The organism is Azonexus sp., from assembly GCF_049652925.1.
Classification (GTDB): domain Bacteria; phylum Pseudomonadota; class Gammaproteobacteria; order Burkholderiales; family Rhodocyclaceae; genus Azonexus.
The window spans coordinates 1-110922 of record NZ_JBASFI010000025.1 but is presented as its reverse complement, the minus strand read 5'-3'; the positions used below and the strand labels follow the sequence as shown (position 1 = coordinate 110922).

Annotated in this window: 116 protein-coding genes and 2 pseudogenes (1 of these 118 only partly in view); 61 read left to right on the top strand and 57 right to left on the bottom strand. The window is 60.2% G+C overall.

Translation table 11 applies throughout. The features are described 5' to 3' along the window. From aspA to WBK19_RS14235, 4 genes are all read right to left on the bottom strand, one after another. On the bottom strand, nucleotides 1-302 hold the beginning of the coding sequence (aspA, locus tag WBK19_RS14250; protein WP_511290812.1) for an aspartate ammonia-lyase. It extends 1123 nt beyond the left edge of the window; the window shows 302 of its 1425 coding nt (coding positions 1-302); it begins with the start codon at nucleotides 300-302; the stop codon falls past the left edge of the window. A gap of 293 nt (nucleotides 303-595) precedes the next feature. Beyond that, complete coding sequence (locus WBK19_RS14245; protein WP_511290810.1) at nucleotides 596-1285, bottom strand: phosphatase PAP2 family protein; 690 nt, start codon at nucleotides 1283-1285, stop codon at nucleotides 596-598. Next, the gene (locus WBK19_RS14240; protein ID WP_511290808.1) at nucleotides 1266-2729 is read right to left on the bottom strand and encodes a glycosyltransferase family 39 protein; all 1464 of its coding nucleotides are present in this window, start codon (nucleotides 2727-2729) and stop codon (nucleotides 1266-1268) included. The genes WBK19_RS14245 and WBK19_RS14240 overlap by 20 nt, the downstream gene beginning before the upstream one ends. Continuing rightward, the gene (locus WBK19_RS14235; RefSeq protein ID WP_511290806.1) at nucleotides 2726-3748 is read right to left on the bottom strand and encodes a glycosyltransferase family 2 protein; all 1023 of its coding nucleotides are present in this window, start codon (nucleotides 3746-3748) and stop codon (nucleotides 2726-2728) included. The genes WBK19_RS14240 and WBK19_RS14235 overlap by 4 nt, the downstream gene beginning before the upstream one ends. A 147-nt stretch (nucleotides 3749-3895) precedes the next feature. Here WBK19_RS14235 and WBK19_RS14230 point away from each other — a divergent pair, with 147 nt between their 5' ends. The 5 genes from WBK19_RS14230 (at nucleotide 3896) to WBK19_RS14210 (ending at nucleotide 8382) form a co-directional block, all read left to right on the top strand. Next, complete coding sequence (locus WBK19_RS14230; RefSeq protein ID WP_511290804.1) at nucleotides 3896-4465, top strand: aminodeoxychorismate/anthranilate synthase component II; 570 nt, start codon at nucleotides 3896-3898, stop codon at nucleotides 4463-4465. Then, complete coding sequence (trpD, locus tag WBK19_RS14225) at nucleotides 4465-5505, top strand: anthranilate phosphoribosyltransferase (RefSeq protein ID WP_511290802.1); 1041 nt, start codon at nucleotides 4465-4467, stop codon at nucleotides 5503-5505. Before WBK19_RS14230 ends, trpD begins: the two co-directional genes overlap by 1 nt. Next, the gene (gene trpC, locus WBK19_RS14220) at nucleotides 5502-6290 is read left to right on the top strand and encodes an indole-3-glycerol phosphate synthase TrpC (protein ID WP_511290800.1); all 789 of its coding nucleotides are present in this window, start codon (nucleotides 5502-5504) and stop codon (nucleotides 6288-6290) included. Before trpD ends, trpC begins: the two co-directional genes overlap by 4 nt. Nucleotides 6291-6463: 173 nt before the next feature. Then, nucleotides 6464-7540, top strand: a complete 1077-nt coding sequence (locus tag WBK19_RS14215; RefSeq protein ID WP_511290798.1) for a porin — start codon at nucleotides 6464-6466, stop codon at nucleotides 7538-7540. A gap of 218 nt (nucleotides 7541-7758) precedes the next feature. Then, the gene (locus WBK19_RS14210; RefSeq protein ID WP_511290796.1) at nucleotides 7759-8382 is read left to right on the top strand and encodes an OmpW/AlkL family protein; all 624 of its coding nucleotides are present in this window, start codon (nucleotides 7759-7761) and stop codon (nucleotides 8380-8382) included. Nucleotides 8383-8446: 64 nt separating this feature from the next. Here WBK19_RS14210 and proB read toward each other — a convergent pair whose 3' ends face one another. From proB to rplU, 6 genes are all read right to left on the bottom strand, one after another. Further along, nucleotides 8447-9565 (bottom strand): glutamate 5-kinase, encoded by a 1119-nt coding sequence (proB, locus tag WBK19_RS14205; protein WP_511290794.1) that lies wholly within the window; start codon nucleotides 9563-9565, stop codon nucleotides 8447-8449. Then, nucleotides 9562-9906, bottom strand: a complete 345-nt coding sequence (locus WBK19_RS14200; RefSeq protein WP_511290792.1) for a HepT-like ribonuclease domain-containing protein — start codon at nucleotides 9904-9906, stop codon at nucleotides 9562-9564. The genes proB and WBK19_RS14200 overlap by 4 nt, the downstream gene beginning before the upstream one ends. Next, nucleotides 9903-10193, bottom strand: a complete 291-nt coding sequence (locus WBK19_RS14195; RefSeq protein WP_511290790.1) for a nucleotidyltransferase family protein — start codon at nucleotides 10191-10193, stop codon at nucleotides 9903-9905. Before WBK19_RS14195 ends, WBK19_RS14200 begins: the two co-directional genes overlap by 4 nt. A 2-nt stretch (nucleotides 10194-10195) precedes the next feature. Continuing rightward, nucleotides 10196-11281, bottom strand: a complete 1086-nt coding sequence (cgtA, locus tag WBK19_RS14190) for an Obg family GTPase CgtA (RefSeq protein WP_511290788.1) — start codon at nucleotides 11279-11281, stop codon at nucleotides 10196-10198. A gap of 103 nt (nucleotides 11282-11384) precedes the next feature. Further along, entirely contained in the window at nucleotides 11385-11648 is a 264-nt protein-coding gene (gene rpmA, locus WBK19_RS14185) for a 50S ribosomal protein L27 (protein WP_117609585.1), read from the bottom strand. 17 nt (nucleotides 11649-11665) lie between these two features. Continuing rightward, nucleotides 11666-11977 (bottom strand): 50S ribosomal protein L21, encoded by a 312-nt coding sequence (gene rplU, locus WBK19_RS14180; RefSeq protein ID WP_117609584.1) that lies wholly within the window; start codon nucleotides 11975-11977, stop codon nucleotides 11666-11668. A 129-nt stretch (nucleotides 11978-12106) separates the two neighbouring features. Here rplU and WBK19_RS14175 point away from each other — a divergent pair, with 129 nt between their 5' ends. Both WBK19_RS14175 and WBK19_RS14170 read left to right on the top strand, forming a co-directional pair. Then, complete coding sequence (locus WBK19_RS14175) at nucleotides 12107-12451, top strand: FKBP-type peptidyl-prolyl cis-trans isomerase (protein ID WP_226401668.1); 345 nt, start codon at nucleotides 12107-12109, stop codon at nucleotides 12449-12451. Further along, nucleotides 12448-13656 (top strand): pseudouridine synthase, encoded by a 1209-nt coding sequence (locus WBK19_RS14170; protein ID WP_511290786.1) that lies wholly within the window; start codon nucleotides 12448-12450, stop codon nucleotides 13654-13656. Before WBK19_RS14175 ends, WBK19_RS14170 begins: the two co-directional genes overlap by 4 nt. A gap of 109 nt (nucleotides 13657-13765) precedes the next feature. On the opposite strand, the gene WBK19_RS14165 is transcribed toward WBK19_RS14170, so the two are convergent. From WBK19_RS14165 to WBK19_RS14140, 6 genes are all read right to left on the bottom strand, one after another. Continuing rightward, nucleotides 13766-14203, bottom strand: coding sequence for a MaoC family dehydratase (locus tag WBK19_RS14165; RefSeq protein WP_511290784.1), 438 nt, complete (start codon nucleotides 14201-14203; stop codon nucleotides 13766-13768). A gap of 79 nt (nucleotides 14204-14282) precedes the next feature. Beyond that, a complete protein-coding gene (locus tag WBK19_RS14160) occupies nucleotides 14283-15482 on the bottom strand; it encodes an ABC transporter permease (RefSeq protein WP_511290782.1) in 1200 nt (399 codons plus the stop codon). Nucleotides 15483-15484: 2 nt separating this feature from the next. Further along, complete coding sequence (locus tag WBK19_RS14155; protein ID WP_511290780.1) at nucleotides 15485-16693, bottom strand: ABC transporter permease; 1209 nt, start codon at nucleotides 16691-16693, stop codon at nucleotides 15485-15487. A gap of 155 nt (nucleotides 16694-16848) precedes the next feature. Further along, nucleotides 16849-17562, bottom strand: a complete 714-nt coding sequence (locus tag WBK19_RS14150) for an ABC transporter ATP-binding protein (RefSeq protein ID WP_511290778.1) — start codon at nucleotides 17560-17562, stop codon at nucleotides 16849-16851. Between the two features lie 4 nt (nucleotides 17563-17566). After that, on the bottom strand, nucleotides 17567-18721 hold the full coding sequence (locus tag WBK19_RS14145) for an efflux RND transporter periplasmic adaptor subunit (protein WP_511290777.1): 1155 nt from the start codon (nucleotides 18719-18721) through the stop codon (nucleotides 17567-17569). Between the two features lie 8 nt (nucleotides 18722-18729). After that, nucleotides 18730-19317, bottom strand: coding sequence for a hypothetical protein (locus WBK19_RS14140; protein ID WP_511290775.1), 588 nt, complete (start codon nucleotides 19315-19317; stop codon nucleotides 18730-18732). A 215-nt stretch (nucleotides 19318-19532) separates the two neighbouring features. Here WBK19_RS14140 and WBK19_RS14135 point away from each other — a divergent pair, with 215 nt between their 5' ends. The 6 genes from WBK19_RS14135 to WBK19_RS14110 all read left to right on the top strand — a co-directional run bounded on the left by WBK19_RS14135 (nucleotide 19533) and on the right by WBK19_RS14110 (nucleotide 26566). Next, complete coding sequence (locus WBK19_RS14135) at nucleotides 19533-22691, top strand: hybrid sensor histidine kinase/response regulator (RefSeq protein WP_511290773.1); 3159 nt, start codon at nucleotides 19533-19535, stop codon at nucleotides 22689-22691. Beyond that, nucleotides 22691-23773, top strand: coding sequence for an HD domain-containing phosphohydrolase (locus tag WBK19_RS14130; RefSeq protein ID WP_511290771.1), 1083 nt, complete (start codon nucleotides 22691-22693; stop codon nucleotides 23771-23773). The genes WBK19_RS14135 and WBK19_RS14130 overlap by 1 nt, the downstream gene beginning before the upstream one ends. Nucleotides 23774-23805: 32 nt before the next feature. Next, entirely contained in the window at nucleotides 23806-25047 is a 1242-nt protein-coding gene (locus WBK19_RS14125) for a hypothetical protein (RefSeq protein WP_511290769.1), read from the top strand. A gap of 8 nt (nucleotides 25048-25055) precedes the next feature. Beyond that, nucleotides 25056-25466 (top strand): hypothetical protein, encoded by a 411-nt coding sequence (locus WBK19_RS14120; protein ID WP_511290767.1) that lies wholly within the window; start codon nucleotides 25056-25058, stop codon nucleotides 25464-25466. A 249-nt stretch (nucleotides 25467-25715) separates the two neighbouring features. Next, nucleotides 25716-26066, top strand: coding sequence for a RidA family protein (locus tag WBK19_RS14115; protein WP_511290765.1), 351 nt, complete (start codon nucleotides 25716-25718; stop codon nucleotides 26064-26066). A gap of 374 nt (nucleotides 26067-26440) precedes the next feature. Then, on the top strand, nucleotides 26441-26566 hold the full coding sequence (locus tag WBK19_RS14110) for a hypothetical protein (RefSeq protein ID WP_511290763.1): 126 nt from the start codon (nucleotides 26441-26443) through the stop codon (nucleotides 26564-26566). 44 nt (nucleotides 26567-26610) lie between these two features. Here the strand turns inward: WBK19_RS14110 and WBK19_RS14105 are convergent, their stop codons facing one another. From WBK19_RS14105 to WBK19_RS14075, 7 genes are read right to left on the bottom strand one after another with little or no spacing between them, the layout of a single operon-like run. Then, the gene (locus WBK19_RS14105; RefSeq protein WP_511290761.1) at nucleotides 26611-27426 is read right to left on the bottom strand and encodes a peptidoglycan DD-metalloendopeptidase family protein; all 816 of its coding nucleotides are present in this window, start codon (nucleotides 27424-27426) and stop codon (nucleotides 26611-26613) included. Further along, on the bottom strand, nucleotides 27423-27962 hold the full coding sequence (locus tag WBK19_RS14100) for a protein disulfide oxidoreductase (RefSeq protein WP_511290759.1): 540 nt from the start codon (nucleotides 27960-27962) through the stop codon (nucleotides 27423-27425). The genes WBK19_RS14105 and WBK19_RS14100 overlap by 4 nt, the downstream gene beginning before the upstream one ends. A gap of 13 nt (nucleotides 27963-27975) precedes the next feature. Further along, nucleotides 27976-28845: a KPN_02809 family neutral zinc metallopeptidase gene (ypfJ, locus tag WBK19_RS14095; protein ID WP_511290757.1), complete on the bottom strand. Its 870-nt coding sequence runs from the start codon at nucleotides 28843-28845 to the stop codon at nucleotides 27976-27978. An 11-nt stretch (nucleotides 28846-28856) separates the two neighbouring features. Then, nucleotides 28857-29669, bottom strand: coding sequence for an orotidine-5'-phosphate decarboxylase (gene pyrF, locus WBK19_RS14090; RefSeq protein ID WP_511290756.1), 813 nt, complete (start codon nucleotides 29667-29669; stop codon nucleotides 28857-28859). Continuing rightward, nucleotides 29666-30847, bottom strand: coding sequence for an Eco57I restriction-modification methylase domain-containing protein (locus WBK19_RS14085; protein ID WP_511290754.1), 1182 nt, complete (start codon nucleotides 30845-30847; stop codon nucleotides 29666-29668). The genes pyrF and WBK19_RS14085 overlap by 4 nt, the downstream gene beginning before the upstream one ends. A gap of 3 nt (nucleotides 30848-30850) precedes the next feature. Continuing rightward, nucleotides 30851-31066 carry a hypothetical protein gene (locus WBK19_RS14080; RefSeq protein WP_511290752.1) on the bottom strand — a complete coding sequence of 72 codons (216 nt, stop codon included), beginning with the start codon at nucleotides 31064-31066 and terminating at the stop codon, nucleotides 30851-30853. A gap of 4 nt (nucleotides 31067-31070) precedes the next feature. Beyond that, entirely contained in the window at nucleotides 31071-32876 is a 1806-nt protein-coding gene (locus tag WBK19_RS14075; protein ID WP_511290750.1) for a glutamine--tRNA ligase/YqeY domain fusion protein, read from the bottom strand. A gap of 68 nt (nucleotides 32877-32944) precedes the next feature. On the opposite strand from WBK19_RS14075, the gene crcB reads away from it, so the two are divergent. After that, nucleotides 32945-33352, top strand: coding sequence for a fluoride efflux transporter CrcB (gene crcB, locus WBK19_RS14070; RefSeq protein WP_511290748.1), 408 nt, complete (start codon nucleotides 32945-32947; stop codon nucleotides 33350-33352). Between the two features lie 90 nt (nucleotides 33353-33442). Here the strand turns inward: crcB and WBK19_RS14065 are convergent, their stop codons facing one another. After that, nucleotides 33443-34072, bottom strand: a complete 630-nt coding sequence (locus tag WBK19_RS14065) for an FxDxF family PEP-CTERM protein (RefSeq protein WP_511290746.1) — start codon at nucleotides 34070-34072, stop codon at nucleotides 33443-33445. Between the two features lie 221 nt (nucleotides 34073-34293). Next, nucleotides 34294-35196, bottom strand: a complete 903-nt coding sequence (locus tag WBK19_RS14060) for a LysR family transcriptional regulator (RefSeq protein ID WP_511290744.1) — start codon at nucleotides 35194-35196, stop codon at nucleotides 34294-34296. Nucleotides 35197-35316: 120 nt separating this feature from the next. Here WBK19_RS14060 and WBK19_RS14055 point away from each other — a divergent pair, with 120 nt between their 5' ends. Then, the gene (locus WBK19_RS14055; protein WP_511290742.1) at nucleotides 35317-35610 is read left to right on the top strand and encodes an RSP_7527 family protein; all 294 of its coding nucleotides are present in this window, start codon (nucleotides 35317-35319) and stop codon (nucleotides 35608-35610) included. Nucleotides 35611-35649: 39 nt separating this feature from the next. On the opposite strand, the gene WBK19_RS14050 is transcribed toward WBK19_RS14055, so the two are convergent. The 4 genes from WBK19_RS14050 to WBK19_RS14035 all read right to left on the bottom strand — a co-directional run bounded on the left by WBK19_RS14050 (nucleotide 35650) and on the right by WBK19_RS14035 (nucleotide 38772). Next, the gene (locus WBK19_RS14050; RefSeq protein WP_511290741.1) at nucleotides 35650-36486 is read right to left on the bottom strand and encodes an alpha/beta hydrolase; all 837 of its coding nucleotides are present in this window, start codon (nucleotides 36484-36486) and stop codon (nucleotides 35650-35652) included. 42 nt (nucleotides 36487-36528) lie between these two features. Next, nucleotides 36529-37146 (bottom strand): PAQR family membrane homeostasis protein TrhA, encoded by a 618-nt coding sequence (gene trhA, locus WBK19_RS14045; RefSeq protein WP_511290739.1) that lies wholly within the window; start codon nucleotides 37144-37146, stop codon nucleotides 36529-36531. Nucleotides 37147-37163: 17 nt separating this feature from the next. Beyond that, nucleotides 37164-37616 carry a hypothetical protein gene (locus tag WBK19_RS14040; protein WP_511290737.1) on the bottom strand — a complete coding sequence of 151 codons (453 nt, stop codon included), beginning with the start codon at nucleotides 37614-37616 and terminating at the stop codon, nucleotides 37164-37166. 160 nt (nucleotides 37617-37776) lie between these two features. Next, entirely contained in the window at nucleotides 37777-38772 is a 996-nt protein-coding gene (locus tag WBK19_RS14035) for a hypothetical protein (RefSeq protein WP_511290735.1), read from the bottom strand. A gap of 136 nt (nucleotides 38773-38908) precedes the next feature. Between WBK19_RS14035 and WBK19_RS14030 the strand changes: the two genes are divergently transcribed. The 4 genes from WBK19_RS14030 to WBK19_RS14015 all read left to right on the top strand — a co-directional run bounded on the left by WBK19_RS14030 (nucleotide 38909) and on the right by WBK19_RS14015 (nucleotide 44830). Continuing rightward, a complete protein-coding gene (locus WBK19_RS14030) occupies nucleotides 38909-39166 on the top strand; it encodes a hypothetical protein (protein WP_511290733.1) in 258 nt (85 codons plus the stop codon). Between the two features lie 219 nt (nucleotides 39167-39385). Then, nucleotides 39386-43342 carry an ATP-dependent RNA helicase HrpA gene (hrpA, locus tag WBK19_RS14025; protein ID WP_511290731.1) on the top strand — a complete coding sequence of 1319 codons (3957 nt, stop codon included), beginning with the start codon at nucleotides 39386-39388 and terminating at the stop codon, nucleotides 43340-43342. After that, nucleotides 43335-44069: an EI24 domain-containing protein gene (locus WBK19_RS14020; protein WP_511290730.1), complete on the top strand. Its 735-nt coding sequence runs from the start codon at nucleotides 43335-43337 to the stop codon at nucleotides 44067-44069. Before hrpA ends, WBK19_RS14020 begins: the two co-directional genes overlap by 8 nt. Continuing rightward, entirely contained in the window at nucleotides 44066-44830 is a 765-nt protein-coding gene (locus tag WBK19_RS14015; RefSeq protein ID WP_511290728.1) for a competence/damage-inducible protein A, read from the top strand. The genes WBK19_RS14020 and WBK19_RS14015 overlap by 4 nt, the downstream gene beginning before the upstream one ends. Before the next feature lie 122 nt (nucleotides 44831-44952). Here WBK19_RS14015 and WBK19_RS14010 read toward each other — a convergent pair whose 3' ends face one another. From WBK19_RS14010 to WBK19_RS13985, 6 genes are all read right to left on the bottom strand, one after another. Next, nucleotides 44953-45519, bottom strand: a complete 567-nt coding sequence (locus WBK19_RS14010; protein ID WP_511290726.1) for a phasin family protein — start codon at nucleotides 45517-45519, stop codon at nucleotides 44953-44955. A 71-nt stretch (nucleotides 45520-45590) separates the two neighbouring features. Next, on the bottom strand, nucleotides 45591-46151 hold the full coding sequence (locus WBK19_RS14005) for a phasin family protein (protein WP_511290724.1): 561 nt from the start codon (nucleotides 46149-46151) through the stop codon (nucleotides 45591-45593). 238 nt (nucleotides 46152-46389) lie between these two features. Continuing rightward, nucleotides 46390-46986 carry a lipopolysaccharide transport periplasmic protein LptA gene (gene lptA, locus WBK19_RS14000; protein ID WP_511290722.1) on the bottom strand — a complete coding sequence of 199 codons (597 nt, stop codon included), beginning with the start codon at nucleotides 46984-46986 and terminating at the stop codon, nucleotides 46390-46392. Then, nucleotides 46983-47564, bottom strand: a complete 582-nt coding sequence (gene lptC / locus WBK19_RS13995) for an LPS export ABC transporter periplasmic protein LptC (RefSeq protein WP_511290720.1) — start codon at nucleotides 47562-47564, stop codon at nucleotides 46983-46985. The genes lptA and lptC overlap by 4 nt, the downstream gene beginning before the upstream one ends. Beyond that, entirely contained in the window at nucleotides 47561-48088 is a 528-nt protein-coding gene (locus WBK19_RS13990; protein ID WP_511290718.1) for a KdsC family phosphatase, read from the bottom strand. Before WBK19_RS13990 ends, lptC begins: the two co-directional genes overlap by 4 nt. Further along, nucleotides 48088-49086 (bottom strand): KpsF/GutQ family sugar-phosphate isomerase, encoded by a 999-nt coding sequence (locus tag WBK19_RS13985; protein WP_511290716.1) that lies wholly within the window; start codon nucleotides 49084-49086, stop codon nucleotides 48088-48090. Before WBK19_RS13985 ends, WBK19_RS13990 begins: the two co-directional genes overlap by 1 nt. A gap of 52 nt (nucleotides 49087-49138) precedes the next feature. On the opposite strand from WBK19_RS13985, the gene WBK19_RS13980 reads away from it, so the two are divergent. After that, the gene (locus WBK19_RS13980) at nucleotides 49139-51097 is read left to right on the top strand and encodes a monovalent cation:proton antiporter family protein (RefSeq protein WP_511290714.1); all 1959 of its coding nucleotides are present in this window, start codon (nucleotides 49139-49141) and stop codon (nucleotides 51095-51097) included. Between the two features lie 46 nt (nucleotides 51098-51143). On the opposite strand, the gene WBK19_RS13975 is transcribed toward WBK19_RS13980, so the two are convergent. Next, nucleotides 51144-51812, bottom strand: coding sequence for a prepilin-type N-terminal cleavage/methylation domain-containing protein (locus tag WBK19_RS13975; RefSeq protein WP_511290712.1), 669 nt, complete (start codon nucleotides 51810-51812; stop codon nucleotides 51144-51146). A 128-nt stretch (nucleotides 51813-51940) separates the two neighbouring features. Here WBK19_RS13975 and WBK19_RS13970 point away from each other — a divergent pair, with 128 nt between their 5' ends. Further along, complete coding sequence (locus WBK19_RS13970) at nucleotides 51941-53623, top strand: hypothetical protein (protein WP_511290710.1); 1683 nt, start codon at nucleotides 51941-51943, stop codon at nucleotides 53621-53623. Here WBK19_RS13970 and WBK19_RS13965 read toward each other — a convergent pair. The 12 genes from WBK19_RS13965 to WBK19_RS13910 form a co-directional block, all read right to left on the bottom strand. After that, nucleotides 53601-54893, bottom strand: coding sequence for an adenylate/guanylate cyclase domain-containing protein (locus tag WBK19_RS13965; RefSeq protein ID WP_511290708.1), 1293 nt, complete (start codon nucleotides 54891-54893; stop codon nucleotides 53601-53603). The two genes, WBK19_RS13970 and WBK19_RS13965, sit on opposite strands and share 23 nt — an antisense overlap. Before the next feature lie 94 nt (nucleotides 54894-54987). Then, on the bottom strand, nucleotides 54988-55743 hold the full coding sequence (locus WBK19_RS13960; protein ID WP_511290706.1) for a type II secretion system protein: 756 nt from the start codon (nucleotides 55741-55743) through the stop codon (nucleotides 54988-54990). Next, complete coding sequence (locus WBK19_RS13955; protein WP_511290704.1) at nucleotides 55724-58000, bottom strand: hypothetical protein; 2277 nt, start codon at nucleotides 57998-58000, stop codon at nucleotides 55724-55726. The genes WBK19_RS13960 and WBK19_RS13955 overlap by 20 nt, the downstream gene beginning before the upstream one ends. Then, on the bottom strand, nucleotides 57997-58368 hold the full coding sequence (locus WBK19_RS13950) for a hypothetical protein (protein ID WP_511290702.1): 372 nt from the start codon (nucleotides 58366-58368) through the stop codon (nucleotides 57997-57999). Before WBK19_RS13950 ends, WBK19_RS13955 begins: the two co-directional genes overlap by 4 nt. Continuing rightward, nucleotides 58365-58967 (bottom strand): hypothetical protein, encoded by a 603-nt coding sequence (locus tag WBK19_RS13945; protein WP_511290700.1) that lies wholly within the window; start codon nucleotides 58965-58967, stop codon nucleotides 58365-58367. The genes WBK19_RS13950 and WBK19_RS13945 overlap by 4 nt, the downstream gene beginning before the upstream one ends. After that, nucleotides 58964-60472: a hypothetical protein gene (locus WBK19_RS13940; RefSeq protein ID WP_511290698.1), complete on the bottom strand. Its 1509-nt coding sequence runs from the start codon at nucleotides 60470-60472 to the stop codon at nucleotides 58964-58966. Before WBK19_RS13940 ends, WBK19_RS13945 begins: the two co-directional genes overlap by 4 nt. Then, on the bottom strand, nucleotides 60469-61668 hold the full coding sequence (locus WBK19_RS13935; protein WP_511290696.1) for a type II secretion system F family protein: 1200 nt from the start codon (nucleotides 61666-61668) through the stop codon (nucleotides 60469-60471). The genes WBK19_RS13940 and WBK19_RS13935 overlap by 4 nt, the downstream gene beginning before the upstream one ends. Nucleotides 61669-61675: 7 nt before the next feature. Then, nucleotides 61676-63382, bottom strand: coding sequence for a GspE/PulE family protein (locus WBK19_RS13930; protein WP_511290694.1), 1707 nt, complete (start codon nucleotides 63380-63382; stop codon nucleotides 61676-61678). A 5-nt stretch (nucleotides 63383-63387) separates the two neighbouring features. After that, on the bottom strand, nucleotides 63388-64614 hold the full coding sequence (locus WBK19_RS13925) for a tetratricopeptide repeat protein (RefSeq protein WP_511290692.1): 1227 nt from the start codon (nucleotides 64612-64614) through the stop codon (nucleotides 63388-63390). A gap of 9 nt (nucleotides 64615-64623) precedes the next feature. Then, nucleotides 64624-66420, bottom strand: coding sequence for a pilus (MSHA type) biogenesis protein MshL (gene mshL, locus WBK19_RS13920; RefSeq protein WP_511290690.1), 1797 nt, complete (start codon nucleotides 66418-66420; stop codon nucleotides 64624-64626). Nucleotides 66421-66524: 104 nt separating this feature from the next. Further along, nucleotides 66525-67910 (bottom strand): ExeA family protein, encoded by a 1386-nt coding sequence (locus WBK19_RS13915; RefSeq protein WP_511290688.1) that lies wholly within the window; start codon nucleotides 67908-67910, stop codon nucleotides 66525-66527. Then, on the bottom strand, nucleotides 67907-69334 hold the full coding sequence (locus WBK19_RS13910) for a sigma-54-dependent transcriptional regulator (RefSeq protein WP_511290686.1): 1428 nt from the start codon (nucleotides 69332-69334) through the stop codon (nucleotides 67907-67909). Before WBK19_RS13910 ends, WBK19_RS13915 begins: the two co-directional genes overlap by 4 nt. Nucleotides 69335-69433: 99 nt before the next feature. Between WBK19_RS13910 and WBK19_RS13905 the strand changes: the two genes are divergently transcribed. From WBK19_RS13905 to WBK19_RS13835, 15 genes and pseudogenes are all read left to right on the top strand, one after another. Further along, on the top strand, nucleotides 69434-70246 hold the full coding sequence (locus tag WBK19_RS13905; RefSeq protein WP_511290684.1) for an ABC transporter ATP-binding protein: 813 nt from the start codon (nucleotides 69434-69436) through the stop codon (nucleotides 70244-70246). Then, nucleotides 70239-71030 carry a lipid asymmetry maintenance ABC transporter permease subunit MlaE gene (gene mlaE / locus WBK19_RS13900; protein ID WP_511290682.1) on the top strand — a complete coding sequence of 264 codons (792 nt, stop codon included), beginning with the start codon at nucleotides 70239-70241 and terminating at the stop codon, nucleotides 71028-71030. The genes WBK19_RS13905 and mlaE overlap by 8 nt, the downstream gene beginning before the upstream one ends. After that, entirely contained in the window at nucleotides 71030-71500 is a 471-nt protein-coding gene (mlaD, locus tag WBK19_RS13895) for an outer membrane lipid asymmetry maintenance protein MlaD (RefSeq protein ID WP_511290680.1), read from the top strand. Before mlaE ends, mlaD begins: the two co-directional genes overlap by 1 nt. Continuing rightward, nucleotides 71497-72222: an MlaA family lipoprotein gene (locus WBK19_RS13890; RefSeq protein WP_511290678.1), complete on the top strand. Its 726-nt coding sequence runs from the start codon at nucleotides 71497-71499 to the stop codon at nucleotides 72220-72222. Before mlaD ends, WBK19_RS13890 begins: the two co-directional genes overlap by 4 nt. 18 nt (nucleotides 72223-72240) lie before the next feature. Continuing rightward, on the top strand, nucleotides 72241-72852 hold the full coding sequence (locus WBK19_RS13885; RefSeq protein ID WP_511290676.1) for an MlaC/ttg2D family ABC transporter substrate-binding protein: 612 nt from the start codon (nucleotides 72241-72243) through the stop codon (nucleotides 72850-72852). Further along, a complete protein-coding gene (locus tag WBK19_RS13880) occupies nucleotides 72849-73130 on the top strand; it encodes an STAS domain-containing protein (RefSeq protein WP_511290674.1) in 282 nt (93 codons plus the stop codon). The genes WBK19_RS13885 and WBK19_RS13880 overlap by 4 nt, the downstream gene beginning before the upstream one ends. Nucleotides 73131-73140: 10 nt before the next feature. After that, a pseudogene (locus WBK19_RS13875) lies at nucleotides 73141-73827 on the top strand (ABC transporter ATP-binding protein); the annotation flags it as partial. Nucleotides 73828-73856: 29 nt separating this feature from the next. Further along, nucleotides 73857-74609 carry an ABC transporter permease gene (locus tag WBK19_RS13870; RefSeq protein ID WP_511290672.1) on the top strand — a complete coding sequence of 251 codons (753 nt, stop codon included), beginning with the start codon at nucleotides 73857-73859 and terminating at the stop codon, nucleotides 74607-74609. A gap of 2 nt (nucleotides 74610-74611) precedes the next feature. Beyond that, a complete protein-coding gene (locus tag WBK19_RS13865) occupies nucleotides 74612-74857 on the top strand; it encodes a BolA family protein (protein WP_511290670.1) in 246 nt (81 codons plus the stop codon). Next, the gene (murA, locus tag WBK19_RS13860; protein ID WP_511290668.1) at nucleotides 74850-76103 is read left to right on the top strand and encodes a UDP-N-acetylglucosamine 1-carboxyvinyltransferase; all 1254 of its coding nucleotides are present in this window, start codon (nucleotides 74850-74852) and stop codon (nucleotides 76101-76103) included. The genes WBK19_RS13865 and murA overlap by 8 nt, the downstream gene beginning before the upstream one ends. A gap of 222 nt (nucleotides 76104-76325) precedes the next feature. Beyond that, nucleotides 76326-76532 carry a cold-shock protein gene (locus WBK19_RS13855; protein WP_011289117.1) on the top strand — a complete coding sequence of 69 codons (207 nt, stop codon included), beginning with the start codon at nucleotides 76326-76328 and terminating at the stop codon, nucleotides 76530-76532. A 112-nt stretch (nucleotides 76533-76644) separates the two neighbouring features. After that, complete coding sequence (hisG, locus tag WBK19_RS13850; RefSeq protein WP_511290666.1) at nucleotides 76645-77289, top strand: ATP phosphoribosyltransferase; 645 nt, start codon at nucleotides 76645-76647, stop codon at nucleotides 77287-77289. Nucleotides 77290-77294: 5 nt separating this feature from the next. Continuing rightward, on the top strand, nucleotides 77295-78596 hold the full coding sequence (hisD, locus tag WBK19_RS13845; RefSeq protein ID WP_511290664.1) for a histidinol dehydrogenase: 1302 nt from the start codon (nucleotides 77295-77297) through the stop codon (nucleotides 78594-78596). A gap of 67 nt (nucleotides 78597-78663) precedes the next feature. Next, nucleotides 78664-79173, top strand: coding sequence for a chromate transporter (locus WBK19_RS13840; RefSeq protein ID WP_511290662.1), 510 nt, complete (start codon nucleotides 78664-78666; stop codon nucleotides 79171-79173). Next, the gene (locus WBK19_RS13835; protein WP_511290660.1) at nucleotides 79170-79688 is read left to right on the top strand and encodes a chromate transporter; all 519 of its coding nucleotides are present in this window, start codon (nucleotides 79170-79172) and stop codon (nucleotides 79686-79688) included. Before WBK19_RS13840 ends, WBK19_RS13835 begins: the two co-directional genes overlap by 4 nt. Here WBK19_RS13835 and WBK19_RS13830 read toward each other — a convergent pair. Together WBK19_RS13830 and hisC are read right to left on the bottom strand one after the other, a co-directional pair. Continuing rightward, nucleotides 79685-80041 carry a CZB domain-containing protein gene (locus tag WBK19_RS13830; protein ID WP_511290658.1) on the bottom strand — a complete coding sequence of 119 codons (357 nt, stop codon included), beginning with the start codon at nucleotides 80039-80041 and terminating at the stop codon, nucleotides 79685-79687. The genes WBK19_RS13835 and WBK19_RS13830 overlap by 4 nt on opposite strands. Nucleotides 80042-80054: 13 nt before the next feature. Beyond that, nucleotides 80055-81146 carry a histidinol-phosphate transaminase gene (gene hisC / locus WBK19_RS13825; RefSeq protein WP_511290656.1) on the bottom strand — a complete coding sequence of 364 codons (1092 nt, stop codon included), beginning with the start codon at nucleotides 81144-81146 and terminating at the stop codon, nucleotides 80055-80057. 79 nt (nucleotides 81147-81225) lie between these two features. Between hisC and hisB the strand changes: the two genes are divergently transcribed. Genes hisB through tatC form a run of 10 tightly spaced genes read left to right on the top strand, consistent with a single transcriptional unit; the run spans nucleotide 81226 to nucleotide 86544 of the window. Then, nucleotides 81226-81813 (top strand): imidazoleglycerol-phosphate dehydratase HisB, encoded by a 588-nt coding sequence (hisB, locus tag WBK19_RS13820; RefSeq protein ID WP_511290654.1) that lies wholly within the window; start codon nucleotides 81226-81228, stop codon nucleotides 81811-81813. Next, the gene (gene hisH, locus WBK19_RS13815) at nucleotides 81810-82454 is read left to right on the top strand and encodes an imidazole glycerol phosphate synthase subunit HisH (protein ID WP_511290652.1); all 645 of its coding nucleotides are present in this window, start codon (nucleotides 81810-81812) and stop codon (nucleotides 82452-82454) included. Before hisB ends, hisH begins: the two co-directional genes overlap by 4 nt. A 34-nt stretch (nucleotides 82455-82488) precedes the next feature. Further along, a complete protein-coding gene (gene hisA / locus WBK19_RS13810; protein WP_511290650.1) occupies nucleotides 82489-83241 on the top strand; it encodes a 1-(5-phosphoribosyl)-5-[(5-phosphoribosylamino)methylideneamino]imidazole-4-carboxamide isomerase in 753 nt (250 codons plus the stop codon). Then, nucleotides 83241-83999, top strand: coding sequence for an imidazole glycerol phosphate synthase subunit HisF (hisF, locus tag WBK19_RS13805; protein ID WP_226401462.1), 759 nt, complete (start codon nucleotides 83241-83243; stop codon nucleotides 83997-83999). The genes hisA and hisF overlap by 1 nt, the downstream gene beginning before the upstream one ends. Nucleotides 84000-84055: 56 nt before the next feature. After that, complete coding sequence (gene hisI, locus WBK19_RS13800; RefSeq protein ID WP_404827015.1) at nucleotides 84056-84394, top strand: phosphoribosyl-AMP cyclohydrolase; 339 nt, start codon at nucleotides 84056-84058, stop codon at nucleotides 84392-84394. Continuing rightward, nucleotides 84391-84717: a phosphoribosyl-ATP diphosphatase gene (locus tag WBK19_RS13795; protein ID WP_494647211.1), complete on the top strand. Its 327-nt coding sequence runs from the start codon at nucleotides 84391-84393 to the stop codon at nucleotides 84715-84717. Before hisI ends, WBK19_RS13795 begins: the two co-directional genes overlap by 4 nt. Beyond that, complete coding sequence (locus WBK19_RS13790) at nucleotides 84714-85064, top strand: histidine triad nucleotide-binding protein (RefSeq protein ID WP_511290648.1); 351 nt, start codon at nucleotides 84714-84716, stop codon at nucleotides 85062-85064. Before WBK19_RS13795 ends, WBK19_RS13790 begins: the two co-directional genes overlap by 4 nt. Before the next feature lie 10 nt (nucleotides 85065-85074). Further along, a complete protein-coding gene (tatA, locus tag WBK19_RS13785) occupies nucleotides 85075-85308 on the top strand; it encodes a Sec-independent protein translocase subunit TatA (protein WP_226401454.1) in 234 nt (77 codons plus the stop codon). 46 nt (nucleotides 85309-85354) lie between these two features. Continuing rightward, on the top strand, nucleotides 85355-85720 hold the full coding sequence (tatB, locus tag WBK19_RS13780; RefSeq protein ID WP_511290646.1) for a Sec-independent protein translocase protein TatB: 366 nt from the start codon (nucleotides 85355-85357) through the stop codon (nucleotides 85718-85720). Beyond that, complete coding sequence (gene tatC, locus WBK19_RS13775; protein WP_511290644.1) at nucleotides 85717-86544, top strand: twin-arginine translocase subunit TatC; 828 nt, start codon at nucleotides 85717-85719, stop codon at nucleotides 86542-86544. Before tatB ends, tatC begins: the two co-directional genes overlap by 4 nt. On the opposite strand, the gene WBK19_RS13770 is transcribed toward tatC, so the two are convergent. Together WBK19_RS13770 and WBK19_RS13765 are read right to left on the bottom strand one after the other, a co-directional pair. Then, a complete protein-coding gene (locus tag WBK19_RS13770) occupies nucleotides 86545-87348 on the bottom strand; it encodes a class II glutamine amidotransferase (RefSeq protein WP_511290910.1) in 804 nt (267 codons plus the stop codon). 61 nt (nucleotides 87349-87409) lie between these two features. After that, a complete protein-coding gene (locus WBK19_RS13765; RefSeq protein WP_511290643.1) occupies nucleotides 87410-88564 on the bottom strand; it encodes a Do family serine endopeptidase in 1155 nt (384 codons plus the stop codon). Between the two features lie 13 nt (nucleotides 88565-88577). Between WBK19_RS13765 and WBK19_RS13760 the strand changes: the two genes are divergently transcribed. Continuing rightward, entirely contained in the window at nucleotides 88578-89324 is a 747-nt protein-coding gene (locus WBK19_RS13760) for a Nif3-like dinuclear metal center hexameric protein (RefSeq protein ID WP_511290641.1), read from the top strand. A gap of 134 nt (nucleotides 89325-89458) precedes the next feature. On the opposite strand, the gene WBK19_RS13755 is transcribed toward WBK19_RS13760, so the two are convergent. Continuing rightward, nucleotides 89459-90496, bottom strand: a complete 1038-nt coding sequence (locus tag WBK19_RS13755) for a type IV pilus assembly protein FimV (RefSeq protein WP_511290639.1) — start codon at nucleotides 90494-90496, stop codon at nucleotides 89459-89461. Nucleotides 90497-90610: 114 nt separating this feature from the next. Between WBK19_RS13755 and WBK19_RS13750 the strand changes: the two genes are divergently transcribed. Then, nucleotides 90611-91312 (top strand): fumarylacetoacetate hydrolase family protein, encoded by a 702-nt coding sequence (locus WBK19_RS13750; protein WP_511290637.1) that lies wholly within the window; start codon nucleotides 90611-90613, stop codon nucleotides 91310-91312. Between the two features lie 77 nt (nucleotides 91313-91389). On the opposite strand, the gene paaK is transcribed toward WBK19_RS13750, so the two are convergent. Next, nucleotides 91390-92685: a phenylacetate--CoA ligase PaaK gene (gene paaK, locus WBK19_RS13745; RefSeq protein ID WP_511290635.1), complete on the bottom strand. Its 1296-nt coding sequence runs from the start codon at nucleotides 92683-92685 to the stop codon at nucleotides 91390-91392. A 160-nt stretch (nucleotides 92686-92845) separates the two neighbouring features. Here paaK and WBK19_RS13740 point away from each other — a divergent pair, with 160 nt between their 5' ends. The 12 genes and pseudogenes from WBK19_RS13740 (at nucleotide 92846) to WBK19_RS13685 (ending at nucleotide 106217) form a co-directional block, all read left to right on the top strand. Further along, complete coding sequence (locus WBK19_RS13740; protein ID WP_511290633.1) at nucleotides 92846-94186, top strand: MATE family efflux transporter; 1341 nt, start codon at nucleotides 92846-92848, stop codon at nucleotides 94184-94186. A gap of 136 nt (nucleotides 94187-94322) precedes the next feature. After that, entirely contained in the window at nucleotides 94323-95483 is a 1161-nt protein-coding gene (gene sucC, locus WBK19_RS13735) for an ADP-forming succinate--CoA ligase subunit beta (protein ID WP_511290631.1), read from the top strand. Nucleotides 95484-95494: 11 nt separating this feature from the next. After that, nucleotides 95495-96388, top strand: a complete 894-nt coding sequence (gene sucD, locus WBK19_RS13730; RefSeq protein ID WP_511290629.1) for a succinate--CoA ligase subunit alpha — start codon at nucleotides 95495-95497, stop codon at nucleotides 96386-96388. 64 nt (nucleotides 96389-96452) lie between these two features. Beyond that, a complete protein-coding gene (locus WBK19_RS13725; RefSeq protein WP_511290627.1) occupies nucleotides 96453-97154 on the top strand; it encodes a TerC family protein in 702 nt (233 codons plus the stop codon). A gap of 9 nt (nucleotides 97155-97163) precedes the next feature. After that, nucleotides 97164-98120 (top strand): ornithine cyclodeaminase family protein, encoded by a 957-nt coding sequence (locus tag WBK19_RS13720; protein ID WP_511290626.1) that lies wholly within the window; start codon nucleotides 97164-97166, stop codon nucleotides 98118-98120. 202 nt (nucleotides 98121-98322) lie between these two features. Continuing rightward, nucleotides 98323-99144 (top strand): Stp1/IreP family PP2C-type Ser/Thr phosphatase, encoded by an 822-nt coding sequence (locus tag WBK19_RS13715; RefSeq protein ID WP_511290624.1) that lies wholly within the window; start codon nucleotides 98323-98325, stop codon nucleotides 99142-99144. Between the two features lie 15 nt (nucleotides 99145-99159). Beyond that, nucleotides 99160-99864, top strand: a complete 705-nt coding sequence (locus tag WBK19_RS13710; protein ID WP_511290622.1) for an FHA domain-containing protein — start codon at nucleotides 99160-99162, stop codon at nucleotides 99862-99864. Between the two features lie 119 nt (nucleotides 99865-99983). Then, nucleotides 99984-100751 (top strand): 3',5'-cyclic-nucleotide phosphodiesterase, encoded by a 768-nt coding sequence (locus WBK19_RS13705; protein WP_511290620.1) that lies wholly within the window; start codon nucleotides 99984-99986, stop codon nucleotides 100749-100751. A 15-nt stretch (nucleotides 100752-100766) separates the two neighbouring features. Further along, nucleotides 100767-102353, top strand: coding sequence for an HD domain-containing phosphohydrolase (locus WBK19_RS13700; RefSeq protein ID WP_511290618.1), 1587 nt, complete (start codon nucleotides 100767-100769; stop codon nucleotides 102351-102353). Then, a complete protein-coding gene (locus tag WBK19_RS13695; RefSeq protein WP_511290616.1) occupies nucleotides 102347-104128 on the top strand; it encodes a PglL family O-oligosaccharyltransferase in 1782 nt (593 codons plus the stop codon). The genes WBK19_RS13700 and WBK19_RS13695 overlap by 7 nt, the downstream gene beginning before the upstream one ends. A 258-nt stretch (nucleotides 104129-104386) precedes the next feature. Then, nucleotides 104387-104489, top strand: a pseudogene (locus WBK19_RS13690) (pilin); the annotation flags it as partial. A 339-nt stretch (nucleotides 104490-104828) separates the two neighbouring features. Further along, on the top strand, nucleotides 104829-106217 hold the full coding sequence (locus WBK19_RS13685; RefSeq protein WP_511290614.1) for an O-antigen ligase family protein: 1389 nt from the start codon (nucleotides 104829-104831) through the stop codon (nucleotides 106215-106217). Between the two features lie 105 nt (nucleotides 106218-106322). On the opposite strand, the gene WBK19_RS13680 is transcribed toward WBK19_RS13685, so the two are convergent. The 3 genes from WBK19_RS13680 to WBK19_RS13670 are packed head-to-tail and all read right to left on the bottom strand — an operon-like array spanning nucleotide 106323 to nucleotide 110388. Continuing rightward, a complete protein-coding gene (locus WBK19_RS13680; protein ID WP_511290612.1) occupies nucleotides 106323-107786 on the bottom strand; it encodes a CYTH and CHAD domain-containing protein in 1464 nt (487 codons plus the stop codon). Nucleotides 107787-107789: 3 nt separating this feature from the next. Further along, nucleotides 107790-109703 (bottom strand): bifunctional diguanylate cyclase/phosphodiesterase, encoded by a 1914-nt coding sequence (locus WBK19_RS13675; RefSeq protein ID WP_511290610.1) that lies wholly within the window; start codon nucleotides 109701-109703, stop codon nucleotides 107790-107792. Between the two features lie 10 nt (nucleotides 109704-109713). Further along, nucleotides 109714-110388 carry a transglutaminase-like cysteine peptidase gene (locus WBK19_RS13670; protein WP_511290608.1) on the bottom strand — a complete coding sequence of 225 codons (675 nt, stop codon included), beginning with the start codon at nucleotides 110386-110388 and terminating at the stop codon, nucleotides 109714-109716. A 106-nt stretch (nucleotides 110389-110494) separates the two neighbouring features. Between WBK19_RS13670 and WBK19_RS13665 the strand changes: the two genes are divergently transcribed. Continuing rightward, the coding region (locus tag WBK19_RS13665; RefSeq protein ID WP_511290606.1) for a TolC family protein at nucleotides 110495-110922 on the top strand (428 nt) is incomplete at its 3' end.

The following is a 110922-nucleotide window of genomic DNA, read 5'->3' as shown; positions in this document are numbered from 1 at the left end:
CCCTGGATGACGTCGACGACGAACTGCTCGTGCCACTGGCCGTCGATGACTTCGCGACAGGCGGCAGCGATGGCATCGGCGCGTTTGGCGTCAAGCAGGCCGAGCTGGCGGTTGGCCTGGGCAGCAGCCTTCTTGATCTGGGCCAGGGCGCGAATGAGGTCCGGGTAGACGGTGATGGAAATGCCGGTGATGTCGAAGTTTTCCAGGGCGCGCAGGGTGTGCACGCCGTAGTAGGCGCCGGCCGGTACTTCGCGGTCGCCGAGCAGGTCGTGTTCGAGGCGGTGGGTTGGTTGTTGGGTCATGTTGTCTCCTGTGCGTGTTGTAGTCGGGCGGGGATGCCGTTCGGTCCTCCTTCCATTGCACGCGCCATGCCAGCGACAACTGTTTTTTCGGGTGTTGATTCTTAAGGGGTTTTTTGGGGAGAGGCAGCGAGGATGCCGGATTTCCGAGGTTTCGGCCGGGCGGGCGTTCGGATTTCCGAGGCGTCGAGGGGCGAGACTCGGGTCGATTGATCGGGCGCGACCCAAAAATCAAAAACCGCCGGTTTCGGCGGTTTTTGATTTTGGGCGTTATTTCCGGCTGACCGTGGGAATGCTCATTTTTCAGTCGGCGGCAGCCATTTCAGCCGCCGGAAAATCCATTCCGTCAGCCACAGGCTGAAATAGGTCGCGAACCACGCGAAGATCGTGTCGGACAGGAAATGCCCTCCGGCCGTCATGCGCACCATGGCAAGCAGCGTTCCGGTGGCCAGGCTGGCCAGCAGCCAGCGTCGCCGCACGGCCGGCGCGCCCAGCCAGCCGAAAGCCATGACGAAGGCGGCGGTTGCCACGTGACCGCTGACGAAGGAGCAATTTTTGGGGCACTGGTCGCTCGGCACGAAGGCCGGCGTGAAGGTGAGCGGTCCGCCGAAGGCTGTCACCGTCGACGGGCGAGCCCGGTGCCAGCCATCCTTGAGCGTGGCATCGACGAGCAGCACCGGCCCGAGCAGCGCGGCGGCGAGCAGGAAGCCGAAGGTCGTCCGCCGCGCATGCGGCCAGCGCAGACGCCTGAAATTGCTCAGTAGTAGACCGCTGGCGAGGATGACGAGGAGCGCCTGTCCGACGCGCGGCGTGCCACGGTAGATCAGTTCGAACAGCGGCCAGTTGCCGCCGGAAAAAGCCCATTTGCCGTCATGGTAGAAAACCCGGCTGGCGGCCAGGTCGATCTCCGGAAACGCGACGAAGAGCGCCGCCAGCAGCGCAAAAACGACGCCGGCGACGCGAAGCTCAATAACCCTTGAAGTCATGCAGCAGGTAAACATCCATGTCGCGGCTGGTCGTGGCGTCGAGCGGCGCTTTCAGCGTGGCCAGCTTTGCGATGCTAGCAAAGCGGGGGGCGAAGTCGGCGCCTGGCGCGGTGTCGGTGATCAGGATTGCATCCTTGCCAACATAGGGGCGCAGGTCGGTCGTCAGCTTGTAATGGTCGCTGGCGATACCGGATGGGTTCCAACTGGCGGCGGCCGGCTTGAGGTCGCGCAGCTCGTACAGCATGTGGGCGAGCAGGGTGCGGTTGTCGGCGACCAGCACGCTGTCCGGGTGGGCTTGCAGAATTGGTTTCAGTTGCCGGCCCAGTTCATCCCAGCCCATGGCCCGCTTGAACGGATTCAATTTTGCCTGTTTTTCCGGGTTGACCGTGGCAATGACCTGCGGCCAGTGATAAACGAGCCCGACGATCAGCAGATTGATGGCCAGGCCGGCGATCAGCAGCTTTTTCTTCTCGCGTTGCAGCAGCCAGGCCACGGCGGCGATGACGGCCGGTGCAAAGGCGGGCGCCGCCCAGTTGGCGTTGGCACTGCTCTTCATGGCCTGCGCCGAGACGACGATCCACAGCGGCAGCGCAAACCACAGCAGGAGCCGGGTCCGGTCGTCGCGCCAGCTTTCGCGAACACGGACGAGGAGCAACACGAAAACGCTGCCGAGCACCGGGCCGAAGGCGATCCACTGGGCAGCCCAAAATTCGCCGAGCGAGGCCAGCCCGCCGCCGGCAGCGCGATTAAGCGTGATGTCGGCCGTGTGCTTGAGCGTCGGGAAACCGTGGGTGAAATTCCAAGCGATGTTCGGAGACAGGATCAGCAGCGCCAATCCGACCGCCAGCCAGGGCTTGGCCGACGCCAGCCGTGGTCGATGAAAGGCGAGCAGGAACAGAAAGGCCGCACCGAGCCAGGCCGCCATCGTGTATTTGGAGAGCAGGCCGAGGCCGCAGACCAGCCCGAGCAGCAGCCAGTCGGCCCACAAATCGCTGTCCAGCGCGCGTAGAAAAGCCCACAGCGCCAGCGCCCAGAACAGCGTGAGCAGCGCATCGGTCGAAACAAACAGGCCAAGCCAGGAAAAAATCGGCAGGGTCAGCACGCAAGCGGCCGACCAGAAGGCAACGCGCTCGTCGTAAAGCCGGCGGGCAATCGCCCAGCAGGCAGCCGCAGCCAGCGGATAGCAGAGCATGGACAGCGCCTTGACGCCGACCAGACCGTCGCCGAACAGCGCGGTGGACAGCCAGATCAGCGCCGCGACGCCGGGCGGCTTGGAGAAATAGCCCCAATCGAGGTGCTGCGCCCAGGTCCAGTATTGCGCCTCATCGACGTAGAGCGTGATGCCCAGATTGGGCAGCAGCCAGAAGCGCCAGGCGAGCAGGGCGGCCGTCAGGCCAAACAGCAGTTTTGCGCTGTTTTTCCGGTTGACCGTGGAAAGGCTCACGCCGACTTGTGCCAGCCTTCGTCAGCCGCCAGATCGCGCTCCGGGCGCGCCGAGTAGGAGCGGATGGTGCCGGATTCGAAGTAGATGCGCGCCAGCAGTTCGGACAGCACGCCGGTCGTGATGAAGTGAATGCCGGCGATCAGCGTGCCGATGCCAACGATAAGCAGCGGACGGCCGCCGATGTTCTCGCCGAGGCCGAACTTGACCCAGGCCAGCCAGGTCATGATCAGACCTGAAAGGGCCGTCAGGCCGAGGCCGATGCCGCCGAAGAAGTGACCAGGCCGGGCGCGGAAGCGCATGAAGAAATAGACCGCGATCAAATCAAGAATGACCCGGAAAGTGCGCGAAATGCCGTACTTCGAAACGCCGGCCGTGCGCGCGTGGTGCGTCGTCGGCTCCTGCGCGATGCGGCGCGGCGTCGTGACGGTAGCCAGCCAGGCCGGGATGAAGCGGTGCATTTCGCCATACAGGCGCACGCTCTTGATCACGCTGCCGCGGAAAGCCTTGAGGCTGCAACCATAGTCGCGCAGATGCACGCCGGTCATCCGGGCGATCAGCTTGTTGGCGATCTTTGACGGAATCTTGCGCAGGAACAGGCCGTCCTGACGGTTCTGCCGCCAGCCGGCGACGAGGTCAAGGTCTTCGTTGATCAGGCGGGCGACCATGCGCGGAATGTCGATCGGATCGTTCTGCAAATCGCCGTCCATGGTCACGATCACATCGCCACGCGCCGCATCGATGCCGGCCTGCATGGCGGCGGTCTGCTTGAAATTGCGCGTCAGCTCAACAACGCGAACGTGCGGGCCATATTCGCGCGAACACTGCACGGCGCGATCCACCGTCGCATCGCTGCTGCCGTCATCGACCAGCACCAGCTCCCACGGATGGTCGTATCCGACCAGCGCCTCATGCACGCGCTTGACCAGCGGCGCGATGTTGTCTTCCTCGTTATAGAACGGGACGACGATGGAAAGGCTGTGCGGGGGAATTTCGGGAACGGCGGCGATGACTTCGCTCATGGGTGAATCCGGCGACAAGTGGCTAAATAAGCGCGCATTTTAACGTGAAAGTCGCTCGGGGGCGCCGAATCTCCGCTCGTTTGCTAGCCTGGGCCGGGCCGGGGCGGTAGAATCGAAGGCTTACGAAACAGGCAAGGAATCAACAGCATGCTGCTGATGATCGACAATTACGACAGCTTCACCTACAACATCGTCCAGTACTTCGGCGAGCTCGGTCAGGACGTCAAGGTTTACCGCAACGACGCCATCACGGTCGAAGAAATCGCCCGCCTCAAGCCCGAATACCTGGTGATTTCCCCCGGCCCCTGCGCCCCGGCCCAGGCTGGTATTTCGCTGGCGGCGATCCGTGAGTTTGCCGGCAAGATTCCGCTGCTCGGCGTTTGCCTCGGCCACCAGTCCATCGGCGAAGCCTTCGGCGGCAAGATCGTGCACGCCAAGCAGTTGATGCACGGCAAGGTTTCTGCGGTCCACCATAAAAATGAGGGCGTTTTCAAAGGCCTGCCCAACCCGCTGACCTGCACGCGCTATCACTCGCTGGCCATCGAGCGCGAATCGCTGCCCGATTGCCTCGACATCACCGCGTGGACCGATGACGGCGAAATCATGGGCGTCCGCCACAAGACGCTGGCCGTCGAAGGCGTCCAGTTCCACCCCGAATCCATCCTGACCGAACGCGGTCACGACCTGCTCAAGAACTTTCTGGACGAACATAAGTAATGACTACGGCAATGACCCCGCAAGCCGCCCTCCAGCGTGTCATCGAACACCGCGAAATTTTTCACGACGAAATGGTCTCCCTGATGCGCCAGATCATGAGCGGCGAAGTCTCGCCGGTCATGATCGCCGCCATCATCACCGGCCTGCGCGTTAAGAAGGAAACAGTCGGCGAAATCGCCGCCGCCGCCAGCGTCATGCGTGAACTGGCGACACCGGTCAAGGTGCCCTACGACAACCGTTTCGTCGATATCGTTGGCACCGGTGGCGATTCGGCGCACAGCTTCAATATTTCCACCACCTCCATATTTGTTGCCGCCGCCGCCGGCGCCAAGGTTGCCAAGCACGGCGGGCGCAGCGTTTCGTCGAGTTCCGGCAGCGCCGACGTCCTCGAAGCGCTGGGCGCCAACATCATGCTGTCACCCGAGCAGGTCGCTGCCTGCATCGAAGCCTGCGGCATTGGTTTCATGTTCGCCCCCAATCACCACAGCGCCATGAAGCACGTAGCCCCGGTGCGCCGCGAAATGGGCGTGCGGACGCTGTTCAACATCCTCGGCCCGCTGACCAACCCGGCCGGCGCTCCGAACACCCTGATGGGCGTCTTCCACCCCGACCTCGTCGGCATTCAGGTGCGCGTCATGCAGCGCCTGGGGGCCGAGCGCGTCCTCGTCGTGCACGGCCGCGACAACCTCGACGAAATCTCGCTTGGTGCCGCCACTTTGGTCGGCGAGCTGAAAAACGGCGAAGTCACCGAATATGAGGTTCATCCCGAAGACTTCGGTCTGCAAATGATGTCGCTGCGCAACCTGCGTGTCGATGGCGCCGAAGAGTCCAAAGCCGTGATGCTCGGCGCTCTCGACAACAAGCCGGGCGCCGCGCGTGAAATCGTCTGCCTGAATGCCGGCGCGGCCCTCTACGTCGCGAACGTCGCCGACAGTATCGGCGACGGCATCGCCAAGGCGCGCGAAGCTATCGCCAGCGGTGCGGCGCGTGCCAAGCTCGAGCAGTTCGTCGAAACAACGCAACGTCTGGCAACAAAATGAGCGACATCCTCAACAAAATCATCGCCACCAAGTGCGAAGAAATCGCTGCCGCGCTGGCCGTCAAGCCGCTCGCCATCGTCGAAGCCGAAGCCGCCGCCCAGCCAGCCCCGCGCGATTTCGTCGGCGCCATCCGCAACAAGATCTCCCACGGTCAACCGGGAATAATCGCCGAAATCAAAAAGGCCAGCCCGTCGAAAGGCGTCATCCGCCCGGACTTTCACCCGGCCGATATCGCCCGCAGCTACGAACAGCACGGCGCCGCCTGCCTGTCGGTGCTGACCGACCGCCAATACTTCCAGGGCTGCCCGGAATATTTGCAAGCTGCCCGCGCCGCCTGCGCGCTGCCGGTGCTGCGCAAAGACTTCATGGTCGACGCCTATCAGGTCGCCGAAGCCCGCGCCATGGGCGCCGACGCCATCCTGCTCATCGCCGCCGCACTGACGTTGGCGGAAATGCAAGCCCTCGAGGCGCAAGCTCACAGCTACGGCATGGCCGTACTGGTCGAAGTGCACAACGGCGATGAGCTCAACGTAGCGCTGCAACTAAAGACCCCGCTGCTCGGCATCAACAACCGCAACCTGCGCACCTTCGACGTCACGCTAGCCACCACGCTCGGCCTGCTGTCGAGCATCCCCGCCGACAAGATCGTTGTTACCGAAAGCGGCATCCTGGCGCCGGAAGACGTCGCCCTAATGCGCAGAAACAAGGTCGAAGCCTTTCTCGTTGGCGAAGCTTTCATGCGCGCGCCAGAGCCAGGTCCTGAGCTGGCAAGGTTATTCGCCTGATTTCTGTTGCGTCAAAACAACATAACTTTAGAGAAGCCTCCCAACATGCCAATCACCGGTTGCTAGGGCGTTTCGCTCTTTGCGACAATCGATGCCAACTTCTCGATCCGAGAGGTAAAGCTTAATTCGGTTTTACTGCTGGATTAAAAACTAACCACTAAGGAGATTTTCTGATGCAAAAGAAACTGATCGCTCTGGCTATCGCTGGCCTGGCTTCTACCGCTGCTTTCGCTCAATCTAACGTCACCATTTACGGTGTTGCTGATGCCAGCATCTCCGGCACGACCTATCTGGGCAGCACCTCTGCCCAGACTGCTTTCAAGGTCAACTCCGGCCTGCTGTCCACATCCCGCCTCGGTTTCAAAGGTGTTGAAGATCTGGGCAATGGCCTGAAGGCTCTGTTCACCTTGGAATACAGTCTGGCTATTGATGGTTCCAATCCGATTGGTTCCAGCTCCCTCCCTTCCGCTGTTGCTCGTCAGCAGTTCGTCGGCCTGACCGGCGGTTTCGGTACCGCTGTTGCCGGTCACCTGCAGACGACGGGTCTTGACTTCTCGGTCGCTGCTACTGCTCTCGGTGGCTCCACCGGTCTCGGCGCTGCCTACCTCGCTGGCGGTGGTACGTTGATCTCCTCTGCTTCCCGCGCCAGTAACGCTGTTGCTTACATCTCGCCGACCTTCGGTGGCGTGACCGTTGCTTACAACCATGCTCGCGCGCCCTTGGCGACCGAATATGCTGTCAGCACCGCCAACACCGACAACACTGCCAACCTGCTGTCCGTCAGCTACGCTAACGGCCCGATCAGCGCTGGTGCGATCTACACCAAGTATGTCCAGTCGCAAACCAACACGACTGACGACAATATCAAGGAATGGGGTCTGCGTGCCGGTTACGACTTCGGTGTTGTCAAGCTGCAAGCTCTCTACCAGCAGCAGAAGGCTGATGCCACGGCTACCGTTGGCAAGGACAAGAAGTGGGCTGTTTCTGTCACCGTTCCGGTTGGTGCCAAGGTTGGTGTTATCGCTGAATACGCTGCTCTGAAAGTGGGCTCCACCGTTGCCGAAGACAACGTCAAGGTCAGCACCCTGGCTGCTACCTACGCTCTGTCCAAGCGCACCACCGCCTATGCTGGTCTGGTTGCCAAGCGCGTGGAAAACGACACCAACCGCAATACGGTTGTTGGTGTCGGTGCAAATCCTTACGTTTCCGACGGCAACACCTACGCTGTTGGCCTGCGTCACATGTTCTAATCTGGTTTAGTCCAGTTGAAAACAAGAACGGGAGCTTCGGCTCCCGTTTTTCATTGCTGGGTTGGTTCAAAAAATAATCCTGATTAGCTGCGGCGCAGAATAATAGTAAATGCCTATTTAAAAGCCATGTAAGTAATAAGGTTATTGACCTAGGTCAAAATGCCTAGTTCGAATGGTAATAGCATCCCTTTTTTCATAACGATGATAGGGAGTGATCTATGGCTAACAAGATTCTGGTTGCTGCGCTGATTGCCGCTGGCGTGCTTTCTTCCTCCGTTGCTCAGGCTCAGGAAGGCCCGTTCATGGTTCGCGTGCGTGCAGTGCACGTCGCCTTTGATAATGGCCAGAAAGATGGCCTCGATACCGCTACCGTTTATGGTGCGATCGAAGCAGATAGCCGCTGGATTCCCGAGCTGGATCTGAGCTATTTCTTTACCAAGAATATCGCTGCTGAACTGGTTCTGACCTATCCGCAGACTGTCGATATTACGGCCGCTAATGGTGGAAATATTGGCAAAATCAAGGCGCTGCCGCCATCCTTGCTCGTTCAATATCACTTTACCGATCTCGGTGCCTTCAAGCCGTATGTCGGCCTCGGTGTGAACTACACGATCTTTATGAGCCGCGACAACATCCTTGGCGGTGTGGCCTCGGTAGAAAAAACCAGCGTCGGCCTGGCTGGCCAGGTTGGTTTCGACTATATGTTCAACAAGAACTGGGGTCTGAACGTCGACGTCAAATACATTCAGATGGAGACCGATGTGACCGCTGGCGGCACGAAGATCGGTACGCTGAATCTAAGCCCGATTACCGCGGGTGTTGGCGTTTCCTATCGCTTCTAAGCAAGCGTGTTGCAATGAAGAACGGGCGCCAAGGCGCCCGTTTTGATTTTTGGAGAATGCTCCGTCAGCCAAGCAGAATTAGGTTGTCGCGGTGAATAAATTCCGGTTCATCGACATAGCCGAGGATCGCTTCGATTTCTGCTGTTGATTTTCGCGTAATGAGGCGGGCTTCGCCGCTGCCGTAGTTGCACAGGCCGCGCGCGATTTCGCTGCCATCCGGGCTGATGCAGGCGACTGCTGAGCCACGTTCGAATTCGCCTTCGGCGGCGATGACGCCAATCGGCAACAGGCTTTTCCCGGCTTTCAGGGCGTTGACCGCACCATCGTCGAGCCGCAGGCGGCCGGCGAGTTGCAGGTGGTCGGCCAGCCATTGCTTGCGGGCGGCGAGGGGTTGGGTTTGCGAGACGAGCAAGGTGCCGACTGGCTCGCCGGCGGCCAGGCGGATGATCGGGTCGATCTCTCGGCCACTGGCGATGGCGGTATGGGCGCCGCTGCGGGCGGCACGTTTGGCGGCGATGACCTTGGTGATCATGCCGCCGGTGCCGACGCGTGTGCCGGCGCCGCCAGCCATAGCTTCGAGCGACTCGTCGCCGGCCGTGGCTTCGCTGATCAGCGTGGCGCTCGGGTCCTTGCGCGGGTCGGCGGTGAACAGGCCGATCTGGTCGGTCAGGATGATCAGGGCGTCGGCTTCGATCAGGTTGGCGACCAGGGCGCCCAGCGTGTCGTTGTCGCCAAACTTGATTTCGTCGGTGACGACGGTGTCGTTCTCGTTGATGATTGGCACGACGCCGAGTTCAAGCAGCGTGGTCATCGTCGAGCGTGCGTTGAGGTAGCGCTTGCGGTCGGCGAGGTCGTCGTGGGTGAGCAGAATTTGCGCGGTGTGCAGGCCATGTTTGGCGAAAGCGCCTTCATAGACTTGTGCCAAGCCCATCTGGCCGACGGCGGCCGCCGCCTGCAGTTCATGCACCGTCTTCGGGCGCTTTGTCCAGCCCAGGCGCTGCATGCCGCAGGCGATGGCGCCGGAGGAGACCATGACGACTTCCTTGCCTTGCGCACGCAGCACGGCGATCTGGCGGGCCCAGTCTTCAATGGCGGCGAGGTCAAGGCCGGCACCATTGTTGGTGACGAGCGCCGAGCCGACTTTGACGACGAGGCGTTTGGCGTTGGCGAGGCGGGATTTCATGGGTTTGAGTCGAGGTGTTCGTTGATGGCGAGGCGCAACGGTGCAAGCTGTTCGCTCAGAATGCCCCAGACGAGTTCCAGGTCGAGGCCGAGATATTCGTGCGCCAGTTGATTTCTGAAGCCGGCGATTCGGCGCCAACGAATTTGGGGGTGAGTGGACTCCAGGCGTTCGATGCCGTAGTCCTTGCACGCCTGGCCAATGATTTCGAGGTTGCGCAGGATGGCGTCTTGCAACAGGCGGTTCCCCATGAAATGCTGCTTGTCGCACGAGGTGAGCTGTGTCGCTACGAAATCGGCACAATCGAGTGCGTGCACCAGAAAGATAGAGCGCTCCGCGGTCATAGTGGCCGAGCTTCGCCCAGGATGCGACTTGCCAGTAGGGGAGACAGGCCGCGGTCGGAGACGATATCGACTTCGAGGCCGAGCAGTTCCTCGGTATCCTCCTTGAGGTCCATCAGGTCGAACAGCGAGGCGCCAGGGCGAAAGTGAACCAGAATATCTACGTCGCTGTTTTCGTTTTCTTCCCCGCGTGCGACCGAGCCGAAAACGCGTACGTTTTCAGCCTTGTACCTGTCGGCGAGGGCAATCAATGCCTCTCTTTTTTCGCGAAGTTGTTCGAGTGTCAGCATGGCTATGCCTCCGGGTTGCTTTCCTCTTCGGATTCTAACTCGTCATCATCAGGGATTTCCGGGCGAGCCATCTGCTCCAGAGCTTCGTGGATGGCGTAGATCAAAGGTTTGGTGCCTTCGCCGCTGATGGCGGTGATCGGGAAAACCGGGCCGTCGTACTTGGTGGCCTTCTTGTAGGCTTTGAGGAAGTCTTTGACGGTTTTTTCGCGGTCTTCTTCAGGAATCAGGTCGAGTTTGTTGAGGACCAGCCAGCGCGGCTTGTCAGCGAGTGCCGGGTCGTGCTTGATGAGTTCGCCGACGATGGCCTTGGCGTCGCGGACCGGGTCGGAGTCCGGGTCGATCGGGGCGATGTCGACGAGGTGCAGCAGAATGCGCGTGCGCTGCAGGTGCTTGAGGAAGCGGATGCCGAGGCCGGCGCCGTCGGCGGCGCCTTCGATGAGGCCGGGAACGTCGGCCATGACGAAGCTCTTTTCGGCGTCGACGCGAACGACGCCGAGGTTCGGGTGCAGTGTCGTGAACGGGTAGTCGGCGACCTTCGGGCGGGCCGAGGAGACGGCGCGGATCAAGGTGCTCTTGCCGGCATTGGGCAGGCCGAGCAGACCGACGTCGGCGAGGACGCGCAGTTCGAGCGTCAGTTCGTGCTCTTCGCCCTGGTCGCCATTAGTTTTCTGGCGCGGGGCGCGGTTGGTCGAGGATTTGAAGTGGATGTTGCCGAGGCCGCCCTTGCCGCCTTTGGCGATCAGGACTCTCTTTTCATTGACATCGAGGTCGGCCAGGATTTCGCCGGTGTTGAGGTCGGAAATGACCGTGCCGACCGGCATGCGCAGGATGATGTCGTCGCCGCCGGCACCGTAGCAGTCGGCGCCGCCGCCGTTTTCACCGCGCTTGCCGATGAATTTTCGGGTGTAGCGGTAGTCGACCAGGGTGTTGATGTTGCAGTCGGCGACCACGTAGATGCTGCCGCCACGGCCGCCATCGCCACCGTTCGGGCCACCCATCGGGATGTATTTTTCGCGGCGGAAAGTTGCGGCGCCATTGCCGCCGTCACCGGCCTTTACATAAATCTTGGCTTCGTCGATGAACTTCATTTTTTCCGCCTCTATATCCTGGGATACCGCCGCCAGAAAATCTGGTGGCATAAACTAAAAAGCCCCATCCAGCGGACGGGGCTTTTGCTTCCGCTTGGCCGATTTATTCGGCGGCCGGAACGATGGTCACCACGCGGCGCTTTTTCAAGCCCTTGATGGAGAACTGAACAACGCCATCCTTGAGTGCGAACAGGGTGTGATCCTTGCCGCAGCCGACGTTGTCGCCCGGGTGGAATTCGGTGCCGCGCTGGCGAACAATGATGTTGCCAGCCAGAATGAATTGACCGCCGTAGCGCTTGACGCCCAGTCGTTGGGCTTGTGAGTCGCGGCCGTTACGTGAACTACCGCCTGCTTTCTTGTGTGCCATTTATTAGCTCCTTGAACTTAGGCCGCGATCGCGTCGATGCGCAATTCGGTGTAGTTCTGACGATGGCCTTGATGCTTCTGGTAGTGCTTACGACGACGCATCTTGAAGATCTTGACCTTGTCGTGGCGGCCGTGGGAAATCACGGTTGCTTTGACGGTGGCGCCAGCAAGGAAGGGAGCGCCGATCTTTACCGACTCGCCTTCGCCTGCCATGAGGACCTGGTCGAGAGTAACTTCTGCGCCAACGTCTGCCGGTATCTGTTCTACTTTAAGTTTTAGACCGTTGGTAACGCGATACTGCTTACCGCCGGTTTTTATGACCGCATACATGGGTTGGACTCCGAAAATAAATCTAAAGGGTGCTACAAAGAACCGCGCATTATACGGAAATTCGCTGACAAGTCAAAGCCTTGTCGAGGGGGTGTGGTAAACTGCCCGTCTTTGAAAAAAGGAGTTCCCATGGCTGAAATCACCACCGCCTCCGGGCTGGTCTACGAAGATACCGTTGTCGGCGAAGGCGCCGAGGCCAAGGCCGGCCAGCAGGTCATCGTGCATTACACGGGCTGGCTGACCAATGGCAGCAAGTTCGATTCGAGCAAGGATCGCAACGACCCGTTCGAATTTTCGCTCGGCATGCGCCAGGTTATCGGCGGCTGGGACGAAGGCGTCCAGGGCATGAAGATCGGCGGCACGCGCAAGCTGACCATTCCGCCGGAACTCGGTTACGGCGCACGCGGCGCTGGCGGCGTTATTCCGCCGAATGCCACGCTGGTTTTCGAGGTTGAACTCCTCGGTCTGCGATGAGCGGTTCCGACAGGGATTCACGTCCGAAGCGGCCGTCGAACGACGCCGTTTCTGACGACCCGTGGGCAAAGTGGCGCAAGCCGGATGCCCCGGCGGCTGAAGCTGAGCAAAAAAAAGAGTTTCCGCGAAATGCCACGGTCAACCCAGAAAATCGGCCAAGAACGAAATCGTTTGACGCCGCTCCGGCGAAGGCTGAGCGTGTTGAGGCGCCGGTTGAAGTTAGCGAAGAAGCGCCGGCTGTGCCAGAAGGTACGCTGGGCGTTCTACGCTCGGCGACGCCTTCGCCGCGGGCCATCAACAAGAAGCCCTTGCGGGGTGGTTCTTCGCTGCGCAAGCCGTCGGCGCCCAAGGCGGCGCCGGTTGCGCCAGTTGAGCCGGCCACACCGTCCGAGTGGAGCGTCAAGGCCGATCGTCCGGAGCGGGGCGCCAGGCCGGCCCCGGTGGTTCGCGCGCCGGTCGTGCGCGATGGTCCGCCGCCGGAAGGCGTGCGTCTTTCCAAAGTGATGTCGGAGCGCGGCATGTGTTCGCGGCGCGAGGCGGATTTGTGGATCGAACGCGGCTGGGTCTTTGTCGATGGCGAGCGGGTCAGCGAACTGGGTTCGCGCATCGATCCGAATGCCGAGGTGGCGATCTCGAAAGAGGCCAAGTTCGATCAGGCCAAGCAGGTCACGGTGCTGCTCAACAAACCGGTTGGTTACGTTTCCGGCCAGCCGGAGCCGGGTTTTACGCCGGCGATTACGCTGATCAAGCTGGAAAATCAGGTGAAGCAGTCAGGCGACCCGGAGTTCAAGCCGTGGATGTTGCGCAGCCTGGCGCCGGCCGGGCGGCTTGATATCGATTCGACCGGCTTGTTGGTGCTGACGCAGGATGGTCGTATTGCCAAGAAGCTGATTGGCGACGATAGCCAGGCGGAGAAGGAATACCTGGTTCGCGTCGCTGGCGAGATGATCAAGGGCGGGCTGGATCTGCTCAACCACGGTCTGGAACTCGATGGTCAGGCGCTCAAGCCAGCGCGGGTCAAGCAGCTCAACGAGGATCAGCTGCACTTCATCCTGAAGGAAGGCAAGAAGCGCCAGATTCGCCGGATGTGCGAGCTGGTCGGTTTGCGCGTCATCGGCCTGAAGCGGGTGCGCATTGGCCGCGTCAAGCTGGGTGAGCTGGAAGTCGGCCAGTGGCGGTTCTTGCGGGCTGACGAGGCTTTTTGATTTTGCCCCTTTTTTCCGGTTGACCGTAGCAATCCCGGTTGGCCTCAGGAAAACAAAACGCCGGCCGGTTTTTAACCGGGCCGGCGTTTTTATTTGGCGTGGTCTGAAATCAGGCGGTGCCACCGACGGCTTTGGCGCGAACCGGGGGCATCATGACGCATTCGCCTTCGATGACGGTCTTACCGGCAACGGTGCACACGGTGTCGAGGATCACTCGGTTCTTTTCGACGTTGACCTCCTTGACGGTGACGGTTGCGCGCACGGTGTCGCCCGGGCGAACCGGGGCCTTGAATTTGAGCGTTTGTGACAGATAGATGGTGCCGGCACCGGGCAGGTGGTTAGCCAGAACGGCGGAGATGAAGCCGGCTGACAGCATGCCGTGGGCGATGCGGCCACCGAACATGGTGGTCTTGGCGTATTCCTCGTCGAGGTGAGCTGGATTGACGTCGGTGGAGATGCCGGCGAACAGGATAATGTCAGCTTCGGTGACGGTTTTGGCGATGCTGGCGGACATGCCGGGTTGCAGTTGGTCGATGTGATACGCCATGGCTGGGGCTCCTTGCTGGGTTTATTGAAATTGGAATACGAACTCTAGCATACGTAAGCGTATGGTAGTGATGGTGCGCTTACTCCGTCCGGAGTGCTTCGACCGGATCCAGTCGGGCGGCGTTGCGGGCGGGCAGGACACCGGCGGCGAGGCCGATGGCGATGGCCAGGCCCTCGGCGAGCAGGACAAAGGTGATCGGCGTATGGACGGGCAGGGCGGGCAGGGCGAGGTGAATGAGCTGGGCCAGGCCGAAACCGAGGGCCAGCCCGAAAATGCCGCCGAGCGCCGAAAGGGCGACAGCTTCCCCGAGGAAGAGGGCGAGGATGGTGCGCCGGCGGGCGCCGAGGGCGACCAGCAGGCCGATTTCGCCGGTCCGTTCGGTGACGGCGATGGTCATGATGGTGACGATGCCGACGCCGCCAACGAGCAGCGAAATGCCACCGAGCGCGCCGACGGCCATGGTCAGCACATTGAGAATGTTGGACAGCGTTTTGAGCATCTCTTCCTGCGTCACGATGGTGAAATCCTCGCGGCCGTGGCGGTCGATCAGGTGCGTCTTGACGCGGCTGGCGACGAGGGCCGACGGGATGCCTTCTTCGGCGGCGATGTTGATTTCATCGACGCCTTCGCGATTGAACAGTTCCTGGGCGCGGGCGGTGGGCACGAAGGCGGTGTCGTCGAGGTCGATTCCAAGGAACTGGCCTTTCGGCGCCAGTACGCCGATGATGCGGAAATGCAAGCCGCCGACGCGCAGACGCTGACCAAGGGGGTTTTCGCTGCCGAACAGCTCGGTTTTGAGCTTCGAGCCGAGGACAACGAAGGCGCGGGCGCTGCCTTCATCGTCGGCCGGCAGGAACTGGCCGCTTTGCACGGTCGACCGGAAAATTTGCGGTAATTTGGAATTGACGCCGTAGATCAGCGTCCGCCGCGTCCGGCCATTGCCTTCGACTTCGGCGTTGCCGCGCACGTTGGGGGTGACGGCGACGACGTGCGGCAGGCGTTCGAGCGATTTTGCGTCGTCGAGCGACAGCGGCCGGGCACTCGATGGCAGGCCGGACGGCGAACCGCCGGTTTTGGTTTTGCCCGGGGCGACGGTGATGACGTTGGTGCCGAATTGGGTGAATTCGCCGAGGACGAAACGGTGGATACCTTCGCCGATCGAGGTGAGCAAAATGACCGCCGCGATGCCGACGGCGATGCCGAGCAACGTCAGGAAACTGCGCAGGCGCTGGGCCGTGATGGCGCGGATGGCGAGCTGGAGGGCGTCGGTGGTCAGCATGGCTAATGCTTCATGAGTGCTTGCACCGGGTCGAGCCGGGCGGCGCGGCGGGCTGGCATGACGCCGAAGATGAGGCCGGTGGCCAGCGCCGTGCTCAGGGCGGCAATGACCGCCCAATCAGGCGGATAGGCTGGAAACACCGGGAAGAACTGGCGCAGCGCGAAGGCGCCGAGCTGGCCGAGCAGGTAGCCGACGAGGGCGCCGACGGCGGAAAGCATCGAAGCTTCGGCCAGGAAGGCCAGGCGGATGGTCCGCGCCGTGGCGCCGAGCGCCTTGAGCAGGCCGATTTCCCCCGTCCGCTGGGTGACGGCGACGAGCATGACGTTCATCACCAGAATACCGGCGACGGCCAGGCTGATCGCGGCGATCCCCGCCACGGCCAGGGTCAGCGCCCCGAGCAGCTTGTCGAAGGTGGCGAGCACGGCATCCTGGGTGATGACGGTGACGTCCTCTTCGCCGCGGTGGCGCTGCTTGAGCGTTTCCATCACCAGCTCCTTGGTGCCCGGGATGGCGTCGCGGCTGTTGGCCTCGATCATGATGCGGAACAGGGTGTTGGAATTGAACATGGCCTGGGCCAGCGAAACGGGCACGATGACCAGTTCGTCGGTATTCATCCCGAGGCCCTGACCGGTCGATTTGAGCACGCCGACGACGCGCAGCCGGCGGTCGCCAACGCGGACGAGCTGGCCGATGGCCGGGGAGGCGCCAAACATTTCCTCGCGAATCTTGTTGCCGATGACGGCGACCGACGAGCCGCGATTCCAGTCTTCTTCTGGCAGACCCTGGCCTTGGGCGATTTCGAAATTGCGGATCGGGATGAATTCGGCCGTCGAGCCGGCGACCATGACTTCGCGCAGCTTGCCGCCGTAATTGATTTCCGAAGTGCCGACGGCGAGCGGGGCGACGCGACGAGCGCCGGGCAGGCGACGCAGGCTGCCGGCGTCGTCGATGGTCAGGTCGCGCGGCGTGCTGGTGATGGCATTCGCTGGGTTGAAACCGCCGGTGCCCGAGCGGCCGGGCAGGACGATGATCAGGTTGGTGCCGAGCGAGGAAAACTGGCCGACGACGTAGCGCCGGGCGCCGTCGCCCAGCGCCGTGAGGATGACGACGGCGGCAACGCCGATCGACATGGCGAGCACGGACAGCGTTGTGCGCATCGGGTAGCCGGTGGCGGCGTCGCGGGCGAAGCGCAGGGTGTCGGTCAGGCGCATGGTCAAGTCGGGTTGTCATTCCCGCGGAAGCGGGAATCCTTCGGGGGCTGAAGTTCTGGATTCCCGCTTCGCCCGCCGCGAAGCGGAGTCCCGGGTGTGTCGAGGCCGCGGGAATGACGGTTGCCGGAAGGTGTGGAGCCGAGGCATTCCCACGGTCAACCGGAAATTTCGGCCAAATTTGAAATGGCCTTTTGCCGCGAATCGGCCTTCAGCCGCCCATCCTCCATGACCAGCTGGCGCCGGGCGCGGGCGCCCATGCCCTGATCGTGGGTGACGACAATCAGCGTGACGCCCTTGGCGTTGAGCGCTTCGAGCAGATTCACCACTTCTTCGCCGGTATGGCGGTCGAGGTTACCGGTCGGCTCGTCGGCCAGGATCAGCGCCGGCTGCATGATGGTGGCGCGGGCGATGGCGACGCGCTGGCGCTGGCCGCCGGAAAGCTGGTCGGGCTTGTGGTCGGCGCGATTTTCCAGGCCGAAATCCTTGAGCGCCTGGGCGACGCGCTTGTTGCGTTCGGCCGCCGGGATTCCGGCCAGCGTCATCGGCAGCGCGATGTTTTCGGCCGCCGTCAGCCGTGGCACGAGGTGGAAACTCTGGAAAACGAAGCCGATGCGCGTGCTGCGCACGGTGGCTTGCTCGTCTGGCGACAGCGTCGTGACATCGCGGCCTTCGAGCTTGTAGGTGCCTTCGTTTGGCCGGTCGAGCAGGCCGAGGAGATTGAGCAGCGTCGATTTTCCGGAGCCGGAAGGGCCCATCACGGCGACGTACTCGCCGGCCTCGATCTGCAGGTTCAGTTCGGCCAGGGCGTGAACTGTCGTGTCGCCGAGCAGGAAGCGACGTTCGATGCCGGAAAGTTCGATCAGCGCCATGCGCTTACTTCGCCTTGGCCTGGGCTTTTTCGTCCGGCGTCACCGTGGCGCCGGCCTTGACGCCTTCCTTGTCGAGCGAGGTGACGATGCGCTCGCCAGCCGTCAGGCCTTCGACGATTTCGGTGTATTCCCAGTTGGCCAGCCCGGCCTTGATCAGTCGTTCTTCGAGCTTTCCGCTGTCGGCGTTGAAAACCAGCACCTTGCCTCCTTCCTGGATGGCGGCGGTCGGGATGCGCAGCACCTTGTCGCGGCCGGCGAGGATGATCTCGACGTCGGCGCTGTAGCCGACGAGCAGCTTGCCGGGTTCAGCCGGCTTTTCGAAGTCGACTTCAATGTCGACGGTGCGCGCCTGCTTTTCGACGGCCGAAACGTAGGGTGCGACGCGCCGCACCTTGCCGGGCAGGATCTTGCCCGGCAGCGCGTCGAGCGTGATGCGGACGGGCTGCCCGATCTGGATCTTCGGCGCATCGACCTCGTCCATCGGCGCCTTGACGTAGAGGCAGGAATCGTCGATCAGGTCGATGGCCGGCGGTGTCGGTACGCCTGGGGGCGAGGGCGTCGAGTATTCGCCGAGCTCGCCGACGATCTTGGCGACTATGCCGTCGAACGGCGCATAGAGCGCAACGCGGCCCTGTTCGACGCGGGTCGTCTTCAGTTTTGCTTCGGCCTGGGCGATATCGGCCTTGGCCGTGTTGCAACTGGCGCGGCGGACTTCGGCGTCAGTTCGGGCGGCTTCTTCCTTGCTCGTCGAAACGAAGCCCCTGGCGCGCAGGTCGGATTGTCGTTTTGCCTCTTTTTCCGCGTTGGCCGCAGCAATGCAGGCTTCCTCGCTACGCTTGGCGCTCAACGTGATCTGCGCCTGAGCCAGCGCACTTTGCGCTTGCTGGTCGTCGTTCCACAGCTTGAGCAGCAACTGGCCCTTCTTGACCTTGTCGCCCTCCTTGACGCCGAGGTATTCAATGCGCCCGCCGATGATCGTCGACAGCTTGGTGCGCTGGCAGGCTTCGACGGTCCCGGCGCGGGTGTTGGCCAGCGTCGCCTCGACTTTGCCTTCGGCTACTTCCTTGAGAACGACCGGTATCGGCTTCGGCCGGGTGAAAAAGAACAGGCCAAGGCCGATGATGACGATGACGGCAAGGATGATGGCAAAGCGACGCATGGTATTCCCTATCGAAAACCGGGCAGCCAACCCGATTGTTCGTGGCCCCAGACCGGCTCAAGCGCTCCCTGGTAGAGCGCTTCAATGACCGGCGGCTCCTGCCACGGCTCGTTCATGAAAGTCAGGCCGATCTCTTCGACGGTGCGGCCCGACCAGTAGTGGTCGGCCACTTCGTCGAGCGCACTGAGCGACAGGCTGTGCGGCAGGCGCAGATAGTCGAGCCAGCTGGCATCGTGGAAGGAGCAGATGTAAGCCCCTATGGTGCGCGAGCAGGCCAGGTTCTTGCCGAAGACCTTTTGTGGATGCTTGAGGCGGAAGGTCGTCGCATCGGTCCGCGTGGCGAACTGGAGCAGGGCATGCAGGCGGCTCGGAAAATGGTTGTAGCGACGCTGCCGGTAATACTCCAGATGGTATTCGGCAAAGTAGTTTTGTACCGACAATAGCTGGTCGCCGGGCGTTGGCGCACCGCCTTCGGGGGAGGCCAGTGTGCCGCCGAAGGGGCTGCCCTTGAGAATGTCCCAGCCCGGCAGCTCTGACCCTGGCTCAAGCCAGCAGAAGAGCTCCAGGGTTGCAGTGTCCTTGATCAGATTGTCCATGGACCTATGGTGTGGGAACGAATATGGATATTCTGAACGATAGCTTGGGTTTGTCCAATCGATGGATGCAGACAAAGGAATCGGAGTATCAAAATATATGCAAACTGGAATATGATGCAAAAAGGACAAATTGTTGGCGGGGCCTGCGTTCAAGGGTTGGTCGCCGGTGCCTTTGCTTCGATATTGCGAAGGGGTGTCGTGGTGCTTTTGGTTAAATGAATCTGCGGAAAGCCTTTTTCAGCGTATTGATTGCGCTTGCCGGGGTGCTCGTCCTGATCGCCGGCGCCACGCTGGGCGCTCTGTCTGCGTACGAAGATTCGCAAGTTGCGGCGAGGCATCGCCAGGATTCGATGGCGCTCATGGGCTCTGTGCGCCATGAGGTCGATTTGCTCAGCCGCCTGGTTAGTTCTTATGTCAGTACGGCTAACCCGCGCTACCTCATTTACTACTACGACATACTGGCGATCCGTGAAGGCACAAAGCGCGCCCCGGATTCGGTGCCGGAAACTTTCTGGGAACAGGTCATCGGTGGAACGCTCGCTTACACGACGCCACCACCCGGTCCCGGGGTTGCCCTCGCCGAAAGAACCAGCATGCTTGGTTTCGACGCCGGAGAGGTGGCTATTCTCCGCCAGATTTTCCAGATTACCGACCAGATGAAGCAGGTCGAACAGATCGCTTTTGCCGCGACGCAGGGTTTGTATGATCCGGTTAAACGCGAATTTGTCTCGGAGGCGGAGCCGCAGCGTGACTTCGCCAATGCCTTGCTGCATGAGGCGCGCTATTTGAAACTGCGGGCCGAACTGGCCATCGCAGTCGATGAACTTACCAGCCAGGTAGACGAGCGCACGACCAAAAATCTGGCGCGGGCCGGGGAGCACCTGTTGCGCTGGATCGTCGCGGCGCTTCTCCTCCTGCTTGCTGCCGGCGTCGTAATGGTGCTCAGTTATGGCTACCTGAAAAGACATCTGCTGGCGCCTCTGACAGCCTTGCATCGGACGGCAACGGCATTGGCGGAAAAATCATTCAGTGAGCGGGTCGGCGACCTGAAGGGGGTTGAAGAGGTTCAGGCCCTGGCAGTGACGATTGACAGCATGGCAGCGGCCATCGAGGCCGATATCGCGCAGCGCGAACTGGTCCAGCGGTCCTTGCGCCAGGCGCGGGCGCGGGCAGAGGTGGCGGCCGAAGCAAAGTCAATTTTCCTGGCCAACATGAGCCACGAAATCCGGACGCCGATGAACGCGATTCTAGGCATGGCCTATCTGGCCCTCAAGTCTGGGTTGCCGCCGCGGCAACACGACTATGTTTCCAAAATTCATACTGCCGCCCGTTCGTTGCTCGGGATATTGAATGACGTTCTCGACTTCTCAAAAATCGAGGCCGGCAAGGTGGCGCTGGAGGCCGTTCCCTTCGATCTTGAACTGGTTGTCCAGAATGCCCTTTTCATGGTGCAGCAGCGGGCCGAAGGGAAACATATCGAGCTGCTCCTCGATTTTCAGCCAACCCGGAATCTCCATCACCTGGTGGGGGACCCTCTGCGGCTCGGGCAGGTCTTGATCAACCTGTTGTCCAATGCAGTGAAATTTACTGAAACCGGCCATGTTCGCCTCGTGGTCAGCGAGCGGTCGAGCGACAAATTGACGTCGACCATTGTCTGCCGCGTCGAAGACACTGGTATCGGGATGACGGCGGAGCAGATCGGTCGTCTTTTCCAGGAGTTTTCCCAGGCCGATGGTTCGACGACCAGGCGGTACGGCGGTTCGGGCTTGGGGCTGGCTATTTCAAAGCGACTACTGGCGGCAATGGGCAGCGAAATCAGGGTTGAAAGTCAGCTTGACCGTGGCTCCGTATTTCATTTCGCCATGCAGTTGCCACTGGAGCCTTCGGTTGAGGCTGGCACTGATGCGGAGTCGCCGATCGAATGTCAGCGGGCGCTGGTCGTTGACGACTATGCGCCAGCCCGGGAAAGCATGGCAGCCATGTTGTTGGCGATGGGCTGCGAAAAGGTCGATCAGTCGCCGGGGGGGCTGGATGCCTTGGCGCGGCTGACGAGGGCTGGAAATGATGGAGCAGCGTACGACTTGCTGTTGCTCGACTGGCTGATGCCTGACATGTCTGGTGCCGAGTTGATAGAGGCTCTTCACTCGAGAGGTGTTTTGTTGCCGGCCCGGACACTCGTAGTGTCGGTGGCGGATGCTTCCCTGTTGCGCCAGGAGGTTGACCATACTGGTGTCGCTGATGTGGTCCAGAAGCCACTATTGCCAAACGTTCTGCGCCGTCTTTGTGGCTCCGGAGTGAAGATGGAGCCGGTGGCCAGAGTGGAGCATCTGATCCCTCATCCCGGATGTTTGCAGGGAATGTCGATCTTGCTGGTTGAGGACAACGAACTGAATCAGCAGGTAGCCGGGGAAATTCTCCGGGGCTGGGGGGCGAGCGTCGACGTCGCGGCAAATGGACGGATCGCCCTTGACTTGTTGTCAGCTGAGGGGGCGGAGCACTACGCGGTAGTCTTGATGGACCTCGAAATGCCTGTCATGGATGGCCGGGAGGCAACACGTCGCCTGCGCGAGGAGGATCGTTTCCAGGATCTGCCAATTATCGCGATGACCGCCCACGTCGCCGGGCAAGGCATGAAAGACGGACTGGCAAAAGGAGTCAATGGCTACATTGCCAAACCCTTCGAGCCGGAGGAGCTATTGGCCATGGTGCAGCCCTATTGGCGGGGATTGGTCGGGCATGTCCTTTCTCCCGCTGAACCGGGTGGTGCCGATCGGGCCTTTATCACTGCCCTGGCGGCTGTTCCGCAAATTGAATCGGCGGTGCTACTGCGCCGTTTTGAGGGCCGGTTGCCGTTTTTGGCCCGAACCCTGCGTCGTTTTGCTGAAGATTGCCACGGCTGGTCCGACAGGCTGGATGCGATGCTGGCTAGCGGTGATCTTGAGGCTGCGCAACGTCAGGTCCACTCGCTCAAGGGGCTGGCTGGTACTTTCGCCATGGGCCGTTTACAGTCGGCGCTGTATGATCTTGAAAATGTCATAAAGGGGGGCGTTGTCGAGCCCTTCGGGGAAATAGCCGAAGTCGATGCACAGTTGCAGCCCTTGTTGGCCGGGATTGAGCGAATGCCAGCCAATTCGCCGGACTCGACTGCCGCTATCGACGAGCGACCGATCGAAGTCGTGCTTGCCTTGTTGCGCGAACAACTCGGCGAAGGCGATGGCGAGGCCGAAGAGGTCTGGCGAATGAACAAGGGGCGTTTGGTCGGACTGTACTCACCGCGGCAGGTGGCAGCAATTGACCACGCTATCGGGCAATGGGATTTCGATGCGGCGCTGCTCATTCTCGGCAGCATCAATCATGGCGGGGGCGGGCAGTGATGAGGAATAGTGCAACCATACTGGTGATTGACGACACGCCGGCCAATCTCAGCCTGCTCAACCAGTTGCTGCGTACCCACTACCGGGTCAAGCTGGCCAATGGCGGGGCCAAGGGGCTGGAGCTGGCGGCAAGTGCGCGACCGGATCTGATCCTTCTCGACATCATGATGCCGGATATGGACGGATATGAAGTCTGCAAGCGCCTCAAGGCTGATCCGTTGACGGCTGGGGTTCCAGTCATTTTTCTGACAGCCAAGGCCGGGGCCGACGACGAGGAGTACGGCCTGGCCATGGGGGCGGTCGACTTCATCCGCAAGCCGATTGCGCCATCCGTTGTGCTAGCCCGAGTGCGGACCCATCTGCAAATACGGACTTGGCAAACTTTCCTTGAAGACAAAAGCGCCTGGTTGCAAAGCGAAGTGGAGCGACGGGTCAATGAAGTCCTGCGTCTCCAGGAGGCTTCGATTCGCGTCATGGTCTCGCTGGCCGAATTCCGCGACGAATGCACAGGCAACCATATTCGCCGAACCCAGGATTACGTTCGCTTATTGGCGGAATACCTGAGCAAGCAGGAGCGCGATTGTGCGTTCCTGACCCCTGAACATATCGATCAGATAGCCAAGGCAGCACCGCTACACGATATTGGCAAGATCGCCATTCCCGACCATATCCTCCTCAAGCCGGGCCGGCATACGCCTGAAGAGTTTGAAATCATGAAGACGCATTCCATCAAGGGTGAGGGGATGCTGTTGCGCTCGCAACATGAACTTGGGGAAGAGAATCTGATGCTGCTTTACGCCGCTCAGATTGCCCGCAGCCATCACGAGCGCTGGGATGGTTGCGGCTACCCGGATCAATTGGCGGGTGAAGCCATCCCGTTGCCCGCCAGGTTGATGGCCGTTGCCGACGTATACGATGCGCTTCGTTCCCGCCGTCCCTATAAGCGTGCTTTTGACCATGCCGAAGCAGTTGATGTCCTGCGTGAAGGCCGCGCCAAGCATTTTGATCCACTACTGATCGACGCCTTCATCGCGCTGGAAGGCGCTTTCGCCGAAATTGCCATTAAACTGGCCGATGAGTAAATTTGCCATGCTCATAAAGAAATATTCCTGACATGCACCTAAAGCTCTCAAATGTCGGGCTGCTGCCCATACTGGCTGCGTTGGCTATGCCAGCACAGGCGATCGATCTGACCTGGTCCGGTTTTGGTACCGTCGGCTTTGCTCAGTCGGATCAGCCCTATAAGTATCAGCGCTTTATTGATAATCATGGCACGTTTAAACGTGACACCATTCTTGGCGGCCAGCTTGATGCCCGTTTGTCGCAACAATGGAGCGTCACTGTTCAGGCCAAGCTGGCTCCCTCGGATCATAACGATACCGACTGGCAGGCATCACTGGCTTGGGCTTTTGTCTCATGGCGGCCGAGCGACGACTGGCTGATCCGGGCTGGCAAAATTCGCCTGCCGTTGATGCTCAATACCGAAAACAACGACGTCGGTGCCACGTTTGATTTCGCCCGCTTGCCACAGGAGGTTTACTCCATTTCGCCACTGACCGATCTGGTTGGGATGGGGGTAAGCAAGACCTGGTTTGGAGAGGGCGTGGACTGGATTGCCGAGGCCTATGCCGGCAAGGTTGAGACAAATTGGCGGTTTTACGGGCGAGAAATGACGCCTGATCAGAATTCGCCCGGAAGTTGGTACTTTACCTACAACATCAAGAGTACCGGTCTGGTGCTGACGGCGCGGAGTCTGGACAACACTTTTCGGGTCGGCGCTCATCGCGTCGAAGCGTCGAGGGATGGCGCAAATATCGTGCAGCCAATAGTGAATGTCGGTGGGATTTATCAATTAGGTGACGGCGGCGATGAAAAGATCATCTTTCCGCTGTTCACTGCAGGGGCAAGTATCCTGCTGCCTGCCGATATCAGGATGCTCGGTGAATACGCCCGGATCAAGATTGATAGCGGGAGCGAGGGGCTGAATCGCTGGGGGGCCTATCTTTCCTTGTCGAAGCGGATGGGGGCCTGGACACCCTATATCTATTACGCAAAAGCAAAGTCGAAGGATTCAGCCCTGGACAAATATCAGGCCATCAACAGCAATGTCTTGTCCGGACCTTTTGCGCAGTTCAATCCGACGCAGAAATTCATGGCCGACATTATCGTGCCCTACGATCAATCGACGGTGGCTCTTGGGACAACCTATCGGCTGACGCCGAGTGCCCTGCTCAAGGCTGAATGGTCTCAGGCGAACACTGGTGTTGCATCCAGTCTGGTCGATGCGCCTTCGGGCGGCGATAGTTCACACCAGACTATCAACGTCTTTTCGCTTTCCTATAATTTCACCTTTTGAGCGGCTTGATGCGCCGTATTCTTTTTTTCCTCCTGATCGCGAGCTTTCCTGCTCTGGCGCTGGCAGAGGAAGCGCTCGCCTTCATCGCTTATGGTGGTCTTCCCAAGACGGAGCTGGCGACCCTGCAACGTCTTTATACCGGGCGAGTGGTTTCTATTGGCGATCAGGCGGCAACACCGATCAATTACCCCGCAGGTCACCCTTTGCGCGAAAGATTTTTGGCTACGCTCATGGGGCAGAGTGAGGAGCAGTACACCGGTTATTGGCTGGTGCGCCGCTATGTTGGCAAAGGTGCGCCTCCCTTGGTGCTACCCGATGTTGAGGCTGTTGTCGCTTATGTTCTGGCGACGCCCGGTGCAGTCGGCTACGTTCCGTTGTCGAAAGTACCGCCCGGCGGAAATGTGATTTTCAGGCGTTAACTCGCTAGCTTTTTTCTGCCGGAGTGATAAGCTGAATTCGTGTTGTGGTTTGTAGCGAGCCCGGCACTAAGTGGTAGTACCCGCTACGCTGCTGGAGATTCTATGGCTGTATTCAATAGAAGTTTTCTTGAGATTACCGTGTAGTACTCCGTAACGGCGAATAGCCGAATGCCCCAGCCGAAAGAGCCGGGGTCGCAGTAAACGAAGCCCGTGCCTGAACAGCATGGGCTTCACTTTTTCAGGATTAAAATGTCGATTCAACGTTACGGCACGACTCGCCGCTATTCCGACAGCGTTGTTTACGCCGGTACCGTTTATGTCGTCGAGGTGCCAGCCAACCTCGATGCCGACGTTACGGCGCAGACCGAAAACCTCCTGGCCAGCGTCGAACGGCTGCTTGCCCAAGCAGGCAGCGATAAATCGCACTTGCTGATGGTGACGATCTATCTGACCGACATGGCTGATTACGATGCGATGAACGCGGTGTGGGATGCCTGGGTGCCGGATGGCCATGCACCGACCCGCGCTTGTGTGCAAGCCCGGCTTTCCCATGCGAAATATCGGGTGGAAATGGCGTTGACCGCAGCAGTTCAGGGCTGAACGTCGGCGCTACAGTCGCAGCCTTGGCCGGCTGCGATCCAGCGGGTTAGCAGTTGCCGGGCAATTGGTTCGGCGCTTGCCGGAAGCAGGCGGAGATAAGTTCGCGGGTTGATCAGCAGGCCGCAGTGGTAGCGTTGTTCACCCGCGGACCACTGCAGCGCCGGGCACGGCCCCTTCATTTGCAGAAAGCGCAGGCGGGCCGCGGGGCACGTCTCCAGTGCGCAGCAGACGCCGCAGCCGTTGCAGGCCTGTCCTTCTGCCGGTTTTGTCGGCGCATGGCGGTGGAGGTGAATGGTTTGTTTTTGCACGTTGCGTAATGAACCATGTCTGGCCAAATTGATCAAACAACTGCCATTTTTTGAAAGGAGTTCGTCATGACAAAACTGATTTCCGCTCTGCTGGCTGCGGTGTTTGCGCTCGCCAGCGTTTCTGCCCTGGCTTGCGGTGACAAGGCGAAAGACGAAAAGCAGATGAGTACGCCGGCCAAGCCCAAGGTTTAAGCGGGCCTTCCAGCGCGCAGGCGGCCTCGGCCGCCTGTTTGCGTTTACGGCCGGGCGAGGAATAGTTGGGGATCGACCGGGGTGTTGTTGAGAGTCACCGCCCAGTGCAGGTGCGGCCCGGTGACACGGCCGGTGGCACCAACGGCGCCGAGGGTTTCACCTTTTTTGACAGTCTGGCCGGCGCGTACATCGGTGCGCGAAAGGTGCATGTAGGCGGTGATGAGCCCCTGGCCGTGGTCGATGAAAACGGTGTTGCCGTTGAAAAAATAATCGCCGACGTTGGCGACGACGCCGTCGGCTGGAGCGGTAACCGGCGCGCCGGTGCCAACGGCGATATCGAGGCCAGCGTGTGGGTTGCGTGGCAGGCCGTTGAAAATCCGGCGCAGGCCGAAGCGCGAAGAGAGCGGACCCTTGGCTGGCAGCGCGAAATCAGTCGCCGGCGGAGCGTCGGAAAAGCGGCGCTTGACGGCCTCGGTGACTTTTTGCTCGCGCTCAATTCTCGCCAAGTCATCCGGATTCGGCTCGACCTTGAGTTTGTCCTTTATGGTCAGGCGTTGTTCCGGGTAATTCCTGATCTGGACACTGATTTGCTTGGTTGCTACGGTCAACCCGAAAAAAACGCTGATTTCGAAATCGCCGGGCAGGGTGTCGAGCGGGATGCCGAGCAGGGCGAACCAGCGTCCGTTGTCGCGGACGACGGCAATCGGCTGTTCGCCCCAGCGGGCGGTCGGTGTTGTCTGGCTGGCCGGGCCGAGGTCGATGACGGCAACGCCGCCCGGTACGGGTGAATGTTTGGGCAGGCCGAAGGCGCTGGTGGCGTAGCTCAACAGCAGGGCGAGGGCAAAGCGGGTGATTTTCATGAGTGGCTCTGGCTGGCCCACCACAAACGCAGGCGCAGCCCGATTTCGCTGGTGTAGCCGATTGAAGTGCTGCTGATATTGCCGTCCGGATCGACGATGACGAAAGCAGGAACGCCTTGGAAGCCGTATTGCCGGAAAATTTCGGAGGAGGGATCGGCGATGGTCGGCCAGGCGTATTCGCGCTGGCGCACGGTTTCGGTGACTTTTTTTGCGGTGCCGGACTGCATGGCGACGGTGATGAGCGGCCAGTCTGCGTTGATGCTGCTGATGGTGCTGGCGTTGGCTTTGCAGACGCCGCACCAGTCGGCCCAGAAGTAGATCATTAGCGCCTTGCCGGGATGCTGCTGGCGCCAGATTGTAAGGTCGAAGGGTTGGCCGTCGATCTGCTGTCCGACAAACTGCGGCGCCGGGCCGTGCGGAGTGTTGCGCATCTGCCAGGCTTGGAAGGCGGCGAACAGGACGACGAAAATGGTCGCTTCAAGCGCCCAACGACGCCAGCGTGGCGCCGCTTTTTTGCCGGGAGTCGTCTCGGTCAAGCGGTTGCCCGGCTTACAGGCGGTCGGTTTTGAAAGTGTTGCACTGGTTCATGTCGCCGGTTTCAAAGCCCTTCCGGAACCAGCGGACGCGTTGCTCGGAACTGCCGTGCGTGAAGCTTTCCGGCACGATTCGGCCCTGCGATTGCTGCTGCAGGCGGTCGTCGCCGATGGCCGAGGCGGCGGTCAGGGCGGCTTCGAGGTCGCCCGGTTCGAGCACGTTTTTCATTGTGTCCGTACGCTTGCCCCAGACGCCGGCCAGGCAGTCGGCCTGCAGTTCCATGCGCACGGAGAGGGCGTTGGCTTCGCGCTCACTGACGCGTTGCTTGGTCTGATGTACCTTGTCGGCGATGCCGAGCAGGTTCTGCACGTGATGGCCGACTTCGTGGGCGATGACGTAGGCCTGGGCGAATTCGCCGGGGGCCTTGAAGCGATCCTTGAGGTCACGGTAGAAGGCGAGGTCGATGTAAACCTTCTGGTCGCCCGGGCAGTAGAACGGGCCCATGGCCGACTGGCCGGTGCCGCAGGCGGTCGGCGTGGCGCCGGTGAACAGCACGAGCTTGGGTTCCTGGTACTGACGGCCGTTGGCGCGGAAGACCTCGTTCCAGGTGTCTTCGGTCGAAGCCAGCACCTTGGAGACGAATTTGGCCATCTGGTCGTCGGCCGGCGGGCGATGCGCGGCCGGCGTGCTTTGTTCGATGGCCGGCATGCCGCCGCCGCTGAGCATGTTGAGGACGGTCAGCGGATTGATGCCGAGGAAATAGCTGGCGACCAGGGCGATGGCGATGGTGCCCAAACCCATGCGACCGCCACCCAGACGCAGGCCGCCACCGCTACCGCGGCGGTCTTCGAGGTTGTCGCTTTCGCGTTGGTCGTCCATGCGCATGATGGGTGTCCTTAACGGTACTGGTTGATGGCGTCGCGGGTTTCGCGCGCTACATTGCGGGCGGCTGCGGCAAACCCTTCGTCCTTGCCGGCGTAGAGAATGGCACGCGACGAATTGATCATCAAGCCGGTGGCATTGGCGGTACGGCCCGCCTTGACGGTGGCTTCGATGTCACCGCCCTGGGCACCGATGCCCGGGACGAGCAGCGGCACGTCGCCGACGATGGCGCGGACGCGGGCGATTTCGGCCGGGAAGGTGGCGCCGACAACGAGGCTGATCTGGCCGCTGGTGTTCCACTCGTGCGAGGCCAGACGGGCGACGCGTTCGTACAGTTTTTCACCGCCGACATCGAGAAATTGCAGGTCGGAGCCGCCCGGGTTGGAGGTCCGGCAGAGCAGGATGACGCCCTTGTCCGGGTAGGCCAGGTAGGGATCGACCGAATCGCGACCCATGTACGGATTGACCGTGACGGCGTCGGCCTTGTAGCGCTCGAAGGCTTCGACGGCGTATTGCTCGGCGGTCGAGCCGATGTCGCCGCGCTTGGAGTCGAGAATGACCGGGATGCCGGGATGCTTTTCGTGGATGTGGGCGATCAGGGCTTCGAGCTGGTCTTCGGCCCGACGGGCGGCGAAGTAGGCGATCTGCGGCTTGAACGAGCAGACGAGGTCGGCCGTGGCGTCGACGATGGCGGCGCAGAACTCGAAAATGGCGTCATTGCGGCCCTTGAGGTGGGCCGGGAACTTGGCTGGATCGGGGTCAAGGCCGACGCAGAGCAGCGAGTCGTTCTTTTGCCAGGCGGCAGCCAGTTGCTTGATGAAGGTCATGCGACGTCCTTGTGCTTTTCAGACGGTAGATATCGGGAGAATTTTTCCGGCAGCAGGCAATTCTGCAGGCTGCGCTGGGTGAACAGGAAGCGGCCGTCGCAGACGAAGCCGAGTTGCTGCCAGTCGACTTCGCGGTTCAGCATCATCGCGCATTCGATCAGGTCGCGGCGGGCGATGCGCGTGTTCTTGGGGAACAGGGCGAGGATGGCGCCGTCGAAGCTGTGGCAATCGTGCAGGAAGAAAGGTTCCGGCTTGCGCGTCCGGCCATTGACGTAGATGCGCGGCAACTCGCTGACCGGGAAGGCACGGCCCCATTGCCACCAGTTGCGCTCGTCGAAAGCCTTGACGCGGCGGGCGAGCAGTTCGTCCTTGTGCTTGTCGAGGTGCGGATGCTTGATGCCGTAGAGCATGCGGCGCGTTTCGCCGGTTTCCACGGTCTTCGAGAAGACGAATTCCATGTTGCCCTTGGGGTGCGTGTAGATGTGGTCAGCCCCGGAGACGGCGCCGACCTTGACTGAAAAGACGTCGGCGAAGCGCACGCTGTGATCGTCGCGCAGGAACATGAGCTGGCCATCGGCCTCGACAAAGCGCCGGCCGTCGGCCATGCGGCGGTCCTTGCGGCCCTTTTCGAAGCGGAAGATGGCGCAGTTGGGCGTGGCATCAGAGAAAACGCGCACGTCGCCGGTTTCGTAGAAATGCGTGATGCTGCCCTGCTCGAACAGCCAGCGATTGAGCTTGCGGGCGGCGGTCAGCTTGATGAATTCGCGCGGCACGATGAAAACAAGTTCACCGCCGGGTTTCAGATGGCGGATGCACTTTTCGATGAAGAACAGGAAGAGGTTGCTGCGTGCATCGAATAGTTCCGATTTCAGGCGTCTTTTCGTGTTGACCGTGACATCCTGAAAACGGACGTAGGGCGGGTTTCCGATGATGCTGTCGAACTGCTCACTGAGCGGGTAGGCAAAAAAATCACAGACCTGCGCGCCTTCGGGGGCGACGCGCGGGTCGACCTCGATGCCGACGCAATCAGCTTGCCGGGCTTTCAACTCATTGAAAAAAGCGCCGTCACCGGCCGATGGCTCAAGCGTTCGCCCCTTGTTCGTGCACAAGTCGAGCATGAAGGCCACCACGTTGGGCGGCGTGAAAACCTGGCCGAGTTGTTCAACGTCGCGCGACATGGTTCAGTCCGGCTGGCCGTCTTCGGGCGCTGGAGCGGGGGCGGCTTTCGACTGTTCCGCTCGCTCCTTTTTCTCCCAGTAACGTGTGTTCTTGCTCTCGTCGGCGAAACGATAGCGGCCAGCAAGTTCGCAGCCTTTCATGCCGGGATTGCACTTCAGGTTGTTGATCTTGAGGCAATGATCATTGACCTCGTGCGGGCAGCCCCATCCTCCAGCCATCGCCTTAGCTCGCCTTGCCCCAGGAGTCTTTCAGCGTGACGGCGCGGTTGAAGACCGGGGCGCCCGGCTTCGAGTCAACGCGGTCGGCAACGAAGTAGCCGTGGCGTTCAAACTGGAAGCGTTCTTCCGGCTTGGCATCCTTCAGGCAGGCCTCTAGTTGGGCGGTGATGGTCTGGGAGGAGTCCGTGTTCATGTCGTCGAGGAAATCGCGCTCCAGGTCGGGCGCATCGCCTTCACGGCGTGAGCCGGGGGCGGGCACCTTGAACAGGCGCTCGTAGAGGCGGATTTCGGCGGCGTAGGACTGGGCAGCGGAGACCCAGTGCAGATTACCCTTGACCTTGACGCTGTCGGCGCCCGGCGTGCCGGATTTGGTTTCGGGCAGATAATTGCAGTGCACCGCAACAACCTTGCCGTTTTCATCCTTGTCGCAGCCCGTGCATTCGACCACGTAGCCGTAGCGCAGGCGCGCCATGTTGCCCGGGAACAGGCGGCGGAAACCCTTGCTCGGGACTTCCATGAAGTCTTCGCCTTCGATCCACAATTCGCGGCTGAACGGCACGGTGCGCTGGCCGAGTTCCGGATGCAGCGGGTGATTCGGGGCGTGGCATTCCTCGACTTGCCCTGCCGGGTAGTTGTCGATGATCAGCTTGACCGGATCGAGCACGGCGATGCGGCGCTGGTCGGATTCGTTCATCACTTCGCGCATGGCATCTTCGAACAGCACGTAGTCGATCAGCGAGTCGTTCTTGGTAACGCCAACGCGCTCCATGAACAGGCGGAAACCGTCGGCGGAATAGCCGCGGCGGCGAGCGCCGACGAGGGTCGGCATGCGCGGATCGTCCCAGCCGCTGACGTGCTTTTCCTCGACGAGCTGGATCAGCTTGCGCTTGCTTAAAACCACGTAGGTCAGGTTGAGGCGCGAGAACTCGATCTGCTGCGGCAGCGGGCGCTGGAGCAGGCCGGCTTCGGCCAGACGTTCGAGCAGCCAGTCGTAGAACGGGCGCTGGTCTTCGAATTCCAGCGTGCAGATCGAATGGGTGATGTTTTCCAGCGCGTCCTCGATCGGGTGGGCGAAGGTGTACATCGGATAAACGCAATACTTGTCGCCGGTGTTGTGGTGCGTGGCGTGGCGGATGCGGTAGATGGCCGGGTCGCGCAGGTTGATGTTGGGCGCGGCCATGTCGATCTTGGCGCGCAGGATATGGGTGCCATCAGCGAATTCGCCGGCCTGCATGCGCTTGAACAGGTCCACGTTCTCGGCAACGGAACGGTCGCGGAAAGGCGAGTTCTTGCCGGGCTGGGTTAGCGTGCCGCGGTTGGCGCGCATTTCATCGGCCGACTGGCTATCGACGTAGGCGTGACCGGCGGTGATCAGCGCTTCGGCGCTCTGCAACATCCAGTCGAAATAATTCGAGGCGTAGTAAAGATTGGTTTCGCCATCCTTCTCCCACGAGCAGCCCAGCCATTTGACGGCATCGATGATGGAATCGACGTACTCCTGGTCTTCCTTCTCCGGATTGGTGTCGTCGAAACGCAGGTGGCAGCGGCCGTCGTATTGGTCGGCGAGGCCGAAATTGAGCAGGATGGACTTGGCGTGGCCAAAATGCAGGTAGCCGTTTGGCTCGGGCGGGAAACGGGTGCGTAGCTTGGCGGCATCAAGCGGGGCCGCGGCGTGATCGGCGGCAGTGCCTGGATGGCCGGCCCAGTGGCGCTGGGCGTGCTTGCCGGCAGCGAGGTCGGCTTCGACGATGTTCTTGATGAAATTGGCGGCGGGGGCCGGGGGGTTGGCGGGCTGGTTGGGGCTGCTCACGGTAAAACCTCTGATTTCAATCACGCCATTTTAACGGTTGGGGCCCATAAACCGCTAAAATTCACCGTATGTCTGTATTGCATAACCTTTCCGCGCTCAATTTTCTCGCTGTCGGCTGCGGCGCAGCGCTTGGCGCATGGTCACGCTGGTTTCTCGGACTGGCGCTCAATCCACTATTCGTTACTTTGCCGCTCGGTACTTTGGCGGCGAATGTGATTGGTGGCTATCTGGTCGGCGTAGCGGTTGGCATTTTTCACATCAACACACATTTCCCGCTGGCCTGGAAGCTGTTCGCGATTACCGGTTTTCTCGGTGGCCTGACCACGTTTTCGACATTCTCGGCCGAAGTCGTCGAGCGCCTGCTCGCCGGCCAGCCAGCCTGGGCCATCGGCCTCGCCTCGGTGCATCTGGCCGGTTCGCTGACGGCAACCTATCTCGGTTTACTGACGGTCGGCGCAACGCACATCTGGTCCTGATCTCTATCGGCCTGCATGGCCGGATAAAATGGTGGACGTAAAAAAGCCCTTCGGTTTGCCGAAGGGCTTTTGTCTGAGCGAGAGGCCTGATCAGGCGGCTTTACGGCGGCGCGCAACTGCACCGATGATGCCCAGACCAGCCAGGAGCATGGCGTAGGACTCGGGTTCGGGAACAGGCGCAGACAAAACAACACTCGGGGTGCCGGTGGTTACATTGAGGTTGTAATACCAGTTGCCGTTACCGCCGTTGCCGGTGAAATCGAAATTGGAAAACCCGGAAACTGCGACGTAATAGGTGCCAGCAGCCAGGCCTTGGGCTGTCAACAGCGAGTCATAGCCGGCATTGCTGTCGTCATCTTCGGAGATTTTGACGCCGTTGCTGCCAAACAGACCAACGATGGGGTCATTCGCTTCGGTGATGCCATAAGGGGCATTGACGGCGAAAGACAGATCCAGAACCTGAGAGGTGACGAACTTGAAGTAGTCAACCGAGGTTCCTCCTGGACCAGAGGACAGGCGAGCGCCGAAAACGTTGATATTGTCACCAAGGCCTACCGTGCCGAGGTCTTGAGCTGTGCCGATAGTGTCGTTGCTGCCCAGACCCAGCATCTCCCATTCAAAAGCGGCAACCGGGGTTGGCGTGGCTTCAACGGCCAATGCCTGGCTGCTGATGCCTGCAGCGAGAATGGCAGCTAGAACTGCGGTTTTGCGTAATTTCAAGGAGTTCTCCAATTTATAAAATGCAATTTGATTCATTTATTATCCATGGTGGATATTGGTTTCAGTTGCTTGGGATGGCAATAGTCCATTCGGATCAACTGGACGAAAAATGATGGGAGCTACCCATTTGAAAATTGAGGGTTTTTTCCGGTTGACCGTGGCACAGGGGTGCCCGGCCCTCAGTTACACATAAGTTGAAGCGAGGATCTTCGGTGTGCCGCCTACACCCGCCAGGGCGCGCGCCCGAACTCTTCGACGAGAAAGTCGACCATGGCCCGGACCTTGGGGGCGAGGTGGCGGCCGCTGGGGTAGGTGACGAACAGCGGCACCGGTTCGACGTGGTGCCAGTCGGTGAGAATCGGAACGAGGGCGCCGCGGCGGATGGCCTGGCCGACGATGACATCGGTCAGGCGGGTGATGCCAACGCCGGCGACAGCCAGTTGCAGCACCGTTTCGGCATTGTTGGCGACGACGTTGCCGCCGATATGGACGACCCGGATGCCGTCATTTGTATCGAAGGGCCAGCGGCGCAAGGCGGGCAGGGTGGTGATCCACAGGCAGTTGTGCTGTTGCAGATCGTCCGGCGTGCGCGGCGTGCCGAAGCGTTCGAGGTAACTCGGGGCGGCGCAGATGACGCGTTCGAGGTTGCAGATGCGGCGCGCCACATTGGAGGAGTCGTCGAGCGCGCCGATCCGGATGGTCAGGTCGAAATGGTCATCGGCCGGGGCGGGCGGGACATCGTTGATGGTGACTTCGAGTTCGATGTCGCCGTGCTTTTCGAGAAAGCGCGGGATCGCCGGCGTCAATTGGTGCATGCCGAAGGCCGAGCCGCAATGCAGGCGCAGGAGGCCGCGCGGATGGGTGCCGGCTTCGGCCACTTCGGCTTCGGCTTCGTCCATCGCTGTCAGGATAGGCCGGGCCCGGTTGAAGAATGCCTCGCCCTCGACAGTTAGCTGCAGGCGGCGGGTGGTGCGGGTGAGCAGGCGGGCGCCGAGGCGGTCTTCAAGGCGGGTGACCAGTTTGGACAGCGCCGACGGAGTCAGCCCCATTTCCCGGGCAGCGGCAGAGAATCCGCCGGTTTCCACGGTGCGAACAAAAGCGGTCATCTCGGCAGCGCGATCCATGGTTTTATTATGGATGAAAATTCACAAATGTTTTGCCAATAAGCATTATTGTTATTCGAATTGGCGGCAATTAGACTTCGATTTGTGCAATGTTGCGTTGCAGCATATTAGGAGTGAGTCATGACCCCCATCGATATCCCGACCATTGAACGTCAAGCACGCGAGCTTCGTGCTGCAGAAATTCGTCGTCTGAACGGTCTGTTCGCCGAGCGTTCGGCGTTGGTGCTCAAGCTGGCGACAGGCAGTGCCCTGGCTGGCGCTCGCGCTCTCGCTGAAACGCTCCGCCCTTTGTTCGCCTGGAACCCGCAGACAAGAGCGGCACCGTTGACCGTATCCATCCAGCCAGCCGTTACGCGCATGAATAATCTGGCGCGGTCGCTGTTTTCGTGGAATCCGCAGGCACGCCGTTCCTGAATTTGCGTGGTTGCCTGGCGTGACGGCCGCGGCGGCTAGCTAGCGCAGACGCTCGGCCAGCTGTGGCGATAGCCGGCCGAGAAAACGTTCGACGGCGGCGGTGTAATCGGTCGCTTCGCCGAGTTCGCTATTGATTTCACCATGTGTTTTGTCCAGTGCCAGGACTTCGGCTGGCGTCCCCACTTGCTGCGCCCGGGCGACGAAAGCACGCGCCTGCGGACAGGCGTCATCGCGGCGACTGGAGCAGACGGCAAGCATCGGTGGCGTTGCTTGCTGCAGATGATGAATCGGTGAGGCGGCTCGCCAGTCGACCGGGTTGTTGCCGAAAGCCCGGTCGTACAGGCGGAAGTGCTTGGCATTCATGATCGCTGGCACATCAAGTGCACCGCTGTCGAGCAGTATGAAGCCCCGCACTGCTTGCGCTCCGGCCTCGGCCAGCAGTTGAGGTCGGGCGGCGAGCAGGGCGATCAGGTGGGCGCCGGCCGAATGGCCCATCAAGATGATATTGCTGCGGTCGACGCCCAGTTTTTGCCAATTTCGCTGCACGTCGGCCAGCGCCCTTGCCACGTCGCGCGCCTGTTCCAGCGGCGTCGCCTTGGGCTGCATGCGGTAATTGATCGAAACGAAGGCGATGCCACGCGGCAGCCAGCGTTCAACCTTGTTGTTGACGACGCGACTCATGTCCTTGTCGCCGCGCCGCCAGCCGCCGCCATGGACCATCAGGATGACTGGCGCGTTGTCGCTGGTCGCCGGCCGGTAGAGGTCGTAGCGTTGATCCGGGTCGGTGCCGTAAGGGATATCGCTCAGCGTCGGGGCGCCTGCCGCATGGGCAGTGGCAGCGCAGACGGCAAGGAGTAAGGCAGAGAGCAGGCGCATGCTGAGTTCCATCGGTAAAAAACCAATGGCATTTTGGCAGACTCAGACCACGTAGAACAGGATGGCGATGAAGTGCATGAGGCTGCCGGCGATGACGAAGAGGTGCCAGATGCCGTGCCAGTGGCGGAAGCGCTCGTCGAAGGCGAAGAAGATGATGCCGACGGTGTAGAACACGCCACCGCCCGCCAGCCAGAGGAACCCGGCCAGCCCGAGGCTGGCCAGCAGCGGTTTGATGGCGACTAGAACGATCCAGCCCATGACGGCATAGATGATCAGCGACATGACGCGCGCTTCCGAGCGCGGCTTGATTTCCTGAAGCATGCCGATGGCCGCCAGCGTCCAGACGATGCCGAACAGCCACCAGCCCCACGGGCCGCGCAGGCTGATCAGGCAGAAAGGCGTGTAGCTGCCGGCAATCAGGAGATAGATCGACAGATGGTCGAGCTTGCGCAGAATGCGTTTGAACGGCCCGCGCACGCTGTGATAGATGGTCGAGATGCTGTACAGCATGACCAGCGTGACGCCGTATACGATGACGCTGGCGGTCTTCACGGCATCGCCGCTGAGCGCGGCGGCGACGATCAGCCAGATTGCCCCGGTCAGGGCGAGCAGGGCGCCAAGGAGGTGGGTCCAGGCGTTGAAGCGTTCTCCGTAATACATCGCCGGTTTTGTCTGGCCTATGGCTGAGGTGCCAGGGCAGCCTCGAGGAGATAGGCCTCGAGCTGCTGGTCGAAGTCCTTGAAGTGCGCTAGCAGGGTCTGATGGACATGGTCGATGCCTTCGATTGCCAGTACGCAATTGCCATCTTCTGAAAAGATGACGCGAATCGCCTTCAGTTGCTGGGCGATGTCCATGTGCGCCTGGTTGTGGGCCAGGCGATGCGCCGATGGCACGCGATCTTCCATGAACATCAATTCGATCAGGTTGTGTTTGAGCGTGGTCTCGACGAAGGAACGGATCATTTGTTCGATATTGCCGTGGCAGACACCTTTGCGGCTGGCGCCACAATCGTTGCAATTGTCGATTTTGCCGCGCTCGGTGCATTCGGAGCGGATGCGATCAATCAGGTGCAGCATGTGCTCGTGATCCCGGCGGATTCTGTCGACCGCTTCTTCACCCATCGTTGGCATGACTGTGTTTCCTTTCGAGAAAACATTGCAGCCCGGACCTGCGGCCAAATTGTTCCAACATTTGCCCGAATCTTCGAATCGGGTACTGGACTTAGGTTGTTTCTTTTAAAAACAGTTCCGGTTCGTGTATCGAATGCCGGCGAGTTGGCTGTCGGATGGTTCAGAAAAGCCGGCCGAGATGTCCGGCCAGGCCGCGTTCATTGACGAAAGTCAGGTCGTACATGGCGGAAAAAGCCTTGGCGTTTTCGTCGCTCAGGCCGGTAATGCACATCACGAATTGCTTGGCTTCCAGACCAAGGCGCTTGCGCAGCGCCAGGTAGCGGTCGATGTTCTGGCGGAATTCGCCGCTCTTGCATTCGATGCAGATCGGCAGTTTGCCATCAATGAGCAGGAAAACGTCGATTTCGTAAGGATCGCCATTGCTCAGCAGGAGATTCAACCCGCGCGTGCAGGAAAATCGGCGCTGGCGTTCCTTGGCGTAGCGCAGAGAAGTCATCAGCGCATGCCATTCCAGCCATTCGCCATTGAAAAAATTGCGGATGGTCGGGGCAGTTTGCAGAATCAGCCGGACGTTGTTTTCCGGCTTGTTGTGGAAGCATTTGGCGACAAAGGAATAATCGTAAAGCTGCTGGCAGAAGGTCGAAATGGCCTTGGCATCAGCGGCAGATTTCTTGTCGAGGTGGATGGTCGTGCTCGCGTGCTCTTTCTGTTGCGACCAGCGGATGCGTTCGAGGACGTCCTTGAGGACCTCGAAATTGCTGCCGATGGCTTCGGCAACCTCGTCGAAAAAACCGCTGGTGTCGACGCCGCGCATATTGGCCTGAACCTTGATCTGCTTCTTCTGGAACCAGTCGTAGATCGGTCCGTGCTGCATTTCGGTAGCCAGGAAGTCGGTATTGGCCAGATTGATGTCGGGCTGCCCCGAGTTCGCAGGTTCTGGCTCTGCGGCAACGGCCTTGGCCGGTTCGGCGAGCGGTTTCAGGCGAATGATCTCGCGCTGGGCATCGAAATATTTGTCGAGCAGTTTTTCGATGAAAAACAGGGTCGAATAAACCGCTGCCGGGGCACCGCATTTGGGGCAGGGAATGCTTTGCCCGGCGAGGTTGTCCGGCTGCTCGGCGAGCAGCGTGCATTTGTTGCAGCGGATGATGGCCATGATGTTGTCGAAAGGGGATATGCGGAAAGTATAAACCCGGTGGCGGCGGGGCGGTGTCGCCGGAAGTGAAACGAAACTGAAACATTGGCGTAAGACAATGGCCCCGTTACCGCCTAACCACCTTCAGGAGATTTTCATGCGTTCCCTGCTTATTGCTGCTGCTGTTGCCCTTACCCTGACCGCTTGCGCCACCCAGTCTTCCCCGCCGGCCCCGGCTCCCGCACCGGCTGCTGCTGCCGCCCCGGCACCGGCGCCGAAGCCTGCCCCGCAGTGCTACAACGGTGATTCCGGCAAGTTTGAAGCCATCGGTACCGCGACCACGATTTCCGGTGTCAAGGTCGTCTGCGAAAAGACCAGCGACGGGAAGAACGCCCAGTGGATGGGCGCCAAGTAGTAATCGCCACACCGTTACGCCAGACGCCGCTCTTCGGGGCGGCGTTTTGCTTTTGGGGCGTGCTCCGGGTATTTCAAATTTGGGCAAAATTTCCGGTTGACCGTGGCAAACCGGTTGGCTGGCGGTGATGCGGGAAGCGGTATCCGGCAATTTTCTTCCAGTCGGTGAGGCGTTGCATTGGCGCGGTAAAATCAGTGCCCCGCTTTGCCGTCCCGATGAATGAAACAAGAGAAACCAGCCCGCCCTGCCGAACTCGCCGAAAATCTTTGCCTGAGCAGCGATCTGAAACGCCTGCGCGGCATGCAGCGCGAATTGCTACGGTCAACCGGAAATAAGCGCGAAAAACTGCAAGCCGATCTGGCCGCGCTGCTTGAGCGTTCGCGCGCAGCTGTGGCTGAGCGTCGGGCCCGGCTACCAAAGCCGGAGTTTCAGAGCGATCTGCCGGTCAATGAGCGGCGGGGGGACATCGCTGAGCTGATCCAGAACAATCAGGTCGTCATCGTCTGCGGCGAAACCGGCTCGGGCAAGACGACGCAGTTGCCAAAAATCTGCCTCGATCTCGGCCTTGGCGCCCGTGGCCTGATCGGCCACACCCAGCCGCGCCGGCTGGCCGCACGTTCCGTCGCGACGCGGTTGGCGCAAGAGCTGAAGACGCAGGTTGGCACTGGCGTCGGCGTCAAGATTCGCTTCCAGGACCGGTCGTCCCCGGAAAGCTGGGTCAAACTGATGACCGACGGCATCCTGCTCGCCGAGTCGCAATCCGATCCCTACCTCAACGCCTACGAGGCGATCATCATCGACGAGGCGCACGAGCGCAGCCTCAACATCGATTTCCTGCTCGGCTACCTCAAGCAGTTGCTGGCCAAGCGGCCGGACCTCAAGGTCATCATCACCTCGGCGACTATCGACGCTGACCGTTTTTCGACGCATTTCACGGTCAACGGGAAAAAAGCGCCAATTATTGAAGTCTCCGGCCGGCTCTATCCGGTCGAGGTGCGTTACCGCCCGGTCGAGGATCTTGAAAAGAAGGACGACGAGCGCGATCTCTACGACGCCATCGTCGACGCCGCCGATGAGGTCTCGCGGCTCGGCGCCGGCGACATCCTCGTCTTCCTGCCCGGCGAACGGGAAATCCGCGAAGCGGCCGAAGCCCTGCGCAAGCACGCACTGGCCCGGCCGGGGTTGAGCAGTGCGCATGCCCCGGAAATTCTGCCGCTTTTCTCGCGCCTGTCGGCTGGCGATCAGGACCGTATCTTCAAGCCCTCCGGCGGTCAGCGGCGCATCGTCCTGGCCACCAACGTGGCCGAAACCTCGCTGACCGTGCCGGGCATCCGCTACGTTATCGACACCGGGCTGGCGAGGGTCAAGCGTTACTCCTACCGTAACAAGGTCGAGCAGTTGCAGATCGAAAAGGTCTCGCAGGCCGCGGCGCGGCAGCGGGCTGGGCGTTGCGGCCGGGTGGCAGCGGGCGTCTGCATCCGTTTGTACGACGAACTGGATTTCAACGCGCGGCCACCGTTCACTGATCCGGAAATCCTCCGTTCCAGTCTGGCCGGCGTCATCCTGCGCATGAAGTCGCTGCGCCTGACCGATGTCGAGAGCTTCCCGTTCATCGAACCGCCGCCGGCCAAAGCCATCGCCGACGGCTACGCGTTGCTGCAGGAACTCGGCGCGCTCGACGACGACAATGTGCTGACGCCGATTGGTGCGTCGCTGGCCAAACTGCCGCTCGATCCGCGCATCGGCCGCATGCTCGTCGCGGCGCGCGACCTTGGCTGTCTCAAGGAAGTCATGGTCATCGCCGCCGGCCTGTCGGCGCAGGACCCGCGCGAACGGCCGCAGGACCGCCAGCAGGCAGCCGACGAAAAACACAAGCTGTTCGCTGACGATAAGTCGGAATTCATGGGCTGGTGGAAGCTCTGGAACTGGTTCCAGAACGCCGTCGAACACAAGAAATCGAACAAGCAGCTGATCGACAACTGCCACGCCCATTTTCTTTCCTACCTGCGGATGCGCGAGTGGCGCGAGGTGCATGGGCAGTTACATGCGATGGTGACCGAACTGGGCTGGAAAGAAAACGATCTGCCCGGCACCTACGACGCCATCCATCAGGCGCTGCTCACCGGGCTGCTCGGCAATCTCGGCTGCAAGGCCGATGAGTCCGGCTTCTACCTCGGTGCCCGTGGCATCCGTTACCTGATCCACCCCTCGTCACCGCTGCAAAAGAAGGCCGGCAAGTGGATCATGGCGGCCGAGATCACCGAGACGACACGTCTCTTCGGGCGCTGCGTCGCCCGCATCGAGCCGGACTGGCTGGAGAAAGTGGGCGCTCACCTCATCAAGCGCCAGTACTTCGACGCCCACTGGGAAAAGAAGTCCATGCAGGTTTCGGGCTGGGAGCGGACGACGCTTTACGGCGTGGTCATCAACCCGAAACGGCGCATTCATTACGGCCCGATGGCGCCGGCCGAATCGCGTGAAATTTTCATCCGCCAAGGCTTGGTCAGCGAGGAAATCGACGAGGCTTTCGCCAAACGCTGGCCGTTCTTTCTGCACAACCAGAAGCTGATTCGCGAGATCGAGCACCTCGAACACAAGCAGCGCCGGCAGGACGTGCTGGTCGACGACGAGCTGATTTTTGCCTTCTACGACTCGATCATTCCCGAGGGCATCCACAACGGCGCGACCTTCGACCACTGGCGCAAGGAAGCCGAGCGCGACAACGCCAAGCTGCTCTACCTGTCGAAAGACGACCTCATGCGTCACTCGGCGGCAGGCGTGACGACCGAGGCTTTTCCGCATCACCTCAAGGTCGGCGGTGTCGATTACACGCTGAGCTACCACTTCGAGCCGGGTTCGCCGCGCGACGGCGTGACGCTGACTTTGCCGCTTGCGCAACTCAATCAGATTCCCGTGCTCCGCATGGAGTGGCTGGTGCCCGGGCTGCTCAAGGAAAAGCTCGTCCAGCTCATCAAGACGCTGCCGCAGAAGATCCGGGCGAAAGTGGTGCCGGTGCCCGAATTTGTCGAAGAATTCCTGTCGACCGTAGCCGGCAACGAAAAGAAGATGAATCAGGGCCTGATCACGCCGCTCATCGACCATATTCTCGAGGCGCGCGGCCTCAATGCCCGTGGCTGGGCCGTGACCCCCGACTCCTTCCGGCCCGATGCGCTGCCCGCCCACTTCTCGATGAACTACAAGCTCATCGACGAGCATGGACGCCAACTCGACATGAATCGCAGCCTGGTCGCCCTGCGCGCCGAGTGGGGCAAGCAAGCCAAGGACGAATTCGCCGAACTGCACGAAACGCCGTCCGAATTTACCAATCTGACCGACTGGACTTTCGGCGAGTTGCCCGAGCTCATGGAAGTCCCGGTCGCCGGCCAGACCGTGCTCGGCTACCCGGGGCTGACCGACGACGGCGAAAGCGTCAGCCTCAAGGTTTTCGACTCCGCCGAAGAGGCCGCCGCCGCCCATCGCGCCGGCCTGCTCCGCCTGTTCATGCTGCAGTTCCGCGATCAAGTGAAGTATTTCGACAAGAACATCCCCGGCCTGAGCCAGATGGCCATGCAATACATGGCGCTGGGCAGCGCCGACGACCTCAAGAGCCAGATCGTCGCCCTGACTTTCGAGCGCGCCTGCCTGACCGAGCCGCTGCCGACGACACCGAGTGCCTTCAAGAGCCGTTGCGGCGACAGCAAGGCGCGGCTTGGGCTGATCATGCAGGAGGTTTGCCGGCTGGTCGGCACGGTGCTGACCGAGTGGCAGGCGGTCATCAAGAAATTGCCGGCCTTCAAGGCGCATGGCGCGGCGGTGGCCGACATCGAGGCGCAACTGAAGCGGCTGATGGGCAAGAACTTCCTGATCGACACGCCTTTCGAGCGCCTGCAACACTATCCGCGCTACTTCAAGGGTGTCGTTGTTCGTCTCGACAAGCTCAAAGCCAACCCGGGGCGTGATACGCAATTGATGGTCGAATACACGCCGCTGTGGACCAATTACGAACGCCGCGCCATCCAGCTCGCCAAACTCGGCACGCTCGATCCGCAGGTCGAACAGTTCCGCTGGCTACTTGAGGAATTGCGCGTCGGCCTCTACGCGCAGGAGTTGCGGACGCCGGTGCCGGTATCGAGCAAGCGCCTGCAGAAACAATGGGAAGGAATCAAGAATGGGTGACGTCATGCTGGCGTTGGCGCGAACCTTCGCCAATCTCAAAAGCGGCAAGGTCTGGCTCTATGTCCTGACCCCGGCGCTGTTTTCCTTGTTGCTGACTACCGCGCTGGCCGTCTGGGGGCTGGGCTGGATGGTGCAGCAGATGATGGACTACCCGCCGATGACCCTGCTCGTCGGTTGGGGGCTGGTCTGGGTCGCCCATCTTCTGGCCTACCTCGGCGGCTGGATGGCGATCTTCGCCGCCGCCTACCTGACGGCCTCGCTGCTGGCGGCCATCGTTATCATGCCGCTGATGCTCAAGCACCTCTCTCAAACCGAGTACCGCGACGTCGCGGCGATGGGCAAGGACAGTTTCGTCGCTGCTGCGGTCAACAGCGTTCTGGCCTCCATCATCTTCATTGTCGCCTGGCTGATCACCATTCCGCTCTGGCTCATTCCCGGCTTCTCGCTGCTCATTCCGCTGCTGCTCATGGGCTGGCTGAACCGTCGGACGTTTGCCTACGATGCGCTGTCCATGCACGCCACGGCCGGCGAGTGGCAGGAAGTCCGCCGCGGCCAGAAAACGCCGTTGTTCATGCTCGGCCTGACCATGGCGCTGCTCGCCCACATTCCATTCGTCGGCCTGCTGGTACCGGCGCTGGCGGCGCTATCGTTCGTTCATTACGGGCTGGAAGCGCTGCGCCGGTCGCGCGGCGGGGCGATTGTCACCATCGAGGGAGAAAGACTATGAGCCGTACCTTTGGCGCCATCATCATCGGCGACGAAATCCTGTCGGGCAAACGGCAGGACAAGCATTTCGCCAAGATCGCCGAACTGCTCGGTGCCCGTGGTCTGCGCCTGAGCTGGGTCGAGTATCTCGGTGACGACTGGGAACGCCTCGCTGCCACCTTCAAGCGCACGATGGCGGCCGGCGATGTCGTTTTTTCCTGCGGCGGCATCGGCAACACGCCCGACGACCACACGCGACAGGCCGTGGCGGCGGCGCTCGGCGTCGATCTGGCGCTGCATCCCGAAGGTTTCGAGGAATTGAAAGTCCGTTTCGCTGGCGAAGAAATCACCGACCAGCGCAAGCAACTGGTCACCTTCCCGGCCGGCGTGCAGATCATCCCCAACCCGTTCAACCGCATTCCCGGCTTCATGGCCAACGACCATTATTTCGTTCCCGGCTTCCCGCAAATGGCGCACCCGATGATCGAATGGGCGCTCGATACTTTCTACCGGGACCAGTTCAAGGCCATCGATGGCATGGTCGAAAAGGCCTTCCTGCTGACTGGCCCGACAGCCTACGAAAGCGCGCTGCTCGACCTCATGGAACGTATCGTCAAGGATTACCCGACGCTGCGCCTGTTCTCGCTGCCTTCACTGGTCGGCAAGGAGCGCAAGCATCTGGAACTGGGCGTCGAAGGTTCGCCGGAACTGGTAGACCAGGCGATGGAAGAGATTCGCGCCGAAGTCGAAAGCCGGGGAATTACCTGGATTTGGCGGCCCTGAGCCAATTTTTCGGACTTCCACGGTCAACCGGAAATAACGGCCAAAATTGAAATCTTAGAACCGGCAGACGTAAAAAAGCCCGCGAAATTCGCGGGCTTTTTCGTCAGCGCAGAGCGCCGGAATTACTTGGCAGCAGACTTGCGAGCAGCGGCAGTGGCGCTGGTCTTGGCCGGTGCGGCAGTCTTGCCGGCGGCAGCCATGTTGGCTTCGGCGATGTCGGACAGTTGCTTGGCCATGCCGGTCATGTTGTCGAAAGCCTTGGTCGAGGCATTCAGCATCGACTGCATGGTGGCGGCGAAAACGTCACCACCAACCGGTGCGGAGGTCTTGGCCTTTTCGACGGCGCTGTTGATGTTCTTGGTGAAGCTGCCGTACTGGGATTCCATGACAGACGTCAGTTCCTTCTGCATTTCGGCGACCAGTTCGTAGACGCTACGCGAGTAGTCCATCCACTTGGCGGCGTTCGGCTGGGCCAGTTCGGTGTTCAGCTTGGCAACAGCCTTGGCATCCTTGGCGCTCAGCAGTTGCTGGGTACCGGCCATGGTGTTGTTGAAGAACTCGCGGGAAGCGGCCATGTTCAGGGCGGTCAGGCGCTCGACGCCGTCAAAGGCGGTGCGCAGCAGGGTCGTCATGACTTCGGCGTTGGCTTTTTGGGCGGCGGTCAGTTGGTCGAAATTCGGGTTGCTCATTGTCATCTCCAGTTTGATTGTGTGCTGCGGACGAAACGAAAACCCCCGCCGAGGCGGGGGTAACAGGCAAATTACTTCTTGGCCTTGGAAGAGGCGGCGCCAACGGCCTTGACGGTGGCGTTGGTGGCGGCAGCAACATTGGCTTCGGTGATCTCGGCAACCTGCTTGGCAGCCTTGTTCATGTTGTCGAAAGCGGAGGTGGCGGCAGCGATGGCCGACTTGACGGCAGCAACGGCAACGTCAGAACCAGCCGGGGCCGACTTGGCAGCCTTGTCGAGCAGGCCGGCAACGGTCTTCTGGAAGTCGCCGAACTGGCCTTCGACCATCTTGGAAAGTTCTTCCTGGGTCTGGGCAGAGATTTCATACACGGAACGGGAGTAGGCAACGGCCTTCTCGACATTCGGCTGGGCCAGCGAAGCCTGGATGGACAGGGCTTCCTGAACATCTTTGGCACCCATCAGGGCCTTGGCGCCGGAAACGGAATCTTCAACCAGCGAACGGGCGGTGTTCAGGTTCAGGGCAGCAATGCGCTCGGCAGAAGCCAGAGCGGTGTTGGCCAGGGACAGCAGGGAATCAACGGTAGCCTTGTTGGCGGACGCGAATTGCTCGGGGGTGGTGAAGTTGAAAGCCATGGGTTATCTCCAGAATTTAAAGGTTATGCAGAACAGTCTTAAACCGTTGCAGCGCGATCCCATGAAGCGATGTTGCACTGCACCATGACCTTTATTATAGGTATGATTGTTGTATTGTCAACATTATTTTTGTGCGGTGCACAAAGACAAATAAGCCCATCAAAATCATGGGCTTGGCAGACGTCGCCGACTCAGTAAACGCAGGGGTTTACGCTGGTGTCGGTCCGCCGATGCACTGCTATTGTGCGTTTTGCGACCCGAGGTTGCCGGCGCCCTTGAGTTCCAGGTGCTCACCGCGGGCCGCCGGCTTCGCGTCGCTGTCCTTGCCCTTCGGCTGGATGACGACGCGAACACGTCCGGGCGGGGCCTTCGGGTCGCGCGTTTCGCCAGCCGTCACCAGATATTTCTCACTGACCGCGTCGTACCAGATGTAATCGCCGCGAACCTGATCTTCGCCACTCTTGACCCAGGCGCGGTGGAACAGCTCGACGACTTCGCTGTTGGTGTTGTACTCGATGCGCTCGCCCTCACCCTCGACGTATTCCTCCTTGCCGTCGCGCTTCTGGCGGAAGCGGGCGAGCCCGTTCTTGCCGCCGAAAGCCGTGCCCTTCTGGAAGCCGTACTGGTCTTCCTTGATCACCACGCGGTCGGCTTTCAGCGTCATCGTGCCCTTGGTGATCAGGACATCGCCTTCGAGAATCTGGATCTTCTTGGCGTCGTCGATCGAGACGCGGTTGGCCTCAAGCAGCATCGGCTTGTTGCGGTCCGCCCGTTCGGCAAGGGCTGGCAGGCTGAGCAGAAGGCAGAGGGTGAGCGTGGCAAGTCGAATGGTCATGGCGCGGCCCCGGATCGGATGTATTGCCCGCGAACCTGCGATTGCAGGACGAGGGTCGAGGTGTTGTTGTCAATATGGATGCCGACGCCCTTGACCCAGGACTGCCCCTGGGTAATTTCCACCGGGCTGCCGGTGAAGGCGATACCGGCGTCGGGCTGGGCGGTCAGGTCGGGCATGCGGGCGACCATTTCCAGGCGGCCCGGCGTCGCGGCACGGATCACGCTGACATTGTCCCAGAGGAAAATGGTTTCGCCCTTGGCGGTGACTTTGGCGTGATCACCGGTGACGGTGACCGTGGCGCCTTCCGGGCGATAGCTGATCAGCGTCGGCGACTTCAGTTCGGAGGTGTCGTCGTCCGGGTAGTGCACGAGATGCGGCGCGGTGAGCCGATATTTGATCTGGCCGTCCTGGCCGAAACGGCGGACGGTGAAGTTCTCGGCCATGGCGTCCGGATCATGGCGGAATTTGCCGTCGTTGTTCGTTTCGCCACGGTCAACGGTACTTTGCAGCCAAAAACTGAGCCCGGCGAGGATCAGCAGAACGATGACCGGAAAGAGTTGGCTGGGCCAGTGTTTCATTGTGGGTTGAAGTAGGGCGCGAAGGCCGCGTCGAGCTTGCCCTGGGCGGCGAGAAGGAATTCGATGGCCTCGCGGACGGCACCTTTGCCGCCACCGGCCTCGGTCACCAAGTGGGCCCGTTCCTTGACGACGGGGCGGGCATTGGCCGGCGCGATGGCCAGTCCGCAGCGGGTCATCGCCGGCAGGTCGATCAGGTCATCGCCCATGAAGGCGAGTTCCGACCACTGCAACCCGAGTTGTTCGAGCAACTGGCCAGAAACGGCGCCCTTGTCGCCGACACCGTGGAAGACATGTTCGACGCCGAGATCCTTGGCGCGGCAATTGACGACGTTCGAAGTGCGCCCCGTAATAATGGCCACCTTGATGCCGGCACGGCGCAACAGCACAACACCGAGGCCGTCCTGGACGTTGAAGGTCTTCAGCTCATGGCCGTCGTCGGTGTAATGCAGGCCGCCATCGGTCATCACGCCGTCGATGTCGAAGGCGATGAGCTTGATGTTGGCGGCGCGGGCGTTGATGTCCATCAGATGACCTTGGCGGTAAAGAGATCGTGCATGTTGAGCGCCCCGATCAGGTGATTGTCGGCATCGACGACGAGCAAGGCGTTGATGCGCAGGCGCTCCATCATTTCGACGGCTTCGACGGCGAGGCGGTCGGGGCCAATGGTGCGCGGCGAGGCGAACATGACCGATGCGATGTCGCCTTGCAAAAGGTCGATGCGTTTTTCAAAAGAGCGGCGCAGGTCGCCGTCGGTGAAGATGCCGAGCACGACGTTGGCGGGATCGGTAATCGCGACCAGCCCCAGCCCGCCACGCGACATGGCGATGATGGCGTCGGTGATCGGCGTATTGGGAGCGACGGCCGGAACCCGGTCATCGGCGCGCATGACGTCGCGAACGTGGGTGAGCAGGCGACGGCCGAGCGAGCCGCCTGGATGCGAGCGGGCGAAGTCGTCCGGCCCGAAACCGCGGGCGTCGAGCAAGGCAACAGCCAGGGCATCGCCCAGCGCCAGGGCCGCCGTCGTGCTGGCAGTCGGTGCGAGGTTGTGCGGACAGGCTTCCTGGGCAACGCCGGCGTCGAGGTGAATGTCAGCTTCGCGGGCCAGCGTTGACGTCGGGACGCCGGTCATCGAGATGATCTTGGCGCCCTGACGCTTGAGGGCGGGCAGGATGCTGAGCAGTTCGCCCGATTCGCCGGAATTGGAGAGGGCGAGTAACACGTCGTCGCGGGTGATCATGCCAAGATCGCCATGGCTGGCTTCAGCGGGATGAACGAAATAGGCCGGGGTGCCGGTGCTGGCCATAGTGGCCGCAATCTTGCGCGCGATATGCCCTGATTTGCCCATGCCGCTGACGATCAGGCGGCCGTGGCTGTTCAGGATCAGCTCGACGGCGCGCGAAAAATCTTCGTTTATTCGGCTTTTCAGAGCGTCGACCGCAGCAGCCTCGATGCTCAGGGTCTGACGACCCAGTTCCAGAGCGCGTTCCGGCGAGAAGCGGGCGGTAGATTGGCTTGGGTTCATGGGCTTGCTGAGGTTATGATGGCCGAAGTATACCCGACTTCCCGCAACGACCTTGAGCGCACTCTCCCTAGTCCTCCTTCTGCTTGGCGCCTCGGTTCTGGCCGTGGTTATCTTTCGTCGTTTCAATTTGCCGCCGGTGCTCGGTTACCTGTTCGTCGGCAGCGTCATCGGTCCGCATGCCCTGAACCTGATGAACGACGTCTATCGGGCCGAGCACCTCGCCGAATTCGGCGTCGTTTTCCTGATGTTCTCCATCGGCCTCGAGTTCTCGCTGCCCAAACTGTATGCGATGAAGCGCATCGTATTTGGCCTCGGTATGTTGCAGGTGATTCTGAGCATGACCCTGGTTGGCGGGCTGGTCATGCTCTTCGGTGTCAGTTGGCAACTGGGCATCGCCCTCGGCGGTGTTTTTGCCATGTCATCGACGGCAGTCCTGACCAAGCTACTGGTCGAGCGTCAGCAACTCGATTCAGCGCACGGGAGGGAGATCATGGGCGTCCTGCTCTTCCAGGATCTGGCCGTGGTTCCGCTGTTGGTCATCATTCCCTCGCTGACTCAGCCGCCGGAAAAACTGGCCATGCTGTTGGCGGTGGCTTTGTTCAAGGCAGTTGTTGTGCTGGCTGTCATTCTTGTCTTCGGCCAGAAGCTGATGCGCAAGTGGTTTCATTTCGTCGCGCGCGCCAAGTCTTCCGAAGTGTTCGTTCTTAACGTGCTGCTGATTACGTTGAGCCTAGCCACCATCACAGAGCTGGCCGGGTTGTCGCTGGCGCTTGGCGCTTTCGTCGCCGGCATGCTGATTTCGGAAACCGAATACAAAATGCAGGTGGAAGAAGACATCAAACCCTTCCGCGATGTGCTGATGGGACTGTTCTTCGTCACCATCGGCGTCAAGCTTGATCTGCATATTCTGGTCGGGTTGTGGTGGCAGGTCTTGCTGGCGCTGCTCGCCTTGTTGCTGATCAAGTCACTGGTGGTCGGCCTGCTTTCGTGGCGTTTGGGCTCCTCCCCTGGCAATGCGATCCGTTCCGGCTTGTGGCTGTGCGCCGGTGGCGAATTCGGTTTTGTGCTGCTCGGCGAGATCGTCAACATGCCCAGGGAAATCCAGCAAGTCGCGTTGACCGTGCTCGTCCTGTCGATGCTCACTGCACCGTTCATTGTTCAGTACAGCGAGCGGATCGTGGTGCGCTTCGTCGCCAGCGAATGGATGATGCGCTCAATGCAATTGACCAAGATCGCGGCTCAGTCGATGGGCGCTGAAAAGCACGTGATTCTCTGCGGTTTCGGCCGGAGCGGGCAGTATCTTGCCCGTTTCCTGAACCAGGAAAACATCACCTATGTGGCCCTTGACCTCGATCCGGATCGCGTCCGGGAGGCCGCGGCTGGTGGTGAGAACGTCGTTTATGGCGATGTCGGCAGGAAAGAAGCCTTGCTGGCAGCTGGCCTGATGCGGGCCAGCGTGGTCATCGTCACCGTCAGCGACACCCCGTTGGCCGAGAAAGTCCTGCATCACGTTCAGGAATCGCGTCCTGACTTGCCGGTGGTTGTCCGTACTTTTGATGAGCGCGATATGGACCGTCTGACCAAGGCGGGTGCAGCAGAAGTTGTCCCGGAAGTGCTGGAGGCCAGTCTGATGCTTGCTTCTCATGCACTGGTGCTGGTTGGGGTCCCGGTCAACCGGGTGCTCAAGCGTATTCGTCAGACACGCTCCCAGCGTTATAGCCTGTTGCGTGGTTTTTATCGCGGCATATCGGACCGCGATCACGATGACGATGATGAACATCACCCACGCCTCCACTCCGTCCTTCTTGTCTCAGGCGCAGCCGGTATTGGGCAGACGCTGGATGCGTTGAATCTTGACGAACTGGATTGTGAAGTCAGCGCCATCCGCCGGCGTGGTATTCGCGCTCTGGAGCCAGCACCGGAAACACGGTTGGAAGAAGGGGATGTGGTTGTCGTCCTTGGCCTCCCCGAGGCCGTGACCGCAGCCGAGGAGCGCCTGCTGCAGAAATGAAAAAGCCCGCCGAAGCGGCGGGCCATGTTGCGTTGTACTTAGGTGCCTACAATCCCATGCAAACCGTATAAGAGGTTGCGTCGTCAATTAATCCAGTGGTCCCGGTGTTGGGAACCGGGCTAACTGCCGTGGTTTGATTTGCGGTTTGAGTGGTCATTGTCTGCATCGAGCCCGTAGCTGTATTGCCATCATCCATTGTGATGTCGAGTTGTTTCGCAAATTTCCCCAAAATACCTTGCGAACATACGATGTACGATCCGCGTAATCCGGTAATCGGCGTGCTGGCTCCGCTGGTGATGCCGATTATGCCGCCATCAGCATTTTTCGGAATGTAGTCGGCAGCGGATGTAACGGTCGGGCCTGCAGCAAGGCCGGCAAGTCGAACATGCTGCCAGAACAGGAAGCTTTCATCGGTGGCTGTTGTGGTATTCCACGCGCCATTTATTACGCCATTCCCGAGGCAACTGCTACAGGTTGCCGTCGTGGCACCGGTGACGTGGGTGCTTGCAGCGGAATCATCTCCGGGCAGCGCTTTGTATTTGTCCTGATAGCCGTAGATAAACAGGGGAATATTTCGGAAGTCGGTTGCAAAGTTCTTAACCTTCGCGCTATTGATCAGCTCCTGGCCCTTTAGTACCCCGCCCAGTAACAGCCCGATAATGACCAGGACAATGGCGATTTCGACAAGGGTGAAGCCTTTTTGTTGGTATTTCATGGCATGCTCCGATTGAATTCTGATTATTCTTCCGCAAATTTCGTGCCTATGCGTTTTGGCGTATATTTGACAATTCTTTACAAAAGGCCGGGAAATAAGTGTCGAGATATGGACAGGTTGTCTGAAATATGAACACCGGGATCGTCGGCCAAATTGCCAGCCGCTTGGCCGCCTGGCCGCATTTTCTGCTGGCCACCCATTTGTTGATGCTTCATGCACTGGCATTTGGCGGATGGAAGATTTCAGCCGTTCGTCTGTTGTGGGTGGTTGCTCTCGGCCTTTTCCTGATTTGGCAACCCTTTGTCGCCGGCGAGCGCCGGATCGAATTGCGACAAGGGGCAGTGTTGCTCGGCGTGGTTCTGGGGTCTACACTCATGCTCGGACCGTGGCTGTTATTGATATGGTGCGGAGCGCTTGCCGCAGCCATTGGTGGGCGGGTGCTGGGGACTGAAAGATCTGGCGAGCGCTCAGGCTATCTTCTGGCATTCGGTTATCTGGTCGGTATCACCGTTCTGGGTGTGATACCTGAAATCTCGCCGGCGGTAGCCATCGATCCGGTCTTGCGCGGATCACTTGCTCGCTTCATGCCGATTTTTCTGCCCTTCCTGCTTGTTTTTCCGGCCCGGGCGCCACAGCGTAAATCTGGCGAAGCCTTCGATCTGTTCTATGGGGTCATGGTTTTTCTTGTCCTCGCTGTTTTTGTATTGGGGGCGCTGGCTTACATGCTGGTTGGCGGAGCTGGTTATGTTGAGGCCTTGTTCAAGACTTCGTTGGCTGTTGCCGGGGCGTTGCTGGTCGTGGCTTGGGCATGGAACCCGCGCGGCGGTTTTTCGGGCATCGGCTCGGCGATTTCACGTTATATGTTGTCGCTCGGCATGCCGCTTGAGCAGTGGCTCGTTCAGCTTTCGGAGGAGAGCGAGCGGCACACCGATCCGGCCCTGTTTCTCGATGCGGTGATGCTCCGTTTGCAAGGCATTCCGTGGGTTGTCGGCGTTTCCTGGCGGGCCGGAGAGCGGGCCGGACAGTCCGGCGAGCAGACCTCGTATGCCCACACCAGCCAAGCGAATGAACTAACGCTGTCGGTCCATTTTTATCACTCACCTTCACCGGCGATGCGCTGGCATGTCGAGTGGTTACTTCGCCTTGCTGTCGAGTTTTATCTGGTCAAGTTGCAGACGCACCGGTTGCAGCGCATGGATTATGTTCAGGCCATTTACGAAACCGGCGCGCGGGTAACGCACGACGTCAAGAATCTGCTCCAGTCCTTGCAAGTCCTTTGCTATGCCGCAAATCAGCCAGGCGATCCGGCTGAGGTTGCGGCCTTGCTGGGCAGACAGTTGCCGCAAATAGCGGATCGCCTGAAAGCGACGCTGGATAAACTGCAATCGCCACAAATCGAGCGTCTGGAGGAGGTGGAGGCTCGCGAGTGGTGGCGTCTGTTCAAGGAGCGTAATGGGCATTCGCAGGTCGAGTGGCTGGGCCAAGCCTCTGCCGGTCACTTCTTGCCCGGCCCGCTATTCGACAGCGTGGCAGAAAACCTGTTGCAGAATGCGCTGGCCAAACGTTTGCGCCAACCGGGTCTGAAGATCAGAGTGCTTTTTGCTGATGGCAGCCTGACAGTCTCGGATGATGGTCAGGCCATTGCACCGTCTTTGGCCAGCGCCTTGTTAAAAGAGCCGGTAAACTCCGAAGACGGTCTGGGAATCGGTTTGTATCACGCAGCACGGCAGGCTGACGGGGTGGGCTATTCACTGGTCCTGGCTGAGAATCGGCCGGGGTGCGTTGCGTTCACCTTGTCGGTCCGCCGATAGGTTGTAGCCCCCGTAAGCCATTCAGGCGATAAACGACGGTATTGCCCTTGCCCTTGAGATAGAGCGTCTGTGGTTCATCGAAAGAAAAATGCTGGGCCAGGCGCAGGTGAGTGGTTGCATCGACGTGGATCATGCCCGGAGTGCCTTCGCTGGTGATACGGCTGGCCAGATTGACGGTGTCGCCCCACAGGTCGTAGATGAACTTCTTCTTGCCGACGACACCGGCGACGACCGGCCCGGTGCCAATGCCGATACGAACATCGAGATGCATGTCATTAACCGTGAAGTCGCGATGCAACAGGTCGCGCATGGCGACGGCCAGTTCGGCGATGGATCGGGTGTAGTTGGTCTGCTCGTTGTTGAGGCCGCCGGCGACCATGTAGGCATCGCCAATGGTTTTGATCTTCTCCATGCCGTAGTGCTCGGCCAGTTCGTCGAATGACGAGAATATCCGGTTGAGCATGGCGAAAACCTGTTGTGGCGTCAGCCCTTCGGCGATACGAGTGAAATTGACGATATCGACGAACATGATCGTGACGTCGGCAAAGCCGTCGGCGATGGCCTGGCTGTCGCGTTTCAGCCGTTCGGCAATCGGACCGGGCAGGATATTGAGTAGCAGGCGTTCGGAACGCTCCTGCTCATCCTGCAGCAGCCGATGTGTTTCTTCAAGGCTGGCCTGCGCCTTGGCTTTCTCCAGAACCGCGTAGCGCAGAAGCAGATAAACGATGCTGGAAATGGCGGCAAAGTTGAGGGCGAAGAAAAAGACGCTGGTCCGGATCGATATTTTTGGGGCGCTGCTGGCCAGGCTGTCGGCCAGGAAGTAGTCGAAAAAGCCGGACAGGGCGGTCAGGAATATGTAGGCGAAGAACCAGGCCAGCGATTCGCGTGCCCCGAAGAAGAGTACAGCGCCGATCGGGGCGAGCAAGCCCCATAGACTCGTGCCGCTCGCCGTGATGAAGTTGCCTATGCTCCACTGCACGGCAAAGGGAGCGAACAGGAAGAGGGCCAGTTGCGAATAGCGGAAGAGGTCGAAATTGCCGCTGCGGAAGTAGTAGAGCAGGTTGCCGACCAGCAGCAACTGGAAAATGAAAGGCGCATTGGCCGAAAATTGCGGCCCCATCTGGCCATACAGGAACAGCCAGAGCATCGAGCCGGTACAGACCAGGCCCGTGGCGAAGACCAGCAGCGATTTCTTCAGGCGCGTTTCTGCATCGTCTTCGGGAAGAATGCCTCCGGAACGCAGTGCGACGAGGAAAGGTAGATGGCTCACGGGATGGGGCGGTCGCTCAGGATTGGCTGGTCGGCTTAGTTTGGCAGTCGGTCGACGCCCGGTCAATATGCCAAAGGGTTGACTGGGGGCTTGTCTAGGGGAGTTTGCCTACGGCAACCAGACGCGACTTGAGCAAGGTGGGGATGATCCAGGTGAGCAGATCGTCGAAGTTTTCGGTTGGCGTGTGGGCGATGAAGGTCAGATCGGCGTTGGCGTTTTCGGCTTCATCGCCGGCGGGGCCGGGTAGCTGGGCGCCGGTTGCCTGGTAGGCGCCGGCACCACGGCTGCCGTGGCTGACAATGACGGCGGGCACGTCGGAGGCGATATCCAAACCGTTGTCCCTCACATTCGCCGTGCCCGCATTGTCCGGTGGTACGGCGGTCGCGCTTCCCGTCGAGAGCGTGAAACTGGCCTGGGCGTCCGCCGCCAACGCCGCGGTGAATTTTGCACTGACAAAATAGGTAAAGCGATTACCCCACGGGTCGGTTTCGGGCAGGCCCAGCGTAACCCAGGGTACTACGCCAAAACGCGAGGCATTGTCGCACGGAGGTGCGAGTGCCCTGCCGGCGTTTGCATCGGTATTGGGCAGGTTGGCGGGGGCCGGGCAGGGTAGCCGTCCGTTGGCCATCGCGTAGCCGATGAGTGCTTCGCGAATGGTTTCCAGTTGCTGCCGTGCCTCCTTGTTCTGAATCTGTTCGCGCTGGCCCGACAAGCCGAACATGAGGCCGCCGGCCAGCAGGGCGACAATGACCAGCACGATGGTCAGTTCGACAAGCGAAAAGCCGCCATGCCGGGCCGGGACAGGCAGGGAGTGGCGGTAAGCGGCTGGTTCAGTAGGCAATACGGTCATTGAATGAGGGACCAACGGTCTCGACGATGAAACGGGATATTGGCGCCAGGGCGTCGCCATTGCGAGATGGATCGCCATTGCCCTTCTCCAGATATTGGCTGACATCGGGGCTTGGCCGAAGCTGCGAGGATAAGGCGCGACCGGCGCCGACGATAACTGCGCGGTGGGCGCCGGCGCCGTTGACGGTCAGCGTGCCGTTTGGCGGTCGCACCTGTGCGCTGATCTGGTAGAAGAACAAGGTCTTCCAGTTGCCTTGTGTCCACCAGTTGCCCTGGCTGCTGGTAGGGGCCAGAAAGGCGCATCCGTTGCCGGACCACTGGGTCGGGATGGTGGCCTGGGCAAAACTGGTTTGCAGGCTATCGTCGAGAGCGTCGGCTGCGGCGATCAAGGTGTCAAGGCGGTTCCGCAGGGTGTCGATGGCGGCTGCGATTTCTGCGCTGGTGGCGCTTGTATTTCCCAGCACCGCGATGGCGCCGCTGCTGCCATCGAAACTGTTCAGCAAGCGACTGGCTGCCGTGTAGGCCGAACTGTCGCGGTTTTCCTGAGCGACCTGCCCGCCGACGATTCCCTTGCGCGCCTTGCCGGCGAGGTCGGGCGTCAGTTCGATAGCAATCGAAACCCAAGCTTGCAGGATATTGATGGTCTTGGTCAGATTGCGCGCGGCGGTTACGTTGGCTGGCGCCGTGTTCTGCGCCGTGGCGAGCAAATTGATCGCCACTGTGATCGATTCGAGCGCGACATTGTCTGCCGTGCTGCCCGGCGTTGCGGCATCGCGACTGGCTTGCACGACGGGTGCGATGGATTGGCTGGCAATCAGCAGGGCTTCGGTGTCCTCCCTGGCCAGCTTGACTGCTTCGCTGGACAACAGTTTTTTGGCAGTATTCAGGCTGCTGGCAGCCGTGGTGGCCAGTGTAAAGGCGCTCGAAATGACACTATTGATGGCGACATCCGTTGTTTGACTGTTGTCTAGAAGGCCGTTTCTGAGAGGGGTGACCGCGTCCAGAACGTTTTTGACTTGCGTGCTGGTCGGCTGGGCATGAAGTTGCGAGAGCTTGCTTTCGATGTTCTGGTTCAACAGTATCAACTTGCCGACGAAAAGGTCGAAGCCGCTGTCGGCGAGCGCCGTCTGGAATGCGTCGAGGGTCGCCTGGCTGGCCGTGATGGCGGGCGGAATGGTTGGCGCCAGCGTGCCGTAGATCGGCGCGCTGGCGGTGGCCGAATCGAAGGTGTTTTCGAGTTGGGTCAGGCTCTGTCCGGCGCGGGAGGCCGAGTCGTACAGTGCGACGGCGGCCAGGAAAATGCGGTCGTACAGGGCCAGCGCGTTGGCTGCTTCGGCTTGCAGTGCCAACAGGGTAGCGGTCGTCGGTGCCTGCGACTGAGCCAGGGTCGTTTGCAGTTCGCGCAAGCTTAGGGTGGAGCGCTGCAACGACTGTTCCGGGTTGCCGGGCTGGGTGTCGGGCAGCATCCCGAACAGCGATCCGGTGCTTCCGGGGGCATTGGTAATGCGTGTTGTGACATTTGCCGTGTTGGTCAGTGTTTGCTCGTTGATACGCGAAAACGGGGCGGGCCACGGGTAGGTGTTGGTGCTGCGGGAATGTTGCTCGAGACAGGTGCGCAGTTCGTTGGCGATACGCTGTTCGACGGCGGCCATGAGTTCCTGGCGGGTGATGGCGATGACAATGTCGTTATCTTCGGCGGTGCTGAGCTCGTTGATGCGGTCGTAGTTGAAGAAATAGTTGTCACCATCGGCGTTGCGGGTGTCGGGGGCTCCGCGTGTGGCGATGATGACGGCAGCGATGTCATTGCTGTTGCTGCCGGCTGGAACGTCGAGGCGCAACGTGGTCGAGGTATCGCTGTTGAGAACGACGTTGGGGCTCTGGCCGCCGAAGGTCGGGGTCATGTGGTAGCGGAATTTTCCGCCCTGGGCGTCGGTGTTTTCGCTGAGGTCGAGCGTCTTCCATGGCAGCCAGCCACTGTAGCTGTCGCAGTCGTCGCGAGACAGCAGCGGTGAATTGCCGTCGCCGACCAGGTCGGGACAGAGCAGGCGGCCGGGCCGCGTGGCATCGTTGACGGCATGGGCGATGACGGCCTCCTTGGCCTGTGCCAGGCGTTGCAGGACGGTGTCGCGCTCCTGATACGCTGTGCCGCCGAGGTTGCTGCTGCGATAGAAAGCATAGCCGCCGGCGAGCAGGAGCATGACGAGCAGGGCGATGAGTGCAACGCCCCTTTGCGCGGAGGGGGGGGCGCAGTGATTCATTTTGTGCTGCCGCCGCGTTTTATGTCGATACGGCCGCTGCCGATTACGCTTTCGCGCTCACCGGTTGCCGGGTTGAAGGTGTCGCCGACCGGTACGCGCGGGGGCGGGGTGGTGCCTTCCCAGTCGGCTTCGCCGTTGATCCAGCGGGTGCGTCGGCCATTGCTGCTGCGCACTTCGCCGTTGATGGTCTGGCTGGCTTCGTTGTCGCCGGAATTGGGCTGGAAGCCGGGGTTGTGCTGGCGCTGGGCATCGAGTCTCGCCCGTTGCTGCGGGTCGAGGAAAAGGCGGCCGAGCGGCGATTCTTGGGCAAAGCTGGGTGTGACGGCCAGCGCCAAAAGGAGATGGATGATCAGTCGGGCCGGGCTCATTTTTTTCCACTCGCCGGGCGGGACGTCAGCCACTGCATGTCGCATTCGGCGCCGAGCTGGGCCATGACTTCGCGGCCATTTGCCTGACTGGGCAGGGGTGCCAGCTTGCAGCTACGGACGATGACCAGGGCCCTGGCATTTTTCTCGACGCGGGCCAGGAAATTGAGCAGGTCTTCTTCGTGCAGGAGGCGGAGTTTCACGTGTAGGGGGCTGCTGAACCACGTATAGGTGGTGTCGTCGCCCTTGTCGAGGCTGGTCTGGGCGCCGAATTCGTAGCTCATGCCCGGGATGCGCAACTCGCGTTGTGTTTCGCGGAGCATTTCCATCCAGTCGAGCCGTTTTTCATCGCCGGTGATGCCGGAGTGTTGCAGTTGCTGCAGGAGTTGGGTTCGATCCCGGATTTCCTGCTCTTCGGTGCGGACCTGACGCAGGCGTTGCTCGATCTGGTTCTTGGCGGCTGTTGCGGCGCTGCGCTCTTGCTCGGCCTTGCCGGCGTCGAGCTGGCTGCCCCAGACGAGCAGGCCGGCGACGATGAACATGGCCAGCGCGGCGAGCAGCGGCAGCCAGAGTTTCGGGAGATCGCGGCCGGTCAGTTTCATGGCGCGACTTTCCTGACGATTTCGACGGCAAACTGCCGCGGCTGGGCTTCTTCGTCCAGCCCGTCGCCGCCGCGCAGGGCGCGTCCTGATTCGATGTCGAAGGGGCGTTGCAGGACGTTGATGGTGTTGCCAGGGTCGGCGCGCAGGGCGTCGACAAACTGATCGAAGACGGCCAGGGTTTGCCGGGTCGTCGCTCGCTCAAGATGGATGGAGCCGCGGACGGTGGTGATTTCTGGCTCGCTAACCTGGGTTCCCACGGTCAACCGGGAATTTTGCCCATTTTTCCAATCGATGCCTTCGAGCATGATGGCTGGCATGCGATCTAGAACCCGGCTCACCATGCGGTAGCTTGGGGTCGGTTGGCGCTGCTGGGCGACGAGTTCGCCATAGCGGGTGGTCAGTCGGCGTAACGTCTCGTGGTCGACGTCCAGTTGTGGGAAGGTGGCCGAGATTTCCTGATAGCGCCGGTTGAGATCGGTTTCGTTGGCGATCAGCGCACTGGCTTCGGCCCGCAGGCTTCGGGCCTCGTAGGTTTCCTTGGCGGCAAATAGAACGCCCCCGAGCAGGGCGATCAGGCCGGCCGCGAAGAGGCCGTGGCGGATTTGCGACAGACGGAAATGATGGCGATGCGTTTCGCCGGCGAACTGCTGGGCGGGCGGGGCCGTTGCCAGCAGATGCAGGAAAAGCAGGTCGCTGCGATTGTCGGCGGGAAGCGTGCGCAACTTGAGCTTGCCGGCGGCGACATGGCTGTCGATCAGCCTGAAACTCAGCGGGCTGTGTTCCGGGCAGGCCTTTTCAATGGCCGGGATGGTCGCCGGATGGGCGACGATGAATGCCGGCAGGCTTTCGTCGCGACCGATCAGACGCTGGCCGATCAGGTACTGGTGCAGCTTGCCCGATTCGGCCGCCAAGGCGCTGGCGATGCCGGCAATGCTGCTGTCGGTGAGCGGGGCCATGCGCGAAAAGTGGGCGTGGCCGTCAACCAGGTAGGTCTCGCGGATCGAATGATCCTGCACGGTGAGCAGCAGGCAGCGGCCGCTTTCCTGCCCCAGCTTCTTGAGTAGCTGGCCGCCGAGTTGGGCCACCGTGTAAATACCGGCCAGCGGCACCTCGGCATCGCTTATCCGGCGTAGCCATGGCTCGAAATGGGCCGGGTTGGTGAGGGCCGAAAGGAGCAGCTTTTCGTTCTTGCGCTGGCTTTTCTCATAGCCCAGCGAAATGGCTGCGGCGAGCGGCGTGCCGAGAAAATGCTGGCCGATCTTGCGGGTAATCAGCGTTTGCCGGTCGCCACCCTGCAGGAAGGGGATAGTTTCCAGCACATGGCCTTCCTCGGCGACATTGGCCAGCAGCGAGAACTGGCTGCTGCTGTGCTCCTGGAGGTATTCGGCAAATAGCCGCAGGCCGTCCTCGTCGTTGTCGAACATCCCCTCGGCGCGCAGGCTGCCTTGCTGCCAGGCGTGGGCCGATAGGCGATGGGTGTTGAGATAGAGGAGGCGGCAGCTCACGTTTTGATCTTGCTGATGACGTCGTAAATGGGGCCGATGACCGACAGCATAATCCAGCCGAGCAGGGCGCCCATGAAAAGCGTCAGCATCGGCTCGATCAGCGCCTGCGCCTTGCCGACCGATTCCTTGACGTCGCGGTTGTAGAAATAGCTGACGTTGAGCAGCGCCTTGTCCAGCCCGCCTGTGCTTTCGCCAATGCGCAGCATGCGCACGACGAGTGGCGGAAACATGCCGACATCGCGGAAGGCGCTGGCCACGTTCTGGCCTTCGCGGATTGATTGTTCGACGCGCTCGAGCGCCTTGCGTACGACGTGGTTGCCGACCACAGCCTGGGTGGTCCGGATCGACTCGAGTACCGGAATGCCGGAGGCGTAGAGCATGGCGAAGGTGTTGGCAAAACGGGAGAGGATGATCTTTTTCAGAATCGGTCCGATGACCGGCAGACTCAGTTTGATGCCATCCAGGCGGACACGCGCCAGCGGGTTGCTGCGCAGCACGGCCTGCAAGGTAATGACGGCAATGATCGGCAGCGCCAGGAAAACGTACCAGTAGCTGACCAGCAGGTCGGAGATGAAAAACAGCAGCTTGGTGTGCGGTGGCAGCACCTGGCCCATGTTCTTCACGAACAGCTTGAGCTGCGGGACCATGTAGATCATCAGGAAGAAGGTGGCGGAGAGCACGATGGTCGCCACGAAAGCCGGGTACATCAGCAGCTTTTTCGTGTGCGAGGCCAGTTCGTCTTCCCATTTCAGCGATTCGGCCAGGCTGGCCAGCACGTCGGGCAGCTGGCCGCTGGCCTCGCCGGCGCGAATCAGGTTGCAGAACACCTGGCTGAAGATTTCCGGATGGGCGTTCATGGCCTGCGACAAGGTCTGGCCGCCTTCGATGCTTTCGATCAGTCCGGCCATCACTTCGCGGAAGCGGGGGTGGTCTACCGAGTCGCGCAGATCGGTCAGCCCTTCGAGGATGGGGACCCCGGCCCGGGTCAGGTGTTCGAGGTGGAAGCAGAAATTGATCAGCTCCGGCCGCGGTACGCGCTGCGCGCCGAACAGGGCACGATGCATGATTGGCGAGCCGGTGATCAGATCGAGATTCATGCGCTTCAGGCGCATTTCGAGATCGACCAGATTGATCGCATCGAGTCGTCCGTAGGTCATCCGACCTTCGACACTGACTGCCTTGTAATCGAACAGCATGGCCCGCCTACATCCGGTCGGTCAGATCGACGACGCGGGCCAGTTCTTCAAGCGAAGTCGTGCCGTTCAGCACGCGCTGCATGCCGTCGTCGGCCAGCGTGGTGAAGCCTTGCAGCAGCGCCCGCGAGCGGATTTCGTGGGTGGTGGCGCGGCGGGCGATCAACTCGTCGATGCCGGCGTCGATGCGCAGCAGTTCCATGATCGCGATGCGGCCGCGGTAACCCTGGAAGTCGCACAATTCGCAACCGGTGGCGCGGAACAACACCGGCCGCGGGCCGTCACCAAGGTCGCCAAGGAGGCGGATCTCATGCGGTTCGGCGTGATACGGTGATTTGCAGTGCTCGCACAGGCGGCGGATCAGGCGCTGGGCGATGATCCCGATGATGTTGCCGGCCATCACGTCGGGCAGCACACCGATGTCGAGCAGGCGCGGCACGGCGCCGATGGCCGAATTGGTGTGCAGGGTCGTGTACACCTGGTGGCCCGTCATCGCCGCGCGAAAGGCCATTTCGGCCGTTTCGGCATCGCGTACCTCGCCGACCAGGATGACGTCCGGATCCTGTCGCATCATCGAGCGGATGCCGTTGGCGAAATCGAGCTTGGCGGTTTCCGAGACCGAGGTCTGGCGGACCATCGCCATCGGGTATTCGACTGGGTCTTCGAGGGTCATGATGTGGATGCCCTCGGAATTGATGTGGTTGAGCACCGAGTACAGCGTCGTCGTCTTGCCGCTGCCGGTCGGCCCGGTAACAAGGATGATGCCCTCGGGCCGCGAAATCATGAGCTTGAGCTGGTGCAAATGCTCCTCGGCCAAACCCAGCCCTTCGAGCGGGACGATGCCCTTCTGCCGGTCGAGAATACGCAGGACGATGTTTTCGCCATGGATGGTCGGCTGGCTGGCCACACGGAAATCGATCGGCCGGCCGGAAACGGTGAGGCTGATCCGGCCATCCTGCGGCGCCCGCATTTCGGCGATGTTCATGCCGGAAAGCACCTTGATGCGCACCGTCATCGCCGGCCAGTAGGACTTATGCAGGGCACGAATCTGGCGCAGCATGCCGTCGATGCGATAGCGGATGCGCAGGAAATTCGCTTCCGGTTCGAAGTGGATGTCCGAGGCCTCGCGCTTGACCGCGTCGGTGAGGATCGAGTCGATCAGGCGAACAACTGGCTGGCTGTATTCGTCGTCGGTGGTGGACAGGCTCTGCCAGTCGATTTCGCCGGTTTCGATCTCGTGCAGGATGCCGTCGATCGACAGTTCGTGACCGTAGTACTGGTCAATGGCGTGGTCGATTTCCGATTCGCCGCCGAGCAGCGTTTCAATTTCGGTGCCTTCTTCCAGTTGACCGCGGACACGGTCGAGACCAACGATATCGTTGATGTCCGAAATGGCCAGCGTCAGGCGGCGGTTCGGGATGTCGTAGTCGAGTGGCAGCAGGTGGTGGCGTTTGGCCAGATCGCGCGGCACCAGCTTGAGCGCCTGCGGATCGACAACGGCGTGCGACAGGTCGATGCTCTGCTTGCCCAGGTTTTCGGACAGCGCCTGGCGCAGCGTGGCCTCGGTGACGAAGCCGAGAGAAACCAGCAACTTGCCGATCGGCTGGTTTTGCTTCATCTGCTCCAGGAGTGCAATGCGCAGCTGGTCTTCCGACAAAATGCCTTCGGAAATGAGAATCTGGCCGAGCGGGCGGTGCTGGAGGGTGGATGTGCTCATGGGCGTTATGGCTGAAGCTCGCCCAGCCGCTTCTGGACATTGTCGCGGGAGAAGCCCGCCGGGCGTTTGGCCGATGCTTCGAGTGCCAGCCGATAGTGCTGAGCTGCGAGGCGCGGTTGGCGCAGGTGATCGAGGCTGACGGCCAGGTTGAAGAGGTAGTCCGGGTTGTCGCCTTCGGCTGCCACAGCGTTGAAATAGACCTGCTGCGCCTCGGCCCAGCGGCCTTGGCGAGAGTAGAGATTGCCGAGCGCAAAATTGAGCGGCGCCGATTCCGGCTGGCTGGAGAGCAGCGATTTCAAACGGCTTTCGGCCATGTATGGGTCGGCATTCGCGGATTGGTTGTTGAGTATGGCGGCCTGCGTCGCCGGATCGCTGGGATTGGCCACCAGCGCCCGCTGGCGCAAATTATCGGCGTCCGCCGCGCGCCCCTGGCGATGGGCAATGGCAGCGAGCGCGAGCAGGGCATCGGTGTTGTTCGGGTCGCGTTGCAGCGCCTGTTCGAATTCCCGGCGTGACAGTTCGGTATCGCCGCGTTGCAGGCTGGCGTGGCCGCGCGCCAGATTGGCGTCAGGTTCCGGCTGGGTGCGCGTCAGGCGAATCGGGGGGGAGGCTTCGCCATCGGGCGCCAACATCGGTGCCGGGCGGGCTTCCCGTCGCGGGAAAAGCGGCGCTGCGGCCGGCTCGGTAGTCGTTTCCACGGTCGACCGGGAAAAAGGGGCTAAATCCAAAGGCGGGGCGGGCTGAACTGCCGGTCCGGCCCGGGGCGGCGATGGCTGCGCCATGCCCACCGGTGTGCTGACCGCCAGCGATCCACGGTTCATTGAATTCATTTGATACCAGACATAGCCTCCAATGGTGATGCCGGCAATGCCGAGCGTGCCAAGAGCCAGCCAGAGTGGAAGTCGCGACGGTGTGGCCGGGGGCTGCTTGGCGGCAAAGGCGTTGCGCACGGACTCACGTGCCTCGGCGGGCCTGGCTTGCGGGGTTGCGCGGGCTTCGACGGCGGCCGGGCGAGGTTCGGGGAGTGCCGACTTGGCCAGCTCGGCATCGACAGCAGCGAGATGCGAGGCAAGGTCCGGCAACGGATTGGGCGAAGTCTTTGCCGGCTCCTGTGCAATCGGTTCAAGGCTGAGCATGTCGCTGGCCGTTGGCAGCATTCCCCCTTGCGGGTTGCGGGCAGATTCCAGCTTGGCGTTTTCCGCCCGTCGCAGAGCATCCATCAGCAGGCTCATGCGCGGGCCTCAGCGGCTCGGAGTGATATTGAAGGGCTGCGCTTCATTCGGCTGAGCGAAAAAATTCTGTCCGGGCAGGTGGTGGCGCAAGGCCGCGTAGTCACCATCGAGGCTGGCGTCCTTGATGACCACGGGACGGAGGAAAATGACCAGTTCAGTCTTCTGGGCTGCGTTGTTCCGGTTATTCACCAGTTCGCCGGCCAGCGGGATTTGCCCGAGCAGCGGGACGCGCTGATTCTGGTAGTCGATCTTGTCTTCCATCAGGCCGCCAAGAATGGCGATGTTGCCGCTGGCAACTCGCATCACCGATTCGATCTCGCGGGTCCGGATGACTGGGACAGGATTTTCGATGGCGTTTTTCTTGAGGTCGGGGTTGGGGTCGAGCACTTCGCGAGCGACGGAAGTAATTGTCGGGCGGACGTTGAGCGTCACGTCATCGCCGTCGCTGATTTGCGGCGTGACGCTGACGACGAGGCCGACCGAAACGGATTGCGGCGTCGTCGTATAGGTGGTGGTCGTGCCGACGTTGGCGGTCGTTGTCGTGTCGGCCTTGACGCTGAAATAGACGTAGTTTTCAACGACCTTCAGCAGCGCTGACTGGTTGTTCATGACCGAAACGCGCGGGCTGGAAAGCACCTTGGTATTGCCGAAAGTGTTCAGCATGGTGACAAGCGCAGTTGAGTCCTCACTACCGTTAGGGGTGTATTTCAGATTCGTGGCGTTGCCAGTCAAGGTGTTGCCGATGAAACTGATGGCACCCCCTCGAGTCAGATGTGTCCAGTTGATACCTTGCTGATAGCCATCCTTGAGCGTGACCTCGACGATGGTCGCCTCGATCAGAACCTGTTTCCTGGCCGAGTTGGAAACGCGATCCACAAACTCCTGAATCCGATCATGCTGGCGTTGTGTCGCGCGCACCGTAATGATGCCGCTTTCGGCGTTCATGATGACTGATGCGGCTTCACGAAAGGTGCTGCGGCGCTCAATTGAAGTACCGGTCGCCTGACTTGCTGTATTTGGATTGGGATTGGCTTGCAAGGCATTGGCAATGGCCTGGGCTGCTCGTTGCCCGGTGCCTTGAGGCAGAGCGGCGGCACCTGTCGCGGTTTGCGCCGTGGATTTCTCAATGACGGTTTCGCTTGATCCTTCCGGGAAGACCTTGTCTGTCTCGCGCAGGATGTCCTTGATGTTCTTTTCCAGCGACTCCCAGAATTGATTGCGGGAGGTGTTTTCAATGCGCGTGTTGGAAATGTTTCCACCCCCTCCGGTGGCCTGTGCGCTTGTGTTTCCCGAGCTACCAGTCGTTCCGGTGGCAATCTGGGTGTTGGTCGAGACCGTGCCCGTGACATTGCGTGCCATGTTCACGTAATCGACCTTGTAGTGTTTCAGGAAAGGCGAATCGGGCATGACGGCGAGGTTCGGGCCGTCCAGTTCGAAGCGCATGTCGACCTGTTTCGAAATCCGGGTCAGCAGTTGCGGCAAAGTCTGGTCAATGGCATTCAGGGTGACCGTGCCGGTTATGCCGGGGTGAATGTCCACGTTGGTCTTGGCGTCGCGGGCCAGGGCAAAGAGCAGCTCGCGAACCGGAACGTTATTGACGACAACACTGTAGGTTTCTGCCTTGCGGGTTGCGCGCGGCATGGGCAGGGCCAGTGTTTGCTGGACCGGGGCGGGTATGTTGGCTGATGCCACCGGAACCGTGCTTTCCGTATTCAGGTGCCCCTTCAGCGGTTCGCGCGGGGTTGGCGCCGCGCAGGCGGCCAGCAGGAAAGAAACGAGCGTTACGCTGATGAAACCGATTTTCATCGGGTTTTGCCTTGTCTGAGCGGGGTGGTCACGGGTCACGATATATCGCTATGATGCTAGCACGTAAATTGGCGTGGTAACACGGGGTGGCGCATGCTGATCGGTTAACGTAATTTGCTGACCTGTCTTGGAAATGGCTGCGCTGCCTTGATCGACTCCGGCAGGCTCTGCATGGCTGCAACAGCTTCTTCGCGGCTCTCGTAATCGCCAAAAATCACGCCGACACGATCTCTCCCCGATAGGCTGGAGCGGTAGGCCCGAATTTGTGATGGGTCAAGCACGGTATTTGCCCGGGCGAGGAAGCCCTCGATCTGGCCCGTTTGGGTGGCGTCTGTGGCCAGCAATTGAATAAAGTAATGATTGTTGGGGGCATCCTCAATCCACTGGTCGTATTGCCCAAAATGCTGGCGGGTCAGGGGGGCAAAGCGGATTTTGTCGAAGCTGGCAGGCTGGACTTGTGTTTCGGAGCGTAATGGCCCTGGCTGCAGGCGCTTGCCAGACTGGGCTGTCTGGCTAGCTTGCGGGGCCTCGCCGGATGCCTGTGCGCTGCTGGGCGGAGGCTCCCGGAAGGCGCTGGGCGGCGTACCAATGAAGAGGGCTGCGAGCAGGGCGACGACGCTGGCGCCAGCAGCCCCCCAAAGCAGCGGCTTCGGGTTGAAGGGTGCTTTGGGTTTCAGCGGTGAAAATCGCGCATCGTGTGCCGCAAGCTTGATCTCGTTGCTGCCAACTTGATGGGCGCCGCTCGAATAGGCCGCAAGCAGGGCCTTGTCGGCGAGAATATTGATGCGTCGCGACAGGCCTTCGGAAACCTTGGCAATCATCGCCACTGCTTCGGCCGTGAATGGGTTGGGGCCGTGATAGCCGGCTGCGCGCAGGCGAAACTCGATGTAGGCAGCAACATCGTCCTGCTTGAGCGGCGCCAGGTTGAAGTGCTGGGTGATGCGCTCGCGCAGCTGGCGCATGTCAGTAGCGGCGAGGCGCTCGTCCAGTTCGGGCTGGGCGAAGAGCGCGATCTGCAGGAGTTTCGCGGCTTTTGACTCGAGGTTGGAAAGCAGCCGGATTTCTTCGAGCGACTCGGCGGGCATCGCGTGCGCTTCGTCGATCAGCAATACCACGCGCTTGCCCTCTGCGTAGCGCGCGATGAGTGCATCCTGCAAGGCGCGGGTCAGCGAGTGCGTGGCCTTGCCGTCGGTCGGGATGCCGAGCTCATCGGCGATGGCGCCGAGGATTTCCTGCCGGGAGAGCGACGGATTTGCCAGGTAGAGCGTTTCGACCTTCTCGGGCAGGCGCTCGAGCAGCATCCGGCAGAGCATGGTCTTGCCGCTGCCGACTTCGCCGGTGACCTTGACGATGCCTTCGTCCTGGGTGATGGCATAGATCAGGGCGTCGAGCGTTGGCCCGCGGTTGGCGCCGGTAAAGAAAAAGTCGGTGTGCGGCGTAATACGAAACGGTGGCTCGCGCAGGCCGAAATGGTCGAGATAAAGGCTCATCGGCGGGTCCAGCTTTCCATGCGATTGTAGAGTGTCGTGCGGTTGATGCCGAGGCGGCGGGCGGCTTCGCTCATGTTGCCGGCGCTCAGTTCGATGGCCGCCTCGATGTAGCCGCGTTGCCAGAGTTCGAGTGTGGCATCTAGGTTGAGCGGCGACGCTTTTTCGAGGTGTCGACGCGCCGCCTGCTTGACCTCTTCGAGGTCGCCGGCAATAAGCATGGCCGTGGCCGTCGCGGGCTCAGGGGCGTCGAAATGATCGAACTCGGCGCGTAACTGCTCGGCGGTGACAGTTTGTCCCGGGTAGCGAGCACTAAGCCGAATGGCGATGTTGCGCAGCTCGCGGACATTGCCCGGAAAACCGTAGTCCAGCCAGAGGGACTGGGCCGGCGCAGCAAGCCTAAAGGGTTCGGTGCGAACGCTGGCGGCACAGCTCTTGCGAAAATGCTCAAGCAACAGCAGCCTGTCCAGTCCTGTTTCTCGCAGCGGCGGAACTGTTACGGTGAACACGGAAAGACGGTGAAAAAGGTCAGCCCGAAATCTTCCTGCACGCATTTCCTGGCGCAGGTCGCGATTGGTCGCGGCAACGATGCGTGCCGTGGAAATCCGGGACTGTGTTTCGCCGACGCGCTGGTATTCGCCGTTTTCGAGTACGCGCAGCAGTTTGGGTTGCAGGTCGAGTGGCAGTTCGCCGATTTCGTCGAGGAAGAGCGTTCCGCTGTCGGCGTCTTCGAAATAGCCGGACTTGGCGCTGACAGCGCCGGTAAAGGCGCCCTTGGCGTAGCCAAAAAGTGTTGGCTCAAGCAGCGTCGGTGATATGGCTGCGCAGTTCAGGGCAAGAAAGGGCTTGTCCTGGCGGTCGGTCAGGCGGTGCAGGTAGTGACTGGCGACAATGTCCTTGCCGCTGCCTGACTCGCCTTCGATTAGTACGGGGTAAGCGAGATTGGCGTATTGGCCGAGTTGCAGGCGGAGGCGCTGCATGGGCAGGCTTTCACCGATCAGTCCGCCGGCATGGGTGGTCTGGGATTCGTTGCCAAAACGCAGGGCCTGCCGGAATAGTTCGGTCAGGCGACTGGGGTCGCATGGCTTGGCCACAAAGTCGACCGCGCCCAGCGTGCGCGCATGGCGGGCATTGCCTTCGTCGCTCTGGCCTGAAAGGACGATGATTTTCATATCTGGCGACAGGGCCAGCAGGTCACCAATCAGGGCAAACCCCTCGTCGGGACGGTGCGGGAACGGGGGGAGGCCAAGATCGACCAAGGCAAGCTGAGGCGGTTGCCTGAGTTGCCGGAGCAAGGTCAGGGCATGCGCTCGGGATTGGCTGGTGAGAACGTCATATTCCTGCGCAAAGGCGAAACTGAGCGATTCGCTGATGAGCGAATCATCGTCGACGATCAACAAGAGTGGCTTGGCTGATGGCAAGAGCACAACATTCCATATGAAATTTGTTCGATTATAGCCTTGTCGTTTCCCGGCGACGGTGGGGCTTTCTGCTAAAATCGGCCGACTTTTTCCAAGGAATATGCTTTGTCCGACGACATCCTTGTCGATATCGAAGAACTCCAATTTGCCTACGATGGTCAGCCGGTCCTGCAGGGAATCAACATGAAGATTCCGCGCGGTAAAGTCGTGGCCATCATGGGGGGGTCCGGTTGTGGCAAAACGACGCTGCTACGTTGCATCGGCGGCCAGTTGCGGCCGACCGGCGGGCGCGTTCGCCTGGAAAAGCATCAGGTGTGCGGAATGTCGGAAGCGGATCTATATCGCTTGCGCCGGCGGATGGGCATGCTTTTTCAGTTTGGTGCCTTGTTTACCGACATGACCGTATTCGAGAATGTCGCTTTCCCGATGCGCGAGCACACTGATATGTCGGATGAAATGATCCGTGACCTGGTGCTGATGAAACTTGAGGCGGTCGGTTTGCGCGGTGCGCACAAATTGATGCCAGGAGCGTTGTCCGGCGGCATGGCCCGGCGGGTAGCGCTGGCCCGTGCCTTGGCGCTTGACCCGATGCTGGTGATGTACGACGAGCCATTTACCGGGCTCGACCCGATTGCGCTGGGCGTCATCGGTCAGTTGATCCGCAGGTTGAACGATGCGCTGGGGGCAACCTCAATCATGGTGACCCACGATATTCAGGAGTCACTGTTGATCGTCGACTACATCTACTTCATGAATGGCGGGCGAGTGGTTGCCGAGGGTACCCCAGACGAGATTCGTGCTTCGACCGACCCGTTCGTTCATCAATTCGTTCATGCTGCGCCGGACGGCCCGGTTCATTTTGATTATCCGGCCCCGTCGGTGCGGGACGAGTTTCTGAGTTTGGCTGCGCATGTTTGATCCTGTTTCCGTTATTCGAAAGCTTGGCCACTCTTCGGTTGACCGCATTTGGCGACTCGGCTTCGCGGCGCGATTCCTGTGGGCTGTGCTTATGCATTCGGGATCTTCTTTCCGTCGCCTGCCGCTGACTTTGCGCGAAATATATTTCAGCGGTGTGCTGTCGCTGTTGATCATCATGGTTTCAGGGCTGTTTGTCGGCCTGGTGCTCGGTCTTCAAGGGTATGAAATCCTGCAGCGTTTCGGCTCTACGGAAGCGCTGGGAACGCTGGTTGCCCTGTCGCTGACCCGTGAACTGGGTCCGGTTCTGGCAGCCATCTTCTTCGCTTCACGGGCTGGATCGTCGGTGACTGCAGAAATTGGCCTGATGAAGGCAACGGAGCAACTCAAGGCGATGGACATGATGGCCGTCAATCCGATAGCCCGCGTTGTGGCGCCGCGTTTCTGGGGCGGCGTTATCTCGATGCCGCTGCTGGCCGCCATTTTTTCGGCCATGGGTGTCCTTGGCGGATGGTTGATTGGCGTCGTTGTCATCGGTGTCGATGACGGCTCCTACTGGTCACAGATGCAGGCCAGCGTCGATTTTCGTTATGACATCTGGAATGGTGTGGTGAAAAGTTTTGTCTTCGGGATCGCCGTTTCCTTGATAGCCGTTTTTGAAGGTTATGACTCGGTCCCGACGGCCGAGGGCGTTTCGCGCGCCATTACGCGTACCGTGGTGACTTCAGTGCTGACCGTTCTGGCGCTGGATTTTGTCCTAACCTCGTTCATGTTCCGGGGAGCCTGATGAATCGTACTGTTCTCGACCTGTGGGTCGGTTTTTTTGTGGCACTCGGCCTGGCTGCCCTGCTTTTTCTGTCGCTCCAGGTGGGGAACCTGTCGTCATCACATTTGTCAGAATCATACGTTTTGAAGGCCAAGTTTGATAATATTGGCGGCCTGAAGGTGCGTGGTCCGGTAAAAAGTGCCGGGGTGGTGGTTGGGCGGATTGTCGATATCCAGTTTGATTCAACGACCTACGAAGCGGTGGTCAGCATGACAATTGACGGGCGCTACCACTTCCCGAAAGACACCTTCGCGTCGATCAATACGGCGGGTCTGCTTGGCGAACAGTACGTCGGGTTTGATGCGGGTGGCGACGAAAAGATGTTGGCGGCCGGTGATACGATTGCCAAGACGCAGTCAGCAGTAGTGCTCGAAAAATTGATCAGCCAGTTTCTATTCAGCAAGGCAGCGGACGGACAGGACAAGAAATGATGGACTATTTTTACGCATCGGGAATTCGTGGGGCGCTCCGCTTGGCCCTTGGGGCTCTCGTCGTCACGTTGACTTGTTCCGGTGCGCAGGCCGAAGAAAATCCGCGTGACCCCTACGAGGCATTCAATCGCCCGATGTTCGCGGTTAATGAGGTCATCGACAAATATGCTGCCAAGCCGGTTGCTCAGGCTTATGACAATGTCGTCCCGTTGCCGGTCAAGGCCAGTGTTGGCAATTTTTTCGGCAATGCCGGCGATCTGTGGGGCGGCGTCAATAGTGCCCTGCAGGGGAAGTTTGGCGACGCGGGTATTGACCTGGGGCGCCTGCTGATCAATTCGACGGTCGGCATTTTCGGCATGTTCGATGTCGCCAGCGAATTGGGTCTTGATCGGCATGATGAGGATTTTGGTCAGACCTTGGCGGTCTGGGGCGTGGACGGTGGCGGTTACCTGTTCTGGCCGATAATTGGCCCGCGCAACGTGCGGGATACGGTCGGTTTTGCCGTTGGTACCTATGCCGATCCCGTGATGTATGTGCGGCCGGTGTCGGTGCGCAACAGCATGGCAGCGTTGCGTTTTGTCGACGTTCGCGCCAGTTTGCTGCCTTCCGACAAGGTCGTCGAAGAAGCCGCTCTGGATAAATATGCTTATATTCGCGACGCTTATTTGCAGCGCCGCCGCAACCAGATTTTTGACGGTCGCCCGCCGCGGCTAGATGACTAATTACTCGCCTAAGAAATAATGAAAAAGCTATTTGCCCTGTTTTTTGCCGGATTTGTTGTCAGCGCTGCATATGCACAGGAGGCGCCCGATGCGCTGGTTCAGCGTGTCACCGATGATGTGCTGGAAATCATTCGCAAGGACAAGGATATTCAGAACGGCGATACGCACAAGGTCATCGAGCTGGTCGACAAGAAGGTGCTGCCGCACTTCAACTTCTCTCACATGACGGCGCTGGCGCTAGGCAAGGAATGGCGCAAGGCCAGTCCGCAGCAGCAGCAGCAGTTGACTGCCGAATTCAAGACCCTGCTCGTCCGGACTTACGCCAATGCCTTGACTGGTTACAAAAATCAGAAAGTCGTCTATAAACCGATCAAGATGGTGCCGACAGATGTCGACGTGTTGGTCAGGACCGAGGTACTGCAGCCGGGCAACAAGCCAGTGCAGCTTGATTACAGCCTGGAGAAACAGGAGTCGGGCTGGAAGGTTTACGATGTGGTGGTGGCCGGCATCAGCCTAGTGACCAACTATCGTGATCAGTTTGCTCAGGAAGTACGCAACGGGGGCATTGATGGCCTGATCGCTTCTGTGGCGGCCAAGAACAAGTCTCTGGAAGCAAATTCCAAGAAATGATCGAACGTGAAGCGGGGCGCCTTGTTATCAAGGCGCCACTGGTTATGACCAATGCGCGCGGCCTGCTCGAAGCAGGTCGTTCTGCTTTGCAGCCAGGTGAGCAGGTCTTTGATTTTTCCGAAGTGACCGAGGCCGACTCGTCGGCGCTCGCGGTGATGCTCGGCTGGTTGCGCGCGGCCAGTGTTGCACGGTCGACCGTAAAATTTACCAATATTCCAAATGGCGTTGTTTCGCTGGCCGAGCTGTATGGCGTGACCGACCTCTTGCCTCTCGCCTGAGTGGCTTGTCATGATTCCTGCCGTTTCCATCGTTGACGTCGTCAAACATTATGGCTCCCTGCAAGCGCTGGCCGGGGTATCGCTCGATATCGAGCAGGGCGAGTTCTTCGGCTTGCTCGGGCCGAACGGTGCCGGCAAAACAACGCTGATTTCCTCGCTGGCCGGTTTGATCCGTCCGGATTCAGGAACCATCAAGGTGATGGGCCACGACGTTATCGGCGATTTTCGCGAGGCGCGCCGCTTGCTAGGCGTCGTTCCCCAAGAGCTGGTTTTCGACCCCTTCTTCAATGTCCGCGAAACGCTGCGTATCCAGTCCGGCTATTTCGGCATCCGCAAGAACGACGACTGGATCGACGAAATCCTGGAAAAGCTGGATCTGACCAGCAAGGCCAACGTCAATATGCGCCGCTTGTCGGGCGGCATGAAACGGCGCGTGCTGGTGGCACAGGCCTTGGTGCACAAGCCGCCGGTCATCGTTCTCGATGAGCCGACTGCCGGTGTCGATGTTGAGTTGCGCCAGGGGCTTTGGCAGTTCATTCGCCGCCTGAACGGCGAAGGCCATACGATTATTCTGACCACACATTACCTTGAAGAGGCCGAAGCGCTGTGTAACCGCATCGCGCTCATGAAACAGGGGCGGGTTATTGCGCTGGACACCACGGCCAACCTCATGGCGGCGTATCCCGGCGCCTCGCTGGAAGAGGTTTTTGTGCGGACGATGCAGCAATGATCGGTTTCCTGACCCTGTTCGAAAAAGAGTTCTTGCGCTTCTGGAAAGTCAGTTTTCAGACGGTAGCCGCGCCGGTGCTGACGGCCCTGCTCTATTTGCTGATTTTCGGCCATGTGCTCGATGAGCATGTTCAGGTTCATGGTGTGCGTTACATCAGCTTCCTGGTGCCTGGCTTGGTCATGATGCAGGTGCTGCAGAATGCCTTTGCCAATTCGTCATCGAGTCTGATCCAGGCCAAGATTACCGGCTCGATCGTTTTTGTTTTATTGCCGCCGATTCCGTACGGCGCCTTCTTTGCGGCCTACGTGCTGGCCGCGGTGGCGCGTGGTTTGCTGGTCGGCATCGGCGTCTTGCTGGCGACTGTATGGTTTGCCGAACTGAAGGTCGTTGCGCCGTGGTGGACGCTGGTTTTCGCGCTGTTTGGTGGCGGCTTGTTTGCGGCGCTGGGCATGATTGCCGGCATCTGGTCCGAGAAATTCGACCAGTTGGCCGCCTTCCAGAATTTTCTGATCATGCCGCTGACCATGTTGTCCGGCGTTTTCTACTCGATTTACACACTGCCCACATTCTGGCAGGGGCTGTCGCATTACAATCCCGTTTTTTACATGATTGACGGCTTTCGTTATGGCTTTTTCGGCGTCTCGGACGTGGCACCGGAAATCAGTCTGGCGGTCGTCGTTGCCTGCTTCGCAGCCGTGTCTATGCTGACATTGCGCCTATTGAAGCTGGGCTGGAAGCTAAGAGGCTGAACATGATGCACCCTGAACAAATCAAACAACTGATACTCGCCGGCATGGCCTGCGAACACCTCGAACTCGATGGTGACGGCCAGCATTTCATGGCGACCGTGGTGAGCAACGAGTTTGCCGGCAGGAGCCGCGTGCAGCGCCAGCAGCATGTGAACAAAATACTGAAGGAAAAGTTCGACTCAGGCGAGTTGCATGCTCTTTCCTTCAAAACATTGACCCCGGAAGAATGGAGCGCCCAGCGTGGATAAGTTGTTGATTGAAGGAGGCAGGGTTCTCTCAGGTGAAGTGGCCATGTCCGGCGCCAAGAACGCCGCGTTGCCGATTCTCTGCGCCTCGCTGCTGACCTCCGACCCGTTGCATCTGACCAACGTACCGCACCTCAACGACATCTCGACGATGCTGCGCCTGCTCGGCGATATGGGCGTCGGCGTAACGATGGATGGCATTGATGGCATGGAGCTCAACGGTGGCGGCCTGACCAATGCGGTTGCCTCGTACGAAATGGTCAAGACCATGCGCGCCTCGATTCTCGTCCTTGGCCCGCTGGTGGCGCGCTGCGGCGAGGCTCGTGTTTCCTTGCCCGGTGGATGCGCCATCGGTGCCCGGCCGGTTGATCAGCACATCAAGGGCCTGCAGGCCATGGGCGCCGAGGTCAAGGTCGAGCAGGGTTACGTGCATGCCAAGGCGACCCGCTTGAAGGGCGCCCGCATCTGTACCGACATGGTTACCGTGACCGGCACCGAAAACCTCATGATGGCGGCCTGTCTGGCCGAAGGCGAGACGATCATCGAGAATGCCGCACGTGAGCCGGAAGTGGTCGATCTGGCCAACTGTCTGGTGTCGATGGGCGCCCGTATTTCCGGCGCCGGCACCGACGTCATTCGCATTCAAGGCGTCGAAAAATTGCACGGTGCGACGCATGCCATCATGCCGGACCGTATTGAAACCGGTACCTACCTGTGCGCAGCTGCCGCCACCGGCGGCGATATCCGCCTGCTCAAGACCTCCGCCGCCTATCTCGATACGGTCGTCGACAAGCTTATGGATGCCGGTTGTGAGATTACAGTAGAGCGCGACGCGATTCGTCTCGTTGCGCCCAAGCGCCTCAAGGCGGTGAGCCTGCGTACAGCGCCGTACCCAGCTTTTCCCACCGACATGCAGGCGCAGTTCATGGCCATCAACTGCATTGCTGACGGCGTCGCGACGATACGCGAAACCATTTTCGAAAACCGCTTCATGCACGTGAACGAACTGATGCGCCTCGGTGCCAACATCCAGATCGAAGGCAACAATGCCATCGTCCGCGGCGTTGATCATCTAGAGGGCGCTACCGTCATGGCTACCGACCTGCGTGCCTCGGCATCGCTGGTCATTGCCGGCCTTGTCGCCCAGGGCGAGACAGTGATCGACCGGATTTACCATCTAGATCGCGGCTATGAACGTATCGAAGAGAAGCTCGCCAAGCTCGGTGCTTCGGTCCGGCGTGTTCGTTAACGGAGCGTCGGTGCATCGTTGAAATTTGCAACTTTCTGCGCTTGGCTGCAGAAAGTTGCAAAAAAAGCTTGGCGTATTCCAAATGCTGGCCCATACTCCGAGCCTCGGGATTTCCAGGCAGTGTTTTGTTCCTGCGCCGTACCACGGTTTGTCAGCTCTCCTCGGTCTTGGTTCTCGTGTTTTGTGGCGCAAGCCCGTATTTTTATTTTAGGAAGCTATCAAATGGCAAACGGTACCGTTAAGTGGTTCAACGACTCCAAAGGTTTTGGTTTTATCTCCCCGTCCGAAGGTGGTGAAGACCTCTTCGCTCACTTCTCTGCAATTCAAGGCAACGGTTTCAAGACCCTGGCCGAAAACCAGAAAGTGACGTTCGACGTCGTGAATGGCCCGAAGGGCAAGCAGGCTGCAAACATCCGCCCGGCTGAATAAGTCCGCGGAGTCGCCTGACTCAAAGAAAGCCCGGCTTGCCGGGCTTTTTGCTTTTGTGGCCGGTCGTTTTGCGGCTTTGCGGTAAAATCATTCTTTTGCCACGAGAAAAACCGTGACCGGCATCACCATTGCACTCTCCAAGGGCCGTATTTTTGACGAAACCCTGCCGCTACTCGCTGCCGCTGGCATCGTGCCGAGCGAAAATCCCGAAACCTCCCGCAAGCTGATTATCGAGACGAACAATCCGGATGTGCGCGTCGTCATTGTTCGCGCCTCCGATGTGCCGACATATGTCCAGTATGGCGCCGCTGATCTGGGTGTGACCGGCAAGGATGTGCTGATCGAGCATGGCGGAGAAGGCCTCTACGCGCCGATTGATCTGAAGATTGCCAAGTGCCGGATGATGGTCGCCGTGCCGGAAGGTTTTGATTACGCCCATGCTGTGCGCCAGGGTAATCGTCTGAAAGTGGCGAGCAAATACACCAAGATCGCGCGCGAACATTTCGCCAGCAAGGGTGTCCATATCGACCTGATCAAGCTTTACGGTTCGATGGAGTTGGCGCCGCTCGCTGGTTTGGCTGATGCCATCGTCGATCTGGTGTCGACCGGAGGTACGCTGAAGGCCAACAAGCTGGTCGCGGTGGAACATATCGTGGATATTTCGAGCCGGCTGGTGGTCAACCAGGCCTCGCTCAAGGTCAAGCGCGACACCCTGCAACCGATCATCGACGCCTTTGCCCGGGCGGTGGAGAAATAAAACTTATGGTCGCGATCAAATGTCTTTCCACGGTCGACGCCGATTTCAAGGCAAAAATGGATGCGCTGCTGGCTTTCGAGGCGGCGCAGGATGAGGGTATCGAACGCACCGTTATCGGCATTCTGGCCGATGTGAAGGCACGCGGCGATGCGGCCGTCGTCGAGTACAGCAACAAGTTCGACCGACTGACGGTCGGTGGCATGGCTGATCTGGAACTGTCGAAGGCCGAGATGCAGAAGGCGCTCGACAGCTTGCCGGCCGAACAGCGCCAGGCGCTGGAAGCGGCGGCACAGCGCGTTCGCGTTTATCACGAGAAGCAGCGGCTGGAAGGCTGGTCCTACACCGAAGCCGACGGCACGATGCTGGGCCAGATGATCACGCCGCTCGATCGCGTCGGCCTCTACGTGCCGGGCGGCAAGGCGGCTTATCCGTCGTCTGTGCTCATGAACGCGATTCCGGCAAAGGTGGCTGGCGTCAAGGAACTGATCATGGTCGTCCCGACGCCGGGCGGTGAGCGCAACCAGTTGGTGCTGGCGGCGGCCTGTCTGGCCGGCGTTGACCGCGTGTTCACCATCGGTGGCGCCCAGGCGGTTGGTGCGCTGGCTTATGGCACGGCGAGTATTCCGCAGGTGGACAAGATCGTCGGCCCCGGTAACGCGTATGTTGCCTGCGCCAAGCGCAGGGTGTTCGGCATCGTTGGCATCGACATGATTGCCGGCCCGTCGGAAATCCTCGTCGTGGCGGATGGCTCCGGCAATCCGGACTGGGTGGCGATGGACCTGTTCTCGCAGGCCGAGCATGACGAACTGGCGCAGTCGATCCTGATCTGTACCGATGCTGGTTATATCGAACAGGTTCAGGCGAGCATCGAAAAGTTGCTGCCGACCATGCCGCGCCGTGAAGTGATCGAAACCTCGCTGACCAATCGCGGCGCCTTCATTTTGGTCCGTGATCTCGAAGAAGCCGTGGCCATCGCCAACCGCGTCGCGCCGGAGCACCTTGAGCTGTCGCTGGCCGATCCCGATCCGTGGGTCAGCAAGATCCACCACGCAGGCGCCATCTTCATCGGTCATTACACCTCGGAGTCGCTGGGCGACTACTGTGCCGGCCCGAACCACGTGTTGCCGACTTCCGGCAGCGCGCGTTTTTCGTCGCCGCTTGGCGTCTATGACTTCCAGAAACGGACCAGCCTGATCAAGGTGTCGAAGGCCGGTGCCCAGACGCTGGGGCGTATCGCCTCGACGCTGGCGCACGGTGAAGGCTTGCCGGCGCACGCCAGGTCGGCTGAATTCCGACTTCAAAATTGAGTGAAATTTCCGGTTGACCGTGGAAGCATCAAAAACCCAAAACCGCCCGGACCTCCGGGCGCTTTTTTTGGGTTTTTCTTCCGTCGGGCTGTCCGGTTTCGGTGGCGTCCTGCCTTTCGCCCGGCGCATGCTGGTCGAAGAGCGGCGCTGGATGACGGCTGAGGAGTTCAATGCCCAGCTCGGCCTCTGCCAGTTCCTGCCCGGGCCGAATGTGGTCAATCTGGCGGTCGTCGTCGGCAAACGCTATTGCGGTCTGGCAGGCGCCGTTGTCGCGGCGGTTGGTTTGCTCGCCGGGCCGTTCGCCATCGTTCTCCTGCTGGCCATGCTCTATGACCGCTACGGCAGCTTGCCGCTGGCCCAGTCCATGTTGCGTGGTATTGCCGCCGTCGGTTGCGGCCTGCTTTTTGCCATGGCCTGGCGGATGGGGGCGGCGATCAAGGACAAGCCGTTTTTCCTGCCCTTCACGGCGCTGACCGTCGTCGCCATCGCCGGGCTGCGCTGGCCGATGCCCATTGTCATGGTCGCCGGGATGGTCCTGTCCGGCGGTGTCGCGTACTGGCGGCTGGGGCGCAAATGATCGTCGTCGACCTCTTCCTCGAATTCGCGCTGCTATCTTTCGTCGCCTTTGGCGGCGCGACGGCGCTACTGCCGGAAATGCATCGCGTCGTCGTCGAAAATCATCACTGGCTGGACGACCAGACCTTCACGCATTTGTACGCCATCGCCCAGGCTGCGCCCGGGCCGAACGTGCTGGTCGTGACGCTGATCGGCTGGGAAATCGGCGGCCTGCTCGGGGCGCTGGCATCGACTGTGGCCATGTGCCTGCCAATGAGCGTGCTGATCTATCTGCTGATTGATCGCTGGGAAAGCTTCGCCGGCAAGCGCTGGCAAAAGGCGGTCAGCATTGGCGTAGCGCCGCTGGCGGTTGGCCTGATCTTTTCCGGGGCAACGCTGATTGCGCAGGCGGCGGCTTTTGGCTGGGCGACGTGGTTGCTGGTAGCGGCGACTGTGGTGGCCAACCTGCGGACCAAGCTGCATCCGCTGTGGTTCATCGGCGTTGGCGCCGGGCTCGGCTTGCTTGATCTGGTCTAGCTTCGCTTGTCGCGCTGCAGGGCGCGCAGCTCATCGAACAGGTTGGCCAGGCGATGCGATGCGTCGGACAGTTCTGGGAGCATGAGGTCGGCGTCTTCCGCCATGCCGTTGCTGCTTAATTCCTGAATTTCACTGGCTAGCGCGTGGAAGCTCGTGTGCGCCTTGATCAGCGCCTGGAATTGCGGCAATGCCCGCGACGCATCGTCGGCAGCGGCAATGGCATAGCCGAACATGCAGCCCTGATGGTCGGAGAGCGGCATGTCGGCGTAGCTGCCGCGGGCGAAGGCGTTCATGAATTGCCGGCGCCAGGTGTTGTGCAGGCGAATGGCTTCGTCGAAATCGATACCTTGCATCGGGTCTTCCTTCCTAAACCAGGATGCCTTGCAGCGTTTGCGTCAGCGCCTGACATTCGGCGTCGGTGCCGACCGTGATGCGCAGGAACTGGTCGATGCGCGGTAGCTTGAAGTGCCGGACAATGATGTTCTTGTCGCGCAGGGCCTTGGCCAGTTCGGCCGCGTCGCGTTGCGGATGGCGGGCGAAGATGAAGTTGGCGGCCGAGGGCAGCACTTCGAAGCCGAGGTTGCGGAGCTCAGCAGTCAGCGTGTCGCGGGTGGCGATGACGGCGCGGCAGCATTGCTCGAAATATGCCTCGTCTTCCATGGCGGCGACGGCGCCGACGATGGCCAGGCGATCCAGCGGATAGGAGTTGAAGCTGTTCTTGACCCGCTCCAGCGCCTCGATAAGTGCCGGATGGCCAACGGCGAAGCCGACGCGCAGGCCGGCCAGCGAACGCGATTTGGACAGTGTGTGGACGACGAGCAGGTTGTCGTAGCGCTCGACCAGCGGAATGGCCGTCTCTCCGCCGAAGTCGACGTAGGCTTCATCGACGACCACGACGACATCCGGATTGGCCTTGAGAATCTGCTCGATGGCGGCCAGCCCCAGCAGGCGGCCGGTCGGCGCATTCGGATTCGGGAAGATGATCCCGCCGATTTCATTTTTGGCTGATTTTTCCGGTTGACCGTGGAAGTCGCTCGGATTGATCGAAAAGTCGTCAGCCAGCGGCACCGTCCGGTAATCGATGCCGTAAAGCCCGCAATAAACCGGGTAGAAGCTGTAGGTGATGTCCGGAAACAGAATTGGCGCCTCATGCTTGAGCAGGGCCATGAAAACGTGGGCCAGCACTTCGTCCGAGCCATTGCCGATGAAGACCTGCTGCGGCGTTACGGCGTGCCGCTTGGCGATGGCCGCCTTGAGCAGATCGGCATTCGGGTCCGGGTAAAGGCGCAGGCGAGCCGCGTCGTCGCCAAGCTCGGCCTGGATCGCCGCCAGCACCTTGGGCGAGGGCGGGAACGGGTTCTCGTTGGTGTTGAGCTTGATCAGCTTGGCGATCTTGGGCTGCTCGCCCGGGACGTAGGGGGTTAGGTCGCGGACGACCTGGCTCCAGAAGCGACTCATGGGGTTTTCACGGAAGGCGTAAAAGTAGGCTGAAATGGTATCATGGCCCTCCGATAAAAGCCTTTTGCAGCCTTCAACCATGCGGCAAGCCGAAATTACTCGCAATACGCTGGAGACGCAGATCACCGTGCGTCTCAACCTCGATGGCACCGGCCAGGGCAAATTTGCCACCGGCGTACCTTTTCTTGACCACATGCTCGACCAGATCGCCCGCCACGGCCTGATCGACCTCGATATCGAGGCGGTAGGCGATCTGCATATCGACGCCCACCACACTGTCGAAGACATCGGCATCACCTTCGGTCAGGCGCTGGCCAAGGCCTGGGGCGACAAGAAGGGTCTGACCCGTTACGGCCACAGCTACGTGCCGCTCGACGAGGCGCTGTCGCGTGTCGTTATCGACCTTTCCGGGCGTCCGGGGCTGGAGCTCAATGTCGAGTTTTCGCGTGCCGTCATCGGATCATTCGATGTCGACCTGGTCAGCGAATTCTTCCACGGCCTGGTCAATCACGCCGGCGTCACGCTGCACATTGACAACCTGCGTGGCAAGAACGCCCACCATCAGGCCGAAACCATCTTCAAGGCCTTCGGCCGCGCCCTGCGCATGGCGGTGACGCCGGATCCGCGCATGGCCGGCGCCATGCCGTCGACGAAGGGCTCGTTGTGAGAGCAGGTCCAACCATTGCCGTCATCGACTACGGCATGGGCAATCTGCGTTCGGTGTCGAAGGCGCTGGAGCATGTCGCCGGCGGCAAGACGGTCGTCGTCACGGCTGATCCGGCTGTCGTTGCCGCAGCTGAGCGCGTCGTCTTCCCCGGTCAGGGCGCCATGCCCGACTGCATGAATGAGCTCGACGCGCGTGGCCTGCGTGCGGCGGTGCTGGCGGCCGCCAAAGACAAACCTTTCCTCGGCATCTGTGTCGGTGAGCAAATGCTCTTCGAGCACAGCGACGAAGGCGATGTGCCGGCCCTCGGCGTTTTTCCCGGCAACGTCAAACGCTTCCCGGATGAAAAGATGTATCTGCCGACTGGCGAGCGCCTGAAAGTGCCGCACATGGGCTGGAACGAGGTGCGCCAGAAGCCGCACGCGCTGTGGAATGACATCGCGGACGGCTCACGCTTCTATTTTGTGCACAGCTACTTTGTCGAACCGGCCGATCCGGCACTGGTGACGGGGCGTTGCGAATATGGCGTCCCCTTTACCTGCGCGGTGGGGCGGGATAATATCTTCGCGGTTCAGTTCCACCCCGAGAAAAGTGCTCGTGACGGCCTGCAACTCCTGAAAAACTTCGTCGAGTGGCACCCCTGATTCGCATCTGTCGAATTTAATCTCCTAGAATCCCATGCTGATTATTCCTGCGATTGATCTCAAGGACGGCCAATGCGTCCGTCTCAAGCAGGGCCTGATGGAACAGGTCACTGTTTTTTCCGATAGCCCGGCCGAACAGGCGCGTCACTGGCTTGAGCAAGGCGCCCGTCGCCTGCATCTGGTCGACCTGAATGGTGCCTTTGCCGGCAAGCCCAAGAATGCGGCGGCGATCAAGGCCATTCTGGCCGAAGTCGGCGACGAGATTCCCGTCCAGCTCGGCGGCGGCATTCGCGATCTCGATACCATCGAAGCCTGCATTGACGGCGGCTTGACCTACGTCATCATCGGCACGGCGGCCGTCAAGAATCCCGGCTTCCTGCACGATGCCTGTGTCGCCTTCCCTGGCCACATCATCGTCGGCCTCGATGCCAAGGACGGCAAGGTGGCGACCGATGGCTGGTCCAAGCTGACCGGCCACGATGTCGTCGATCTGGCCAAGAAATACGAAGACTATGGCGTCGAGTCGATCATCTACACTGACATCGGCCGTGATGGCATGCTCTCCGGCCTCAATATCGAAGCCACCGTTCGTCTGGCCCAGGCGCTGACCATTCCGGTCATCGCTTCCGGAGGTCTGACCGGCTTTGACGACATTCGCGCCCTGTGCGAGGTTGAAGGCGAAGGCATCGTCGGCACCATTGCCGGCCGCGCCGTTTACGATGGTTCGCTCGACTTCAAGGCGGCGCAGGATATGGCCGACGATCTGATGGCAAAAGCGCGCGCCTGATGCTCGCCAAACGCATCATCCCCTGCCTTGACGTCACGGCTGGCCGCGTCGTCAAGGGCACCAATTTCGTCGGCTTGCGCGATGCTGGCGATCCGATCGAGATCGCCCGCCGCTACAACGAGCAGGGCGCCGACGAGGTGACGTTCCTCGATATCACGGCGTCCAGCGATCAGCGTGACATCATTCTGCACATAGTCGAAGCCTGCGCCGAGCAGGTCTTCATTCCGCTCACCGTCGGTGGCGGCGTGCGCAAGGTCGAAGACGTCCGTCGTCTGCTCAACGCCGGTGCCGACAAGGTGTCGATGAACACGGCAGCGGTGCAGAATCCCGATCTCGTTTTCGACGCATCAAGCAAGGTTGGTTCGCAGTGCATCGTCGTCGCCATCGACGCCAAGCAGGTTGCGCCTGGCCAGTGGCACGTTTTCACGCATGGCGGTCGCAACGATACCGGCCTCGATACGATTGAGTGGGCCAAAAAAGTCGCCGCCCTGGGCGCTGGTGAAATCCTGCTCACCAGCATGGATCGCGATGGCACCAAGAACGGTTTCGACCTGGCGCTGACCCGCGCTGTCTCTGATGCGGTGAGTATTCCGGTCATTGCCTCGGGCGGTGTCGGCAATCTGCAGCATCTGGCCGACGGCGTCAGCGAAGGCCGCGCCGATGCCGTGCTGGCCGCCTCGATTTTCCATTTCGGTGAATACACCGTCCGCCAGGCCAAGGAATACATGGCAGCGCGTGGCATTGAAGTGCGGTTGTGAGCGATCTCGACAATTCCCTGAACTGGCTGGAAGCGTTGAAGTGGGACGCCGACGGCATGATCCCGGCCATCGCCCAGGATGAAAACGGGCGCGTCGTGATGTTCGCTTACATGAACCGCGAGTCGTTGCAGGAAACGCTTCAGTGTGGCAACGCGGTATACTGGTCGCGTTCAAGAAAGCGTCTTTGGCGCAAGGGCGAGGAGTCGGGGCATTTCCAGAAAATCCGCTCCATTCGCACCGATTGCGACGGCGACGTCTTGCTGTTGAGCATTGAACAAGTGGGCGGGATTGCCTGTCATACTGGCCGCGAAAGCTGTTTTTTCAATGAATTGAACGGGGACCGCTGGGTTCCCGCTGATCCGGTTCTGAAAGACCCGAAGGAAATCTACAAATGAGCACCCATGACATGCTGCACCGTCTGTCCGAGACGCTGGCTTCCCGTCGGCACGCCGATCCGGAAAAGTCCTACACCGCCAAGCTCTTTTCGGAAGGCCCTGATTCGATTCTGAAAAAGATCGGCGAGGAAACTGCCGAGCTGATCATGGCTGCCAAGGATGGTAAGCGCCTGAACATTGTCTGGGAATCGACAGACGTCATTTATCACGTACTTGTCCTGCTCGCCTTCTACGGCTTGAGCATCGAGGACGTTTCGCAGGAAATGCGCCGCCGCGAAGGCATTTCCGGTATCGACGAAAAGGCGGCACGGGGCAACAAGTGAGCGATTGCATTTTCTGCAAGATTGTCGACGGCAAGATTCCGGCCAAAAAGGTCTATGAAGATGAGGACATCCTCGCCTTCAACGACATCAATCCAGTGCGTCCGGTGCATGTGCTGGTGATTCCGAAGAGGCACATCACTTCGCTGGCAACTGCCGTCGCCGAAGATACGCTGGTGCTGGGCAAGATTCTGGCCAAGGCGAACGAAATTGCGGTATCTCAAGGTAGCCCGGATGGTTTCCGGGTGATCATCAACACAGGACGCGTCGGGCAGCAGGAAGTTCAGCACCTGCACGCGCATATCGTGGGCGGACCGGATCCGGTCGGCCCCATGCTAAAACGCATCTAGGAGACAAATCATGGGCAGTTTTTCCATTTGGCACTGGCTGATCGTTCTGGTCATCGTCATGCTTATCTTCGGTACAAAGAAGCTGCGCAATGTCGGGCAGGATCTGGGCGGTGCAGTCAAGGGTTTCAAGGACGGCATGAAGGATGCAACGGCGGGCGACAAGCCGGCCGATGCCGCGCAGCCGACCCAGCAGGTGGGCGGTCAGACCATCGACGTCGAAGTCAAGGAAAAGACCAAGTCCTGATCTTTCGGACGGGATATCTCCCGTTCCTTGATACGACTTTCAAATCATGTTCGATATCGGCTTTTCCGAATTGATGGTGATCGGCATTGTGGCGCTGATCGTTATCGGCCCCGAGCGCCTGCCCAAGGTGGCACGCACGCTCGGGCACCTGCTCGGCCGCGCCCAGCGTTACGTTAACGATGTGAAATCCGACATCAGCCGCGAAGTGCAGCTTGACGAGTTGAGAAAGTTGCAGTCCCAGGTCGCCGATTCAGCACGCGAACTGGAAAGCTCCGTGCGCAACGAATATCAAACTGCGCGCAGCGCGATCGAGGCGCCGGCGCAGGAAGCTGTGGCCGAATTGCAATCGACCGCTGCCTCGCTGAGCGAAACCCTGCCGGTCGCTGAAACCATTGGCAAGCCGGCGGCATGAGCGAACCCCAGGAAGACTCCTTTATCTCTCATCTGGTTGAGCTGCGTGATCGCCTGATTCGCAGCCTGATCGCCATTGCGGTCGTGCTCGGTGTCCTGTGCATCTATCCGGGGCCGGGGGAAATCTACGATATCCTCGCCGCGCCGCTGACGAGAGCCTTGCCGGAAGGCACCAAGATGGTCGCCATCGGCGTCATCACGCCGTTCATGGTGCCGCTCAAGGTGACGGCCATGGTTGCCTTCGTGCTGGCCTTGCCATTCATTCTTTTCCAGGTTTGGGGTTTTATCGCCCCCGGCCTGTATGCCCACGAAAAGCGGTTGGGGATTCCGCTGATCATTTCCAGCACCTTCCTGTTCGTGTCCGGCATGGCTTTCTGTTACTTCTTTGTGTTCGGGCAGGTGTTCAGTTTCATCAGCAGCTTTGCGCCGAAGAGCATTACGCCTGCGCCAGACATTGAGGCTTACCTGTCCTTCGTGATGACCATGTTCCTGGCTTTTGGCCTTGCTTTCGAGGTGCCGGTGGCGCTCGTGATGCTGGTCAAACTCAACGTCGTGACCGTCGAAAAGCTCAAGGAGTGGCGCTCCTACTTCATCGTCGGCGCCTTCGTGGTGGCTGCCGTGGTGACGCCGCCGGATGTCGTTTCCCAGTTGGCACTGGCCATCCCGATGTGCCTGCTTTACGAGTTGGGCATCCTGGCCTCGCGGCTGGTCTCTCGTCAGGCACCGATGGAGGTGACCCTCACGGTCAACCCGGAAAATGACGCAAAAATGGAAAGTGAATTGGACAAGGCGGAAGAAGAGTTCCGCAACTTGTCCAAGGACTGATCAGGCCTTTTTCACCGGCCCCGGTCGCGTCGGCAAGGTCTTGACCGGCGCCCCTTCTTCGAACCACCACAGCGTTCCCGGCAGCATGTCGATCCAGGCCTCATTGTCGGTCAGCGGCAATGTCGCGATGACGGCGACGCGGTCATCCGGCGAGGTGACATCGCTGAAGTCGACCGTGATGTCCTGGTCCATCAGGTGGGCCTGGGCGAACGGCGCCTTGCGCACGATATGGCTCAGTTTGGTCGAAGCGTGGGCAAACAGGCAGTCGCCATTCGAGAGCAGGAAATTGAATTCACCATGCTGCGCAATTTTCAGCGTCAGTTCATGGACGGCATCGAACAGCGCGCTGCGTTCCGGTACATGGTTTCCGAAGCGCCGGCGCAACTCCTGCAACAGCCAGCAGAAAGCGCGTTCGCTGTCGGTCAGGCCGACCGGAACGAAACTGCCATCGAGTTGCGGCATGAAATCGAAGAGGTTGCCGTTGTGGGCGAAAATCCAGTAACGGCCCCACAGTTCGCGCATGAACGGATGGGTATTTTCCAGACCCACGGCCCCCTGCGTTGCCTTGCGAATATGGGCAATGACGTTCTTCGAGCGAATCGGATAGTGGCGGACCAGTTCGGCCACCGGCGAGGTGCTCGACGGCTGGGGGTCAAGGAACAGGCGGGTGCCTTTGCCTTCAAAAAAGGCAATGCCCCAGCCATCCGAATGAACATCCGTGGCGCCGCCCCGGGCCTGGAATCCGCTGAATGAAAAGCAGATGTCGGTCGGCACATTGCAATTCATGCCAAGTAATTGGCAAATTTTACACACCCCTCAGAGCGTGTTGCAGGTGTTCATTCACCCCGAGCAACTGGCACATGGCTTACTCTTTTTCGGCGCGCATGGCCGGGCGTTTGCCGATTTTGACCTGCACTTCGACAATGGTCTTGTCGCGACGCAGGCGGAAAGCCGAGCGGTCGTCCGGGGTCAGGGCGGCAATCAGGTCGAGCATGACCTGCGGATCCTTGACGGCCTTGCCGCCAACCGAAAGCAGGACATCGCCGGGACGGATGCCGGCCGTGTCGGCCGGGCTGCCGCGCACGACGCCGGCGATCAGGGCGCCTTCGTTGTCGGGCAGGCCGAACGACTCGGCCAGTTCGGGCGTGATTTCCTGGGCCTCGACGCCGATCCAGCCGCGCGTCACGGCGCCGGTCCGGATGATCTGTTCCATGATGCTGCGGGCGCTGGAAACCGGGATGGCGAAGCCGATGCCGAGTGAGCCGCCGGTGCGCGAGTAGATGGCGGAATTGATGCCGACCAGATTGCCATTGACGTCGATCAGCGCGCCGCCGGAGTTGCCGGGGTTGATTGCAGCATCGGTCTGGATGAAGTTCTCGAAGGTGTTGATGCCGAGATGCGAGCGGCCGAGGGCCGAAACGATGCCCATGGTCACCGTCTGGCCGACACCGAAGGGGTTGCCGATGGCGAGCACGACATCGCCGACGCGCAGGTTGTCGAGCTGGCCGAAGGTAATGGCCGGCAGTTTGTCAGCCTTGATCTGCAGGATGGCGAGATCGGATTCCGGGTCGCTGCCGACGATCTTGGCCTTGTAGGTCTTGCTGTCGTTGAGCGAAACCTGGATGTCGTCGGCACCGTCGATGACGTGGTAATTGGTCAGGATGTAGCCGTTCGGGCTGACGATGACGCCGGAGCCGAGGCCTGAGTTGCGCTGCGGCTGACCTTCCGGGCGCTCGCCGAAAAAGTGGCGGAAAATCGGGTCGTCGAACAGCGGGTGACGTTGCTGCTTGATTTCCTGGGTGGTGTAGATGTGGACAACAGAAGGCAGCGCGGCGCGGGCGGCGTCGCGATACGAGCCGGTCGGCGCGACTTTGCCGTCGTCGCTGCTGGCCGGTGCTTCCTGCACAGCCAGGACGGCCTGCCGCTGCGGTAGCCACTCCGGTTTCAGGGTGGTGACGACGAACAGAATGGCCAGCGCAACGGTGACCGTTTGTGCAAAAATCAGCCACAACCTCTGCATGGAAATTGTCTCGATGAAACGTGAAGAATTGTTGGAGTATCTGGACGGGCTGTTGATGCCCGGAAAGTTCCGGGATTATTGCCCAAACGGCCTGCAAGTGGAAGGCAGTTCGGAGATCACCCGCATCGTGGCCGGCGTAACGGCCAGCCAGGCGCTGCTCGACGCGGCGGTTGAGCGCCAGGCCGATGCCATTCTCGTGCACCACGGCTATTTCTGGAAAGGCGAGGATGGCCGGGTTACTGGTATTCGACGCAAGCGGCTGGCGACGTTGCTGGCACACGACATCAACCTGCTGGCCTATCACCTGCCGCTCGACGCCCACCCGGAGCTCGGCAACAACGCCCAGTTGGCCAGCCGGCTCGGCTGGATTCCGGACGGCCGTTTTGGCGAGCAGGATATCGCCTGGCTGGGAACGCTAGCCGAGCCTTGTGCCTTGACGGCGCTGGTGGTGAAAGTGGCGGCGGTTCTCGGGCGGGAGCCGATGGTGATCGGTGACGGTGCCCGACCGATTCGACGGATCGGCTGGTGCTCAGGCGGGGCGCAGGGCTATTTCGAACAGGCCATCGCGCTCGGTGTCGATGCCTTCATGTCCGGCGAAATTTCGGAACAGACCGTGCACCTGGCCCGCGAGAGCGGCGTGGCTTATCTGGCGGCCGGGCATCATGCTACCGAGCGCTACGGGGTGCAGGCGCTGGCCGGGCATCTGGCGCAGCAGTTTGGCATTGCCTGCGAATTCGTCGATGTGGATAACCCGGTCTAGGCGGTTCACGGTTTTGCCGGGAAAGCGGCAAAACCCTTTTTCAAATTTGGCCAAAAATTCCGGTTGACCGTGGCAATGATGGCTGGCGGCATGGAACGACAAAGCGAGGCCTGTTCGCCCCGGTTTCTGCCCGGTCAAGCCGATGCCGGCTGGCGTGGTTTGGCGATGCGCGGCGGTGGGGCATCGAAGCTGCGTGATTTGTCGTGCCGGCGGCTGACCAGATGGGCGACGCCGGCTGACACGCTGCCACCGAGCAGAAGGCCGATCAGCAATTCGAGCCAGCCGTCGCGGCTGGCTGCGCTACGGGTCGGGGCTTGCGTGGCGGTCGTCTGGACGCTGGGCAGGATGCCGGGCGTTGCCGGTTGCGCCTGCATGTCCTGCAACTTTTCCTGCACCGCACGCGATTCGGCGCCCAGGGTCACGGCGGTATTCAGTTTGTCCACTTCCTGATTGAGCAAATGCAGCGTCGTCTCCATCTTGAGCAGGCGCTCGTCGAGCTCATTGACGGGGGCAAGTGGATCGCCGGCGCCGGGGGGCGGCAGTTCGTCGAGGGCGGCGCCGAGGACAACCCGGTCCTTGTTGCTGGCCATGCCGGCCAGCGTGTCGCGCGCCAGCGGTTTCTTAACCTTCGCTGTGGCTCTTGGCTGGGCGCGTTCCTGGCGGGGTTTGGCGGCTGGCTGGTCTGGCGACGCGTTGTCGGTAGTTGCGTTCGCGCTGAAGCGCTCGGCCTGGGGGCGACGGGGCTGGACTGCGCGCGGCAAAGGCGCCGCAACCTCGGCCGGCGGCTCGATGTCCCCGACAGAGGTTGGCGGGGCTGGCAGCAGCACATATTCGCGTTGCACATCCATGCCGCAGCCAGCGCGCAGGTTGATGAGGAGGATTGGCTCGTCGATGGCCTTGCTGCCGGTGAGAATCAGCCGGTAATCCTGGCCGATACGCACCAGCCGGGTCCGGGCGCTGGTGACGACCGGCAGGTCGGCGCCGGGAATGGGACCGAGCGTGAAACAGGCAACATCGAGGGATTCACCGCCGAAGATGACCGGGATGTCGGCGCGCAGGGCCTCGCCGATGCGTGAATGAAGGTTGATTTCGCCGAGTCCGACGGCGCTCGCCGTGCCCGAGATAATTGCCATGCTCAGCAGTCCGTGGCGCAGCAGTCGTGAAACGATCATCCGGTGTTCTATGTCAATTGGTTTTCGGGTGGCGAAACTTTATCACCGGGCTGGCCGGGAGCGGGTGAAATGTTGCACACTTTCAGCCCCGAACATCGACCGTGGAGCCATCCCATGAACCTCGCCTTCCCGCCGCATCCATTCGCCACCTTGCCGATTGCCGGGAGCGAGCAGCGCTTTCCGGTTCGCCGGATATTTTGCGTCGGCCGCAACTATGCCGACCACGCACGCGAGATGGGGGCGATCGATCAGGCCGAGGGGCGCGAGCCGCCGTTTTTCTTTACCAAGCCGGGCGATGCGGTGGTTGGTGGTGAGGGGGAAATCAACGTCGCCTATCCGCCGCTGACCAACAACCTCCATCACGAAGTCGAAATGGTCGTTGCCCTCGGGGCGGGTGGGGCGAATGTTGCGGTCGACACGGCAAATAGCCTGATTTTCGGCTACTCCGTCGGCCTCGACCTGACGCGGCGTGACATGCAGGCGAAGGCCAAGGAAAAGAGCCACCCGTGGGACATGAGCAAGGGTTTCGATCAGTCGGCGGTGGCCGGGCCGATTTGCCCGGTGGCAGTCAGCGGACATCCCGCCGCCGGCCGCATCTGGCTGAGGGTGAATGGTCAGCTGCGTCAGGACGGCGACCTGTCGGCGATGATGTGGAAGGTCGCTGAAATCATCGCCAACCTGTCCACGATGGTTCGCCTGGAGGCCGGCGATCTGATCTACACCGGAACGCCGGCTGGCGTTGGTCCGCTGGTTCGCGGCGATGTGCTGGAGGGTGGCGTGGACGGCGTCGGCACCCTGAGTGCCTGCATCGTTTAAGGGCGCAGATCCCCGCTTCGCCCGCCGCGAAGCGGAGTCCCGGGTGTGTCGAGACCGCGGGGATGACACCGAAAACCTTACTTCGGTCGCTTGTCGATAACCCGTCTGGCCTTGCCGATCGAACGCTCGACGCCGCCTTCTTCGACGATGTCGATCTTGGCCGAGATGCCGATGTAGGATTTGATGTGGTGCTGCAGGTCGTGCGCGACGAACTCCTTCTCGGCGCCGCTGGCAAACTGGAACTCGCGCTTCAATTCGACATTGACCTTCATCGAGTCGAGATGGCCGTCGCGGCTGACTTCGATGACGTAGTGCGGCGACAGCTTGGGTTGCTTGAGGATCAGCTCTTCGATCTGCGACGGGAAGACATTGACGCCGCGGATGATCAGCATGTCGTCCGAGCGCCCGGTGATCTTGCCGATGCGGCGCATCGAGCGCGAGGTCGGGGCGAGCAGACGGGTCAGGTCGCGCGTGCGGTAGCGGATGACCGGCATCGCTTCCTTGGTCAGCGAGGTGAACACCAGTTCGCCCTGGCTGCCTTCGGGCAGCACTTCACCGGTGACCGGGTCGATGATTTCCGGGTAGAAATGGTCTTCCCAGATGACCGGACCGTCCTTGCTTTCGGCGCATTCGTTGGCGACGCCCGGGCCGATCACTTCGGACAGGCCATAGATGTCAATGGCGTCGATGTCGAAGGCGTTTTCAATCTCGCCGCGCATGGCGTCGGTCCACGGTTCGGCGCCGTGGATGCCGATGCGCAGCGCAGTGCTGCGCGGGTCGATGCCCTGGCGACGGAACTCGTCGGCGATGTTGAGCATGTAAGACGGCGTCACCATGATGATGCTCGGCTTGAAGTCACAGATCAGCTGAACCTGCTTTTCGGTTTGTCCGCCCGACATCGGGATCACCGTGCAGCCCAGCTTCTCGGCGCCGTAATGGGCGCCCAGGCCGCCGGTGAACAGGCCGTAGCCGTAGGCAACATGGACGATGTCGCCGGGCCGGCCGCCCGATGCGTAGATCGAGCGGGCGATCAGGTCGGCCCAGGTATCGATGTCCTTCTGCGTGTAGCCGACGACGGTCGGCTTGCCGGTCGTGCCGCTTGAGGCGTGAATGCGGGCGACCTTTTCGCGCGGCACGGCGAACATGTTGTACGGGTAGTTGTCGCGCAGGTCCTGCTTGGTGGTGAACGGGAATTTGTTGAGATCGGCCAGCGATTTCAGGTCGTCCGGATGCACCCCGGCCGCGTCGAACTTGGCTTTGTAATACGGCACGTTCTGGTAAACGTGGTTCAGCGTCCATTTCAGGCGCTCGGTTTGCAGGGCGACGATTTCGTCGCGGCTGGCATTTTCTATGGCGTGCAGGCCCAGGCTCATTGTTCTCTCCCTCTGGAACCATAAATTCTGAAGTGGCAGCCGGGGAGGGCGCTTGAGGCAGATCAACTACGTCCGTTTTTAATTTTGGCCCATTTTTCCGGTTGACCGTGGAAACCAGCTGGCGGGGCCGGCTGGCCGCGTTATGCGACAATCCTGCCCCATGTTTCGCGCCGCGGCGCGTGGCCTGATTGCCCACGCCCTTCCCATCCTGATCGCCCAGTTGTCCTCCATTGGCATGATGGTGGTCGATACCGCCGTGCTTGGCCATGTCAGCTCGCTCGATCTGGCTGCCGTGGCGATTGGCGGCGGCATCCACGTTTCGGTCGTCTTCGCGCTGGTCGGCATTCTGCAAGCGGTGTCGCCGGTCGTCGCCCACCTGCATGGCGCCGGGCGCGATGACGAAGTTGCCGGCGTTCTCCAACAGGGTTTCTGGCTGGCCATATTGCTCGCCGTGCCGGGCATCCTGTTCCTGACCCATCCCGGCGCCGTGCTCGGCATGGCCGACATGGATGCGGCGGTCGACGCCAAGGTTCGCGAATACCTGGCCCTGCTCGCCTGGAGCCTGCCGGCGGCCCTGTTCTACCGGACGTTCTGGGCTTTCTGCAATGCGCTGGGCAAGCCGCGGGTGCTCATGGGCATCGGCCTGTTCAGCCTAGCCTTGCACGCCCTGCTGGCTTGGGGCTTCGCTCTGCAGGGCTGGCTCGGCGCACCACTCGGCGTCGCCGGCTGTGCCTTGTCCAATATTCTGATCGGCTGGCTGGCCTGCATCAGCGGCGCCGCCTATCTCGCCTTCGGGCCGCTCGGCCAGCGTTATCGGCCTTTTTCCAACTGGCAGTCGCCGAACTGGACTGTCTGGCGCGAACTACTCCGCATTGGGGTGCCGATGGGCTTGTCCAATCTGGTCGAAATTACCTCGTTTACGTTGATTGCCCTGTTCGTCGCCTCGCTCGGGGCGACGGTGGTTGCCGGCCATCGCATCGTCGCCAACCTGTCAGCGCTGATCTACATGATGCCCCTGTCGCTTGGTATTGCCACCATGGTCGCCGTTGGTCAGGCGGTCGGCGCACACGATGGGGTGCGGGCGAGGGCGACAATCCGCGCCGGGCTGATCCTGGCCGGCGCCTCGTCATCCGTCGTCGGTCTGCTGCTCTGGCTCATGGCCGAACCGCTGGTCGCCGCTTATACCGATGATCCGGACGTACGTGCCGTGGCCATGAGCCTGATCATCTATGTCGCCATCTATCAGTTTTTCGATGCGCTGCAGACCATCGCCGGCCACGTTTTGCGGGCCTACCGGGTGACTTTCGTGCCGATGCTGGTGCAGATTTTCTGCTTCTGGGGGATCGGCCTGCTCGGTGGCGCCTGGCTCTGCTACCGCTGGTCAACGCCACTTGGCGTCGCCGGTTTCTGGCTGGGCGCCGCGCTCAGTCTGCTACTCGCTGCTGCGATGCTGCTGCCCTTGTTGCGCAAGGTGGTTGTGGCGACGGAATCAATCCCATAATTATGAATTTCGGCCTGCAAAGTTTTTAGGGCTATGTGGTAAGATTTTGAGTTCAAGCCGGTATAACCGGGTGGGGTCGGGGGAAGTTTCGGCCACTGCTCATTGCTCGCAACTCAACTAAACGCAAGGAAAGCGCATGAAAATTCACGAATATCAGGGCAAACAACTCCTGAAAAAATTCGGCGTTACGGTTCCGCGCGGGATTCACTGCACGACCGTCGAAGACGCAGTCAAGGCAGCTGAAACCCTGGGCGGCAAGGTCTGGGTCGTCAAAGCCCAGATTCACGCTGGTGGCCGTGGCAAAGGCGGCGGCGTCAAGGTCGCAACTTCGCTGGAAAAAGTGCGCGAGTACGCCAACCAGATTCTTGGCATGCAGCTGATCACGCATCAAACCGGTCCGGAAGGCCAGAAGGTTCGTCACCTGCTGATCGAAGAAGGTGCCGACATCCAGCACGAGTACTACGTTGCAGCGCTGACTGATCGCGCCACGCAGTCCGTCGCCATCATGGCCTCCTACGAGGGCGGCATGGATATCGAAGAAGTCGCCCACAAGACCCCGGAAAAGATCGTCAAGGTCTTCGTCAATCCGCTGGTTGGCCTGACCGACGAGCAGGGCATGACCCTGGCCAAGGGCATGGGCATGCAGGAAGCCTCGATTCCGCAGTGCATCGACACGCTCAAGAAGCTCTACACCTGCTACATGGAAACGGATGCTTCGCTGGCCGAAATCAATCCGCTGATCCACGAAACCGACGGTACCGTCAAGGCCATCGACGCCAAGTTCAATTTCGACTCCAATGCGCTGTATCGTCAGCAGGAAATCGTCGCCATGCGCGACCTGGACGAAGAAGATCCGGACGAAGTCGAAGCCTCCCAGTTCGATCTGGCCTACATCTCGCTCGACGGCAACATCGGCTGCCTGGTGAACGGTGCCGGTCTGGCCATGGCCACCATGGACACCATCAAGCTGTTCGGTGCCGAGCCGGCCAACTTCCTCGACGTCGGCGGTGGCGCCACGACCGAGAAGGTGACCGAAGCCTTCAAGATCATGCTCAAGAACCCGAAGGTCAAGGGCATCCTGGTCAACATCTTCGGCGGCATCATGAAGTGCGACACGATTGCCGAAGGCGTTGTTGCTGCAGCCAAGCTGACCCACCTGAGCGTGCCCCTCGTTGTTCGCATGAAGGGTACCAACGAAGATTTGGGCAAGAAGATCCTCAAGGATTCCGGTCTGCCCATCATCTCTGCCGATTCCATGGCCGAAGCCGCCACCAAGATCGTCGCTGCGGTCAAGTAAGGAGCTATTGAATGTCCATTTTCATCAATAAGAACACCCGCATCATCACCCAGGGCATCACCGGCAAGACCGGTCAGTTCCATACGGAAAAGTGCCAGGAATACGCTAACGGCAAGGAATGCTTCGTTGCTGGCGTGAACCCGAAGAAGGCTGGCGAAAGCATCTTCGGTATTCCTATTTTCGGTTCCGTCAAGGAAGCTGCCCAGACCACCGGTGCGACCGTTTCCGTCATCTACGTGCCGCCCCCGGGCGCCGCTGCCGCGATCTGGGAAGCCGTTGAAGCCGATCTGGATCTGGCCATCTGTATCACTGAAGGCATTCCTGTTCGCGACATGCTCATCCTGCGCAACAAGATGAAGGAAAAGGAAGCCAAGGGCGGCAAGAAGACCCTGCTGCTCGGCCCGAACTGCCCCGGCCTGATTACCCCGGACGAAGTGAAGATCGGCATCATGCCGGGTCACATCCACCGCAAGGGTCGTATCGGCGTGGTTTCCCGCTCCGGCACCCTGACCTACGAAGCCGTTGGCCAGCTGACCGAAATCGGTCTTGGCCAGTCGTCTGCTGTCGGTATCGGTGGCGATCCGATCAACGGTCTGAAACACATCGATGTCATGAAGGCCTTCAACGACGATCCGGATACCGACGCTGTCATCATGATCGGCGAAATCGGCGGTCCTGACGAAGCCGAAGCCGCCATGTGGTGCAAGGAAAACATGAAGAAGCCGATCGTCGGCTTCATCGCTGGCGTCACCGCGCCGGCCGGCAAGCGCATGGGTCATGCTGGTGCCTTGATTTCCGGTGGTGCCGATACGGCTGATGCCAAGCTGGAAATCATGGAAGCCTGTGGTTTCACCGTGACGCGCAACCCGTCCGAAATGGCCAAGCTACTCAAGGCCTTGCTGTAAAATTCAAGCCTAGCTCAACCAAAAAGGCGGGCCGCGTGTCCGCCTTTTTTTCGCCTTGGTTCTTATGGAACTTGATTTAACTTCTGCCGTTTTCTGGGTCGCTGTCGGCCAGATCATCCTGATCGACATTGTGCTCTCCGGTGACAACGCCGTTGTCATCGCCTTGGCCTGCCGCAATCTTTCCCCTGAACAGCGCCGCACCGGGATTTTCTGGGGCGTTGCCGGCGCCGTCAGCCTGCGCGTCGTGCTCACCATCTTTGCCGCGCTGGTCATGAACCTGCCGTGGCTCAAGCTCGTTGGCGGCCTGCTGTTGGTGTGGATCGCCGTCAAGCTCATGCTGCCGGAGGATGAGGAGGGGCATGACATCGAGTCTTCGGCGAATCTCTGGGGCGCGGTCAAAACCATCGTCGTCGCCGATTTCGTGATGAGCCTGGACAACGTGATCGGCGTCGCCGGTGCCGCTCAGGGAAGCTTGGTGCTACTGCTTTTCGGGCTGGCGGTCAGCATCCCGCTGATTGTCTGGTCGAGCCAACTAATCCTGCACTGGATGGAGCGTTTTCCGTCCATCGTCCTGTTTGGCGCCGGCTTGCTCGGCTACGTTGCCGGGCAAATGATTTTTTCCGATCCCGGCGTCACCGCCATTCTGCCGCAGCTGCCGGAATGGTCGGCCAAGGTGGCTGGAGTCGTCGGCGCATTGTTGGTCGTTTTTGTCGGCCGCTGGCTGGAGCGACGGATTCTCGCTCGGCAGGACGTCACCATCGTTTAGGGGAAAATCGTGGCCTTGTTTCTTTCGGAAAATGACGTAAAAAACCTGTTGACCGTGGAAATGGCGCTCGAAGCCGTCGAGTCGGCGCATCGCGACCTGGCCAACGGTCTGGCCATCGATACACCGCGGGCGCGCAGCCGCCTGCCGCAGACGGTGCTGCATATTCTGCAGGGGGCGCTCCCGGCGCAGGGCGTGATCGGTTACAAGGCCTATACCAGCAACAAGAGCGGCAACCGTTTTCTGGTCCATCTGTTCGACGCCGCAACGGGGCGGCTCAAGGCCGTCATCGAGGCCGACTATCTGGGCATGATCCGCACCGGCGCAGCGAGCGGTGTCGCGGCGCGCTGGCTGGCCCGGCCCGACGCCAGCGTGGCTGGCGTATTCGGCGCTGGCTGGCAGGCTGAGGGCCATGTTCGGGCGATCTGTGCCGCCCTGCCGCTCGAACGCGTCAAGGTTTTCAGCCGCAAGGCCGACAAGCTGCAGGATTTCTGCCGGCGCCTGAGCGAAACGACGGGTGTTGCCGTCGAGCCAGCCGACAGCGCGGAAGAAACCGTACGCGGCAGCGATGTCATCGGCACGGTGACGACGGCGGCGCTACCGCTGTTTGACGCTGCCTGGCTTGAACCTGGCGTGCATATCAATGCCGCGGGTTCCAATTCGCTAATTCGGCAAGAGTTGTCGGAGGCGACTATCCGGCGTTGTGATCTGGTCACTGTCGACGCGGTGCCGACAGCGCAGGCCGAGGCTGGCGACTTGCTCCCTGTGCTGGAGAAGGGCCGCCTGCACGCTCGCCAACTGGTCGAGCTCGGCGAGGTGATCGTCGGGCGTCATGCCGGACGGGGCTCGGCAGAGCAGATTACGCTGTTTGAGTCCCAGGGAATGGCCATCCAGGACCTGGCCGTGGCATTGCGCGTACTGGCGGCGGCCGAGGCCTGTGGGCTTGGTCGTCAAATGCCCATGGAATGAGGTTTGACCGAAACGCAACGGCAGGTAAGAATGTCACGGTTTTGTGTCTCGGATTCCAAGGGGGCACAGTCATCGGCGGAGGAAAAGTGTTTGGGGTAGCGTGGAATTCAGCTGATTTGTATTGCGGGACGCGAGCTGTTCCGCTGGTGCCTTTCGCTGAAAATTCGCCGCGCCGCGCATGTCTTTCGCCAGGGTTTCCTCGATGAAACTGGCTGATGCCCTGGAAATCGTGATGCGCACCGATCCGGGCATGATCCGTTCGCATAACGAAGATGCCATCTACGCCGATGCGGGGCTCGGCGTGGCCATCCTGGCCGATGGCATGGGCGGCTATAACGCTGGCGAGGTGGCCAGTGGCCTGGCAACGACCCGACTGGCCGAGGACATGGCGGGCGTCATCAATTCCCCTGCCGTTCTTGACAAGGGGCTGCATGACGCAGCCATCGTCGAAGAGCATATCGTCAATGAGGTCAAGGCGGCCAACCTCGCCATCTTCAATGCCTCCCAGAGTTGCTCCCAGTACACCGGCATGGGCACGACGCTGGTTCTGGCATGGTTCTACGATAATCGGATGTGCGTTGCCCACGTCGGCGATTCGCGCCTGTATCGCCTGCGCGGTGACAGTTTCGAGCAGCTGACGCGCGATCATTCCCTCTTACAGGAACAGCTTGATAATGGCATTATCACTGCTGAACAGGCGCGCTATGCGGAAAACCGGAATCTGGTGACCAGGGCGCTCGGAGTCGATCCCGAGGTCGAGGTTGAAGTCCACGATTACGACGTACGATCAGGGGACATCGTGCTGCTTTGCTCCGATGGCCTGAACGATATGATCGAGGATCACGATATTGCGGTAACGCTGCAGACGCTGGGTAGCAATCTCGCTTTAGCGGCGGATCATCTGGTGCATATGACCAATGCCAACGGTGGGCGGGATAATGTGTCGATCATTCTGATCAAGGTTGTCGGCGATTTCGCATCGCCAAAGGGTTGGTGGCAGCGGCTACTGACCCGTTTGCAGTGATATGGGGAAGGCAAGATGGCAAAACTGATCCTCTCGATGGATGGTCTGGTGCTCAAGGAAATTCAGCTCAATCAGGAGCGCCTGACCATTGGCCGCAAGCCGCAGAACGATATCCAGATCGACAATCTGGCCATCTCCGGCGAGCATGCCGTGGTCGTCACCATTCTCGCCGACTCCTTTCTTGAAGACCTGAACAGCACCAACGGAACGCTGGTCAATGGTCAGCCGATCAAGAAGCACTTCCTGCGCAACAACGACATCATCGAACTCGGCAAGTACAAAATGAAGTACATGGCCGATCTGCAGGCTGGTGCCGCTGCCAGCGATTTCGAAAAAAACGCGGCGATCCGTTCTGGTTCCTTGAAGTTGCCATCAGAGTTGCAACTGGCGCCAACCGATAGCATGACCCGGTCGAGTATCGGCATGGCCTCCCAGCCCAAGGCGCCGGTACCAGGTATGTCAGCCGCCATACAACTCCTCAACGGCCCGAATGCCGGCAAGGAGCTTGATCTGACCAAAACACTGACAACCCTGGGCAAGCCTGGTTTGCAGGTGGCGGTGATTGCCAAGCGGCCGCATGGCTATTTCATCACCCATGTCGAAGGGCGGCAGTTCCCCATCGTCAATGGCAAGGCGCTCGATGCGCAGGCTGTGCCGCTGGGTGACCATGATGTCATCGAGATTGCCGGGATCAAGATGGCGTTTTTCCTGAAGGGCTGAAAACGGCTGTTTTTTGGCCTGCTGGCTGGGCTGCCAGCGGGGCGCAGGGTTACAATCCGAGTCGGCCAGCACCCGGGTGACCCGAGGGGCGGCCCAACTTATCGGCAGGCCCAACAAGCATGAAGCTCCGCGTACTCGGCTGCAGTGGTGGCATCGGTGGCAGACACCAGAGAACCACGTCGTTTCTCGTTGACCACGACATCCTGATCGACGCCGGTACTGGCGTCGGTGAATTGTCGATAGCCGAACTGGCGGCCATTGACCACGTATTCCTGACCCATGCCCACCTCGATCACATTGCCGCGCTGCCGATGATGATTGATACCGTAGCTGATCGCCGCGACAAGCCGCTCACCGTCTACGGTACCGAGGCCGTGCTCGACAGCCTGCGCAAGCATATTTTCAATTGGGCGATCTGGCCCGACTTTTCCCAAGTTCCCTCGGCCGAGCAGCCCTTCATGCGCTATCGCAGCATCGAACTGGCGGAGACGATTTCGCTGGCCGGGCGTCAGGTTTCGGCGCTGCCGGCCAATCACACCGTGCCGGCTGTTGGCTATTGCCTCGATTCCGGTGCCGCCTGTCTGGCGTTTTCTGGCGATACCGGGCCGTGCGAAGCGTTTTGGCAGGCGATCAATGCCATTCCGAACCTGCGTCACCTGATCGTCGAATGCGCTTTCCCCAACTGCGAGGCGCGTCTGGCTGAGTTGTCGAAGCACTATTGGCCGGATGCCCTGGCGGCAGAGTTGAAGAAATTGACGCAACCGTGCGATATCCACATTTCACACTTGAAGCCCGGGCAGGTCGAGGCCACCATGGAAGAAATCAACCGCTGTCTTCAGGCGTTCTCTCCCGGCATGTTGCAAAACGATCAAATTTTAGAGTTCTGACTGAGACGCCCTTTCATGGAAACCTCGGACGACCTGTTTCGCCGCCTGGAACAGCTCAATGACATCGGTGCCGCGTTGTCCAGCGAGCGTAACATCAAGCTTCTGCTTGAAAAGATCGTCCTCGCTGCCAAGCAGATCACCCGGGCTGACGGCGGAACGCTCTATTTGCTGTCGGATGACAAGCGCCACCTGCATTTCGAAATCGTCCGCACCGATTCGCTGCATCTGGCTTTCGGCGGCTCCAGCGATCAGCCGACCTCGGGCAAGTTCCCCGACCTGCCGCTCTATCGTCACGATGGCTCAGCCAACGACTGTATGGTCGCCGCTTATGCCGCCATAACGGGCAAGACGGTCAATATCGCTGATGCCTACAGTGCCGAGGGATTCGATTTTTCCGGGACGCGCCAGTTCGACGCGCGCACCGGCTATCGTTCGCAATCCTTCCTGACTGTGCCGATGAAGGATCACGAGGGCGAGATCATCGGCGTGCTGCAACTGATCAATGCGCTCAGCCCGACAGACGGAGCGGTCAGCGAATTCTCCCAGGCTGACCAGCGCCTCGCCGAATCGCTTGCCTCGCAGGCCGCTATCGCCCTGAGCAACCAGCAACTCGTCCAGCAACTCGAAGCGCTTTTCGAGTCCTTCGTCAAACTCATCAACCTCGCCATTGACGAAAAATCACCCTACACCGGAGGTCACTGCCAGCGCGTGCCGGAACTGACCATGATGCTCGCCGAGGCTGCCGACGCCACCACCACGGGCCCGCTCGCCGATTTCAAACTGACCGACAAGGACCGCTACGAACTGCGCATCGCCGCCCTGCTCCACGATTGCGGCAAGGTCACGACGCCGGTGCATATCGTCGATAAAGCCACCAAACTGCAAACCATTTACGACCGCATCCATCTCATCGACACGCGTTTTGAAGTCGTCAGGCGCGATGCCGAGATTCGCAAATGGAAAAGCATTGCCGAAGGCACGCCGCCGGCCGAGGCCGAACGCATCCATTTTGATTTTTGCCAGAAAATTCCGGTTGACCGTGGAATCCTGCATCGGGCCAATATCGGCTGCGAAAAAATGTCCGACGACGACATCGCACAGGTCCGCCGCATTGCCGCCGAATACCGGTGGCAAAACGCCGAGGGCGAAGAACAAGCCTTCCTGAGCGACGACGAACTCGAAAATCTCACTATCCGCTCCGGCACACTGACCAGGGCCGAGCGCGACATCATCAACCACCACATCGTAGCCACCATCAAGATGCTCGAACAGCTACCGTGGCCGCGACACCTCAAAAATGTCCCCGAATACGCCGGCGGCCACCATGAGCGGATGGATGGCAAAGGCTACCCGAAAGGCCTCAAGCGAGAAAACATGAGCTGGCAGGCCAGGATCATGGGCATCGCCGACATCTTCGAAGCGCTCACCGCCAAGGACCGGCCCTACAAGAATGGAAAGCCGCTCTCGGATGCGTTGGAAATACTGGATAGATTTAGCTGCAACGGACATATCGACCCGGTGCTGCATGAAGTGTTCGTCCAAAGCGAGGTATTTCGGCGTTATGCTGAGCAGTTTCTGGAGACAAGGCAGATTGATTGTTGAGTTGGGTTCGGATTCATCCATCACAACTGCCCCAAACCACTGGTGAAAAATTGACAACAAAGTCTGCAGGGACAATTCCGCCGATTTTTCTGGGCGTTTTTTCGATATTGCTCTCTCTGGCATGGATCATTCCGAACCATACCAAGCCCTGGATGGCATTCTATTCCGACGCCATCGCTGGTGTGATGCTATTGATTGTCGCTTTTTGGGTGCTTTTTCGCTCCTCGGGCAAACTCGGGGTGATTGGTCTAAGCCTGCTGTTCTTGTTTCTTGCGGCTGTCCCGTGGCTTCAATATTCAGTTGGCGTGGTTCATTCATCGGGAATGGCATGGATAAATTCCTTTTATCTGGTTGGCCTTTCTCTTGCCATATTTGTTGGGTGGAATTGGGAGAGGTCGACTCCGGGTGAATGCCTGGACTTCCTGTTTCTTGCGTTCTCCATTGCGGCAGTCATTTCTGTAGGGCTCCAGCTACTGCAATGGTTTCAGTTACCGCCTGGCAATTTTTGGGTGGCCTACGTGGGCGAGAGTCGCTTTTCAGCCAACATGGCTCAGCCAAATCAGTTGGCTACCTTGCTGCTGCTTTCCGTGATGGGCGTAGCGTGGGGATATGCGAGAAAGGCTTTGGGGCCGGTAATTTCTGTAATACTGGTTTTGTATCTGTTGTTTGGCGTTGTGCTGACAGAGTCCAAGACTGCCGGCTTGAATGTCGCTGGCGTTCTCCTTGCCCTTTACCTCTTCTGGGGCGAGAGCAGGCCAAAACGCTTCAACCTTGTGTTGTTGGGTTTTGGCGTTTATTTTGTCGCGCTCTATTTAAGCCTTCCTGCCATAAATGAATTTCTCTTTGGCGATCCCTCCATCCGTCGAGCGGTTGGAGACGCCGTTCGACTGGATATGTGGAAAAGCTTGGTGAAAGCGGTTATGGAGCGCCCTTGGCTGGGATATGGCTGGGGACAAACGACGGAGGCTGTTTTTGCCTCAGCAGATTTTCCCGCCACGGGTGGAACGACCAAACATTCCCACAACTTTTTTCTCGATATCTTTTTATATAACGGGTTTTTGTTGGGCTGTTTCGTGGTTCTGGTGTTGGGGGCGACCTTTCGCCAGTTTTTGGCTCACCTTAAGCAAGACGATTTCATCATCCCGATGCTGGGAGTCGGCCTTTTGCTTGTTCACTCAATGCTTGAGTTGCCCCTTCACTATGCCTATTTCTTGCTGCCCTTCGGAATGATTCTCGGGGTTCTCGGGCGGCGCAGTGGTGTGAAGGTATGGTGTGTTTGTCCCAAGTGGCTTAGCCTGGGGCTTGCTGTCGCGGTGGCCTGTGGCTTGTGGATTACCATTGCGGACTGCCTTGAGGCCGAACGAACCTATTTCAACGTCTATTTTGGCAAGAAAGGGAAAGCAATCCCCCCTGAGTTCCAGCCCAAGCTGATGGTGCTGACTCAGTGGCGTGATCGACTGATGTTCGCCAACTCGAAACCAGTGAACCCGCTTGCTCCGGAACAACTCAGCTGGATGAAAGGGGTGATCGTCACAACCCCTGAGCCTTTTTTGTTATTTCTGCTGGCTCAAAACCTCGCGCTGAACGGACAACCCGCTGAGGCAAGGGAATGGCTGGATAGGATGTGTAAAACGGTGCCGCCTCCGGTAACCCAAGATTTGGCTGAACAGTGGGAGACTGCGGCGGAAATCAATGCGGTCTATCGCATGGTTGATTGGAAACAGTGCCCCCTGAGCACGCTCGCAACAAGAAAAGACTTGCCGCCAATGGAATGAGGTCGTTGATCGTATGTCTTATGGATTCGCTTGGGGAGCGTGACGTATTCCGTCGGATCTGAGTGACGTAAATTGTCATAATTGTTCGACGGTCCGTTACTTGATTTGGCATCATTCAATAGGTGTGTTTTTAACTTATTGATTAAATTGAGTTTGAGCGTGGTTGCCAAAAAGTGGCGATGGTTTGAAATACCTGGCACGGATAGTGTTATAGATAAACCAGCGGCTTTCCCGCCTTGTCACTAAAAGGAGATTCAAATGAAGAACGTCCAAAAGGGTTTCACCCTGATCGAACTGATGATCGTCGTGGCCATTATCGGTATTCTGGCTGCTGTGGCGCTGCCGCAATATCGTACCTACACCCAGAAATCGGCTGATGCCGCCTGCTTGGCTGAGGCAACTGCGATTGCTCATGGCATGGCTTCTGCGAATGCAAACAGCGACATTAGCCTGCTGTCAACAACCCCTTTGAGTGCTTGTAATGGTAGCGGTACTCGCCCCACCGCTCTGGCAACTGGCTCAGCAACCTTCTCCAGCAGTCGCGGCACCCCCGGTAAGTTAATTTCTTGCAACTATGATGACGGCACCTGCAAGATAAGCTAATTGGGCCTAACTTATATAAAGAAGCCGGGAAAATAGCCCCGGCTTTTTTTATGCAACGGGACATCCTTTTCGGCTATTTTGATGTGGCACTGAGTTTATGAAGTCGAAAGCGCTATTTTCCGTTGTTGCCTTTTCGGCCTTGATTGCTGGCTTAGTCATACTTGTTGCCCATCCTGACCTTACTTGGCATGACCAGCAGCGAATAGGTCAAATCTCTTTCTCTGTGCTGGCATTTGCCGGCATTTTATTGCACCGATCCCCTAGCGTTGTACTTATGAGTACTGTCTGGCTATGGCCTGCAGCTGGGATTCTGGTAGTGGGTGCGCTATCTGCCTCTTTGGCTTTGCATCCGTTGTGGGCTGCTACCGAGTACGCTGCGCTTGTAGCTAGCATTGGCATTAGCGCTTTCGTTTTTCGCCTCATGCGCGAATTCGGAGATCGGGCTGATCTGGTTTTGGGTGGCATTTTGCGTTTACTGCTGGCGGGCATGGTTTTCCAGTTCCATGTGTCCTGTGTTTCTGCCTTGGCTCACGCCGACCTTTTCTTTTCCCCGTTGAGCTTGATTTACGGCTTTTCCAACGAGCGTTTCGAAGGACAGTTTTTGACCCTGGTGGTCCCTTTGTTAGGGGCCTCGCTGTTTCTTCCGACTGACAGTAATCTCCGTTACCCGCGTTGGTTCGATATGTTCCTGATGGTTTCGCTTGCCGGCATGGTTTTTGTTGTTGGCACTCGGGGAACGATCGCGGGTTGGCTGACTGCTTGTATCCTGTTCTGGGGCTTTAAGGGTGCGGGCAGAAACACCGCAACACGTATGTTCGTGGTGATGGCTCTAGGGTTTGCCCTTGCCTGGCTGGTATTGCAAACGATTACCTCGGTGACTGGCCAGTCCATAGATCTTCAACTGGATTCTCGCTTTGCCAGCGTGCAGGTGTTTGGATTGTCGGCCAGAGATATTCTGTGGAAACTTGCTCTGGCCAAGATAGTGGAATTCCCTTGGCTGGGCGTCGGGCCGATGCATTTTGCATCGTTAGGCAGCCCTATCGCGGCACACCCTCATCAGGCACTGTTGCAAATCGCCAGCGAGTGGGGGCTGCCCGTGTTTTTCATGATCACGGCCACTGTTGCGATCTGGCTATTCAAAGTCTTTGCCGAAGTTAGATCCGGTGATGCCAAGGCAGGTAGTGATCTCAGGTGGGCGTTGCTGTTCGCCGTGTTGGCGTCCATGGTCCAAAGCATGGTCGATGGCGTTTTGGTGATGCCTTATACGCAGCTATGGTTGGCGATTGTGGTCGGTTGGTGTTCCGCTCGCTGCCTTCCCGTGTTTCAGGGGGAGACGACGAGAGTTCCTGGCTGGCTTCCTCTGCTACTTTGGGGGGCGGCCAACGTATTACTGGTTGCTGTTGTGGTGATGAGTTACCCAAGCCTTGTCGGTGCGCCAGAATATTGCGGCGGTGGGCCTCGATTCTGGTGTAACGGTCGAATATAGTCCTGCAATTGCCTTTGCTACGGTCAACCGGAAAAATTGACCAAATTTGAAACCCCGCGTGGCAGCGCGTAATTTATTTCGCCTTGACGCGCGGCTATATCCGATTCACGGCGCCCTTTGCGCCAGCCATGTTTGCAGCACTTCAGGCAATTCGCTGACCAGCAACGAGTGCCGTCCCGATATCCAGCCATGGATCGGGCCAACCGGACGCTCCTTGAGGGCTTCTGAAATCAGGGTTTCGGCGGTGATGTGGTCGTTGATCAGGCCGAGTTCGTCCTGCAGTTGTGAAAGTGCAGCCAGATAGGGACGTAGTCTTCTCTGTGGCAGCAGCGGGGTGAAAAACTCCAGCGTGTAGCGCAGCTTTTTGAAGGCGATGCGCATTTTGTGGCGTTCTTCCGGGACGAGTTCGGCATGCCGGTTGGCCATGCGGCGGGCTTTGCGGGCGTGGCTGCGGATTTGCTGTTGGGCGAAATCCTTGATTGGCATCGGTAGCGTGTCGCCCAGCGTGTAAACAGCAGCGGTGAATTCGAGCAGCAGGCGCGGATATTCCTTAACCGCGAGCAGGCCGATGACGGATTTTCGGGCGCTGCTGGCGCGGCGTTGCGCTGCTTTGCGCAGGCGCTTGATGTCGCGGTTTTCGGGAAAGGCTTCGGCGATGGGGGGCAGGGTTTCTTCGAGGAAGACGTCCCAATTGCGCGTGTCGCCCAAGGCGCCGGCCAGCGTTTGCCAGGTTTGGCCGTAGGCGGCGACAAATTCAGGTGGCAGCACTGGGGCGAAGAGCTTGATCGCCGAACGCAGGCGGCGCAGTGCAACGCGGGCCTGGTGGATGAATTCTGCTTCACCACCCAGCAGCAGTCCTTTTTCGTTGCGCTGGAAATGTTCCAGGCAGCCCAGCGCGATGCTGCGAAAGGCCTCGATGGGTGTCTGCTGCTCGTTGATCGGCACCGGTTTGCTTTTGAATGGCCGCAGCGGCTCATTGAGAAACAGGGCGTAGCCACGCTCAGCCTTACTGGCGATGGCAGGGAAGAGATCGAGGTCTTTCTGAAGCTGGCGGGTCAGGTTGAAGATGTCATCAACCTTGCCGGAGAGCAGTTCGAGTTCGATTTCGCAGATTGGCGTCCGCTGACCACGGCTTTCGACCTGGCCGCGGTCGATGGCCAGTTCGATCAGCGATTCGCCGAATGGCACGTTCCAGACCTGACGGCGAAAGTCGGTGGTGAAAATGGGTTCGAACTGATCAATGCGTTGTTCGAGAAAATCGCGGAAATCGGCGGCGTCAACATGGCTGAAGTCGAAGATGCCCGGCGTGGCTGGCGCTTCCCATTCGCTGCGCATGGCCAGTCCGCCGCTCGCCGGTTCGGCTGATTTGACGGTGCACAGCCATTGCCAGCCCTTTTTGCGAAAGCGCATGGCAACACGCCGGGCATGGAGTTCCAGTGTCGGGGTGTCGAAATAGGTGTTCAGCAAATGCAGTTTCTGCGACTGGATGTTGGCGAGCAGCGGATGATCGGCCAGTTTGCGCGCGGCTTTCGGGCTGAGTTGAAGCTTGAGTTCGATTTCGGTGCTCATTAATCAATTCCTCGGGACGGCGGGGCCGGTAGCACCATCAAAGCCCAGTTCGGGCAGGATGGCCAGTTCCTCGGCGGTCTGGACGCCTTCGGCGATGACGGTCAAACCAATATTATGCGCGATGCTGCACAGGCCCTTGATGAAGGCCTGGTTACCAGTCTGGGTGTCGATGGCGCGGATGAAGCTGCCGTCGACCTTCAGATAATCGAGGCCGATGCCGTGCAGGCGGCCGATTTCGCTGAACTGCCGGCCGAAGTGTTCGATGCCGAGGCGGCAGCCGAGGGGGCGCAGGGCGTCGCAGAAGGCGTGGAATTCATCGAAATGCTGGAAGGCGCCGATTTCCGATACTTCCAGCCAGAGACGCGGGGCCAGATCCTTGCGGGCAGCGATTTGGGCGAACAACCGGGCGCGGAACGAGGCATCCAGAATGGACTCTCCGGACAGGTTGACCGCAACAGCCGGCGCGCCGGCGGCAATGCGTTCGAGAGCCAGGCGGGCGGCGGCCAGATCGAGCTCGGTGGTCATCGATAGCCGCGAGGCCATCGGCATGAAGCTGCCGGCGGTCAGCCATTCGCCATCCTCGGTGGTTTGCAGGCGCAGCGGGCATTCGAAGTGGAGCAATTGCCCGGCGTTGCCGGCGACCGGGAAATCGATCAGGCGCAGGCGCTGGGTCTGGATGGCGCCTTCGAGTAGTTTCTTCCAGTCGGCGTTGGACGTGGCATGTTGGTCGCAATCGCTCTCGGCTCGGCACCAGGCCAGCCCGCTCTGGCCCTCGGCCGATGCCAGCGCGGTGTCGACGCGCGACAACAGGCTGCCTATTGTCTGGCCATGCAGATAGACGCCGCTGGCAATGTGGCCGATACGTTCGCTGTCGATCAGGCCGGCAGCAGTAAGGTCGTTTAGCGCGTGAAGCAGTATCTCGGCATACGGCGCGGGATCCTGGACGCCCGGCAGGAGCAGCGCAAAATCGGCACCGTTGAGGCGGGCGGCGGCGGCATTCGGCTTTTCCGCCGCCAGTCCGTTCAAGGTGCAGCCGAGTCGACGCAGCAGTTCATCGGCCATTTCCCGGCCGGCCCGCTTGTTGATGCCGGCCAGATCGGCCAGACGCAGCAAGACCAGCGAGCCGGAAGCGGCAGCGTCGTCGTCGCTCAGTGCGGCGGCCAGTTGATTCATGAAAAAAGCCCGGTTGGCCAGGCCGGTCAGGCTGTCCTGATTCGCTTCGCGGCGCACCTGTTCAAGACGGGCCGCCTCTTCGGCGAACATTGCCTTGAGGCGGCCGACCATGGCATTCATCGCGCTGGCCAGGCTTTTCAGCTCGGGCGTCGAAGGTTCCTGGATCGTTGTGAAGCGTCTTTCAGAGATGGCTTGTGCCTGCCCGACCACGGCGTCGAGGGGGCGGCGGATACGACGCAGGAACTGCATGCCGAGGAGGCCCATCAGGCCGCCGCCGATGGCGAACCAGCCGAGCAGTTTGAGGGCGCCGCCCCATAGCTCGGTGTAGGCAAAATGACTGTGGCTGACCAGCTCTATCGTGCCAAATTGATTCCAGCCCGAAGAAACCTGTGCCTGCCCTGGCTGCGAGTCAATCGGAAAAAGGCGGATGAACCAGTCGGGAACGTTTCCGGCATTCTGCGGGCTGGCTTTTTCAATCATCGTCTTGCCGTTCGGATCGATCAGCCGGACTGTCGCATACTGGCCACTGTCGAATACGGCGGCGACCTGGAGTTCGATTGTCACCGGATCCTTGTCCAGTTGCGACATGGACAGCGCCAGCGTGGCGGCGTTGTCATTGTTCTTGATGGCCAGTTGGTGTTCCAGATAATGGCGAGCCGTCAGCGTGCTGACGATGAAGCTGCCGGCAAAAGCAATAACGGTGCTGGCGATGACTGCGAGCCAGAGTTGTCGGAACAAGGACATGTTGATTACCTCACTGGAAGCCTTCAGCGCGCGCCCGGGCCAGCAAATCCTGCCAGCGTGACAGATTGCTCTTGCTGGCGTTGTTGCCGGTGCCCTGCCACAGCCCCGCGCTGTTGAAACTGAAAATGGGTGAAAGATCACTGCGCCGGGAGGCGGGCAGGATCTGGGGATTCAGGTTGTCGAGGACGAGCGGGTCCGCGGTCGGTGTGGCGTAATAGGCCAGCACCATGTGCGCCTGGAGGAAGGTCCCCGCTGGCCCCGTCTGTGCTGCCTTGACGTAGACCAGACGAAGTTTGTTGATCGGTATGCCGAGATCGATCAACGAATAATACTTGGCGATGGAGAAATCTTCGCAATCACCACGCCCCTGGCCAATTGTTTCGGTCGGCGTTGCCCAGTAGTCGTTCTGGCCCCACACCGACATGTCGTCGTCGAAGGCAATGCGCCGATTGATGAAGTCATTGACGCGCTGCAACTTGTCGGTTTCCGGCGCCTTGCGCTCTTCGCCGAGCATGCGCTGCCAATCGGTTAGCAACGGGACGCGGTCGGCACCGAAGCGGCTGAGCAATACCTGCTGCAACCGGTCAAAGTCTACGCCCAGCGCCAAAGGCAGGCCGCTCAAAGAGAGCGTGCCTATGGCGACAATTGTGGCCAGCCAGCGGAGCAGCGCGGTTTTGTTACGCAATGGACGCGTCAAGTCGTTGAATTATCGGGTTGGAAACGTCGGTTATTTCACATTCGCCAAATGGCGAATCTCTATAATCCGGCCAAAACCTTGCTGATTATCCCCCATGAAAATGAAAAAACTCCTTTCCTTGCTGGTAACCGTCGCATTTCCTGTCCTGGTAAATGCGGCAGAGTCGATGCCGAGCGCCGTTGCCTCCCCCGCGACCCTGAAAGAAGTAGCCCAACGCGCCGTTCTCAACAGCCCTGAAGTCACCGCCAAATGGCACGCCTACCGCGCCGCTGACGAAGAAATCGGTGTTGCCCGCGGTGGCTACTTCCCGCGCGTCGACCTCACCGCCGGCTCCGGCCGCGAAAGCCTTCGCCAGCCCAGCGCCGCTGACCGCGACTACACCCGCAGCGGCGTCCTGCTCAGCCTCAACCAGATGCTCTTCGACGGCTTCGCCACCCGCAACGAAGTCCGCCGCCTCGACAAAGCCCGCATCGTCCGCTACTACGAACTCCTCGACGCCTCCGAAACCACCGCCCTCGAAGC

Excerpts from the sequence above, each read along its gene's own strand:
- WBK19_RS13880 (WP_511290674.1), top strand. The coding sequence starts at position 72,849 with ATGATCGAACGTGAAGCGGGGCGCCTTGTTATCAAGGCGCCACTGGTT.
- WBK19_RS13750 (WP_511290637.1), top strand. The coding sequence starts at position 90,611 with ATGAACCTCGCCTTCCCGCCGCATCCATTCGCCACCTTGCCGATTGCC.
- sucD (WP_511290629.1), top strand. The coding sequence starts at position 95,495 with ATGTCCATTTTCATCAATAAGAACACCCGCATCATCACCCAGGGCATC.
- WBK19_RS14115 (WP_511290765.1), top strand. The coding sequence starts at position 25,716 with ATGTCGATTCAACGTTACGGCACGACTCGCCGCTATTCCGACAGCGTT.
- WBK19_RS13950 (WP_511290702.1), bottom strand. The coding sequence starts at position 58,368 with ATGAGCCCGGCCCGACTGATCATCCATCTCCTTTTGGCGCTGGCCGTC.
- WBK19_RS13675 (WP_511290610.1), bottom strand. The coding sequence starts at position 109,703 with ATGTCCTTGTTCCGACAACTCTGGCTCGCAGTCATCGCCAGCACCGTT.
- WBK19_RS13685 (WP_511290614.1), top strand. The coding sequence starts at position 104,829 with ATGAAGTCGAAAGCGCTATTTTCCGTTGTTGCCTTTTCGGCCTTGATT.
- WBK19_RS14015 (WP_511290728.1), top strand. The coding sequence starts at position 44,066 with ATGAGCCGTACCTTTGGCGCCATCATCATCGGCGACGAAATCCTGTCG.
- WBK19_RS14235 (WP_511290806.1), bottom strand. The coding sequence starts at position 3,748 with ATGAGCGAAGTCATCGCCGCCGTTCCCGAAATTCCCCCGCACAGCCTT.
- hrpA (WP_511290731.1), top strand. The coding sequence starts at position 39,386 with ATGAAACAAGAGAAACCAGCCCGCCCTGCCGAACTCGCCGAAAATCTT.
- WBK19_RS14215 (WP_511290798.1), top strand. The coding sequence starts at position 6,464 with ATGCAAAAGAAACTGATCGCTCTGGCTATCGCTGGCCTGGCTTCTACC.
- WBK19_RS14020 (WP_511290730.1), top strand. The coding sequence starts at position 43,335 with ATGGGTGACGTCATGCTGGCGTTGGCGCGAACCTTCGCCAATCTCAAA.
- WBK19_RS14050 (WP_511290741.1), bottom strand. The coding sequence starts at position 36,486 with ATGCGCCTGCTCTCTGCCTTACTCCTTGCCGTCTGCGCTGCCACTGCC.
- WBK19_RS13990 (WP_511290718.1), bottom strand. The coding sequence starts at position 48,088 with ATGGACATCAACGCCCGCGCCGCCAACATCAAGCTCATCGCCTTCGAC.
- WBK19_RS13870 (WP_511290672.1), top strand. The coding sequence starts at position 73,857 with ATGATCGGTTTCCTGACCCTGTTCGAAAAAGAGTTCTTGCGCTTCTGG.
- WBK19_RS14130 (WP_511290771.1), top strand. The coding sequence starts at position 22,691 with ATGAGGAATAGTGCAACCATACTGGTGATTGACGACACGCCGGCCAAT.
- pyrF (WP_511290756.1), bottom strand. The coding sequence starts at position 29,669 with ATGACCTTCATCAAGCAACTGGCTGCCGCCTGGCAAAAGAACGACTCG.
- cgtA (WP_511290788.1), bottom strand. The coding sequence starts at position 11,281 with ATGAAGTTCATCGACGAAGCCAAGATTTATGTAAAGGCCGGTGACGGC.
- ypfJ (WP_511290757.1), bottom strand. The coding sequence starts at position 28,845 with ATGCGCATGGACGACCAACGCGAAAGCGACAACCTCGAAGACCGCCGC.
- WBK19_RS14035 (WP_511290735.1), bottom strand. The coding sequence starts at position 38,772 with ATGGCCATCATCCGCTGCAACAAATGCACGCTGCTCGCCGAGCAGCCG.
- WBK19_RS13740 (WP_511290633.1), top strand. The coding sequence starts at position 92,846 with ATGTTTCGCGCCGCGGCGCGTGGCCTGATTGCCCACGCCCTTCCCATC.
- WBK19_RS13925 (WP_511290692.1), bottom strand. The coding sequence starts at position 64,614 with ATGAGCCTGCTGATGGATGCTCTGCGACGGGCGGAAAACGCCAAGCTG.
- WBK19_RS13835 (WP_511290660.1), top strand. The coding sequence starts at position 79,170 with ATGATCGTCGTCGACCTCTTCCTCGAATTCGCGCTGCTATCTTTCGTC.
- WBK19_RS13760 (WP_511290641.1), top strand. The coding sequence starts at position 88,578 with ATGAAACGTGAAGAATTGTTGGAGTATCTGGACGGGCTGTTGATGCCC.
- WBK19_RS14195 (WP_511290790.1), bottom strand. The coding sequence starts at position 10,193 with ATGCTGACACTCGAACAACTTCGCGAAAAAAGAGAGGCATTGATTGCC.
- WBK19_RS13710 (WP_511290622.1), top strand. The coding sequence starts at position 99,160 with ATGGCAAAACTGATCCTCTCGATGGATGGTCTGGTGCTCAAGGAAATT.
- WBK19_RS14055 (WP_511290742.1), top strand. The coding sequence starts at position 35,317 with ATGACCCCCATCGATATCCCGACCATTGAACGTCAAGCACGCGAGCTT.
- sucC (WP_511290631.1), top strand. The coding sequence starts at position 94,323 with ATGAAAATTCACGAATATCAGGGCAAACAACTCCTGAAAAAATTCGGC.
- WBK19_RS13890 (WP_511290678.1), top strand. The coding sequence starts at position 71,497 with ATGATGGACTATTTTTACGCATCGGGAATTCGTGGGGCGCTCCGCTTG.
- rplU (WP_117609584.1), bottom strand. The coding sequence starts at position 11,977 with ATGTATGCGGTCATAAAAACCGGCGGTAAGCAGTATCGCGTTACCAAC.
- WBK19_RS14160 (WP_511290782.1), bottom strand. The coding sequence starts at position 15,482 with ATGCTGACCACCGACGCCCTCCAGCTCGCCATCCGCGCCATCACGGCC.
- WBK19_RS13885 (WP_511290676.1), top strand. The coding sequence starts at position 72,241 with ATGAAAAAGCTATTTGCCCTGTTTTTTGCCGGATTTGTTGTCAGCGCT.
- WBK19_RS14210 (WP_511290796.1), top strand. The coding sequence starts at position 7,759 with ATGGCTAACAAGATTCTGGTTGCTGCGCTGATTGCCGCTGGCGTGCTT.
- WBK19_RS13865 (WP_511290670.1), top strand. The coding sequence starts at position 74,612 with ATGATGCACCCTGAACAAATCAAACAACTGATACTCGCCGGCATGGCC.
- WBK19_RS14085 (WP_511290754.1), bottom strand. The coding sequence starts at position 30,847 with ATGTCGCGCGACGTTGAACAACTCGGCCAGGTTTTCACGCCGCCCAAC.
- WBK19_RS13755 (WP_511290639.1), bottom strand. The coding sequence starts at position 90,496 with ATGATCGTTTCACGACTGCTGCGCCACGGACTGCTGAGCATGGCAATT.
- WBK19_RS13680 (WP_511290612.1), bottom strand. The coding sequence starts at position 107,786 with ATGAGCACCGAAATCGAACTCAAGCTTCAACTCAGCCCGAAAGCCGCG.
- WBK19_RS13985 (WP_511290716.1), bottom strand. The coding sequence starts at position 49,086 with ATGAACCCAAGCCAATCTACCGCCCGCTTCTCGCCGGAACGCGCTCTG.
- WBK19_RS13960 (WP_511290706.1), bottom strand. The coding sequence starts at position 55,743 with ATGACCGTATTGCCTACTGAACCAGCCGCTTACCGCCACTCCCTGCCT.
- proB (WP_511290794.1), bottom strand. The coding sequence starts at position 9,565 with ATGAAATCCCGCCTCGCCAACGCCAAACGCCTCGTCGTCAAAGTCGGC.
- trpD (WP_511290802.1), top strand. The coding sequence starts at position 4,465 with ATGACTACGGCAATGACCCCGCAAGCCGCCCTCCAGCGTGTCATCGAA.
- hisA (WP_511290650.1), top strand. The coding sequence starts at position 82,489 with ATGCTGATTATTCCTGCGATTGATCTCAAGGACGGCCAATGCGTCCGT.
- WBK19_RS14110 (WP_511290763.1), top strand. The coding sequence starts at position 26,441 with ATGACAAAACTGATTTCCGCTCTGCTGGCTGCGGTGTTTGCGCTCGCC.
- WBK19_RS14040 (WP_511290737.1), bottom strand. The coding sequence starts at position 37,616 with ATGCCAACGATGGGTGAAGAAGCGGTCGACAGAATCCGCCGGGATCAC.
- WBK19_RS13945 (WP_511290700.1), bottom strand. The coding sequence starts at position 58,967 with ATGAAACTGACCGGCCGCGATCTCCCGAAACTCTGGCTGCCGCTGCTC.
- tatC (WP_511290644.1), top strand. The coding sequence starts at position 85,717 with ATGAGCGAACCCCAGGAAGACTCCTTTATCTCTCATCTGGTTGAGCTG.
- WBK19_RS14005 (WP_511290724.1), bottom strand. The coding sequence starts at position 46,151 with ATGGCTTTCAACTTCACCACCCCCGAGCAATTCGCGTCCGCCAACAAG.
- mshL (WP_511290690.1), bottom strand. The coding sequence starts at position 66,420 with ATGAAAATCGGTTTCATCAGCGTAACGCTCGTTTCTTTCCTGCTGGCC.
- mlaE (WP_511290682.1), top strand. The coding sequence starts at position 70,239 with ATGTTTGATCCTGTTTCCGTTATTCGAAAGCTTGGCCACTCTTCGGTT.
- WBK19_RS14175 (WP_226401668.1), top strand. The coding sequence starts at position 12,107 with ATGGCTGAAATCACCACCGCCTCCGGGCTGGTCTACGAAGATACCGTT.
- WBK19_RS13765 (WP_511290643.1), bottom strand. The coding sequence starts at position 88,564 with ATGCAGAGGTTGTGGCTGATTTTTGCACAAACGGTCACCGTTGCGCTG.
- paaK (WP_511290635.1), bottom strand. The coding sequence starts at position 92,685 with ATGAGCCTGGGCCTGCACGCCATAGAAAATGCCAGCCGCGACGAAATC.
- WBK19_RS14150 (WP_511290778.1), bottom strand. The coding sequence starts at position 17,562 with ATGGCGCTGATCGAACTTTCCGGCATCGAACGTCGCTTCCTGCTCGGC.
- tatA (WP_226401454.1), top strand. The coding sequence starts at position 85,075 with ATGGGCAGTTTTTCCATTTGGCACTGGCTGATCGTTCTGGTCATCGTC.
- WBK19_RS13715 (WP_511290624.1), top strand. The coding sequence starts at position 98,323 with ATGAAACTGGCTGATGCCCTGGAAATCGTGATGCGCACCGATCCGGGC.
- WBK19_RS14060 (WP_511290744.1), bottom strand. The coding sequence starts at position 35,196 with ATGGATCGCGCTGCCGAGATGACCGCTTTTGTTCGCACCGTGGAAACC.
- trpC (WP_511290800.1), top strand. The coding sequence starts at position 5,502 with ATGAGCGACATCCTCAACAAAATCATCGCCACCAAGTGCGAAGAAATC.
- WBK19_RS14170 (WP_511290786.1), top strand. The coding sequence starts at position 12,448 with ATGAGCGGTTCCGACAGGGATTCACGTCCGAAGCGGCCGTCGAACGAC.
- WBK19_RS14135 (WP_511290773.1), top strand. The coding sequence starts at position 19,533 with ATGAATCTGCGGAAAGCCTTTTTCAGCGTATTGATTGCGCTTGCCGGG.
- WBK19_RS14125 (WP_511290769.1), top strand. The coding sequence starts at position 23,806 with ATGCACCTAAAGCTCTCAAATGTCGGGCTGCTGCCCATACTGGCTGCG.
- WBK19_RS14080 (WP_511290752.1), bottom strand. The coding sequence starts at position 31,066 with ATGGCTGGAGGATGGGGCTGCCCGCACGAGGTCAATGATCATTGCCTC.
- WBK19_RS13795 (WP_494647211.1), top strand. The coding sequence starts at position 84,391 with ATGAGCACCCATGACATGCTGCACCGTCTGTCCGAGACGCTGGCTTCC.
- WBK19_RS13725 (WP_511290627.1), top strand. The coding sequence starts at position 96,453 with ATGGAACTTGATTTAACTTCTGCCGTTTTCTGGGTCGCTGTCGGCCAG.
- tatB (WP_511290646.1), top strand. The coding sequence starts at position 85,355 with ATGTTCGATATCGGCTTTTCCGAATTGATGGTGATCGGCATTGTGGCG.
- crcB (WP_511290748.1), top strand. The coding sequence starts at position 32,945 with ATGTCTGTATTGCATAACCTTTCCGCGCTCAATTTTCTCGCTGTCGGC.
- WBK19_RS13930 (WP_511290694.1), bottom strand. The coding sequence starts at position 63,382 with ATGAGCACATCCACCCTCCAGCACCGCCCGCTCGGCCAGATTCTCATT.
- WBK19_RS13700 (WP_511290618.1), top strand. The coding sequence starts at position 100,767 with ATGGAAACCTCGGACGACCTGTTTCGCCGCCTGGAACAGCTCAATGAC.
- WBK19_RS13855 (WP_011289117.1), top strand. The coding sequence starts at position 76,326 with ATGGCAAACGGTACCGTTAAGTGGTTCAACGACTCCAAAGGTTTTGGT.
- hisF (WP_226401462.1), top strand. The coding sequence starts at position 83,241 with ATGCTCGCCAAACGCATCATCCCCTGCCTTGACGTCACGGCTGGCCGC.
- WBK19_RS14245 (WP_511290810.1), bottom strand. The coding sequence starts at position 1,285 with ATGACTTCAAGGGTTATTGAGCTTCGCGTCGCCGGCGTCGTTTTTGCG.
- WBK19_RS14030 (WP_511290733.1), top strand. The coding sequence starts at position 38,909 with ATGCGTTCCCTGCTTATTGCTGCTGCTGTTGCCCTTACCCTGACCGCT.
- WBK19_RS13915 (WP_511290688.1), bottom strand. The coding sequence starts at position 67,910 with ATGAGCCTTTATCTCGACCATTTCGGCCTGCGCGAGCCACCGTTTCGT.
- hisD (WP_511290664.1), top strand. The coding sequence starts at position 77,295 with ATGGTCGCGATCAAATGTCTTTCCACGGTCGACGCCGATTTCAAGGCA.
- WBK19_RS14140 (WP_511290775.1), bottom strand. The coding sequence starts at position 19,317 with ATGGACAATCTGATCAAGGACACTGCAACCCTGGAGCTCTTCTGCTGG.
- WBK19_RS14010 (WP_511290726.1), bottom strand. The coding sequence starts at position 45,519 with ATGAGCAACCCGAATTTCGACCAACTGACCGCCGCCCAAAAAGCCAAC.
- WBK19_RS13970 (WP_511290710.1), top strand. The coding sequence starts at position 51,941 with ATGAACACCGGGATCGTCGGCCAAATTGCCAGCCGCTTGGCCGCCTGG.
- WBK19_RS14200 (WP_511290792.1), bottom strand. The coding sequence starts at position 9,906 with ATGACCGCGGAGCGCTCTATCTTTCTGGTGCACGCACTCGATTGTGCC.
- trhA (WP_511290739.1), bottom strand. The coding sequence starts at position 37,146 with ATGTATTACGGAGAACGCTTCAACGCCTGGACCCACCTCCTTGGCGCC.
- WBK19_RS13705 (WP_511290620.1), top strand. The coding sequence starts at position 99,984 with ATGAAGCTCCGCGTACTCGGCTGCAGTGGTGGCATCGGTGGCAGACAC.
- WBK19_RS14155 (WP_511290780.1), bottom strand. The coding sequence starts at position 16,693 with ATGCGCCTGACCGACACCCTGCGCTTCGCCCGCGACGCCGCCACCGGC.
- WBK19_RS13830 (WP_511290658.1), bottom strand. The coding sequence starts at position 80,041 with ATGCAAGGTATCGATTTCGACGAAGCCATTCGCCTGCACAACACCTGG.
- WBK19_RS14230 (WP_511290804.1), top strand. The coding sequence starts at position 3,896 with ATGCTGCTGATGATCGACAATTACGACAGCTTCACCTACAACATCGTC.
- hisB (WP_511290654.1), top strand. The coding sequence starts at position 81,226 with ATGCGGCAAGCCGAAATTACTCGCAATACGCTGGAGACGCAGATCACC.
- lptA (WP_511290722.1), bottom strand. The coding sequence starts at position 46,986 with ATGACCATTCGACTTGCCACGCTCACCCTCTGCCTTCTGCTCAGCCTG.
- mlaD (WP_511290680.1), top strand. The coding sequence starts at position 71,030 with ATGAATCGTACTGTTCTCGACCTGTGGGTCGGTTTTTTTGTGGCACTC.
- WBK19_RS14165 (WP_511290784.1), bottom strand. The coding sequence starts at position 14,203 with ATGGCGTATCACATCGACCAACTGCAACCCGGCATGTCCGCCAGCATC.
- lptC (WP_511290720.1), bottom strand. The coding sequence starts at position 47,564 with ATGAAACACTGGCCCAGCCAACTCTTTCCGGTCATCGTTCTGCTGATC.
- WBK19_RS14105 (WP_511290761.1), bottom strand. The coding sequence starts at position 27,426 with ATGAAAATCACCCGCTTTGCCCTCGCCCTGCTGTTGAGCTACGCCACC.
- WBK19_RS14145 (WP_511290777.1), bottom strand. The coding sequence starts at position 18,721 with ATGCGTCGCTTTGCCATCATCCTTGCCGTCATCGTCATCATCGGCCTT.
- WBK19_RS13975 (WP_511290712.1), bottom strand. The coding sequence starts at position 51,812 with ATGAAATACCAACAAAAAGGCTTCACCCTTGTCGAAATCGCCATTGTC.
- WBK19_RS13955 (WP_511290704.1), bottom strand. The coding sequence starts at position 58,000 with ATGAATCACTGCGCCCCCCCCTCCGCGCAAAGGGGCGTTGCACTCATC.
- WBK19_RS14120 (WP_511290767.1), top strand. The coding sequence starts at position 25,056 with ATGCGCCGTATTCTTTTTTTCCTCCTGATCGCGAGCTTTCCTGCTCTG.
- WBK19_RS13935 (WP_511290696.1), bottom strand. The coding sequence starts at position 61,668 with ATGCTGTTCGATTACAAGGCAGTCAGTGTCGAAGGTCGGATGACCTAC.
- rpmA (WP_117609585.1), bottom strand. The coding sequence starts at position 11,648 with ATGGCACACAAGAAAGCAGGCGGTAGTTCACGTAACGGCCGCGACTCA.
- hisI (WP_404827015.1), top strand. The coding sequence starts at position 84,056 with ATGATCCCGGCCATCGCCCAGGATGAAAACGGGCGCGTCGTGATGTTC.
- hisC (WP_511290656.1), bottom strand. The coding sequence starts at position 81,146 with ATGAGTCGCTTCTGGAGCCAGGTCGTCCGCGACCTAACCCCCTACGTC.